The 115,070-nt window shown below is 55.2% G+C and carries 103 protein-coding genes and 5 pseudogenes (2 of these 108 only partly in view); 38 read left to right on the top strand and 70 right to left on the bottom strand.

Annotated elements, in window-relative coordinates; genetic code table 11:
- Positions 1 to 179 carry the 5' portion of a phosphonoacetate hydrolase gene (gene phnA, locus ACR0B7_RS12035; protein ID WP_170389101.1) on the bottom strand. The gene continues 1,066 nt to the left of window position 1, outside the view, so the window shows 179 of its 1,245 coding nt (coding positions 1-179); it begins with the start codon at positions 177 to 179; the stop codon falls past the left edge of the window.
- Positions 180 to 199: 20 nt separating this feature from the next.
- On the bottom strand, positions 200 to 1,387 hold the full coding sequence (locus ACR0B7_RS12030; protein ID WP_170418542.1) for a 2-aminoethylphosphonate--pyruvate transaminase: 1,188 nt from the start codon (positions 1,385 to 1,387) through the stop codon (positions 200 to 202).
- A 118-nt stretch (positions 1,388 to 1,505) separates the two neighbouring features.
- Between ACR0B7_RS12030 and ACR0B7_RS12025 the strand changes: the two genes are divergently transcribed.
- Positions 1,506 to 2,390, top strand: a complete 885-nt coding sequence (locus ACR0B7_RS12025) for a LysR substrate-binding domain-containing protein (protein ID WP_170577005.1) — start codon at positions 1,506 to 1,508, stop codon at positions 2,388 to 2,390.
- 16 nt (positions 2,391 to 2,406) lie between these two features.
- Here ACR0B7_RS12025 and ACR0B7_RS12020 read toward each other — a convergent pair whose 3' ends face one another.
- The 7 genes from ACR0B7_RS12020 to ACR0B7_RS11990 all read right to left on the bottom strand — a co-directional run bounded on the left by ACR0B7_RS12020 (position 2,407) and on the right by ACR0B7_RS11990 (position 13,196).
- Entirely contained in the window at positions 2,407 to 4,416 is a 2,010-nt protein-coding gene (locus ACR0B7_RS12020; protein ID WP_170418547.1) for a putative 2-aminoethylphosphonate ABC transporter permease subunit, read from the bottom strand.
- Positions 4,416 to 5,546, bottom strand: coding sequence for a putative 2-aminoethylphosphonate ABC transporter ATP-binding protein (locus tag ACR0B7_RS12015; RefSeq protein WP_170418550.1), 1,131 nt, complete (start codon positions 5,544 to 5,546; stop codon positions 4,416 to 4,418). Before ACR0B7_RS12015 ends, ACR0B7_RS12020 begins: the two co-directional genes overlap by 1 nt.
- Positions 5,547 to 5,664: 118 nt before the next feature.
- Entirely contained in the window at positions 5,665 to 6,687 is a 1,023-nt protein-coding gene (locus ACR0B7_RS12010) for a putative 2-aminoethylphosphonate ABC transporter substrate-binding protein (RefSeq protein ID WP_170389096.1), read from the bottom strand.
- A gap of 345 nt (positions 6,688 to 7,032) precedes the next feature.
- On the bottom strand, positions 7,033 to 8,721 hold the full coding sequence (locus tag ACR0B7_RS12005; protein WP_170577006.1) for a Na/Pi cotransporter family protein: 1,689 nt from the start codon (positions 8,719 to 8,721) through the stop codon (positions 7,033 to 7,035).
- A gap of 83 nt (positions 8,722 to 8,804) precedes the next feature.
- Positions 8,805 to 9,584: a DeoR/GlpR family DNA-binding transcription regulator gene (locus ACR0B7_RS12000; RefSeq protein ID WP_170418556.1), complete on the bottom strand. Its 780-nt coding sequence runs from the start codon at positions 9,582 to 9,584 to the stop codon at positions 8,805 to 8,807.
- A 413-nt stretch (positions 9,585 to 9,997) separates the two neighbouring features.
- The gene (locus ACR0B7_RS11995; protein WP_170486540.1) at positions 9,998 to 11,776 is read right to left on the bottom strand and encodes an acyl-CoA dehydrogenase; all 1,779 of its coding nucleotides are present in this window, start codon (positions 11,774 to 11,776) and stop codon (positions 9,998 to 10,000) included.
- A 181-nt stretch (positions 11,777 to 11,957) separates the two neighbouring features.
- Positions 11,958 to 13,196, bottom strand: a complete 1,239-nt coding sequence (locus ACR0B7_RS11990) for an NADH:flavin oxidoreductase/NADH oxidase family protein (RefSeq protein WP_170486541.1) — start codon at positions 13,194 to 13,196, stop codon at positions 11,958 to 11,960.
- A gap of 278 nt (positions 13,197 to 13,474) precedes the next feature.
- On the opposite strand from ACR0B7_RS11990, the gene ACR0B7_RS11985 reads away from it, so the two are divergent.
- Positions 13,475 to 13,942 (top strand): hypothetical protein, encoded by a 468-nt coding sequence (locus ACR0B7_RS11985; RefSeq protein ID WP_480681543.1) that lies wholly within the window; start codon positions 13,475 to 13,477, stop codon positions 13,940 to 13,942.
- Positions 13,943 to 13,954: 12 nt separating this feature from the next.
- Here the strand turns inward: ACR0B7_RS11985 and ACR0B7_RS11980 are convergent, their stop codons facing one another.
- Both ACR0B7_RS11980 and ACR0B7_RS11975 read right to left on the bottom strand, forming a co-directional pair.
- Positions 13,955 to 16,705 (bottom strand): AsmA family protein, encoded by a 2,751-nt coding sequence (locus ACR0B7_RS11980; RefSeq protein ID WP_170418569.1) that lies wholly within the window; start codon positions 16,703 to 16,705, stop codon positions 13,955 to 13,957.
- 122 nt (positions 16,706 to 16,827) lie between these two features.
- A complete protein-coding gene (locus tag ACR0B7_RS11975) occupies positions 16,828 to 17,700 on the bottom strand; it encodes a LysR family transcriptional regulator (RefSeq protein ID WP_170418572.1) in 873 nt (290 codons plus the stop codon).
- A gap of 162 nt (positions 17,701 to 17,862) precedes the next feature.
- Here ACR0B7_RS11975 and ACR0B7_RS11970 point away from each other — a divergent pair, with 162 nt between their 5' ends.
- Positions 17,863 to 18,129: a DUF4242 domain-containing protein gene (locus ACR0B7_RS11970; RefSeq protein WP_170418575.1), complete on the top strand. Its 267-nt coding sequence runs from the start codon at positions 17,863 to 17,865 to the stop codon at positions 18,127 to 18,129.
- Between the two features lie 625 nt (positions 18,130 to 18,754).
- Here the strand turns inward: ACR0B7_RS11970 and ACR0B7_RS11965 are convergent.
- The 7 genes from ACR0B7_RS11965 to ACR0B7_RS11935 form a co-directional block, all read right to left on the bottom strand.
- Positions 18,755 to 19,789 carry an NADP-dependent oxidoreductase gene (locus ACR0B7_RS11965; protein ID WP_170486543.1) on the bottom strand — a complete coding sequence of 345 codons (1,035 nt, stop codon included), beginning with the start codon at positions 19,787 to 19,789 and terminating at the stop codon, positions 18,755 to 18,757.
- 212 nt (positions 19,790 to 20,001) lie between these two features.
- Positions 20,002 to 20,559, bottom strand: a complete 558-nt coding sequence (locus ACR0B7_RS11960) for a hypothetical protein (RefSeq protein ID WP_170486544.1) — start codon at positions 20,557 to 20,559, stop codon at positions 20,002 to 20,004.
- Between the two features lie 41 nt (positions 20,560 to 20,600).
- The gene (locus ACR0B7_RS11955) at positions 20,601 to 22,325 is read right to left on the bottom strand and encodes an amidohydrolase (protein ID WP_170418583.1); all 1,725 of its coding nucleotides are present in this window, start codon (positions 22,323 to 22,325) and stop codon (positions 20,601 to 20,603) included.
- A gap of 235 nt (positions 22,326 to 22,560) precedes the next feature.
- Positions 22,561 to 23,058, bottom strand: coding sequence for a DUF3299 domain-containing protein (locus ACR0B7_RS11950; protein ID WP_480681615.1), 498 nt, complete (start codon positions 23,056 to 23,058; stop codon positions 22,561 to 22,563).
- 435 nt (positions 23,059 to 23,493) lie between these two features.
- On the bottom strand, positions 23,494 to 24,321 hold the full coding sequence (locus tag ACR0B7_RS11945) for a hypothetical protein (protein WP_170418588.1): 828 nt from the start codon (positions 24,319 to 24,321) through the stop codon (positions 23,494 to 23,496).
- A 47-nt stretch (positions 24,322 to 24,368) separates the two neighbouring features.
- Entirely contained in the window at positions 24,369 to 24,794 is a 426-nt protein-coding gene (locus tag ACR0B7_RS11940; RefSeq protein WP_170418591.1) for an antibiotic biosynthesis monooxygenase, read from the bottom strand.
- 146 nt (positions 24,795 to 24,940) lie between these two features.
- Positions 24,941 to 26,683 (bottom strand): amidohydrolase family protein, encoded by a 1,743-nt coding sequence (locus tag ACR0B7_RS11935; protein ID WP_170576763.1) that lies wholly within the window; start codon positions 26,681 to 26,683, stop codon positions 24,941 to 24,943.
- A gap of 486 nt (positions 26,684 to 27,169) precedes the next feature.
- Here ACR0B7_RS11935 and ACR0B7_RS11930 point away from each other — a divergent pair, with 486 nt between their 5' ends.
- The 5 genes from ACR0B7_RS11930 to ACR0B7_RS11910 are packed head-to-tail and all read left to right on the top strand — an operon-like array spanning position 27,170 to position 31,997.
- Positions 27,170 to 27,937 carry an SDR family NAD(P)-dependent oxidoreductase gene (locus ACR0B7_RS11930; protein WP_170486482.1) on the top strand — a complete coding sequence of 256 codons (768 nt, stop codon included), beginning with the start codon at positions 27,170 to 27,172 and terminating at the stop codon, positions 27,935 to 27,937.
- Entirely contained in the window at positions 27,937 to 28,719 is a 783-nt protein-coding gene (locus ACR0B7_RS11925; protein ID WP_170576764.1) for an enoyl-CoA hydratase-related protein, read from the top strand. The genes ACR0B7_RS11930 and ACR0B7_RS11925 overlap by 1 nt, the downstream gene beginning before the upstream one ends.
- Positions 28,720 to 28,728: 9 nt before the next feature.
- Positions 28,729 to 29,937, top strand: a complete 1,209-nt coding sequence (locus ACR0B7_RS11920) for an acetyl-CoA C-acetyltransferase (RefSeq protein ID WP_170560244.1) — start codon at positions 28,729 to 28,731, stop codon at positions 29,935 to 29,937.
- 3 nt (positions 29,938 to 29,940) lie between these two features.
- The gene (locus tag ACR0B7_RS11915; RefSeq protein ID WP_170486485.1) at positions 29,941 to 30,819 is read left to right on the top strand and encodes an enoyl-CoA hydratase-related protein; all 879 of its coding nucleotides are present in this window, start codon (positions 29,941 to 29,943) and stop codon (positions 30,817 to 30,819) included.
- A 23-nt stretch (positions 30,820 to 30,842) separates the two neighbouring features.
- On the top strand, positions 30,843 to 31,997 hold the full coding sequence (locus ACR0B7_RS11910) for an acyl-CoA dehydrogenase family protein (protein ID WP_170486486.1): 1,155 nt from the start codon (positions 30,843 to 30,845) through the stop codon (positions 31,995 to 31,997).
- A 345-nt stretch (positions 31,998 to 32,342) separates the two neighbouring features.
- Here ACR0B7_RS11910 and ACR0B7_RS11905 read toward each other — a convergent pair whose 3' ends face one another.
- The 5 genes from ACR0B7_RS11905 to ACR0B7_RS11885 all read right to left on the bottom strand — a co-directional run bounded on the left by ACR0B7_RS11905 (position 32,343) and on the right by ACR0B7_RS11885 (position 38,262).
- Positions 32,343 to 33,659, bottom strand: a complete 1,317-nt coding sequence (locus ACR0B7_RS11905; RefSeq protein ID WP_170486487.1) for an aminotransferase class III-fold pyridoxal phosphate-dependent enzyme — start codon at positions 33,657 to 33,659, stop codon at positions 32,343 to 32,345.
- Between the two features lie 217 nt (positions 33,660 to 33,876).
- Complete coding sequence (locus ACR0B7_RS11900; protein WP_170486488.1) at positions 33,877 to 34,830, bottom strand: agmatinase; 954 nt, start codon at positions 34,828 to 34,830, stop codon at positions 33,877 to 33,879.
- A gap of 18 nt (positions 34,831 to 34,848) precedes the next feature.
- Positions 34,849 to 35,622 (bottom strand): SDR family oxidoreductase, encoded by a 774-nt coding sequence (locus ACR0B7_RS11895; protein WP_170486489.1) that lies wholly within the window; start codon positions 35,620 to 35,622, stop codon positions 34,849 to 34,851.
- A complete protein-coding gene (locus ACR0B7_RS11890; RefSeq protein ID WP_170486490.1) occupies positions 35,615 to 36,991 on the bottom strand; it encodes an aminotransferase class III-fold pyridoxal phosphate-dependent enzyme in 1,377 nt (458 codons plus the stop codon). The genes ACR0B7_RS11895 and ACR0B7_RS11890 overlap by 8 nt, the downstream gene beginning before the upstream one ends.
- Positions 36,988 to 38,262 carry a M20 family metallo-hydrolase gene (locus tag ACR0B7_RS11885; RefSeq protein WP_170486491.1) on the bottom strand — a complete coding sequence of 425 codons (1,275 nt, stop codon included), beginning with the start codon at positions 38,260 to 38,262 and terminating at the stop codon, positions 36,988 to 36,990. Before ACR0B7_RS11885 ends, ACR0B7_RS11890 begins: the two co-directional genes overlap by 4 nt.
- 208 nt (positions 38,263 to 38,470) lie before the next feature.
- On the opposite strand from ACR0B7_RS11885, the pseudogene ACR0B7_RS11880 reads away from it, so the two are divergent.
- From ACR0B7_RS11880 to ACR0B7_RS11870, 3 genes and pseudogenes are all read left to right on the top strand, one after another.
- Positions 38,471 to 38,590, top strand: a pseudogene (locus ACR0B7_RS11880) (SDR family NAD(P)-dependent oxidoreductase); the annotation flags it as partial.
- A 13-nt stretch (positions 38,591 to 38,603) separates the two neighbouring features.
- Positions 38,604 to 38,858, top strand: coding sequence for a hypothetical protein (locus ACR0B7_RS11875; RefSeq protein WP_480681620.1), 255 nt, complete (start codon positions 38,604 to 38,606; stop codon positions 38,856 to 38,858).
- 209 nt (positions 38,859 to 39,067) lie between these two features.
- Complete coding sequence (locus ACR0B7_RS11870) at positions 39,068 to 39,934, top strand: helix-turn-helix domain-containing protein (protein WP_170576765.1); 867 nt, start codon at positions 39,068 to 39,070, stop codon at positions 39,932 to 39,934.
- 132 nt (positions 39,935 to 40,066) lie between these two features.
- On the opposite strand, the gene ACR0B7_RS11865 is transcribed toward ACR0B7_RS11870, so the two are convergent.
- Both ACR0B7_RS11865 and ACR0B7_RS11860 read right to left on the bottom strand, forming a co-directional pair.
- Positions 40,067 to 40,351, bottom strand: a complete 285-nt coding sequence (locus ACR0B7_RS11865) for an FCD domain-containing protein (protein ID WP_480681613.1) — start codon at positions 40,349 to 40,351, stop codon at positions 40,067 to 40,069.
- Positions 40,352 to 40,377: 26 nt separating this feature from the next.
- Positions 40,378 to 40,572, bottom strand: coding sequence for a GntR family transcriptional regulator (locus tag ACR0B7_RS11860; protein ID WP_170576767.1), 195 nt, complete (start codon positions 40,570 to 40,572; stop codon positions 40,378 to 40,380).
- A 135-nt stretch (positions 40,573 to 40,707) separates the two neighbouring features.
- Here ACR0B7_RS11860 and ACR0B7_RS11855 point away from each other — a divergent pair, with 135 nt between their 5' ends.
- Complete coding sequence (locus tag ACR0B7_RS11855) at positions 40,708 to 42,156, top strand: NAD-dependent succinate-semialdehyde dehydrogenase (protein WP_170486496.1); 1,449 nt, start codon at positions 40,708 to 40,710, stop codon at positions 42,154 to 42,156.
- Between the two features lie 74 nt (positions 42,157 to 42,230).
- Here the strand turns inward: ACR0B7_RS11855 and ACR0B7_RS11850 are convergent.
- Both ACR0B7_RS11850 and ACR0B7_RS11845 read right to left on the bottom strand, forming a co-directional pair.
- Positions 42,231 to 42,446, bottom strand: a pseudogene (locus ACR0B7_RS11850) (ABC transporter substrate-binding protein); the annotation flags it as partial.
- 99 nt (positions 42,447 to 42,545) lie between these two features.
- A complete protein-coding gene (locus ACR0B7_RS11845) occupies positions 42,546 to 43,946 on the bottom strand; it encodes an aminotransferase (protein WP_170486497.1) in 1,401 nt (466 codons plus the stop codon).
- Between the two features lie 204 nt (positions 43,947 to 44,150).
- On the opposite strand from ACR0B7_RS11845, the gene ACR0B7_RS11840 reads away from it, so the two are divergent.
- Positions 44,151 to 45,653, top strand: a complete 1,503-nt coding sequence (locus ACR0B7_RS11840; protein ID WP_170486498.1) for an aldehyde dehydrogenase family protein — start codon at positions 44,151 to 44,153, stop codon at positions 45,651 to 45,653.
- A gap of 118 nt (positions 45,654 to 45,771) precedes the next feature.
- Positions 45,772 to 47,136, top strand: coding sequence for an aminotransferase (locus ACR0B7_RS11835; RefSeq protein ID WP_170486499.1), 1,365 nt, complete (start codon positions 45,772 to 45,774; stop codon positions 47,134 to 47,136).
- Between the two features lie 71 nt (positions 47,137 to 47,207).
- Here ACR0B7_RS11835 and ACR0B7_RS11830 read toward each other — a convergent pair whose 3' ends face one another.
- The 11 genes and pseudogenes from ACR0B7_RS11830 to ACR0B7_RS11780 all read right to left on the bottom strand — a co-directional run.
- Positions 47,208 to 48,011: an ABC transporter permease subunit gene (locus tag ACR0B7_RS11830; RefSeq protein ID WP_170576768.1), complete on the bottom strand. Its 804-nt coding sequence runs from the start codon at positions 48,009 to 48,011 to the stop codon at positions 47,208 to 47,210.
- A 1-nt stretch (position 48,012) separates the two neighbouring features.
- Positions 48,013 to 48,942 carry an ABC transporter permease subunit gene (locus tag ACR0B7_RS11825; RefSeq protein WP_170576769.1) on the bottom strand — a complete coding sequence of 310 codons (930 nt, stop codon included), beginning with the start codon at positions 48,940 to 48,942 and terminating at the stop codon, positions 48,013 to 48,015.
- Complete coding sequence (locus ACR0B7_RS11820; protein WP_170486502.1) at positions 48,906 to 50,015, bottom strand: ABC transporter ATP-binding protein; 1,110 nt, start codon at positions 50,013 to 50,015, stop codon at positions 48,906 to 48,908. Before ACR0B7_RS11820 ends, ACR0B7_RS11825 begins: the two co-directional genes overlap by 37 nt.
- A gap of 66 nt (positions 50,016 to 50,081) precedes the next feature.
- Complete coding sequence (locus tag ACR0B7_RS11815) at positions 50,082 to 51,176, bottom strand: extracellular solute-binding protein (protein ID WP_170486503.1); 1,095 nt, start codon at positions 51,174 to 51,176, stop codon at positions 50,082 to 50,084.
- A gap of 425 nt (positions 51,177 to 51,601) precedes the next feature.
- Positions 51,602 to 52,765 carry an ABC transporter substrate-binding protein gene (locus ACR0B7_RS11810; protein ID WP_170486504.1) on the bottom strand — a complete coding sequence of 388 codons (1,164 nt, stop codon included), beginning with the start codon at positions 52,763 to 52,765 and terminating at the stop codon, positions 51,602 to 51,604.
- Between the two features lie 29 nt (positions 52,766 to 52,794).
- Positions 52,795 to 54,624 carry an AMP-dependent synthetase/ligase gene (locus ACR0B7_RS11805; RefSeq protein WP_170560229.1) on the bottom strand — a complete coding sequence of 610 codons (1,830 nt, stop codon included), beginning with the start codon at positions 54,622 to 54,624 and terminating at the stop codon, positions 52,795 to 52,797.
- 3 nt (positions 54,625 to 54,627) lie between these two features.
- The gene (locus ACR0B7_RS11800) at positions 54,628 to 55,401 is read right to left on the bottom strand and encodes an ABC transporter ATP-binding protein (protein WP_170486506.1); all 774 of its coding nucleotides are present in this window, start codon (positions 55,399 to 55,401) and stop codon (positions 54,628 to 54,630) included.
- On the bottom strand, positions 55,398 to 56,162 hold the full coding sequence (locus ACR0B7_RS11795) for an ABC transporter ATP-binding protein (protein ID WP_170486507.1): 765 nt from the start codon (positions 56,160 to 56,162) through the stop codon (positions 55,398 to 55,400). The genes ACR0B7_RS11800 and ACR0B7_RS11795 overlap by 4 nt, the downstream gene beginning before the upstream one ends.
- Positions 56,159 to 57,235 (bottom strand): branched-chain amino acid ABC transporter permease, encoded by a 1,077-nt coding sequence (locus ACR0B7_RS11790; protein ID WP_170486508.1) that lies wholly within the window; start codon positions 57,233 to 57,235, stop codon positions 56,159 to 56,161. Before ACR0B7_RS11790 ends, ACR0B7_RS11795 begins: the two co-directional genes overlap by 4 nt.
- A gap of 4 nt (positions 57,236 to 57,239) precedes the next feature.
- A complete protein-coding gene (locus ACR0B7_RS11785; RefSeq protein ID WP_170486509.1) occupies positions 57,240 to 58,112 on the bottom strand; it encodes a branched-chain amino acid ABC transporter permease in 873 nt (290 codons plus the stop codon).
- A 718-nt stretch (positions 58,113 to 58,830) separates the two neighbouring features.
- Positions 58,831 to 59,139, bottom strand: a pseudogene (locus tag ACR0B7_RS11780) (IS6 family transposase); the annotation flags it as partial.
- A gap of 489 nt (positions 59,140 to 59,628) precedes the next feature.
- Between ACR0B7_RS11780 and ACR0B7_RS11775 the strand changes: the two are divergent.
- A complete protein-coding gene (locus ACR0B7_RS11775; RefSeq protein WP_480681531.1) occupies positions 59,629 to 59,895 on the top strand; it encodes a hypothetical protein in 267 nt (88 codons plus the stop codon).
- 37 nt (positions 59,896 to 59,932) lie between these two features.
- On the opposite strand, the gene ACR0B7_RS11770 is transcribed toward ACR0B7_RS11775, so the two are convergent.
- From ACR0B7_RS11770 to ACR0B7_RS11760, 3 genes are read right to left on the bottom strand one after another with little or no spacing between them, the layout of a single operon-like run.
- On the bottom strand, positions 59,933 to 60,277 hold the full coding sequence (locus ACR0B7_RS11770; RefSeq protein ID WP_170486510.1) for a type II toxin-antitoxin system RelE/ParE family toxin: 345 nt from the start codon (positions 60,275 to 60,277) through the stop codon (positions 59,933 to 59,935).
- Positions 60,274 to 60,531 carry a type II toxin-antitoxin system ParD family antitoxin gene (locus ACR0B7_RS11765; protein WP_108862330.1) on the bottom strand — a complete coding sequence of 86 codons (258 nt, stop codon included), beginning with the start codon at positions 60,529 to 60,531 and terminating at the stop codon, positions 60,274 to 60,276. The genes ACR0B7_RS11770 and ACR0B7_RS11765 overlap by 4 nt, the downstream gene beginning before the upstream one ends.
- A 3-nt stretch (positions 60,532 to 60,534) precedes the next feature.
- Positions 60,535 to 60,786 carry a hypothetical protein gene (locus ACR0B7_RS11760; RefSeq protein ID WP_170486511.1) on the bottom strand — a complete coding sequence of 84 codons (252 nt, stop codon included), beginning with the start codon at positions 60,784 to 60,786 and terminating at the stop codon, positions 60,535 to 60,537.
- 137 nt (positions 60,787 to 60,923) lie between these two features.
- On the opposite strand from ACR0B7_RS11760, the gene ACR0B7_RS11755 reads away from it, so the two are divergent.
- Positions 60,924 to 61,190 carry a hypothetical protein gene (locus ACR0B7_RS11755; protein WP_170486512.1) on the top strand — a complete coding sequence of 89 codons (267 nt, stop codon included), beginning with the start codon at positions 60,924 to 60,926 and terminating at the stop codon, positions 61,188 to 61,190.
- A 240-nt stretch (positions 61,191 to 61,430) separates the two neighbouring features.
- On the opposite strand, the pseudogene ACR0B7_RS11750 reads toward ACR0B7_RS11755, so the two are convergent.
- The 10 genes and pseudogenes from ACR0B7_RS11750 to ACR0B7_RS11705 all read right to left on the bottom strand — a co-directional run.
- Positions 61,431 to 62,395, bottom strand: a pseudogene (locus tag ACR0B7_RS11750) (DDE-type integrase/transposase/recombinase); the annotation flags it as partial.
- 162 nt (positions 62,396 to 62,557) lie between these two features.
- A complete protein-coding gene (locus ACR0B7_RS11745) occupies positions 62,558 to 63,322 on the bottom strand; it encodes an SDR family NAD(P)-dependent oxidoreductase (RefSeq protein WP_170486583.1) in 765 nt (254 codons plus the stop codon).
- A gap of 407 nt (positions 63,323 to 63,729) precedes the next feature.
- Positions 63,730 to 64,872: a serine hydrolase domain-containing protein gene (locus tag ACR0B7_RS11740; protein WP_170576771.1), complete on the bottom strand. Its 1,143-nt coding sequence runs from the start codon at positions 64,870 to 64,872 to the stop codon at positions 63,730 to 63,732.
- Positions 64,869 to 66,959 (bottom strand): acetate--CoA ligase family protein, encoded by a 2,091-nt coding sequence (locus tag ACR0B7_RS11735; RefSeq protein WP_170486584.1) that lies wholly within the window; start codon positions 66,957 to 66,959, stop codon positions 64,869 to 64,871. Before ACR0B7_RS11735 ends, ACR0B7_RS11740 begins: the two co-directional genes overlap by 4 nt.
- Positions 66,956 to 68,116 (bottom strand): acyl-CoA dehydrogenase family protein, encoded by a 1,161-nt coding sequence (locus ACR0B7_RS11730; RefSeq protein ID WP_170463741.1) that lies wholly within the window; start codon positions 68,114 to 68,116, stop codon positions 66,956 to 66,958. Before ACR0B7_RS11730 ends, ACR0B7_RS11735 begins: the two co-directional genes overlap by 4 nt.
- A gap of 11 nt (positions 68,117 to 68,127) precedes the next feature.
- A complete protein-coding gene (locus ACR0B7_RS11725) occupies positions 68,128 to 68,925 on the bottom strand; it encodes an ABC transporter permease (RefSeq protein WP_170486585.1) in 798 nt (265 codons plus the stop codon).
- Positions 68,922 to 69,770, bottom strand: coding sequence for an ABC transporter permease (locus ACR0B7_RS11720; protein ID WP_010443824.1), 849 nt, complete (start codon positions 69,768 to 69,770; stop codon positions 68,922 to 68,924). The genes ACR0B7_RS11725 and ACR0B7_RS11720 overlap by 4 nt, the downstream gene beginning before the upstream one ends.
- A gap of 65 nt (positions 69,771 to 69,835) precedes the next feature.
- Positions 69,836 to 70,942 (bottom strand): extracellular solute-binding protein, encoded by a 1,107-nt coding sequence (locus tag ACR0B7_RS11715; RefSeq protein WP_170418321.1) that lies wholly within the window; start codon positions 70,940 to 70,942, stop codon positions 69,836 to 69,838.
- 76 nt (positions 70,943 to 71,018) lie between these two features.
- Positions 71,019 to 72,020 carry an ABC transporter ATP-binding protein gene (locus ACR0B7_RS11710; protein ID WP_170486586.1) on the bottom strand — a complete coding sequence of 334 codons (1,002 nt, stop codon included), beginning with the start codon at positions 72,018 to 72,020 and terminating at the stop codon, positions 71,019 to 71,021.
- A complete protein-coding gene (locus ACR0B7_RS11705) occupies positions 72,013 to 72,903 on the bottom strand; it encodes a beta-keto acid cleavage family enzyme (protein WP_120981302.1) in 891 nt (296 codons plus the stop codon). The genes ACR0B7_RS11710 and ACR0B7_RS11705 overlap by 8 nt, the downstream gene beginning before the upstream one ends.
- Positions 72,904 to 73,022: 119 nt before the next feature.
- Here ACR0B7_RS11705 and ACR0B7_RS11700 point away from each other — a divergent pair, with 119 nt between their 5' ends.
- Positions 73,023 to 74,093 (top strand): GlxA family transcriptional regulator, encoded by a 1,071-nt coding sequence (locus ACR0B7_RS11700; RefSeq protein WP_170418318.1) that lies wholly within the window; start codon positions 73,023 to 73,025, stop codon positions 74,091 to 74,093.
- Here the strand turns inward: ACR0B7_RS11700 and ACR0B7_RS11695 are convergent.
- Genes ACR0B7_RS11695 through ACR0B7_RS11680 form a run of 4 tightly spaced genes read right to left on the bottom strand, consistent with a single transcriptional unit; the run spans position 74,075 to position 78,363 of the window.
- A complete protein-coding gene (locus ACR0B7_RS11695) occupies positions 74,075 to 75,022 on the bottom strand; it encodes a 3-hydroxyacyl-CoA dehydrogenase NAD-binding domain-containing protein (RefSeq protein ID WP_170486587.1) in 948 nt (315 codons plus the stop codon). The two genes, ACR0B7_RS11700 and ACR0B7_RS11695, sit on opposite strands and share 19 nt — an antisense overlap.
- On the bottom strand, positions 75,022 to 75,825 hold the full coding sequence (locus ACR0B7_RS11690) for a carnitinyl-CoA dehydratase (protein WP_170418313.1): 804 nt from the start codon (positions 75,823 to 75,825) through the stop codon (positions 75,022 to 75,024). The genes ACR0B7_RS11695 and ACR0B7_RS11690 overlap by 1 nt, the downstream gene beginning before the upstream one ends.
- A 4-nt stretch (positions 75,826 to 75,829) precedes the next feature.
- On the bottom strand, positions 75,830 to 76,870 hold the full coding sequence (locus tag ACR0B7_RS11685; protein ID WP_170486588.1) for an LLM class flavin-dependent oxidoreductase: 1,041 nt from the start codon (positions 76,868 to 76,870) through the stop codon (positions 75,830 to 75,832).
- An 11-nt stretch (positions 76,871 to 76,881) separates the two neighbouring features.
- Positions 76,882 to 78,363 carry an aldehyde dehydrogenase gene (locus ACR0B7_RS11680; RefSeq protein ID WP_170486589.1) on the bottom strand — a complete coding sequence of 494 codons (1,482 nt, stop codon included), beginning with the start codon at positions 78,361 to 78,363 and terminating at the stop codon, positions 76,882 to 76,884.
- 143 nt (positions 78,364 to 78,506) lie between these two features.
- Between ACR0B7_RS11680 and ACR0B7_RS11675 the strand changes: the two genes are divergently transcribed.
- The 7 genes from ACR0B7_RS11675 to ACR0B7_RS11645 all read left to right on the top strand — a co-directional run bounded on the left by ACR0B7_RS11675 (position 78,507) and on the right by ACR0B7_RS11645 (position 85,476).
- Positions 78,507 to 78,908 (top strand): RidA family protein, encoded by a 402-nt coding sequence (locus ACR0B7_RS11675; RefSeq protein ID WP_170418304.1) that lies wholly within the window; start codon positions 78,507 to 78,509, stop codon positions 78,906 to 78,908.
- 32 nt (positions 78,909 to 78,940) lie between these two features.
- On the top strand, positions 78,941 to 79,708 hold the full coding sequence (locus ACR0B7_RS11670) for an alpha/beta fold hydrolase (RefSeq protein WP_254447392.1): 768 nt from the start codon (positions 78,941 to 78,943) through the stop codon (positions 79,706 to 79,708).
- Complete coding sequence (locus ACR0B7_RS11665) at positions 79,705 to 81,813, top strand: CoA transferase (RefSeq protein WP_170486591.1); 2,109 nt, start codon at positions 79,705 to 79,707, stop codon at positions 81,811 to 81,813. Before ACR0B7_RS11670 ends, ACR0B7_RS11665 begins: the two co-directional genes overlap by 4 nt.
- A 13-nt stretch (positions 81,814 to 81,826) precedes the next feature.
- Positions 81,827 to 82,429 (top strand): amino acid synthesis family protein, encoded by a 603-nt coding sequence (locus ACR0B7_RS11660; protein ID WP_010443804.1) that lies wholly within the window; start codon positions 81,827 to 81,829, stop codon positions 82,427 to 82,429.
- A gap of 497 nt (positions 82,430 to 82,926) precedes the next feature.
- Positions 82,927 to 84,039, top strand: coding sequence for an AAA family ATPase (locus ACR0B7_RS11655; RefSeq protein ID WP_170576772.1), 1,113 nt, complete (start codon positions 82,927 to 82,929; stop codon positions 84,037 to 84,039).
- A 32-nt stretch (positions 84,040 to 84,071) separates the two neighbouring features.
- Positions 84,072 to 84,314, top strand: a complete 243-nt coding sequence (locus ACR0B7_RS11650) for a hypothetical protein (RefSeq protein ID WP_170486593.1) — start codon at positions 84,072 to 84,074, stop codon at positions 84,312 to 84,314.
- A 208-nt stretch (positions 84,315 to 84,522) separates the two neighbouring features.
- On the top strand, positions 84,523 to 85,476 hold the full coding sequence (locus ACR0B7_RS11645) for a LuxR family transcriptional regulator (protein ID WP_170486594.1): 954 nt from the start codon (positions 84,523 to 84,525) through the stop codon (positions 85,474 to 85,476).
- Between the two features lie 156 nt (positions 85,477 to 85,632).
- Here ACR0B7_RS11645 and ACR0B7_RS11640 read toward each other — a convergent pair whose 3' ends face one another.
- The 4 genes from ACR0B7_RS11640 to ACR0B7_RS11625 all read right to left on the bottom strand — a co-directional run bounded on the left by ACR0B7_RS11640 (position 85,633) and on the right by ACR0B7_RS11625 (position 89,795).
- A complete protein-coding gene (locus ACR0B7_RS11640) occupies positions 85,633 to 86,424 on the bottom strand; it encodes a DUF3299 domain-containing protein (RefSeq protein ID WP_170486595.1) in 792 nt (263 codons plus the stop codon).
- A 154-nt stretch (positions 86,425 to 86,578) separates the two neighbouring features.
- Positions 86,579 to 87,406: a hypothetical protein gene (locus ACR0B7_RS11635; RefSeq protein WP_170418900.1), complete on the bottom strand. Its 828-nt coding sequence runs from the start codon at positions 87,404 to 87,406 to the stop codon at positions 86,579 to 86,581.
- A gap of 52 nt (positions 87,407 to 87,458) precedes the next feature.
- Positions 87,459 to 87,890: an antibiotic biosynthesis monooxygenase gene (locus ACR0B7_RS11630; RefSeq protein WP_170418897.1), complete on the bottom strand. Its 432-nt coding sequence runs from the start codon at positions 87,888 to 87,890 to the stop codon at positions 87,459 to 87,461.
- Between the two features lie 162 nt (positions 87,891 to 88,052).
- Positions 88,053 to 89,795, bottom strand: a complete 1,743-nt coding sequence (locus ACR0B7_RS11625; protein WP_170576773.1) for an amidohydrolase family protein — start codon at positions 89,793 to 89,795, stop codon at positions 88,053 to 88,055.
- A 146-nt stretch (positions 89,796 to 89,941) separates the two neighbouring features.
- Between ACR0B7_RS11625 and ACR0B7_RS11620 the strand changes: the two genes are divergently transcribed.
- The 3 genes from ACR0B7_RS11620 to ACR0B7_RS11610 all read left to right on the top strand — a co-directional run bounded on the left by ACR0B7_RS11620 (position 89,942) and on the right by ACR0B7_RS11610 (position 92,686).
- On the top strand, positions 89,942 to 90,862 hold the full coding sequence (locus tag ACR0B7_RS11620; protein WP_170576774.1) for a helix-turn-helix domain-containing protein: 921 nt from the start codon (positions 89,942 to 89,944) through the stop codon (positions 90,860 to 90,862).
- Positions 90,863 to 90,987: 125 nt separating this feature from the next.
- Positions 90,988 to 91,470, top strand: a complete 483-nt coding sequence (locus tag ACR0B7_RS11615) for a hypothetical protein (protein ID WP_170416131.1) — start codon at positions 90,988 to 90,990, stop codon at positions 91,468 to 91,470.
- A 199-nt stretch (positions 91,471 to 91,669) separates the two neighbouring features.
- Entirely contained in the window at positions 91,670 to 92,686 is a 1,017-nt protein-coding gene (locus tag ACR0B7_RS11610) for an AraC family transcriptional regulator (protein WP_170485929.1), read from the top strand.
- A 43-nt stretch (positions 92,687 to 92,729) separates the two neighbouring features.
- Here ACR0B7_RS11610 and ACR0B7_RS11605 read toward each other — a convergent pair whose 3' ends face one another.
- On the bottom strand, positions 92,730 to 93,242 hold the full coding sequence (locus ACR0B7_RS11605) for a hypothetical protein (protein ID WP_170416127.1): 513 nt from the start codon (positions 93,240 to 93,242) through the stop codon (positions 92,730 to 92,732).
- Positions 93,243 to 93,710: 468 nt separating this feature from the next.
- On the opposite strand from ACR0B7_RS11605, the gene ACR0B7_RS11600 reads away from it, so the two are divergent.
- Entirely contained in the window at positions 93,711 to 94,151 is a 441-nt protein-coding gene (locus tag ACR0B7_RS11600) for a hypothetical protein (RefSeq protein ID WP_170567701.1), read from the top strand.
- A gap of 132 nt (positions 94,152 to 94,283) precedes the next feature.
- Here ACR0B7_RS11600 and ACR0B7_RS11595 read toward each other — a convergent pair whose 3' ends face one another.
- On the bottom strand, positions 94,284 to 94,712 hold the full coding sequence (locus tag ACR0B7_RS11595; protein ID WP_170416123.1) for a hypothetical protein: 429 nt from the start codon (positions 94,710 to 94,712) through the stop codon (positions 94,284 to 94,286).
- A gap of 268 nt (positions 94,713 to 94,980) precedes the next feature.
- On the opposite strand from ACR0B7_RS11595, the gene ACR0B7_RS11590 reads away from it, so the two are divergent.
- Complete coding sequence (locus tag ACR0B7_RS11590) at positions 94,981 to 95,679, top strand: hypothetical protein (RefSeq protein ID WP_170416121.1); 699 nt, start codon at positions 94,981 to 94,983, stop codon at positions 95,677 to 95,679.
- 39 nt (positions 95,680 to 95,718) lie between these two features.
- Here ACR0B7_RS11590 and ACR0B7_RS11585 read toward each other — a convergent pair whose 3' ends face one another.
- The 3 genes from ACR0B7_RS11585 to ACR0B7_RS11575 form a co-directional block, all read right to left on the bottom strand.
- A complete protein-coding gene (locus ACR0B7_RS11585; RefSeq protein ID WP_170576775.1) occupies positions 95,719 to 97,059 on the bottom strand; it encodes a mechanosensitive ion channel family protein in 1,341 nt (446 codons plus the stop codon).
- A 192-nt stretch (positions 97,060 to 97,251) separates the two neighbouring features.
- On the bottom strand, positions 97,252 to 98,016 hold the full coding sequence (locus ACR0B7_RS11580; RefSeq protein WP_170576776.1) for a hypothetical protein: 765 nt from the start codon (positions 98,014 to 98,016) through the stop codon (positions 97,252 to 97,254).
- Complete coding sequence (locus ACR0B7_RS11575; RefSeq protein ID WP_170416114.1) at positions 98,013 to 98,891, bottom strand: hypothetical protein; 879 nt, start codon at positions 98,889 to 98,891, stop codon at positions 98,013 to 98,015. Before ACR0B7_RS11575 ends, ACR0B7_RS11580 begins: the two co-directional genes overlap by 4 nt.
- 496 nt (positions 98,892 to 99,387) lie before the next feature.
- On the opposite strand from ACR0B7_RS11575, the gene ACR0B7_RS11570 reads away from it, so the two are divergent.
- Positions 99,388 to 100,866 carry a phospholipase D family protein gene (locus ACR0B7_RS11570; RefSeq protein WP_170567704.1) on the top strand — a complete coding sequence of 493 codons (1,479 nt, stop codon included), beginning with the start codon at positions 99,388 to 99,390 and terminating at the stop codon, positions 100,864 to 100,866.
- Between the two features lie 88 nt (positions 100,867 to 100,954).
- On the opposite strand, the gene ACR0B7_RS11565 is transcribed toward ACR0B7_RS11570, so the two are convergent.
- From ACR0B7_RS11565 to ACR0B7_RS11555, 3 genes are all read right to left on the bottom strand, one after another.
- Positions 100,955 to 102,487, bottom strand: a complete 1,533-nt coding sequence (locus ACR0B7_RS11565; RefSeq protein ID WP_170416110.1) for a hypothetical protein — start codon at positions 102,485 to 102,487, stop codon at positions 100,955 to 100,957.
- A 377-nt stretch (positions 102,488 to 102,864) separates the two neighbouring features.
- Entirely contained in the window at positions 102,865 to 103,842 is a 978-nt protein-coding gene (locus ACR0B7_RS11560) for an autotransporter outer membrane beta-barrel domain-containing protein (protein WP_170416108.1), read from the bottom strand.
- A gap of 320 nt (positions 103,843 to 104,162) precedes the next feature.
- Complete coding sequence (locus tag ACR0B7_RS11555; RefSeq protein WP_170567706.1) at positions 104,163 to 105,422, bottom strand: glycosyltransferase; 1,260 nt, start codon at positions 105,420 to 105,422, stop codon at positions 104,163 to 104,165.
- Between the two features lie 180 nt (positions 105,423 to 105,602).
- Between ACR0B7_RS11555 and ACR0B7_RS11550 the strand changes: the two genes are divergently transcribed.
- The 8 genes and pseudogenes from ACR0B7_RS11550 to ACR0B7_RS11515 all read left to right on the top strand — a co-directional run bounded on the left by ACR0B7_RS11550 (position 105,603) and on the right by ACR0B7_RS11515 (position 111,974).
- Entirely contained in the window at positions 105,603 to 106,388 is a 786-nt protein-coding gene (locus ACR0B7_RS11550) for a sulfotransferase family 2 domain-containing protein (RefSeq protein WP_170416104.1), read from the top strand.
- A gap of 70 nt (positions 106,389 to 106,458) precedes the next feature.
- Positions 106,459 to 106,674: pseudogene (locus ACR0B7_RS11545) on the top strand (AMP-binding protein); the annotation flags it as partial.
- 68 nt (positions 106,675 to 106,742) lie between these two features.
- On the top strand, positions 106,743 to 106,970 hold the full coding sequence (locus ACR0B7_RS11540; RefSeq protein WP_480681517.1) for a hypothetical protein: 228 nt from the start codon (positions 106,743 to 106,745) through the stop codon (positions 106,968 to 106,970).
- Positions 106,971 to 106,973: 3 nt separating this feature from the next.
- Positions 106,974 to 108,269 (top strand): 3-hydroxyacyl-CoA dehydrogenase, encoded by a 1,296-nt coding sequence (locus tag ACR0B7_RS11535; protein WP_170416100.1) that lies wholly within the window; start codon positions 106,974 to 106,976, stop codon positions 108,267 to 108,269.
- Positions 108,270 to 108,279: 10 nt separating this feature from the next.
- Positions 108,280 to 109,056, top strand: coding sequence for an enoyl-CoA hydratase-related protein (locus ACR0B7_RS11530; protein WP_170389061.1), 777 nt, complete (start codon positions 108,280 to 108,282; stop codon positions 109,054 to 109,056).
- Between the two features lie 48 nt (positions 109,057 to 109,104).
- Positions 109,105 to 110,391, top strand: a complete 1,287-nt coding sequence (locus ACR0B7_RS11525; RefSeq protein ID WP_170389111.1) for an acyl-CoA dehydrogenase family protein — start codon at positions 109,105 to 109,107, stop codon at positions 110,389 to 110,391.
- A 21-nt stretch (positions 110,392 to 110,412) separates the two neighbouring features.
- Entirely contained in the window at positions 110,413 to 111,186 is a 774-nt protein-coding gene (locus tag ACR0B7_RS11520) for a glucose 1-dehydrogenase (protein ID WP_170570539.1), read from the top strand.
- 11 nt (positions 111,187 to 111,197) lie between these two features.
- On the top strand, positions 111,198 to 111,974 hold the full coding sequence (locus tag ACR0B7_RS11515) for an SDR family oxidoreductase (protein ID WP_170416096.1): 777 nt from the start codon (positions 111,198 to 111,200) through the stop codon (positions 111,972 to 111,974).
- Between the two features lie 106 nt (positions 111,975 to 112,080).
- Here ACR0B7_RS11515 and ACR0B7_RS11510 read toward each other — a convergent pair whose 3' ends face one another.
- The 3 genes in view from ACR0B7_RS11510 to ACR0B7_RS11500 are tightly spaced (at most 24 nt apart) and all read right to left on the bottom strand, a layout consistent with a single transcriptional unit that may run on beyond the window.
- Positions 112,081 to 113,094, bottom strand: coding sequence for an amidohydrolase family protein (locus ACR0B7_RS11510; RefSeq protein ID WP_480681514.1), 1,014 nt, complete (start codon positions 113,092 to 113,094; stop codon positions 112,081 to 112,083).
- Positions 113,095 to 113,118: 24 nt separating this feature from the next.
- Positions 113,119 to 113,985, bottom strand: a complete 867-nt coding sequence (locus ACR0B7_RS11505; protein WP_170416094.1) for an acyl-CoA thioesterase — start codon at positions 113,983 to 113,985, stop codon at positions 113,119 to 113,121.
- A protein-coding gene (locus tag ACR0B7_RS11500) for an acetoacetate--CoA ligase (RefSeq protein ID WP_480681512.1) crosses the window boundary here: on the bottom strand, positions 113,978 to 115,070 show its 3' portion. Its footprint extends 890 nt past the window's final position; the window shows 1,093 of its 1,983 coding nt (coding positions 891-1,983); the start codon falls outside the window, past its right edge — the gene reads right to left on this strand; the stop codon is at positions 113,978 to 113,980. Before ACR0B7_RS11500 ends, ACR0B7_RS11505 begins: the two co-directional genes overlap by 8 nt.

Here is a 115,070-nt window from a genome sequence, read left to right as displayed (position 1 = left end):
GAATGAGCCAGCCGATCGGTGCCCGTCTCGCGTATCCGCTTGAGCGTGGGCATCAATCCCTTTTGGATGGCTACTTCCAGATATTCAGGCTCGCACCCATCCAGACAAATGGCAATGGCGGGAACCTTTGGGGCCGGATAGACACGCTCGTTTGCGGTCACGGGGGAATGAATTGTCATTTTCGGTGGTCCTTTGTGTCTTAAGCTGCCAGCTTGGCGCGTTCTTCCAATGCCTGAACCGGGGGGGCAGCGTTTGCGACACCCATCTCGGCCAGAGAATCCTTGGCTGCGGCCACAACCTGCCGCATCACTTGTTCATCCATTTGCCCAATGCAGCCGACACGGAAACTGTCGACAACAGTCAGCTTACCCGGATAGATGATAAACCCTCTATCCTTCATCAAATCGTAGAAGCGGCCGAACTCAAAACGCTCATCAGCCGGGCAGAAAAAAGTCACGATGATAGGGCTCAGCCAGCGGTTCTGCAGCAGCGTCTCAAAACCCAGTTCCCGCATTCCAGCGACCATCACATCCCGGTTAGACGTGTACCGCGCGCCGCGTCCGGCAACTCCGCCCTCGGCCTCGTGCGCCTTCAACGCTTCGAGAAACGCCGCAACAACATGGGTTGGCGGCGTAAAGCGCCACTGACCCGTTTTTTCCATATGAGCCCACTGCGCATGTGCATCCAGCGACAGCGAGTGACTATTGCCCTTTGCGGCAACAAGTTCAGATTTGCGCGCGATGACAAAGCCGAAACCAGGCACACCTTCAATGCACTTATTGGCGGACGAGACCATCGCCTCGTACCGGATTTCCGAAGGCTTCAAGTCGATCGCCCCAAAAGCAGACATTGAATCGATGAGCAACTTGCGACCGGCTGCATAGACTGCTTCTGAAATTTCCTCGACCGGATTCAAAATACCCGAGGACGTTTCGCAGTGGATTGCCACGACATGCGTTATGGTTGGGTCGTTGGCCAGAATCTCCGCCACTTCGGAACCACGCGGCGGCAAGTAGTCGCCCTTGTCCAGAACCACATGATCGCGTCCCAGATAGTCCAACGTCTGCGCTGAACGCATCCCGTACGCCCCGTTTGCCAAGACCAGCGTCTTGCTTTTGCACGGGATGAAAGAGGACAACATGGATTCAACCGCAAAAGTCCCGCTGCCTTGTATCGGCACACAGTCGAATTCCTCGGCCCCCTCGCCCAGCAAAGCCAGCAGCCTAGCGCGCATGTCTCGGGTCATGGCTCGGAAGTCGTCATCCCAACTGCCCCAATCCTTGAGCATCGCGCGCTTGACGGCATACGAAGTCGTCAAAGGGCCGGGGGTCAGAAGATAGGGCTCACCCATCTTCGGAGGCTCAATCGAGTTTTCAGGTTTGGTCATCACCATGCTCCGATAACACGTTTCAAAGACACAATTGCAACGTCATCGGCTATATGTAAAATTGCAAAAATCAATCTTATGATAAGCTCCTCCTATACTTGACTTCAAAGGCAAAAACATGCGACACAGCCAGTTAAAAGCGTTTCACCATGTGGCTCTTTACGGTGGTTTTTCCAGAGCGGCCGAGGCGCTTTTCCTGACCCAACCCGCAGTTTCCGAACAGGTTCGCAAGCTGGAACAGGATCACGATCTGCTGCTTTTCCAACGCGAGCGAAAGCGCGTGTTTCTCACCCCAGAGGGAGAAAAGCTGTTTCGCTTCACAAAGCAGTATTTTGAGGTCGAAAACCAGATCGAAGACTATCTGTCGGAATCCAGTGCGGCCGTGGACGGCGAACTTCGCATCATTGCGGATTCAGCGCACCATCTAGCCGACTTTCTTGGCCCATTTCAGGCGATGTATCCGAATTTAACCGTTTTGGTCCGATCCGGAAACACAAACGAGATCCTGGATGAGCTCAGGGCGTATAACGCGGAAATTGGGATCGTGGGCAGCCCCTCACCCGGCAAGGACATGACTGTTCTCAATCTCGGGGCAACGGAAATAGTTGCGTTTGCCGGGCCTGAGATTCTACCGGAAACTACAACTGAACTGAACTTCGACGAGCTGAAAGGCCTACCTCTGATTTTCCGCGAACAGGGGTCGAAGACCCGACAAAAACTCGAAGATGAAGCGCGCAACAGAAGAATAAATCTAAAACCGGCCATCGTCGCCGAAGGCCGCGAAGCGGTACGAGAGCTTGTGGCATCCGGCGCGGGGATCGGATTTGTCTCGCGCGCCGAATACGGTCGCGACGACCGGCTGCGTCAGATCGAGCTGAAGGGCGTAAACCTGCAAATGGGTGAAAGCATGATTCACCTGACGCAGCGCGTCGAAGTCAAAGTCATCCGGGCGTTCATGGACTTTGTAAAACGCATCCAATCGGAAAAGGCGGCGGCCGAATGAACGTCAGGTTCACAGACTAACGACTGCGCCATGCCTGAGTTCTGTTTAGAATACCCTTAGACGCGACCAGATGCAGAATTCTGGCAGCCGCGTTGGTGTAAAAGATCATCATTCCCATCGCCGCCGCAGGCGCAATATCACCAGCGTCGTCCATGTTCAGCACAGCGATCGATGCCAATGTCGTCTTGGGCGAGTACAGGAACACAACCGCTGAAACCGTCGTCATGGCATTGACGAAAAGATAGATCGAGATATCCAAGATCGCGGGCATGCACACGGGCACGGTCACTCGGGCAAACAGTTTCATGGTAGGTTGTTTGAGCGAAGCCGAGACGGACTCAAACTCAGTATCCATCTGTTTCAGTGCCGTCACCGCCGTCAGATGTGACACGGTATAGAAATGCGTCACCGAGCAGATGACCAGAATGGCCATAGTTCCGTAGATCGCATTCATCGGGTTGGACGGGTTGTTGAAGAAAAAGATGTAGGCAAGACCCAACACCATTCCCGGAATTGCCATCGGCAACATGGCGAACATCTGGAACAACGCACGACCGGTTCTGAAACCATTCGATTTTTCCACCAAATAGGCTCCGAAAAACACTATGGACGTGCCAAACACCGCAGTCAGAAATGCCATCTTGATCGAATTGAAGTACGAGCCCCAGCCGCCTCCGTCCATTTTGTCGAACTGATAGTTGTTCAAACTCAGGCTCAGGTCGTATGGCCAGAACTTGATCAAGGCCGCAAACTGGCAGACAGCCAGCAACCCGACAATGAACATGGCAATCAAGCTGCAATAGGCCAGCATGATCCCATCCAGTCGCGCGTTCGGTGAAGGCTGGTATGGCACGGACCGCGCGGACAGCAACGCAACCTGTTTCGATTGCACCAGACGGTCAATCGCAAAGGCCAAGATCGCAGGGACAACCAGCACAACTGACACCACCGCTCCCATCTCAAAGTTCTGCTGACCGATCACCTGTTTGTATATGTCTACCGCGAGGACGTTGAATTGACCGCCAATCACCTTTGGCAACCCGAAATCAGTTATCACAAGGTTGAAGACCACGAACGCCGCTGAAATCAGACCGTACCGCGCACCCGGAACAGTGACAGTCCAGAAGGTCCGCCAAGGGGTCGAACGCAGGCTCGACGCCGCTTCGTACAGACGCGCGTCCGAGATTGCCAAGGCTGTCGAAATAATGAGGAAAGCATGTGGGAAGGTGAAGAAAACGGACCCGATCACAATCCCGATGGGACCATAAATACTGGCACCAAACAGCAGTTCTTTCAGCATCCCTTGATTTCCGAACAGGTACACCAGCGCAATACCGGGCAGAAGCGACGGCACAAGGATCGGCGCCATTGCGACCAGACGGAACACGCCCTTGAACCGCATGCAACTGCGATTGAGTGCATAGGCAAACCAGAAGGCCAGCGAAACAGTGATCACGGTGCTGACAACCGCAATCCACAGCGAATTCTTGATCGAATTGAACAGCGCCGGAGTGGAAAAGTAGCTGACGAAGTTGTCCACACCAGTCGATTTCACCGGCCGTAGCTGAACACGTCTAAACGTGTTTGAATCAAGCTCGACCCAATCGGTACCCTTTTGCAGATTCGAGCCGACAAGAAAGCGGCCTTCTGGAACCGTGTTTCGGATTTGGTACATCACCGGGCTGCGGAAGCTGAAATCCGGGAAAAATGGTGTCACCGAAAGTCGCCCGTCAGAACCGGTCGACAGGTCTTGATCGGAGTACGCCCCAGTTTCCGAATTCAACTGGGCACCGTTCAGGATCGTGCCGTCGAAAACACCGTTTTCATCACTGACCTGAAATTCATATTGCGACAATTCCATCCGGTATGTCGAAAAGGACTTGGACAGCATCGCCCATAAGGGGAAGGCTAAGGTAACAACCAGGTAAAGCGCGATTACGATCATGCCTCCGCGCATGATAATGTCGTCGCGGCTCAGTTTGCCCTTGATGATTGGACCGGCGGGTAGTGCAGAGGATTGAGTCATCAGCCCTGCTCCGCCGGACTAAAGGCCAAGAGACGGTTGCAAGGCAGCTCGATTGTCATCCGACCACCTTCTTCAAGCCCCAGGCGGCGAACCGCGTTGATTGAGAAGTCCCCGATCAATTCTTCATCGCCAAACGTTTCATGCTGAAGCCGGCAGCGCCAGAACGATCCCAGAAACTCCATTTGTGAAATAAGGACTTCAAACGCATTCTCGGGTGTCGAGATGCTATCCGGCGCACCCGGCGACCGCGCCCCGTCGCCGTGCGGAATAATATCCTCGGGTCGGACCGCGGCCACAACTCGGTCGCCTTTACGGTGGGTGTGTGGCTCGCATTTCAGTGCCGAGCCGCCAAGCTCCAAAGTATCGGTATCCCCTGCGACAGCGGTCAATTGGTTCATCTCGCCAATGAAATCTGCAACAAACAGGTTGGAGGGGTGACGGTAGATCTCTGTTGGGGTGCCGACCTGCTCGATCACGCCGTGGTTCATGACCACGATCCGGTCGGCCATTGCCAGCGCCTCTTCCTGGTCATGGGTTACCATCACCGTTGTTACGCCCAGCTTTCGTTGTAGTTCTTTAATCTCATGCCTCAGATGCACACGCACCTTGGCATCCAGCGCAGATAGCGGCTCATCCAATAGCAACAGGCCCGGGTTTGTTGCGATGGCGCGCGCCAATGCGATCCGTTGTTGCTGCCCTCCGGACAATTGCGCCGGGTATTTGCTGCCCTGATCCGGCAGGCCAACCAGTTTCAACAGCTCGGCCACGCGCACGGTTATCTCGGACTTGCTGCGACCCGTATTTTCCAGACCAAACGCGATATTCTTCTCGATCGTAAGGTTGGGAAACAGCGCGTAGGACTGAAACACGATGCCAAAATCGCGCTCGGAGGGCGGAAGATTGGAAACATCCTTTCCGTCCTGCATCACCGTGCCTTTTGTCTGAAGGTCAAGACCCGCGATCGCACGCAGCAGAGTAGTCTTTCCGCACCCTGAGGGACCAAGAAAACAAATGAATTCCCCTTCATGGATGTCGAGCGAGATGTCTCTCAGCGCAAGAAATTCACCAAAGGCTTTCCATAGGTCTTGGATACTCAGATAGAGATCACCGGGAGAGGTTTTCTTAAGCACTGGGAGAGATCCTTGAGATTAGCGAAGGCAGGGCCGAGGGGAAACTGCGCCGCTCATGAAGGTGAGGGATTTTCTGTCCAAAGGGCGGAGGGGCACCTGGCCCCTCCTGCCAAGCTCATCAGTTCTTTGGTTCGGACTTGCCGTCGTAGCGAGACTGCCATTCCTTCAGGATGGCCGCCCGGTTGTTGGCTGCGAACTCAAAGTCATTGTCGATCATTGCATCCAGCAAACCTTCGGGGAAGTGTTCGACCGGCTTGGCAATCCCCGGCATCGCGACAACCGCATAGCCGGTGTTGTACATTTCGTTGGCCTCTTTGGTGACCGAGAAATCAACCAGCTTCTGCGCGGCTTCCAGATTGCCTGTTCCTGCGACAATCGCTGTCGCCTCCATGTCCCAACCGACACCTTCGGACGGAACGATGATGTCCAGAGGCGCACCAGCGGCCTTGGACTTGGCGCCACGGAAAGCAAACGAAATTCCGATCGGAATCTCACCCGCCGCAGCAAGCTTGCACGGCTTGGAGCCCGAATGCGTATAGCGCGCGATATTCTCATGCAGCGCGTCCATGTACTCCCAACCGCCATCTTCACCGAACATCTGCAGCCAGCTTGAAACGTCCAGGAATCCGGTACCGGACGAGTTCGGGTTCGGCATAATGACATGCCCCTTGTATTGCGGGTCTGTCAGATCCTTCCACGAGGTCGGCGGTGTCAAACCAGCCTTCTCCGCTTCAACCGTGTTGTAGCAGACAGAAGCCACCCAAGCGTCCATTCCGACCCAGCTGGGAACGTCGCCGCTGTCGACAAATTTCGCATCCAGCTTTTCCACTCCGACTGGCGCGTAGGGTTCAAGCATATCTTCTGATTTCAGAAGCAGCAAAGAAGTCGCCGCCAAACCCCAGACGACATCGGCTTGCGGGTTGTCACGCTCGGCCAGCAATTTTGCCGTGATAATACCAGTGGAATCGCGAACCCAGTTAATCTTGATGTCCGGGTAAGCGGCGTTGAATTGTTCCGCATACCGGGCCAGGTCTTCGGCCTCGACAGCCGTGTAAACGGTCAGTTCGGTTTCGGCGGCTGCCGCTGTTCCCATTAAGGCCGCAGCCACAGTAGCGATAAACTTAGACGTGGTTTTTTTCATGTTTCCCTCTGTTGAGTTGAGTATGACACCTACGCCATTCTCGTGCGGCGCTTTGATTTTCTAACTTTTGGTGGAAGTAATTTGACAGAATACAGGACTAAGAAAAATCGATAATATCTACTACATCATAAGCAGTACTTATAGTTTCAAGACCTGCTATAAATGCGGCAATTTACAAATTCTCCGCCGATGATTTGCGCAAAACCACCACCGGCGTGAACAATGGGTTGAGAAGAAGCTGGAATTTTCGGCAGTTGCAGAATTGACCGTCACGCGCAAAGAGACACGCCCCGTGGTCGTTGCATGCACAGCAGAAACCACGAAGCAGACAAACCCGCGCAGCTTTTACACTTCGGCGTTGCGTTCGTGCTGCGGCAATTCTTCGATCAGGCGCGTTTCCAGCAACTGGCCGTTCGCATAGAGGATCGATGTTGAAATAGCCGCAATGTGGCTGTTGAACTCTCGCAATGCCCGCAATGTTTCCAGATGAACGTCACTGGTTTCAAAACTGTCGATCCTACCCTTCTGCAACCGGCGGAAGTGGCGTTTACGACTGTCGCGCTCGGCCCGCTTGATCTCGGTTTTTTCAAGATTCAACAATCGCGCGCTTTCGAGATCCTCAGAGATGATGACATTGGTTGCCAACTTCAGGTTGGCCAGGATCTTTTCGTGCATTTCCTGAACCTCCGACCATCCTTCGGGCGAGAATTGCTTGCCAGAGCCGCCAAGCTCGGTCGCTAATACAGTCAGGCGTTTGGCCACCACATCGCCAGCAGTCTCAAGACGCACGGCATATTCCAGCATATCCCGCGCGATATCCGAATTCCTTTTGTCCATCTTTTCAGCAGGAAGCTTTGCAACAAAGGCGCGAATGTCGCTCAGGCACTGATTGACCTCCAGGTCGATGGCTTGAACTGCCCCGATCTGTTCAGCGTCGCCTGACTTGTACAGCCCAAGCAACGGGTTGAACATCATCTGAACCAATTCCGCCATACGCAGCAATTCACGCTTGAGCGCAGAGTTCGCCAACGCCGGAGTATCAGCCATCTCCGGCTCGAGTGCGCTGGCCGGACGCGCTAAAGGGTCGGTTTCTGAAACGGGCCGTGCGTCTGGCAAAATCGTCTCAAACGGCTTCTGCAGGATTCTGCAGAAGGGCAGCGACAAGATCAAAAGAGACGCATTAAAGACCAGATGGGCATTAACCAGCATCTGACCCTGATAGTCGCCTGCCAAAACACCTGAGCGCAGTGCCAATTGTGCTGCAAACAGACAGGCGACCGCCCAAACTCCGCGCAGTGCAAGATTTGCATAGGGAATACGCCGCGCGCGCACGTCTAATCCGCGGGTCAACCAGACCGGGATCAAGGCACTGCCAAGATTGGCCCCCAGAACCAGTGACAAACCTGCTGGAAACGGCAGAGCACCGATCTGCACCAGCGTAACGCACATCAGAATAGCGGCTACCGAACTGTGCATTACAAAAGCCAGCGCACCGCCCACCAGAAATGCGGTTACGTAGTCCCGAACCAGATAGTCAGCGATTGCCGGAAGGAACGCACTATCCCGAATTGGGTCCATGGCTTCACGCAGAAATCTTAGAGAAATCAGTATGAAAGCGATCCCCATCAGGATGCGCCCGATCTGACGACTTTTCTTGCGCTCGGTTTTGACGAACAACCAACCTCCGACCGCAAGAAGCAGAGGAACAAGCCAGTCCAACCGGAACGACAATATCTGGATAACAAGAGCCGACCCCAGATCGCCGCCCAGCACGATCGCCAAACCACTCGAAAACGACAAAAACCCGCCAGCCGCAAATCCCGAAGCAAGCAAAGCGACCGCAGCCGAACTTTGCAGAACAACAGCCAGGATCAATCCGGTCAGGCTGGATTCAACCATGCTCTCCTTACGCGTCAAGACCCTTTTGAACGAAGCGCCATAGCTTCGTTCGATCCCGGTTCGCACCATTCTAACCGCAAACAGAAGCAACATCGTTGCCCCGGCCAACTGCATCAGGAAGGTTAAAATTGCCATTCTCTAGTTGCCCTTTTGCTTTTCCCGGCAAAAACCCATGACGACCCGTCCTAAATCGTCGCTTGAATTTTGGAAGTTCATGTTCATTCGGCAGCCACGGTTACCTTGACCTCCCACTGTCCCAATTTCGCGCCCATTTTCTTGCCCGGCGCGCGGTCCGTCACAAGGTGATCGACCAAACTCGGGTCAAAGCACTGATGCGGCCCAGCGGTTTCAAATTTTTGATGAACCATTGAAATGATCGACAGGTTGCAGCGCTCAAGTATGACAGAGGCCAGCTCGCCTTCGGCTGAGTTGTTGTACAAAAAGCCAAATTTCGAGTTCAGCGCATCCGCACTGATTATTGCGAAGTCATAGGAATATCGCCGCGCTTGGGCCTCGACCACAAAGCCGAAGGTTCCCATCTCGTCCTTGCGCATCTCACCGCCCAGCAGAAACACGCGGTTGCCATTGTGCTCGACCAGCTTGTGCGCGATCTTCGTCGAATTGGTCACGACGGTCAGATTGCGCTTGGCACGCAATTCCTCGGCCGCAATTGCAGTAGAGCTTCCGACATCCAGAAACAGAGTTGCCCCGTCCGGTATCATCGCCGCCGCAGCATTTGCGATTTGACCTTTTTCCTGCGTGAACTCGCCTAAACGTTGAAAGAAATTTGCCTCATACTGGGGTTCAAGCAGGCGCGCGACCCCATGCGCCCGCGAAACGAGGCCCAATTTAGACAAGGATTTAATCGTGCGTCGTACCGTCTCGTCCGAGACATTCAGCAGGCTCGCGATTTCCACGTTTCGCGCTTGGCCACCAAGTTGGCGCAGTGCCTCAAGAAGCTGCAATTCCCTGGGAGAAACAGTTTCGTGTATGGCCATGCAATATTCTCCACATATTCTGGGCAAAATACCGTTTTTCGCCCATAGTTCCACAAAAATGTTGGAATTGGAGCAAATTCCCAAAAATTCGACGGGCTGGGCCCATTTTTCAGCAGCATGATCACGGGCCCAAAATACTGTGAAACCACAGCCCTTGAGCACCCAAAGCGCGACACGAAGAAACACTTAAGCGAAAAAGACCTGTTTCGCACCTACCCGCAAAAGGTCGCCGATCCTTGCTTTCCCGGTCCCAGTTTTCATCGGCCTGATGATGGACAGTCCGCACGAAGATTGGGGACCCGGTCGTGCAAGCACAGACGCTGATCCACTGCCGGGAGATCGGGCAAGTCCCAAAACCTGAACGCGGAACCGCATCACGGTTCCGCAGGCTCTCAATCCAGTTGAAGACAGTTTTACAGAATTTCGGCTTCCGTCTGTGCAATGCAGGCTTCTGCACGCTCGACTTGGGAAAAGCCGACCACGGCTTTGGGCAGTTCAACGCGCAGGAAATACCTGCAGGCCGCCTGTTTGCCGCGTGCCACCCGATCATCGCCCTGCGCCGCCAGCGCTTGAGACACCCAGAGCCAACCCAGCACGACATGGCCGAAGGCGCTGAGGAAGGCACCGGAGTTGTCCAGAGCCGCAGGGACAGGCCCCATCCCGGCCAACGCAATCACCGCCTTCTGCATCGCTTCTACGGCCTCTTCTAGACGATGAACTTCCTGCGCCAGAGACTCGTCCTGTTTCGCATCCGCGATGGTCTGCGAAACCCGATCAATCAGGATGCGGTAGCCCGCACCACCGTTCTGACCCAGCTTGCGCCCCACCAAATCTGCCGACTGAATGCCGAATGTCCCCTCGTGAATGGGATTGAGGCGGTTGTCGCGATAGAGTTGCTCCATGTCATAATCGCGCGTATAGCCATACCCCCCGTGCACCTGAATGGCCAAGTCATTGGCAACCAGCCCGAATTCAGAGGGCCAGCTTTTGGTGACAGGTGTGAGCAAATCCAGTAGCTGCGCTGCGTTCTTGCGCTCATCCTCGTCGGGGTGCGTATGTGCATCATCCGAAAGTCTGGAGGAATACAGACACAAGGCCAGCGCACCTTCGGCGTAGGCTTTTTGAGACAGCAACATACGTTTGACGTCTACATGTTCGATGATGGGGATCATCGCGGTATCAGACCCACCCTTGCCACGCTCCAATGACCGGCCCTGCCGCCGTTCACGCGCGTACTCGGCGGATTGAACATACCCGCGATAGGCCATCGCCGCGGCCCCCATACCGACCCCGATCCGGGCCTCGTTCATCATGTGGAACATGATTGCCAAGCCCTGGCCCAAATCTCCGATCCGCCACCCGATGGCACCGTCGTTCTCACCAAAATTCAGCAGGCAGTTCGTTGTACCGCGATAGCCCATCTTGTGATTGAGGCCAGCAACGGCCACATCATTCTTGGACCCGTCAGGAAGATATTTCGGCACCGCGAAGATCGAAATTCCCTTGACCCCCGGTATGAGCTTCCAGTCTTCGCCGGGCACTTTGGCAAGAACGAGGTGCAGGATATTCTCGCTGATCTCCTGATCCCCACCAGAGATCCACATCTTGTTTCCCCGCAGACGATACCGCACGCCCAATTCGTCCGAGCCATCCGGCTCTGCCCTTGTACGAATATCCCCCAGAGACGATCCGGCCTGAGGTTCGCTCAGGCACATCGTGCCGAAATTTCGCCCCTCAATCGCAGGCATAACCCAAGTTTCGATCTGCTTTTCCGATGCGAACGCCAACATCAGGTTGGCGTTTCCCTGAGTCAGAAACGGATACGCGGCGGTAGAGCAATTTGCGGCTGTAAAGTTCGCGCTTGAGGCCATCGTTACCGTCATCGGCAATCCCATCCCGCCCCTTTCGGCAGGAAAGCCCATCCCAAAGAAGCCCGCCTCGCGAAAGGCGGCCAGATCCGAAGCCGTTTCTTCAGGCAGCACCACTTTTCCGTCAGACAAATATGGCTCTTGCCGATCTGACACCTTGAAATGCTGTGCGAATTTATCGCGTGCGACCTGTGCCGAAAGGTCAAGAACCGACTGCATGGTCTCACGATCGTGCTCTGCAAACTGGTCGCGGGTTGTCAGTTCTTCGGTTTTCAGCCAGTCAAAAACCAAAAACCGCAGGTCGTCTTGATTAATATAGTCCACGAGCTTTTGCCCTCCCTCCGTTGAACCGGGGCGCGAGGTTTGTCGCGCCCGGTGCAAAGTTCCCTCGCACAACTCGGCCGATTGCAATATGCTGGATATTACAGCTTTTAATCACCCTCACCCAGTGACGGCCGCGTGGGCCGCCGGTCAATGCCACATCAAACGTTCGTCGTAGCCCGGGTCAGGCTCGCAATCTGGTGCGGGGACCCGTCAGCGATTTCCATATGATTGACAACGCGACCAGTTTTGGCGGCAGATTGGTTCGCGTCGGCTTGCCGCGAGAAAGACGCCACAACTGCCCCTCGTACCAAGTCAATCCGATCATTGTCATCAAATCCAACGCCCGGATACCAGTGCTGGGCTCTTTCAGCTCGTACCGGAAATCCGGGTCGGCCAAAGCAGCATTTGGCAGGTCTGGGCGCAGGATCAAAGGACGACACAGCCCCACCATGTCTGTGGCACCGCTGTTCAGTGCCTCCTCCATTCCCACGCGGCTGCGGAAACCACCGGTCACAACAAGCGGCACGTTGACCGTTTTACGCAACTCCGCCGCATATTGCAGGAAATACGCTTCGCGCTTCTGCGTCGACTCACGCACATTTTTCTCGCGCTTGCCCTTCATCATCGCCGGAGCCTCGTAGGTTCCGCCCGAAATTTCGATCAGGTCTATTCCGGCCTCCTCCAACGCTTTGACGACACGGATGGAGTCGTCTTCGCTGAACCCGCCTTTTTGGAAATCCGCCGAGTTGAGCTTGATGCCAATGGGATAGTCAGGCCCGGTGGCCGCGCGGATTGCAGCGTAGATTTCAAGGACGAAACGCATCCGGTTTTCAAGCGATCCGCCCCATTTATCGTCACGCCGGTTGTGATGCGGCGAGAGGAACTGACTGACCAGATACCCATGCGCACCGTGGATTTGAACCCCGGTGAACCCCGCCTGCTGAGCGAGGGCGGCCGCGCGCGCAAAGCGCGAAATAATAGCCTCGATCTCGGTCTCGGTCAGAGCGCGCGGCGGGTTGAACCCACTTGACAACGCGGGTCCAAGTGGCACCGCCGAGGGAGCCATGGGTTCAGGGCAAACCTGTTTTGGACTTTGTTTTCCCGGATGGTTGAGCTGCATCCAAATATGCGCACCATCGACCTTGCCCGCCTGAGCCCATGAGCGAAAAGCGTCCAGATCACTTTGATCATCCAGCACCACGTTATACGGCTCACCCAAGGCAGACCGATCGACCATCACGTTACCGGTCATTACCAGCCCGCTTCCGCCTTCAGCCCACGTTCGATAAAGCGTTGCAAGCCCCTGTTTGGGGTTCCTGTTTCTATCCCCCAGCTGTTCGCTGGCGGCGGATTTAAAGAAGCGGTTGCGGATAGTGGCCTTGTTTCCAAGTTGGAACGGCACGGCAAGAGGCGATGTCATCCTGAGGTCCAATCAAAGAGGCAGTTTGGTATAAAATCTATACCAATCAAACGTACTGCTTCAACCTTCTGCCGCTTGATCTGCCGCAACGGAATTTAGTTGGGGTTTCTCGTAGGCAAAACCGCTGCTCTTGCGAATTGACCGCCCAGCCAAAATCCAAGCCCAGAATTCTCTGGCAAGAATAGTATTGGCCCTGCGAAAACAGTTCTGATTTACTGACTTTGGAACAAGATACGAGGTGCCGGATGCGCAAATGGGGTCTAACCGCAGTCGTCTTAATGTCCGCAAGTTCAGTACTTGGCGCTGGCATGGAACGGTGGGGCGAGTCTGGCGACTGGACGATCTTGATTGATCCTGAAAAGGGCAACGGGTGTCTCGCGTGGAAGCAATTCGGCGATGGAATGACGGTCGAAATCGGCGCGGCCCCCAATCAGCAAGGTGGTTTTTTCGCGGCCTATAACCCGGCGTGGGAGCAGATCGAAGACGGTGCCACAGGTCTGGTAAATTTCGATTTTGGCGATGCGAAGTTCGCTGGGGACGCGGTTGGCACCTTCAAGAACGGAGTCCCCGGCGGTTATGCGTTCTTCGATAACCCCGAGTTTGTAAGTGAATTCGGGAAACGACAGGGCGTTACAATAACCGGCGAAAGCGGGACTTCGGTCCAGCTTGACCTGAGTGGCTCTGCAAAAGCGATTGAAGCTGTACAGGCTTGTCAGGCAGAACAGCCCAAACCGCTCACGGAATGAAACTGCGGCCAGCTATTGCAGTTGTTGCAGGTCTGGAACGCAGGGTTGTCGTTGCGCCGGCATTTCATCTGCGCTGCCTGACACGGACTGTCTTGACCCGCCTACGTCCAGCTTGAACTTTGGTGCTGAAAGCTGGCCATTGACTTCAATGGGCCAAGCGCTTCGGGAAAGTGGTTTTCCAACGCGGCGCGGTTCCGCCCTGAGCGCGATTGTATCATTTGCCCAGTCTACCTGTCCTTTCGCGACCAACTGAACGGAACCGGTTTCTATCACGATGGACTCCGAATAAACCCGTCCAGCGTCAATGCGAACCGGGGCCACAACGCACGTAATGTCAGTGTATCCCTGACGAAGTTCTTCCGAGAACAGCCACGGGAAGATACCAAGCCCCGCCAGTTCTAGAAGGCTGGTGCTGATATAGCCCTGAGACATAGAGAGCGCCGCCTTTCCTTGCATCGAGTTCAAGAAGGCTTTGCCCGAAGCAAGACTGCCAGCGACGTTGAAGTCCCCACTGAGACGCCCATACGCGTCAATTCCAATCCCTAACTCGTCAAGGATTTCGCCGAATTCCCACCCGGATGTTGAACCGGACAATGATACCCAATCCGGCGATTCAAGCAGGTCCACGACCGCCCTCAGACTGAAATTGCCCCCGCCATAACTAATTTGCAGCGGCCCGGCATCCACAACTCCGTCTTTGGCAGTCAAATCGCTTGTGACGGCAGTCACACCTTTCTGGCCAACGATTTCTTTGAATTCGATCGCCACCTCGACATCTGCCTCAGCAAGCATGCGCTGAACGTCCAGAAGATCAGCCGGCTTGCCCTTTTTCTCCGGCAGGACCAGGGGCTGCACTGCCGGGTCATCATCGTCAGAAAGTACCAGTGGTTGGGTTTCAGAATCCGTTTTTGGCCTATTGCCCCCGACCAGGCTTTTGAGTTGGTTCAACGCAGCAGTCAGGTTTTTCAGGTCGTTCAGATCAAGCCTCTCGCTGGTCAGACCGCCACGAACAACAGTTCCCGATCCGGGAAAGCTCGCGTCCAAAGCTGTCTGAATTTGAGAAGACCCGGCTTCAAACACGACCGACGCCTGAAACGCGTCGGCCTGCCTTGTCGTTTCCGCGCTGATAGAAAGCGCACCAGTCTCAACAGGTTCCAATTCGAGAGCAGTCAGAAATGTCGCCCCGTCGCCCAGATCAAGGTCAATATCAAAATCCAGACCCGACAAACCTTTTAGCTCACTCACGGAAAGCGCAAGATCCATCGCCCAAAGGTCAGTTCCATAACTGGTTGCGTTCAGTTTGTTGAGTGAAACCGGACCGCCCTCGTTCGACAGACTAAAATCGGCTTTTATTCCGCCGAACTGATCAACGAACTGCGCGTCTACATCTGGCAGAAGCAGATTCACGGGACCGTTCAAAGTCCCCTCGAACGTGACATCCTCAAGCTGAAGCAGGTCGAGAATTTCACCTTGGGCCACAAGGATTGGGTTTTCGATCGGACCGGCCTGTAACGTCAAACCTAACATGGCCAACCGACCATCCGGCATACGGCGCACACGTTCGATAGAGGCAGGGCCGATAACGTCCAGCCCCTGATCGAATGCGTTGGTCTCGAACAGCAGCTTCTCAAACTTGAACGAGGACGGCGCCCCGACCAAATGCATCTCAAGCGCAGTGAACTTTAGGTCTTGTATTTTCTTGGCCGCTTCGGGCGGCTGGCCTTCGGGAAAGAGGCGCGCGTCAAATACCATATCAACGCCTTGAACCGTATAGAGGTCTTCGACCGATCCTTCTGCGGTTAGCTGTTGACCTTCCTCAAGACTGATGGATGTCGAAAAGGTATCTACTTTGAGAACATCCTGAGACACGATCTCGGCGTGGAACTGGCCGTTGCCTTCAAGAACGCGCTCAAGACCAAGCACATCGAGAAAATCGCCGAATTCACCCGTGTCCATCTGCAACGCCGCTTGAAATCCACCACCCTGAGCTTCATCCAACGGCTCACCATCGAAGCTGGCTGTCATTTCGCCAAAACTGGCGCGTGTGGTGAACGGCGCTCCGCGTGGATAATCGCCCTCGATCCCGAAGCTCTGGCCATTTACAAACCCCATTCCAGAGACTGTCGTTCGCTGTTCACCATCAACCTGATCCAAGGCCAGAGACTCGAGGTCGAACACAAAAGAAAACCCTGAAACCTTGTCATCGACCTTCAAACCAATAGACGTGAAAGTCACATTCTTGTCGCTGAGAAAGGCAAGAATGCCACTGTTCGGTTCAGTGTTCGTGGCCGGAGTGACCTCCATCTCCTGAGGTTCACGACTGGGCTCTGCCTCGGCGCTTTCAGGCGGCGTTTTTGTGCGAGGCCGCTTTGTTGACCAACTTGTTGTGCCATCGGCCGCAGTCAGCAAATTTGTCTGTAGCCCTTCAACCACCAAATTGTCGAATTGCAAACGCCCATTGGCAAGCGCCGCGACATCAAGCTCCAGCTCAAGCAGCTTTAACTCTGCAAGAGCCGTATCGGGAAAGGTCTGGCTTGGTATGACCACCCCTCCGACATAGATGCTGGTGATACGTCCGAGTGCGACACTGACATCATCGTTGACCAGCAGCGTGCGCCCGATCTGATCCGAAAGGACTTGTTCGACCAGACCACGCCGCATGTCCGAGAAAAGCGGCGCCGCAAACAACAACCAGATCGAAGCGACCGCTACGACAACGAACAGAACGACAGCGCCTATAATTCTTTTCAGCCAAGTCCCCATGACCCCTCCCCAGGCATCTTCCTGAGGGTCGAGTTTATCAGCAAATCAAATTTCGCCAATATTTCTCGTCTGTTGGCCAATTTTGGTGGTTTTCCTGGTGCGCAGGGCCAAGCTCGATACGCTTACCCCGGCCACGCAAACGAATGCGACGCCCGCATCAACGCATCCAGAGCAGGGGAATATTTGCGGCCCGGAACAGTGAAGGCGGCGATCGTGCGTTCGACATCCGGTTGAACAAGCGGCCGCTGCATCAGCCCCGGCAGGGTAACCGAATATTCCGGCATGAACGCAAACCCGATACCTGCTGCGACCATTGCCTGAATCCAGTCCTCACGCTCGGAACGGAAACGCGCATAAAGTTCCACGCCCTTCGTCTGGCAAACCGACATCACCATTTCTCGCAGCTCACAGGCCAGTCGGTCCACGTAGTTTTCGCCCGACAGTTCTTTCAACGGAACTGAATTGAGCTGCCTCAATCGATGATCCGGTGAAAAAACGACAACATACCTTTCGGTGTATAGGGCATGTGCCCGGAATTCTTCCTCAAGCTCGTTTGTCAATGTCATGAAGGCAACGTCGATTTCCCCCTCGACCAGCATGTCCTTCAGCTTTGAGGCGCTCGCTTCATTGACCGACAGTTCCAATCCACTGTGACTTTTTTCAAATTGCGCCAGAAAACGGGCGAGGCGCACGTGGCCGATCGTTGAAAGAACACCCAGCCGTAATGGTACTTTTTCCAAAAGCCTGAAGTTCTGGGCCAACATCCGAGTCGCGGCGGCCTCGTCAACGATGTGCTGCAGGTGCGGCAACATCGTTCGGCCAAAATCGCTGATCAGGATTTTCCGGCCTTCTCGATGAAACACCTGTGCGCCAAGCTCAGCCTCAAGCGACTTTACCCCTTTGGTAAGGGCTGGTTGGCTCACATTACACTCTGCCGCAGCCTTCGTGAAATTCAGGTGTTTGGCCGCAGACAAAACATATCTGATCTGAGACATCTCCATCTTTGGGACCTCTCTTTTCCGATGTCAGTCGGCCAACAGGATACACGTTTTTACTCAAACCTGGAGTTATTAAGCCATAAAGGATCGGTAGTTCCCTCTTTCATAGCCCCGTGGTGCAATGGAGCCATCGGTTTCACAGGACAGAAAGGAAGAACAATGTCTGTTTTCATGGTCGAAAGAAACCTCAAGGGCATCAGTATGGAAGACCTTGGCGCAGCCCAGCAAGCGGCGATTGGCACCGCAGCACGCATGACCGCAGATGGCGACAAAATAAGCTATGTCCGATCAACTTTTGCGCCCGAGGACGGCCGCTGCATGTGCCTGTTTGAAGGCGAAAGCGCCGAACAGGTTCGTCGCCTGAACGACACGGCCGGGCTGCCGTATGACAAGGTTGTGGCGGCGATGGATTTGACCCCGCAGTAAATCGGAATTGGCAGTCAGACCCCTAGTGTTTTCAAATTCAGCCGGATGATGCACTCTATCCCAACCACCAAACTGGAACGGAGAGTCCAATGCGCTGCCAGGCAAGGATGCTTTTGTCGGTCGCAACCATCTTTCTGGCGGCGTCCGCACAAAGCGGCGTTGCCGCAGATTGCGCTGGCACAGGCGGGGTCGCAGTGGATATTCGCGGAACCACCGTCTGTGCATTTGCCGGGGACTCCTGCCCCAACGGGTGGAGCAATTACCAGTCCTTGAAACAGTGGGTTCCAAGAACATGTGGCGGCACCCAATGCACCGGAAAAGATGTGTGCACAACCCGACAAGGCTGGTCCCGCTCCATTCCAAAGTGCATCTTTGAAAGCGGCAGAAACTCTCAGGGCGATTGCACAAGAAGGAATGAGTGTCAGGCGCAGAAAGTGCGGCGCACAGCGTGCGTTAGAAACTAGCAATCCACTTGTAGCTTGGTTTCCCTGAATGCCCTGCTCTGCACAATCGGACATCACAATCGGATAATGCCGGCTGCATCCAATATCAAAGATCTAAGGATGTTCCCGACCGAAAAAGGATGACCCAGTTCAGGTTTCACTCAACAGGGTCATCCGTCATTTCAGGATCCCACGTTTACCACCATTTTACCGAAGTTACCGCCCTGCAACAGTTGGTTCAGCGCCTCTGGAGCGTTCTCCAGACCTTCGACCATATGCTCTTTGTACTTTACCGAGCCATCTTTGATCCAACCCGTCATGTCGCGACTGAATTCGTGATACACAGATTGCGGAAAACTGTCGAAGATGATGAAACCCTGCATCTTAACCTTCATCCGCAACAGGGTTCCCATGATATTGGGTCCCATATCGGGTCCGTCAGGCAGGTCAGTCAGGTTGTACCACGCAACTATGCCGCAGACAGGAATGCGTGCGAACGGATTCAAAAGAGGCAGAACGGCATACAGGACTTTACCACCCACGTTCTCAAAATAGACGTCGATACCCTCAGGACAGGCCGAGGCAAGCTGTGCGGCAAAATCATCAGCACGGTGGTCAATACACGCGTCAAAACCCAGATTTTCGACGACATGTGCACATTTGTCTGCCCCGCCTGCAATGCCGACAACCCGACATCCCTTGAGCTTAGCAATCTGCCCTACCGTAGCACCCACCGGGCCGGCAGCCGCTGCGACAACTACTGTTTCACCTGGCTTCGGCTCTCCGATCTTGAGAAGACCCGCATATGCCGTGTAGCCGGGCATACCCAATATCCCCAGCGCCCAAGACGGATTTTGGGGCGACTTGCCAAGGTTGATAACTTGGGTTCCGTCGGAAATCGCATAGTCCTGCCAACCACTCCCGGACAGAACATAGTCGCCCGGTTCAAATCCATTGAGGTTAGAGATGACAACCTGCCCAACCACCTGGGCGGTCATGACCCCGCCTATGGCAACGGGTTCCGCATAGGATTTGGCATCATTCATCCGCCCGCGCATATAAGGATCAAGTGACAGAAAAACGGTACGAACCAGCATTTCACCTTCGCCAGGTGTCGGCACTTCGCTCGTTTCCATCCGCAGCGTGTTCGCATCAGGCAAGCCTACTGGACGCTCGTTCAGAACAATCCTTCGGTTGGTTTCGGCTGTCTGGGGCATCTATTTCTCCTTATGGTGCTACGTGTTGGTCTAAATCGCATAAGTGCTGTTCGTATTGCACGACCTACTATTAGTGACCGGTTTGAGCGGGCACTGACAAGAACTAAAAGGACTGAGAGAGTTTCACGGCACCCGACGCCGAACTGCATTTCGTGCCCGGCATCGATAGCCCTGCTTTGTTTACCCCAATAGTTCTCAACACATCACAAATTTCAAGGTTTGTACGAAGCCTCGGTTATCCCTCCAAAAACCGCCGAGAGGGCATTACCGGCTTGAGGCTGGGAAACAATCAAAAGCTCGTTTTCGACCATCGCGGCGAAGTCCAGATCGTGCCGCCAACCTGAATGAAGCACGTTTACCGTTGTCGTAACGTCGTAGTCTGAAATCGTTTTCAGCTCGGCAGCCGCCAGAACTTCGTGTGCGCGGTCTCCGCCGTGGAAACGTATCGCGGCAACTTCGATTGCCAGCAGGATCGTAAGTGTGTCTCCGTCCTGCAAACTAGAAGCAACCGACGGCGCCATTTCCTGCGCGAGCTGGTTTAGGGATTGCACTGACCAGGAATGATAGGAAATACCGGGCCGCCTCAAATACGGCCTCGCTTGGACCAATCCTGAGGAGCGCGCCTCCATATCCGCAGTAAAAGCTACCTTTGCCTCCGGGTGACGCTCGAAAAGCATGGCCCATTGCAGTGGATTGCCACAGGCAATCGCCTGGCTCGTCAATCCAATCACCAAACTTGTCGCAAGCAAGGCTCTTAGAATGTAGGTCACTTCAGTCCTCCTCCCGAAGTTGGCTTTTCATCCCGGGATATTTACTGTTTCGTATGATCCCAAGTTATGTTGCCATCCATGATGGTATAGAGCACATCGACTTCCGAAATGTCGTTCGGGTCGATGTCGTAGAGGTTTTGGGACAAGACGACCAAATCGGCTTTCTTCCCGACTTCCAAGCTGCCGATCTCGCTGTCCAATCCCATGCCGTATGCTGAATCTATGGTATGTGCACGCAGCGCTTGGTCGAGTGACATCTTTGCTTCATCACCGCCAAGGGGGGCTATGTTTTTACGACCGTCCAGAGTGCGCGTGACACCGGCTTCTATGGCTGCAAGCGGCCGGTACTCGGACACGTAGCCCGAAACGGGCCAATCTGACCCGAAAGAGAACTTTCCACCCTCAGAAAGAACGCGTGTCGTCGGAAAGGCGAGGTCTACGCGCTCTGGCCCCACTCTGCTTGTTGCTATTGATTGCATCAACGGATCAAAACTCATCCAAGCGCCCGAAGAGTCGTATGTGACACCAAGCTGACCGAAACGCGCGTAATCGTCCGGATGAATGTAAACTCCGTGGGTGATTTTGTGACGCCGATCCCTTTGCGGATTAACCTCGATTGCGGCTTCTACTGCGTCAAGAAGTCTGCGAACAGCAAGGTCTCCGAAACAGTGACAGGTCACATCGACCCCAGCCGCATCTGCGCGGATAACGGCGTCCTGCATCACATCGTAGGGGATAATGGGCTGTGGGACATTTTCTGGTTTGTCAGAATAGGGTTCGACCATGAGCGCGGTCCATTTGTCATCGCCACCATCCATGTTGATCTTGAGGTATCGCGCCTTAACAAGGTCGGAATTAAACTTCTCACGCAATTCCAGGGTTCCTGGCAGCGGATCGACATTGCCGTCATTCCAATAGTACGAACCAACAACCCTGAGAGGCAAATCTCCTGCGGCTTCAAAGTCGGTCAGCATTTGAAACCCTTCGTCCTGACCCATGCCTTGAATGCCATGGTCATGAATCGAAGTGATACCGGCAGCCGCGAAACGGTTTATCCAAACCTCAACGCCGTCCTTCATAAACTCAGGCGAGATTTCCATCAGCGCCGAGAGAACCTGAAGCTGCGCGGGAATTTCCACGATCCAACCGGTCGGGTTTCCTTCTGTGTCGCGTTCAAAGAACGAAAACCCCGGGACCGTGTCTGGTGTATCCTTGTCAATACCCGCAAGTTCCAAAGCCTTGGAATTTGCCCAAGCCGCGTGGCCATCTATCGCCCAAAAGTAAACCGGACGTTCAGACTCGATTTCGTCCAGCATGGCCGCCGTCGGATTCCCGTCAGTCCACGGATTAAAGCGCACACCGTACCCAAGAATAAGATCATCCTTGTTCGTCTCAACTTCTTCGCGGATCAACGCGAAAAGCTCATCCTTGTCATCCGTTTGTAAATCCACCCCAAGCATGATGAGGCCACCGGCAACGGCATGAATATGACCATCCACGAAACCCGGCAGCACCATCGCACCGCCAAGGTCGATAACCTCGGTTCCCAGCCCTATGACATTTGGAAGCCCCTCGGCATTGCCCACATAGACAATTTCTCCATCTTCTATTCCGATGGCTTCGGCGACTGTCCCGCTTTCGTCCATTGTGTGGATCGCGCCATTTATCAATGCGTAATCAGCGGTTGGATTCTCACGCCCTGTCTGCGCTGAAACTACAGTCGCCAGCAGGCTTGCGGCCGTGGCCAAGAGTACCGTGCTACGCATGAATTACTAACTCCCCACTATTTCAATTTGTTCTAACGAAGAATGAGACACCAATCTTTTTTTGTCTGCTGGTATCTCCGGTAAGGTATCGTGCAGCATCAAAATTTCCAGCGTTCAGGCCCAAAGCTGTTCCCTTCCTTTGCTTTGGTCGTTTTACCAACGGACAAACCCAGAGACACCGGCATGGGCTTAAGCCCCGCAGCGACGTGGCCGGAAACTTGATTTGCCGACACACCTAGCCATCGAAAGAATGAACGCTTCGAGCCTCTAGGCCGTAGTTTGACTCTACCTTCAAAGCGCCATCGTAGAATGACACATCGCTTAGCCGTTCTTCTGCATGTAACTCGCCCTCAATCCAGAATGCTTCAAAGATCGAACTGAACTCGACACCCTCAGGATAAACAACGTGAATGACCTGATTGGGAGGTGGCGCTGGCGTATGAACGCAAGACCCGGCAACAGGCACGAAAAGAAACTCGGTCACAACACCGCCGCTAAGTGTCAGCGGGACGATGTAACCCGGAATCCTTATTGTTTTACCGAGGATATTCGGATTTGGGCCACGGCCATTCGCACTGTTTTGGGCGATGATCTTGCGGCGCTCTCGCATGAGATTTTCCACGTCAACATTGTGCCTGTTCAAAAGGGCAATTGCTGCTTCATGCTCAGCTAGAAACCCCTGATCAGAGCGCTCTGATACACTGGAAGTCCGCCAGCGCACGTGTGTCCGCATAGCTTCCAATTGCGGAGCGGGCAGTGACGCAAACGGCAACTCGAGAGATTTAAGCGGAGGCAAAAGTTCCTGCCAGTTGACTGCTAAGTGACTTTGAGAGGTAAGGTCTATGCCGGAAATACCTGAGCTGGGCGAGGCGTCTATCTGGTGCGTACCCTGGCCAAACCTCGGAGCGCCCGAAGGTGAGCCCCCAGTCAAATACTGAACAGTTTCAGCAAGGCCAATCCGTGGAGATAGCTGCAAAAAGATGCATAGAACCAGTGCAACAAAGCCGCGGGCCATTTTCGAGTATCGGTTACATTCTGCCATTGTTGCTTTCCCAAAAATGGTCTGCGAGGCGGGCACTCAATCCTTGGGTTGAATCACATTCCAACTTAGCTCTTTTCGTGGCCTTGCAGCCAGAGATGGCCGGAGTTCTGGCGAATTTGTTGTCGATCAGAAAAAGAACGAAAGGCCAATTTTGACTTGCCGATCTGGACCACCGTCAGGTCTACGCTCCAAAAAGTAGTACCCCAAGCTTACATCCATGGCCGTCCCCTCGGATTCATTGATTATTGACGTCTTGCCAGCAGTTAAACCCAACGGAACCGCCCATGCTTCGTCATTTCCCAAGGCATTCCAGTTGTAGGAAATGACGTTATTGTACCCAACGTACCAACCTTCGCCCAACCCGTAGGTCAGAATTGGCTGCAGGATGCTAACGCTAAAGTCGTCTTCGCCCCACATGTGCGCGACCACTGCGCCCCATGAGAGTTCGCCCGCCTGTCCAAATACCACAAACGCAGGTCCAGCGCCCCAACCGGCACCGGCCAGCGCATCATTTGTGTGGGTTGGCATCGAAACCTGCAGGCCATATCCGACTGCAATCCCGCTCGCGCCGGGTGTCGGCGCATAAAACGCCTGTACCGTTGAATCGCCTATGCCCCAAGTCAGGTCATCTTCGGGTGAAGGGTCGACGATGCCAGGCGGCAGAACTGCACCCGGCTGCACACCTTGAATAGGGATGATCCCGCGCAACACAAGTGATGCACTTTCAAGTGGCACCGAGTAAACCGGCTGAAGCTGAAAGTTGTAGCTGTCCTCGTCATTTGTGCCGGTCCTGAAAGCGATCGTGTTGTCCGTCATGAGCGCCTTTGTGTCTGCCAGCGGGTTAGCCGCCTTTCGAGCGGCCTCGCATGCGGCGTCACACGCGAAAACACCATCCGGGCGTACAGTAAGCGCTCCTAGGAAAAGCAAGACTAAAATGAAAATCCGAATATTCATGAACAATCCCGTTTTGACTTAGTTCCTGTTTTTTTGGTGCTTTCAGGCTATTGAGGGCGGTCCTGCGCCACGCCTGCAACGGGTTGGCCGATTTCCGCGCCAATGCCTTCAAACAGCCTTTGCTGGTCTTCTGAAAGCTGTGAAAGGGTGATGATCCGTTCAAATTGTGCCAGTTCCATCAGCTTTGGCAGATACGGCTCAATAATCGTCTCGTGCCGTGCGTGAGCCGCGGCATCCAGATAGCGTTCATAGCCATAAACCGTTTCGCCAACCCGAGCGAACTCATAGACTAATAACCCATCATCTGCGGCAGACGCGGCGACCATCTCCTCAGCCAATGCGTCGAACGCTTGTGTGTTTTCATCAACCACTTTCAGGACAGCTATAAAGGCGACTTCACCCGCGTGGCTAACAGATCCTGCCGACAGGCCCGCGACAATTGCCAGAGTAGTCAGGTTGGGTCGAATTTTCACTTCAGCCTCCTTTTACGAGTTCTAACCGCCCCCCAAAATTTGAGTCTGATTGAAAAACAACAGGGTCGTGGGACTGTTTCCAAGGGCAGCATCAGGGCTCCACAAGAGCAGCTAGCGCGTCAATGACGCGCTGGTCGCCATTATTGTCAGATGCCGTCCCGATGCGTGAACCGCCCATCCATAAGCGTGCCTAACACTTTGATGTTCGAGATTTCGCGCGGTTCGACTGCGGTGATGTCCTGATCGAGAACGACGAGGTCGGCATATTTTCCCACCTCGATGGAGCCTATTTTGTCCTCCATCGCTTGCTGAGCCGCAGGATAGATCGTGACCGCTTTCAGCGACTCTTCCAATGAGGCCGGTTTGCGAGACAACGGGAACGGCTTGCTGTCCGGATTTAGCGGGTCCTGCAAGGTCATCGCGATCTCAACATTGAGGAGCGGACCGATCAGATCAATCGGCGCGGATGGCACATCCGAAGAAATCGACACGTTGTGCCCCAATGCCATCAGCGAGGAATAGCGGGCAAAAATCGCCTCGACCTTAGCGCGCCCCAACAAGTCCAACGCGTTTACATCCTGTGCTTCCCAGTCAACGTGGAAAAGTGGGGTCGTGTTCACCATGATCTCGTTTTCGATAACAGTCTCATGGTCCTGATCAGATACCCAGAAATAGTGGTGCAAAAGGTTGTTCGGAACGTCATAGCCAGCTCCGCGCGCGGTCATTATCGCTTCGACAGTATTGCGAACCGTTTGTGATCCGTCGACATGGGTGCCCACCGGCAACCCATTCTGGTTAGCTTGCAAATACACCGAAGTTATCATGGGACCTTCGATGGCAGCCGCACCGCGCGTCGCGGACCCGTCAGCGTAATCGTCCAACATCCACGCCGTTTTTGAACTCCAGTTCCCCTCGGGATGTATCTTGATGCCCCAGATGCGCAACATGTCGCTGTCGTATTGCTCGCGCAACTCAAGTGTGTGCGCGACAATGTCGTCGGCAGTTGCCGTAGGGTCCTTAAAGCCGGTTGCAACGAATGTACGGATCGAAAGCTCGCCGTTCTTTTCTAGTTCGTGCAGATGTGCAAGCGCCAGTTTCTCGTCATCCTTGACCAGCGACAAATCCGTAACCGTTGGCATAGCCATCAAGGGTACGTGAACGGCTGTAATTCCGGTTTTGACAGCCTGATCGTAGAGGTTTTTCTGGATGTCAGGAATTTCACCTGCCGGGTCCCAAGCACCTGCATTTCTAAATGCCGCAGCCCACTGGAACTCAATGCCGATTCCTGTCTGGTTGCCTTCCGCGTCACGCTGCCAGAACATCACGCCCGGCACCTGATCCTCTTCATCAGGGCTAACTTGGCCCGCTTCAAAGGCTTTGGAGTTCATCCAAACATCGTGGATTGTGAAGTCGAGGATAAACGCCGGACGGTCAGAAACGACGGAGTCCAGATCTTCCTTGGTCGGCCAGCCACCATATGAGACCTGGTTGAAGCCGTAGCCAAGGATCAGATCTTCATCCGGGTTTTCGTCTGCATACTTCTTGATCGCTGCCAGCGCTTCTTCAAGCGTTTCAATGCCGAAAAGGCTCACACCGCGCGTTGTCCAGCCGGACGCAATGATATGGTCGTGCCCGGACACGAAGCCCGGCAAAAGGGTGTCGCCATCCAGATCAAATACCTCGGTATTGTCACCAATCAAGGCCTGTGCTCCAGCGGCATCACCCACATAGGAAATCTCGTTACCGGTCACTGCAACCGCCTCGGCACTTGGTGCATCATCGTTCATTGTCAGAACGCTGGCGTTCGTGAACACCATGTCTGCCGTTTGCGCAGTAAGTGCTGTCGCAAACAGCAACGGGATACTTAAAAGCGGTAGATTTTTCAGCATAGGAACCTCCAAGACGAACCGATAATTTGTCATTTTGGATTCACGGTAATGGGAAAGCTCAGAAAAGCAACTGTCCTAAACCCTCCGAATGAATGACATTCACCGATACCAGTGAACAAGCCAGCCGATGCCGATAATTCGATTTGAATTCGTCTAAACCTGGTCTGGACGGGGCTAGTCGTAATCCAAACTACTGACGTCAAAAACCTGGGTTCTTACCTAAGTTCAATGCATGGTTGGCGGCGAACGCTGTGTCATAAACTGAAAAGGTAGAGGAATCCGAACGCAGAGTATTTCGACATTTTGCCGGTTAGAACAGCGACAGGGAACCGCCTTTTGATTGGCCGAACAGCACAAAACAGACCTAGCCGATCAGTACGAATTGTACTGAAGTCGCTGTTCTATGGGTTTCGCCCTATTCCACGTTAACTCCTTGAGAACTAGGTCAGTACGAAAGACAAGGTTTTACTCCTCAAGGATCCCGCTATGGAACTGAACTCTTCGATTTCCGCCGTCATTACCGGTGGCGCCTCTGGTCTTGGTGAAGCCACAGCGCGCGACCTAGCCAGCCACGGTGTCCGGGTCGGCATTTTCGATTTGGACGAAGACCGAGGTGTTGCGTTAGCCGAAGAACTTGGCGGCGCATTTGCCAAGGTCGATGTCTCCGATCTGGCCAGTGTTGAAGCTGGATTTGAAACTATACGCGCCAAAATTGGTCAGGAACGTATCATGGTGAATTGTGCCGGTGTCGGCACGCCGGGCAAGACCATCTCGAAGGGCATTCCGATGGAATCCGCCTTCTTCGACAAGGTTCTCAAAATCAACCTGCTGGGCACCTTCCACTGCGCCTCGAGGTCCGCGCTTGGCATGGTCGCGGCCGATCCGCTGACCCAAGATGGCGAGCGTGGCGTGATCATCAATACCGCGTCGGTCGCGGCCTTTGACGGACAGATGGGCCAGATTGCCTATAGCGCATCGAAGGCGGGTGTCGTTGGCATGACGCTTCCCATGGCCCGCGATTTGTCGCGGGACGGCGTGCGCGTCGTGACAATTGCTCCGGGGCTGTTCAAAACTCCGATGATGGCCGCCCTGCCGCAAGAGGCACAAGATTCGCTTGGCGCTCAGGTACCTTTCCCCGCCCGTCTTGGGCATCCGCCAGAGTTTGCCCAACTGGCCACGCATATCGCCGAAAACAGCATGATGAACGGCGAAACTATCCGTCTGGATGGCTCCATCCGGCTTGGAATTCGCTGATGAGCACTCCGGTGCTCTATGACTTTTCTGGTGATGTGGCAACGCTCACGCTGCATCGCCCAGATGCGGCCAATGCGATGAGCGTGGCTTTGCTTGCCGCGCTCGAATCTGCCGCCTTGCGCGCTGTGGAAGACAAGGCGCGCGCGGTTCTGATCACGGGTTCGGGGGATCGATTCTTCAGCTGTGGTGGCGATCTGGCCGAGATTGTCAACGCCTCAGACCGCGCCGCCTATCTCGACCAGGGATTGAAGCACCTGCATGGCGCAATTGTTGCGCTCTGCGAAATGGATGCGCCTGTCGTCATGGCTCTCAACGGTCAGGCTGCGGGCGGTGGTATGTCGTTAGCCCTGGCTGGAGACTATGCCATCGCCACCCCCGAAATGACCCTGACTCCGGCCTATGCGGCAATTGGTATGTCACCGGATGGCGGGTTAACTGCATCTCTTTCAAGACAGGTGGGTGTGCAACGGGCCAAGTCGATCATCCTGCGCAACCGCAAGCTCACTGCGAATGAGGCACTTGATCTGGGACTTGTTGCCGAAATCGTGCCGAAATGGACCCTCAAAAACCGGGGCCGGGAACTGGCTGACGCGTTTGCTCTGGGACCGACGCTTGCCTACGGCAAGACGAAACGCTTGTGCCAATCGGCGTTGCATACCTCGCTGAGCGGCCAACTCGATGCCGAGGCCGACGCGATCAGAACCTCTATTGCGACCGAAGACAACGAGGTCGCTATGCGCGCCTTTCTGGAAAAACGGCGACCAAAGTTTGCTGGGCGATAGGAGAAAATTATGTCCAACACTGCCTATATTTATGACGCGCTGCGCACCCCGCGCGGCAAGGGCCGCTCTGATGGTGCGTTAAATGAAGTCAAACCTGTAGAACTGGCCGCCGGGGTGCTGCGTGCAGCGCGCGACCGCAATGGCATAGACACCGCCCTTGTCGATGACGTGGTCCTGGGCTGCGTGACCCCGCTTGGCGAACAGGGTGGTGATATTGCTGTCTCCGCTACCCAGCGCGCCGGATATGACGAAAGCGTCGGTGGCGTGCAAATCAACCGCTTCTGTGGCTCGGGCCTTGAGGCGGTGAACGTCGCAACGCAGAAGATCGCGTCAGGTATGGAAGACCTCGTGATCGCGGGGGGTGTGGAAAGCATGTCGCGCGTTAGCATTCTGTCCGATGGCGGAGCGTGGCTTGGCGACCCGGAAACCATGTTGCGCAATGGCTTTGCGCCGCAGGGTGTGGGTGCGGACATGATTGCCACCATCGACGGTTATACCCGAGAGGACGTGGACGCCTTCGCCGTCGAGTCCCAGCGTCGTGCCGCCGCCGCATGGCAACGTCGCGCATTCGACGGGGCCATCGTTCCGGTTGTTGACGAGATTGGCCGCACGATTCTGGCCACCGACGAGCACATGCGCCCAGATGCCACGGTCGAGAGCCTTGGCACACTGAAACTTTCGTTCGCAGCAATGGGAGAGGCGGGGTTCGACGCGGTCATGCTGGCGAAATACAGCGATTATGACGCGGTCAACCATGTGCATCACGCAGGCAATTCGTCCGGCATCGTCGACGGCGCGGCCGCCGTAGTGATCGGGTCCGAGGCCATAGGCACCAAGATCGACGCCAAACCCCGTGCGCGCATCCTTGCAACCGCCGTCACCAGCTCCGAACCGACGATCATGCTTACCGGTCCCGCCCCCGCCTCGCGCAAAGCACTGGCAAAAGCTGGGCTGGCTGTCGAGGACATCGACCTGTTCGAGATCAACGAGGCCTTCGCCAGCGTTGCCATGCGCTTCATGAAAGACATGGAGGTTTCGGCCGACAAGGTGAACGTCAACGGCGGCGCCATCGCCATGGGGCACCCCTTGGGCGCGACTGGCGCGATGATCCTCGGCACCCTATTGGACGAGCTTGAAGCCCGCGACCAGAAACGCGGCCTTGCCACGTTGTGCATCGGCGGTGGCATGGGCATTGCAACCATCATCGAAAGGGTCTGATCCATGGCCAATTACACCTTTGCAATGGGCGATGATGGCATCGCCACAATCACGCTGGATACACAGGGCAAGCCGGTCAACGTGATCGACGCGGATTTCATCCCGATGATGGAGGAAATCCTTGGGTGTCTTGATCGCGAAGCCAACCTCCGGGGCGTGATCATCACCTCGGCCAAGTCCACCTTCTTTGCCGGCGGCGACATCAATATGCTGGCATCAATCGACGATCCGCTCGCCGCATTCGACGTCGCGCAGGGCTTGAAAGACGTTTTGCGCCGACTTGAAACGCTCGGGAAACCAGTGATCGCAGCAATGAATGGTTCCGCCCTTGGTGGAGGGCTTGAGATCGCGCTGGCCTGTCATGGCCGTGTCGCGATGCGGGGAGAAAAGACCCGCTTTGGCCTGCCCGAAGTGGGCCTCGGATTGCTGCCCGGTGCGGGCGGCGTCGTTCGAACCACCCGCATGCTGGGGCTCAAGGCCGCGCTTCCCTTTCTTATGTCTGGCCGCGCCGCAGACGCCGACACAGCGCAAGAGATGGGGCTTGTGGATGTGGTTGTGGATGACGCACAGGCAATGATGGCAGCAGCGCGCGAGCTGATCAACGCACACCCATCGCCTTCCAAACCCTGGGATGAACGGCGCGAACGTATCCCGGGCGGCAATCCTTATCTGAGTGCGATGCCAAGCGTGATTTCCGGCACTTATGCCGCCACCGTGAAAGCCGCCGGCAAAGAACCTGCCCCTCACGCTATCCTGGCCGCCGCAACAGAAGGCGCTGCTGCTGGATTTGCATCCGCTTGCAAAATCGAAAGCCGCTATTTTGCCCAGCTTTGCATCTCGCCCGAAGCCAAGACCAAATTGGCGGCGTTCCTGGCACGATAAAAACGAGAAACGGAGAACACCCGATGACCCTGTTTTCACCCGCCGCAACATGGCAGCAGGAGGAACACCAGATGTTTGCCGACAGTGTCGGCCGGTTTCTAGACGATGAACTGACACCGAACATTGAAACATGGGCCGAAAAGGGACGCGTCGACCGCGAGTTCTGGCGCAAGGCCGGGGAGGCTGGGATCATGGCCGGTTCAATCCCCGAAGCCTTTGGGGGCGTCGAGGGCGGCATCGGATTCGACGCGATCACCGTCTATGAACAGGGTCGCCGCGGCGATACCGGCTGGGGCTACTCGATCCAATCGATCGTGATGCACTACATCACGACCTTTGGCTCGGAGGAGCAAAAGAACCGCTGGCTACCCAAGCTGGTGTCGGGTGAGATAGTCGGGGCAATTGCCATGACTGAACCGGGTACCGGGTCTGACCTGCAAGCCGTGCGGACCAGCGCGGTTAAAGACGGCAATTGCTATCGCATCAACGGCTCGAAAATCTTCATCACCAACGGACAACTGGCCGACTTGATCATCGTCGTGGCCAAGACCGGGGGTGAAGGCGCCAAAGGCACCTCACTGATCGTAATGGAGACTGAGGGCGCCGAAGGCTTCAAACGCGGCAAGAACCTAAAAAAGCTGGGCATGAAGGGCAATGACACGGCTGAACTGTTCTTTGAGGACGTGAAGGTGCCTTTGACCAACCTACTGGGTGCAGACGAGGGTCAGGGCTTCTATCAGCTCATGAAGCAGCTTCCCTGGGAACGTCTGATTATCGCCATCACTGCCCTTGGTGTGATTGACTTTGCCCATGATGAGACCGTGACATACGTTCAGGAACGCAAAGCCTTCGGTAAACGGGTCATGGATTTCCAAAACACGCGTTTCAAACTGGCCGAGATCAAAACCAAAGCCGAATTGCTTCGGTCCTTCATCAACGAGAGCATCATGCTGCTGGAACAGGGCCAACTCACCGCCGAGCGTGCATCGATGGCGAAATACTGGGCCAGCCAGACTCAGAACGAGGTGGTTCACGAATGCCTGCAACTCTTTGGCGGCTATGGCTACATGATGGAATACCCTATCGCGCGGCTCTATGCCGACAGCCGAGTTCAGATGATCTATGGCGGGACAAACGAGATCATGAAGGAGCTGATCGCAAGGTCGATCGACGTCTAACCGCAATAAACACAACAGGAAATGGAGACCGCGCACAATCACGTGCCGTCTCTGTACGTTATTCACATAGAACCGCCCCAAGGCCCTGCTTCCGCCGTAGCCGGGAAAATCGAAGCAATCGCACGTTGTGTCCCCATCAGCGAAGGAAACAGGTACCGCCAAGACAAAGACGAGCAGCCGATCGGCCGCCATGCAGCAGGATCAACGGCGCACCGTTTCCCTCACAGCTGTTAAAATACTGCACAGTGCCAACGGGCAGCGATTGGCTCATTTGAAATACTTCATGCCAAACGCGCCTGATCCTCAAGGGTTTCAAAAGTAAACTGGAGCTCTAGTGGCAGAGTTTCAACCGTCGCAGGTCACACTGCGGATCAAGGCGGCCCGCGACCGGATAACCTCGGCGAAATCGCTGCGAAACGTTCCCATCTCGTCCCGGGTGGTCGCCAGCGAAAGGTTGATCATGCCGCGCCTAGCAAAGAAGTGACCCCGCGCGATCATGTCGAGATGGATCAGGTCCAACAGGTCTTTTGGCGGTTTCTCATCTCCCAGAAGTGGCTTCGTCGGCGGCGAGTCGCGGAAGTGGAACACCATCATCGAGCCCAGTCCGGTGATCGACATTGGCACGTCGATCCCGGCCAACTCGCTTGCTAGGCCTTCACGAAACTGATTACCCGTCTCAAAGAAAGTGTCCGCCACGTCGGGTGTATAGACTTTACTCAGCCCGGCATGGCCGGCTGACATGGTAAGGATATTGTTGTTGAACGTGCCGGCATGCCCCCATGCGTTGGGATGTTCGGGATCAAAGCGGTCCATGATGTCGGCCCGCCCTCCAAAAGCGCCGAAAGTCAATCCGCCGCCAAGGTATTTGCCAAATGTTGTCAGGTCCGGCATGATACCTGTCAGCCCCTGCATCCCTCCGCGGGTGTGTCGCGATGACATGACCTCGTCAAAGATTAACAAAGCGCCAGTTTCTTGTGTGGTTTCGCGCAGGGCCGTCAGGAACTCTTGCGACCCGGGCATGCCGCCGCCCGCACCAACCGTCGGCTCAACGATCACAACCGCCAGCTTGTCGCCAAGGGCACGGATCATGTCCCGAGCCATGTCGGCGTCATTGTAATCGCAATAGTGGAACGGAAACGGCGCGTTCATCTTGCCCGTACCTTCGAAACTCAAGACGCCGCCGTGATAGCCACCGTTCATGACCATGACACCCTCGCGCCCTGTAAAGGCGCGCGCGGCGGAAATGGCCATCATGTTGGACTCCGTGCCGGAATTGGTGAAGCGGATGCGTTCGACCGAATGAAACCGTTCGCACATCAGACGGGCGAACTCGGCTTCAACAAGGTTAGGTCCCCCCAGCACGATCCCCTTGGACAGGGCGTCGCGTACAGCTGCCTCGATCACCGGGTTGCTATGGCCGTAGAGACCGGCGGTATATTCACCAAGAAAATCGGCATAGTCGTTGCCGTCTGCATCCCAAATCCGGGCGCCCTGGCCGCGAATGACGGTAAAAGGAAACGGTCCGTAATGCAGTATCGAGCGGGTATTGCCACCCGGCATGACATTTTGCGCCGCTCTATGACGGGCCAGCGACTGAGGATGTGCTTCGGTAAAAGCCTGCCGTGCTTCGACAATGGCGGTGTTCAAATCAAGGTTTCGCATGTGGCTGCCTTTGCGCTGTTCCACTGTAAAAGTACCCGTTCACGGACTGGTAACGTTGTATTTTCGACGGCCTGCCCGTGCATCTGTGGGCACAAACAAGTCCGTCAAGCAGTAGGTATCTTCCATCCTCTCAAGGGTGCGGAGAACCTGAAAGCGCCAACCAGAGCCAATCCCATTCCATCCGGTCATTTGGGTCTGGCTGGCGCAAGTGTATGGTCTAAACCTTCCTGCCTATTGCGTGAGCGATAAGGCATGTCAGTTCAAACATCAGGTTCGCAGCGGTGACGCTGGTCACACCGGTCGGATCGTAACAGGGGGCAACCTCGCAGATATCGCCGCCGATGATGTCGAGCCCCATCAGCCCCTGAAGGATTTTTTGAACGTCGCGCGGGATGATGCCGCCAATCTCTGGCACAGCTGTGCCAGGGCAGAACGACGGATCGAGCCCATCGATATCAATGGTCACGTAAACCGGACCGCCTTCAAGCGTTTTGCGAATGGTCTCGATCGCGGTTTTTCGGCCCATGTCCTCATAATCATCCATCGGGATCATGGTGAAGCCGGCGTCATAGCCGAACTGGATATCCTCAGGCACGAAGCGCGAACCGCGCAACCCCAACTGCACCGTGCGCTTGGGGTCGATCAGACCTTCTTCGGTCGCACGTCGCATAAAGGTCGCGTGGTTGACCTTGGTGCCACACATCTCGTCCAGCACATCGGCATGGCTGTCGATCTGCAACAGGCCTACAGGTCCATCGGCCGCCAGCGCCCGCAGGATGGGGGTCGGGATGGTGTGGTCACCGCCAATGGCAACGGGCCGGATGTTCAACGCCTTCAGATTTGCAAAGAAATCCTGGATGTTCCGAAGCGACTGTTCGAGGCTCAGCGGATTGACCGTCGCATCCCCCAAATCAGCGATGTTGCACAGTTTGTAGGGTTCCACATCTGTGGTGGGATGCGCCATGCGGATCAACCGGCTTGCATGGCGTACGGCGCCCGGCGCTTCTCGGGGGCCGGAGCGATAGTTCAGGCCGATATCAAACGGAACGCCAACAAGACCGATGTCGATATCCTCGCACGGGTCCACACGTTTGGTGCGCATAAAGGTTGCCACGTCTGAAAAGCGCGGGATCTGGGTTGCGTCGACGGGTTGATACTTGGGGTCAGCCATGGATGAGCTTCCTTTTTGCTAGAGCGGCGCACCAACGGTCAGGTGCGTCCCGCCGTCGATCACCAGCAATTGTCCCGTAATGGTTGGTCCGCCCAAGGCGAACCAACGGGTGGCCTCGGCCACTTCATCCGGGGTCACGATGCGCCCCAAGGGCGCGATGGATGCGGTTTTTGTTTTGAAATCAGCAAGTTCGCCGCTTTCCAGCTTGGGCGCCATCCAATCTGTATCGACAAAACCGGGGCACACGGCATTGACCCGTACCTCCGGTGCAAAGACCCGTGCCAGTGAGAGGGTCATGGTATTCAACGCACCCTTCGAGGCCGCGTAGGCCATGGACGAGCCGATGCCGGAAAACCCCGAATGCGACGAGATATTCACGATCGAACCACCAGCCGCCCGCAAAGGCGCTTCGGCGGCACGACACATCTGGTAACAGCCGGCGACATTCACGGAAAAGATGCGAGTAAAATCATCCGCGCCAAGCGCGGAGAGATCGTTGGCCTCGGCAAAACGCGTTACGCCTGCGTTGTTGACCAGAACATCAATCCGGCCCCAAGTATCCATTGCAGCCTGCACCAACCTGCGACAATCAGCGTCCTCTGAGATGTCGCCTTGCACAGCCTTTGCTTCGACTCCAAAGGCTTTACACTGGCGCACGATTTCGGCCGCACCGTCCTTGTTGCCGCTATAGTTGACCACCACATTCAACCCTTGCAACGCAAGGTCTTTGGCAATTGCCGCGCCAATCCCTGAGGACGCGCCGGTCACGATGGCGGTTTTCCGATCAGACATGGGCGCTCTCCTTCAAATAGGGGGCTGCCTTTACTTCAAAGTCGGCGATAGTGGCTTCGAGGCGCCGCAGGAGATCGTCACATTCATCTGCCGAAATAGTCAACGGCGGTGAGACCAGGAACCAGTCACCATTGGCCCCATTGGCGGTGCGTCGCGAATAGATGATCAAACCGTTCTCCAGCCCGCAGATGCGGATATGTTCGGTCGGCGGGAACTCGGCCGGGAAACTGGTTTTTGTCTCGCGATCCTGTACCAGTTCCATCGCCAGCAACAGCCCACGCCCGCGAATGTCACCAACAGTGGGGTGTTTGGCTGCAATCCGCGCCAGACCTTCGCGCAACTGCTGTCCGCGTTCTCTGGCATTCTGCAACAGGTCATGCGTCATGTATTCGTTCAGCACCGCTATGCCTGTGGCACAGGTAATCGGATTGGCGTTGTAGGTGTGTGAAAAGTTGAAACCGGTCAGCTCGGCCAGCTCATCCACCATAGCTTCAGGCATCAACACCGCGCCCAGTGGCGCATAACCCGCCCCCAACCCCTTGGCCAGAACCACCAGATCGGCGTGGGCGTTGGGGAAGGCGTGGCTGGCCAGAAAATCGCCAGTGCGCCCGGTACCACAGAGAATTTCGTCGTATATCAGATAGATATCATGCTGGTCGCAAATCTCGCGAACGCGGTTCAGGTAGTCCTCCTGCATCTCCAACGCCCCCGTGGCAAGCCCACCTATCGGTTCGACCACAAACGCCAGAACGTTCTCCGCCCCCAACTCTCGGATCTTTTGGTCCAGCGCCTTAGCACAGCCCATACGGTACGACTGCGGGGTTTCGTCGTTGGGCACTCGATATTGCCAGGGCGCGGGTATGCGCTCGGACTTGACTGCAAATCCCTCAAGGAACGGATCAAGCGCCGGGTCTCCGGTAATAGCCAGCGTCGCGATGGTACCTCCGTGATAGCTGGGCGACAGCGTGATAATTTTGCGCTTTTGCCGCGCTCCAGTCGCCAGAACATATTGGCGGAGAAACTTGAGCGCGATTTCCATTGCCTCGGATCCGCCAGAGGCCAGCGCCACCCTTTCATAGCCCGATCCGGCCATCTCTGAAATCATCTGTGTCAGGTCGATATTCGGCTGGTGACGCGCCACGCGGCTATAGGCAAAGTCCATCTCGCGCGCCTGTTGTGCCATCGCCTCGGCCACACGTTGGTTGCCATGCCCGATATTGCTGACCACCGGCCCGGAAGACACATCGATGTATTTGCGCCCCTGCTCGTCCCACATATGCACCCCCTTGGCGCGGGTAATCATCGGAAGGGGAACGATGTTGCTGCGGGAGTAAAATTGGTCCTGCGGACCGCCCAATGGATTGCTCATGCGTCGACTCCGAATGAAACTTCACCATTGGCCGCCGCGATCAGCGTCTCGGCGAGCACTTGCGCCGCCAACGCACAAGCGTCAGGCTTCGCCCACTCAGCCTCGTTGTGACTGATCCCATCGCGGCAAGGGACAAAGATCATGGCGGCAGGCAGAAAACGGGCGATGTTGCACGCATCGTGCCCGGCGCCGGTATACATGCGGCGATAGGGTTTTCCCACGGCAACGGCAGCGGCTTCGATCCTGTCAGCCAGCGCTGTATTGAACGGCACGCCAGGGCGCATCACGTCCAGTTGCAGATCAAGCTGCAACCCGCACGCATCGGCGACCCGCTGCGCCACCTCACGGAACTCACGATCCATCGCTTCCAGCACTTCTCCCTCGGGATGACGCAGATCGACCGAAAAACTCACAACTCCCGGCACGACATTGGGCGAGTTAGGCATGATCTCGGCCTGCCCAACTGTGCCCATGCCCGGCGCGTTTTCGCGGGCGATGCGCTCGGCCTCCAATGCAATCCGCGCCATGCCCATCAAGGCATCCTTGCGCGAAGGCATCGGGGTCGGCCCCGCATGCGCCTCTTGGCCTGTCAGCGTGAGGCGATACCACGAAAACCCTTGCGTCCGATCAACGACGCCCAACATCTCGCCCGCATCCTCAAGCACAGGCCCCTGCTCAATATGCGCCTCAACGTAACAGGCCACATCCCGCCCCGCCATCATTGGCAGGTCGCCAGTGTACCCCATCTGTCTCAACCGGTCCCCGATGGTCCAGCCCTCATCCGAGCGCATCGCCAAAGCCTCATCCAAGGGTAACAACCCGGTCCAGACCTCGGACCCCAGCATCGGGCGAAAGATGCAGCCTTCCTCGTTGGTCCAGTTGACCACCTCGATAGGTGCTTCGGTCTCAACGCTTGCGTCATTCATTGCGCGGATCGCCTCGAGCCCGGCCAATACGCCCAGAACGCCGTCAAACTTGCCGCCGGTAACCTGGGTATCCAGATGGCTGCCACACATCACCACCGGCGCATCCGGGTTGCGCCCTTCGCGGCGGATCACCTGATTGCCGAAACCATCGACATGATGAGAACAGCCAGCCGCCTCAGCCCATGTGCGAAACAGATTGCGCCCTTCGACATCAAGATCGGTAAAGGCAACGCGGTTCGAGCCGCCCTTTGGTGTTTCTCCGATCTGCCCAATCTCCATCAGGGTCTTCCAAAGGCGGGCTTCGTCAACGGTCACAGCCGTTCGGTTGGCGGATTTGAGGGTCATCGCATACCTGCAGTCATTTGGTGGAACAGGTCGCAGGCGCGCAATCGGGCAAACGACAAGTTGAAGCCAGTTTGCATCCCCCCTCCGACGATGCAAATATCGCATTGCCAATATGGATTGCCCCGCCAAAACGGCGATACTGGCTGGTGGATACCTGCGCCTTTCTAGCGCGTCAGTGTGAACTTTTTCTGTTTCACGGAGCGCACAGATGGACCTTGGCCTAAAGAACCTGAGTGTTTTGATCACCGGCAGCAGCCGCGGCATTGGCCGGGCCTGCGCCGAGCTGTTTCTTACCGAGGGCGCAAACGTTTCGATTTGTGGGCGGGTCTACGCGTGCCTTCATGGATGGACCCGACGCAGGCGGTGTAATGGCGGACGGACATTGGAGCTATCGAGCGCAATGGTGGATTCGAGGTACGCCGGGTCGCAAAGCGATTGCCTCGATCGGGGTCAATGGTCAGTGGATTTACATTGATCGAAAGCGCGATGTCGCCATTGTCAAACAGTCAAGCCAACCGGTGCATGTATCTGACCACCTCGACACCTACACCGTGAACGCTTTTGACGCGATCATTGACCATCTGTCAGATGCATAACTCGGTCAGATGCCGCCGCTTCGTGTACTAGAGCAAGACACGGCGACACCAGAGATAGTATCGTGAGCACTTGCCGTCAGACGAATCGCCGCCCGGTGGCCTTCTGAATGGGTAGCGTGATACGAGCGTTGAATGCCGGACCATAACGTCACACCATCGAAACTTGTTGTGGTCCCGGCTTGGGAGTAGGCTTGCAAGGACGAAAGGACATGCACGTGCCCCATTTCTACGGTTACCTAAAGGAATCCACTTGGGATTTTGTCGAAACCAAAACCAGCGTAAAGGTCGTTCTCGACGGTGTAGCGCTCCTCTTGCGGGCCCGTCGCGAAGGCAACTTCCTGCCAGAATTGGCCCGGATTTTCGCACTATCCCTGCGCGATGATTTGGAGATAGTTCACTTCTCGGTATTTGAGTTCCAGCGTGGCCTACAACCAAAACTACTGTTCAGGGATGGCGATGACGCCATATTCGACGCCGATTTGACCAAGTACCTGAACGGCATGTACCTTCTGGATCCGCTCTATGATCTCTACGTGAACCAGGAAAAAACCGGCACATTCCATTTCTGCGCAGACACGCGAGGAGAACTGGACGCTGAACCCTATTACGATCGGTATTGGCGATTTATTGGCCTCAAAAACGAAATTGGTGCGCTCTATGAAATCGCGCCAGACCGGTGCATTCACGTCTCGATTCAATTTTCCGGAACCGACGAACAAGCCGCCGCCCGTGCGGTAGAGTTTACCACGGCGAGTGAGAAATTCTTTATTGAACTTTTCACCGACATCTTTGCCGAAGCACCGCCTGCCGATGACGAAGACAGCCGCCGCGACGTGCACGGCGCAGTAAGCGAAGCTCTGAGGGATTTTGGCTCTGAAACCTTGACCGGACGAGAACAGGAAATCGCCCAGCTGATGCTTAAGGGTCATTCAGCCAAGATGATCGCACGCATCGCGGGGATTTCGCCTGGAACCGCGTCAATCCACCGCTCAAATATCTACCGCAAGATGGATGTGACATCGGTAGGTGACCTTTTCGGTGTGTTCCTGGCAAAGCTAACTACACCTAAACAGTGATCATTCGTTGTCGCCGCTAAATACTTGAAAAATTTACCATCTTTGCTTGGGAGCGGACATCGGGATCAGAAAAGCTTCGGCGGCATCATTGTTCTTTCCGGTTCTAATATGACAAGGAATCCGGCGAGTGCCTCAATCTGCTTCGCTCAAACGCGACAACAGGAACTCCGGTCCAAACTGGATATCAATCCGCGTCCATAAAGACTCTACCAGGTCCCTGAAAACCGGAACCACCGTCGCATCAAGCACGGCAAACTTGAAGCCACGGATCGCGGCAACATAGCGCTGGCCTTGCCCGGCGTTGCCCGACCCGGTCAGTATACGGCTTTGGATTTCGATTTCACCCAATTGCAGTTGGCTCAGGGTGTTCGCGGCAAGAGGTGCCGCCCTCCCTTCCAGTACCATGCGTAGCTCCATGAGCTCGCGAAACTGGTCTGCGATTGTCAAGGCAGGCTGGGCGTGATGTGCCTTGCCTGCTCCAGTGCCTTCTCTCCAACCAACCGCAAGACCGCAGCGCGCACGGGCATAACGCTGACCCTAAGCTCTCCGGTAATTGCGCGCAAAGACAATTTCTGACCTGGCTCAAACTGCGCGCCCATTATGGCATCACGGATGCTGGAATAGACCCTGTTATGCATTGGTTCCCAGTTAAGTTTCTTGAGTGTTTGGGCCATCGATCACGGGCCTATATTGAATGCCAGATTTTACCCAAACGTAATCACAAATTACAAAATACTACAATCGTAACGCAAATCTAACTTAAGGATACCGCAATGACGCAAGACAAGTCCTACTCGGAATTGAAGCTGCTGATCAACGGCGAATGGCGCAAGGGTGGAGACGGTGTCAGTGAGCCGGTTTTCAACCCGGCGACAGGTGGCGTTCTGGGCCAGTTGCCCCATGCCAACAAGGCCGATCTCGATGAGGCTCTGGCTGCGAGTCAGTCAGGTTTCGAAGTATGGTCGAAAAAGTCAGCTTTGGAACGGCAAAACGTTATTGATGCCACCTGCGCCCTGATGCGCGAGCGGCGAGACGACATTTGCCGACTGTTGACCCTCGAGATGGGCAAGCCCTTTCCTGAGGCCTGCGCAGAGTATGATTTCGCCGTTGAGACGTTGAAATGGTATGGCGAAGAAGCCAAACGTGCTTACGGCCGTATCATCCCTGCCCGCGCGCCGAACCTTCGCACGCAGGTCTATAAGGAACCGATTGGCCCTTCGGTTGCATTCGTGGCGTGGAACTTCCCGGCAACCAATGTGATCCGCAAGGTGGCAGGCGCCGTTGCAGCCGGGTGCTCGATCATTATCAAACCCTCTGAAGAAACACCAGCCACGGCGATTGAAATCGCTCGCTGTTTCCAAGATGCAGGCCTGCCTGCGGGCGTGCTAAATGTCGTCTTCGGTGAACCTTCCGAGGTCTCGACACACCTCTTGTCGTCTCCCATCCCCAAGAAGCTTTCCGTGACCGGTTCAACCGCCGTGGGCAAGCTTCTCACCAAGATGGCAGCCGACACGCTCATGCGCTGCACGATGGAGCTTGGCGGCCACGCGCCCGTAATCGTGACGGCGGATGCCGAGATCGACCATGCGGTCGCCAACATGGTGGCAGCCAAAGTGCGAAACGCCGGTCAGGTCTGCACCTCGCCGACCCGATTCCTCATCGAAAAACCGGTATATGATCGCTTTGTTGAAGGCTTTGCCAACGCATTTTCAAAATCCAGAATCGGCAACGGACTGGATGACAGTGTTCAGATGGGCCCGCTTATCGACAGCCGTCGCATAGATTGGATGGACGAGTTGGTGGCAGACGCTACTGCCAAGGGCGCACGGCTCGTCACCGGCGGGCATCGCATCGGCAACGAAGGCGCTTTCTATGCACCAACCGTGCTGGCCGACGTGACCCCCGATATGAAAGCGATGGTCGAGGAACCCTTTGGCCCGATGGTATTGATGATGCCTGTTGACTCGGTTGAAGAAGCGCTTGCCGAGGCCAACCGCGTCGAGGTGGGTCTCGCCGCGTATGGCTTCACGCAAAGCCAGGCCAAGGCGCTGAAAATCCAACAAGAGTTGAATTTTGGTGTGATCGGTATCAACCAGCCCGGCGTGTCGCTTCCCGAAGCTCCCTTTGGCGGCATGAACGAGACTGGCTATGGCTCAGAGGGCGGCATCGAGGGGTTGGAAACCTTCATGCGGACCAAATTCGTGAACGAAATGGTTCTCTAACTAATTATCTCGGAAGCAAAAAACACAAAACGGGCCGCGAAAGCGGCCTTTCTCCTTTTTGGTTCCAGAAGCTTTTATTTCGTAAGCCAGGCTTGGAACCTCGTGTCGATGTCATCCCGGTAGTCAGCCCAGAATTCAAAATCATTCGGGATCACGGTCGCTTAGTTTGCTGGGTCGGTTGGCATGTGAGGTGCCATATCGATACCCAGGTCAGCATGCTGACCTACCAGAGCGGCCGAAGACCTACGCACAGGACCGTACGCGATCCACTTGGCCTGGTCCGCCAGACGCCAGTGCCCGAAACTCTACTCAGAAATGGCCCAGAACAGGGGGGGCTAGACATAACCGCAGCGCCCCCTTTCCAATGGTTATTTGGGGCCCGCACGGGCTCAGAGATGCCCTTCGGCCTTGAGATCGGCAATCACCTCTTCCATGGCAGCTCGCAGTTTCGCGACCAGTTCGTCGGCCTCCGCATGGGTCATGGTCAACGGCGGTGACATGACATTGAGGTTGCCCAGCGGGCGGACCAACAGGCCAAGTTTTTCAGCTGCGACCGCGATCCGTTTTCCGATGTCCACCTCATATGGGAACTCTTCACGGGTTTCGGTGTCCTTCACGTTCACGACACAGGCCATGAGGTGTTTGCCGCGAATGTCACCCACCGTCGGCAGATCACGCAGCGTGTTGAGCTGTTCCATGAAATATGGGCCGATATCCTCGCGCACGTATTTCGGAAGCTCTTCACGCTCCATGATCTCGATGTTCTTCAGCGCCGCGGCACAGGCCACCGGATGACCGGCATAGGTGAACCCGTTGGTGAACCAGCGTTCGTGCCCAGCCTCGGCGATCACGTCATAGATTGCATCCGAGAAGATCGCGGCGCCCAGCGGCATGTAGCCCGACGTGAGCCCCTTGGCCGAGGCAATCGCATCCGGCTGGATGCCCATCACGTCTTCTGCTGCAAACCACGCTCCAACCCGGCCAAACGCGGTCACGACCTCATCTGCCACATAGAGAATGCCGTATTCACGACAAATCTCACGCGTCTCTTGGATGTAGCGCAGCGGCGGCACAACAACGCCCCCTGCTCCAAGGATGGGTTCAGCAAAATGAGCGGCGATATTCTCCGGGCCTTCCCGCTCGATGGTTTCGCGGAACTCATCGATCAGACACTGCTCGAAATCCTGTTCGGCCACACCTTCGACCGGACGGTACATGTTCGGTTCACTGACATAGATCACCATGTCTTCTGCATAATGGAACTCGGGCATGCGGTCGCCCGGCTTGCCAGTCATCGACTGTGCGATGTAGGTCGAGCCGTGGTACGATCCGCGGCGCGTGATGATCTTCTTACGCGACTTCTCACCCTTGCAGCCCCAGTAGAAATGGATGAGCCGCACCAGCGAGTCATTTGCGGTCGAACCGCCACAGGTCAGCATTACCTTGTTGAGATCTCCCGGCGCCAGCTCGGCCAGCTTGGCACAAAGCCGCGCGGCAGGCGCGTTGGTCACATCAACAAACGGGTTGGCATAAGCCAGCTTGCGGGTCTGCTCGGTAATCGCCTCGACCATCTCCTCGCGGCCATAACCGATATTCATGCACCATAAACCGCCCACGCCATCGAGATACTTGTTGCCTTCGATGTCGTGAATATAAACGCCGTTGGCTTCCGTCAGGATCAACGATCCTTCCTTGGTAAAGCTGTCAAAATGCGTCCAGGGGTGCAGGAAATGATCCTTGTCCTGCTGCCAGATTTCTTGGGATTGATCGTTTACTCTCAGGTCATCCATAGGTTGGCCTATCTGTCTTGACTGTGCCCAGTCATTTATCGGACGGGCGGACGATATCGCCCTTCATTCTGACCAAACTTCGCAACCGGCTGAATATGGGGTCTTCTATACGCCTGCGCCGACGGCATGATCTATGCTAAGCCCAATATTGCCCGGAACGCCGCGGCTTGGGCATGTCAGAGGAAACAACTGCAGGAGTTTCCTATGTCCCCCGACCTTCTCACTTATATGGACCGGTTCAATGTTCATCCCGACGCACGCGCCCACGTCACAACCTGCGCTGGCCACTTCATCAACGGGCAATTCACCGACGGGCACGGCACAGAGACTGTCGCCGTAGTCGAACCCTCTACCGAGGACCAGCTCACCAAGGTCATCCGGGGCACAACGCAGGATGTCGACGCGGCAATCGCCGCCGCCCGCAAGGCTTTCGAAGACGGGCCGTGGAGCCGCATGGTGCCGTCTGAACGCCAGGCCATCCTTTGGAAGCTCGCCGACCTGATCGAGCGTGACGCCGATATCCTCGCTCAGATCGAAACACTGGACAACGGAAAGGCCATCAGCCCCTGCCGCGACTTTGATGTTTTGGGCTCGGTAGAACTGATCCGTTTCATGGCTGGTTGGGCCACCAAGATCGAAGGCAACACCCGCCAGATTTCCGCCGGCCCCGACTTCTTCTCATACACGCTCAAGGAACCCGTCGGTGTGGTCGCCGCAGTCACCCCATGGAACTGGCCATTGAATATGGCGGTCTGGAAACTGGCCGCACCGCTGGCCGTGGGTTGCACCGTGGTTATGAAGACCGCCGAGCTAACACCTCTGTCTATGCTCTATTTTGCCAAGCTCACCCAAGAGGTCGGGCTGCCCGAAGGTGTTTTCAACATTGTCAACGGCCGCGGCTCAGAGATTGGCGACTACCTGACCGGCCACCTCGGCATCGACAAGGTATCGTTCACCGGCTCCACCCCGGTTGGCCGCACCGTCGGCCAAAGCGCCGCCGGTCATTTTGCACCCGCAACTCTGGAGCTGGGAGGTAAATCTCCGATGGTGGCCTTTGAAGACGCCGATCTTGAGGCACTTGCGGACGCCACCCGTTGGAGCGCCTTTTTCAACTCTGGTCAGAACTGCTCCGCCGGCACCCGTCTTTACCTGCACGAAAGCATTTATGAAGAAGGCCTTGAGACCATCAAGCGCCACATCACCCAGATGAAAATGACGCCTGGCCTCGACCCCGATTGCGACATTGGTCCGGTAATCTCGGCCAGTGCCAAGGCTAATATCGAACGCTACATGCAAATCGGAAATGACACAGCACGCACCGTATTCGGAGGCAAATTCCACGCCGGACCCGGCTATTTCGTCGAACCAACCCTGTATGCGCTGGACGACAACGCCTCGCCCATCGTGCAGGAAGAGATCTTCGGCCCGGTTCTGGTCGCGCTGCCCTTCAAGACCGAGGAAGACGCCATCGCCAAGGCCAACGACAACCAGTATGGCCTCGCCGCCAGCGTCTGGACCCGTGATGGCGCCCGCGCTCAGCGGGTGGTTCGCAAGCTGCGTTGCGGATCGGTCTGGATCAACTGCCACGATATCACCGACAGCGCTATGCCCTTCGGCGGGGTCAAGAACTCCGGCTACGGCAAGGACATGGGGCGTGAACAGCTGGACCACTACCTCGAGACCAAGGCCGTCACCATGGCGCTCTGAACCGGGCGCGGCCCTATTGGGAATGTGCTATTTCCCTGGGCCGCCCCCTTGTCCCAGACTGGTCACAGTCAACTCCCGGCGGGCCTGTGCCCGCCGCGGTTCATTGAAGGGACATCACATGAAACCAAACTCGCTGGAAGCCCGCGACGCGGCCGCGCAGTTGCACTCCTATTCCAACCTCTCGGACCTTGAAAAAAACGGCACCATGCTGATCGCCAAGGGTGATGGCGTCTATGTCGAAGACACCCACGGCAAACGTTATCTTGAAGGCATGGCCGGGTTGTGGTCGGCCTCGCTTGGGTTTTCCAACCCGCGTCTCGCGCAGGCCGCCTTTGACCAGATGAACGACATCACATTCTACCACACGTTCTTCAATCGCGGTTCAACCCCTACAGCAAACCTTGCCGAAAAACTGGTTGAAATGACGCCGGGCCATCTGACCCGCGTCTATTTCGCAAACTCGGGCTCCGAGGCGAACGACACCGCGATCAAGCTGATTTGGTACTATAACAACGCGCGTGGCAAGCCCGAGAAGAAGAAGATCCTGTCGCGCACGATGGGCTATCACGGCGTTACCGTGGCTTCGGCCTCGCTCACCGCCATTCCCGTAAACCAGATGTCCTTCGACTTGCCGATCGATCGGATCGGCCACCTAACCATGCCGCACTACTGGAGCCAGGGGAAACCCGGAGAAAGCGAAGAAGACTTCGCCACCCGCCTGGCAGATGAACTCGAAGCGCGCATCCTCGTGGAAGGCCCCGAAACGGTCGCCGCCCTCTTTGCCGAACCGGTCATGGCCGCAGGCGGCGTGATCTTGCCCCCGGCAACCTATTTCGACAAGGTACAGGCAATCCTGAAAAAGTATGACGTCCTTCTGGTCGCGGACGAGGTCGTCTGTGGCTTTGGACGCACCGGCAACATGTTCGGCACCGAAACCTACGGCCTGAAGCCCGACTTCATGACGCTCGCCAAGGCACTTTCCGCCTCGGCCGCGCCCATTTCAGCTCTGATGATGACCGATGAAATCTACGACGCGCTACACGCACGCTCGGACGAGATCGGCATGTTCGGGCATGGCTACACCTATTCGGGCCACCCGATGCCCGCCGCCGTGGCGTTGGAAACACTGAAGATCTACGAAGAGATGGACGTCGTGTCCCATGTTCGAAGCGTCTCCCCTCGATTCGTTGAACGTCTGAATGCCATGGCCGATCACCCACTGGTGGGCGAGGCACGTGGTATTGGCCTGATTGGGGCAGTCGAACTGGTCGCGGACAAAGACGGCAAGGTGTTGTTCGACCCAGCGCTAAAGGTGGGGCCTCGTGCCAACGCCGCCTGTATCGAACGCGGGTTGATCCTGCGGGCGCGCGGCGACGCACTGACCATCTGTCCCCCGCTGATCATTTCCGAAGCCGAGATTGACGAGCTTTTCGACAAGCTTACCGAGGCGCTGGACGCCATCGCCGCCGAACTGGCGATCTGAACAGATCCCCCGTAAACGAGAAAGGCCCGCAGGTTGTTCCTGCGGGCCCTTTTTGTTGGATGCAACCTCAGTTAATCCTGTCGTCGTGATGTACGGAACATGAAGGCCGCAGCGACTGCGACGGCAAGGCCGACCGCCAGTACGATGATCGTGGCCAACGCGTTCACGTCGGGAGACACCCCGAGACGCACCTTGGAGAAGATCAGCATTGGCAGGGTGGTCGCACCGGGGCCCGTGGTGAAGGAGGCGATCACCAAGTCATCCAGCGACAGGGTAAAGGCCAAAAGCCACCCCGCTGCCAGGGCCGGCGCGATCAGCGGTAGAACCACGCGCTGAAACACCCGGAAGGGCGGCGAGCCGAGGTCGGCGGCGGCCTCTTCCAGATCGCGGTCAAGGCTCACCAGCCGCGACTGCACGATTACCGCGACAAAGGCCGAACAGAACGTGACATGCGCTATGGTGATCGTGGTCATGCCGCGTCCCGAAGGCCAGCCAAGGAGATGTTCCATCGCCACAAAGAGCAACAAAAGCGAAATACCGGTGATCACCTCGGGCATCACCAGCGGTGCCGACATCATGCCCGACAACAAGGTCCTGCCTCGAAACCGACCAAACCGCACCAGTGAAATCGCGCCGAGCGTTCCGATCACTGTGGCAAAGGTGGCGGACACTGTCGCAATCGTCAGCGAATTCACCGCTGCCTCGATCAACTGCGTGTCCTGCAACAAGGCCCCATACCACTTAGTCGAGAACCCGCCCCAGATGTTCACCTTCTCTGAAGCGTTGAACGAGAAGACAATCAAAACGATGATGGGCAAATAAAGAAAGGCAATCCCCAACCCAAGCACCGTTCTCAGAAACAGTTTACTGCTCACGTTATGCCTCCTCTTCTTGCGCTTGCGCGTTCTGGAAGATCATGATCGGCACCACCAGCAGTACAAGCATCACAATCGCCACCGCACTCGCCACCGGCCAATCCCGGTTTTGGAAAAACTCGTCCCACAGGACGCGCCCGATCATCAGGTTGTCCGTACCGCCCAAAAGCGAGGGGATCACGAACTCACCCACCGTGGGAATAAAGACCAGCATGCAGCCCGCTATCACCCCGGGCAGCGACAAGGGCCAGGTGATTTTGCGAAACACCGCCAGTGGCGACGATCCAAGGTCGGTTGCCGCTTCACGTAGCGAGCCATCCTGCCGCTCCAGCGCCGAGTAAAGTGGCAGGATCATGAAGGGCAGATAGGTGTAAACCATGCCAAGATAGATCGCGAACTCTGTTTGCAGCATGGATTGCGGCTCGGAAATCAGGCCCAGCCAGGACAAGGCCCCGTTGATGATCCCGTTCTTCTGCAACAGCCCCATCCACGCATAGACCCGGATCAGAAGCGAGGTCCAGAACGGGATCACCACCAGCATCAACAGGAAGGGGCGGATCCGGGGCTGCGCCCGCGCGATCCCCAACGCCATGGGATAGCCGATCAAAAGGCACAAACCGGTCGAGACCAGCGCAATCTCGATCGAGTTCAGATAGGCGTTGATGTAAAGTGTGTCTTCGATCAGGTAGCGGTAGTTGCCAAGGTTCAGGACGGCGGTGAAACTGCCCTCCTCCGCGTCGTAGCTGAACAGCTCGCTATAGGGCGGGCGCGCCAAAAGCGCCTCGGCAAAAGAAATCTTGAGGACAAAGACAAACGGCAGCAGGAAAAAGATCGCCAACCAAACCATCGGGATCCCGGCAACAATCCGACGCCCCGCATTCCCCGTGACCGCGCTCATACCGGCACCACGGCGATATTGTCGCCGTCCCATGTCAGGTTCAGCTCATCCCCAACCGCCAGGGGCGCCCCCGCGCGGCGGGTGGCGCGCACCTCATGGGCGTGAAACTCCGATCCGTCCGGCATTTCGACCTTGATGATCGACATATGCCCCAGATACCCAACGTCCGTAATCCGCCCCTGCAGCACGGTGCCCGAACTGCCCGGATCAAGATCCCGCCGCCGCATGCGCAGCTTTTCGGGGCGCAGGATCAGATGAACTTTCTGCCCCTCTTGCCCCGTGATCCCGTGATTGATCCGCGTCGTAGTGCCAAAACCGGGCAGATCGAACACCACATGGTCATGGGCATCTTCCGCGATTACGGCATCAATCATGTTGCAGGTTCCAAGGAAATTGGCGGTAAAGGCCGAGGTCGGATTCTCATAGACATCCACCGGAGTCCCCACCTGCCGGAACCGCCCCTGATCCATCACCGCGATCCGGTCGGACAGGGTCATAGCCTCTTCCTGGTCATGGGTTACTACGATAAAGGTGATGCCGATCTCTTCCTGTATCCGCATCAATTCAAACTGCGTTTCCTCGCGCAGCTTCTTGTCAAGCGCCCCAAGTGGCTCATCAAGCAAAAGCAGGCGGGGCATCTTGACCAAAGCCCGGGCCAACGCCACCCGCTGCCGCTGTCCACCGGAAAGCTGGTCAGGTTTGCGTTTGGCAAAGTCCTGCAACTTGACCAGCCGCAGCACCTCGGCCACCCGGTCGCGTATCTCCGACTTCGCAACCCGGTCTTCGACAAGCCCATAAGCCACGTTCTTCTCCACAGTCATATGTGGGAACAACGCATAACTCTGAAACATCATGTTCACGGGGCGCTTGTGGGCCGGGATATCGACCAACGATTTGCCATCCAGAAGGATCTGCCCCTCGGTCGGAGTTTCGAAGCCAGCAAACATTCGCAGCAATGTCGACTTGCCGGACCCTGACCCGCCAAGCAACGAGAATATCTCGCCCTCCTCGACGATCAGATCAACATTGTCGACGGCCTTGACTGGACCAAAAGCCTTGCTCACGCCCTTGATCTCCAAGAGCGGCGGTGTGGTGTGTTTGTTCATCTGCAACCGATCCTCGGGCTGAATGAAAAACGCCGCGGACTTTGGCCCGCGGCGTTTGTCTGGTAGTTACTGACCAGTTTTGATCTTTGTCATCATGCGCGTGCGGGCGCGGGCCACTTTTTGCGGCACCGTCTTGTCCGCCTTCAGCTTCGCCTGCACCTCGGCAACCGGATAAACTGACGTATCCGCCAGCAGCTCGGGATCAAGCAGAGCATTCGAGGCAGCGTTACCATTTGCCGACCAAAGGTAGTTCGACAGGTTGGCCGCGATCTGCGCGTCCATGATGTGGTTGATGAAGGCATGCGCTGCATCCGGGTTCGGCGCATCCGATGGGATCGCCAGCGTATCGAAATAAATCACTGTGCCTTCCTTCGGAATCTCGAACGCCAGCTTGCTCGGATCTTCACCATTCTCTTCGAGCGTCCACATCACCTGGAATGCATCCACCGAATAGCCGAGGAACAGGCAGATCTCTCCGTTGCCCAGATCATCGAGATAGCCGGTGCCCTTGATGTAGCGGAAATTGTCCCGAACCCCCATCAAGAGGTCCTCCGCCGCCTGCAAGTCGGCCTTCTTGCCCGAGTAAGGATCAAGCCCCAGATAGTTCAGCGCGATGATCGCCACTTCCGACGGCTGATCAATCATGCCGACACCACAATCTTTCAGCTTGGAGGCATATTCCGGCTTGAAAATCAGGTCGAGAGAGTCTGTCGGCGCATCCTCGCCCAGCCGTTCCTTGACCATCTCTACGTTGTGCATCAACCCGACCGTACCCCACATGTACGGCACGACATGCTCATTGCCCGGATCCACACCGGCGAGCTCGGCCATCAGGCCCGCGTCAAGATTGTCCCAGTTGCCGAGCTTGGAGCGATCCAGCTTGGCCAGCGCCCCCACCTGGATCATCCGCTCCGCTGTTGACGAGGTCGGCACCACAACATCATACCCGGAATTGCCAGTCAGCAGCTTGGTCTCAAGCGTCGCCATACCGTCAAACAGATCGTACCGCACTCGCGTCCCCGTTGCCTTCTCAAAGGCTGGAACGGTCTCTTCGTCGATATAGTCCGACCAGTTGTATACATTGACAACATTCTCTGCTGTCGCTGTCTGAGCTACCAGCACCGCCGCCACCAACGCGCTCGCGCACTTGATCACCTTCATCTGTTTCCTCCGATTATGGGGTTAGTTTCGACTTGAATACATGGTTTGCATTCAGGCAGCCTGACGCAATATTGGCTAACCAATACGCCCTGTTGGGATTAAAAGTGAATCGCGCAAAAGGAAGAAATCCAGTTAGTTCAAGTAGACAATACTTGGTCGACGCATGGCCTGATCCAAATGTGTCCCACCCAGGATGGCAAAAAGAACGACCGGTAAACGACTTGTCGGCCGAGTAAAGCTTAGTTCGCCCTGATGGCAACCTTAGACGATCTTGGCTAAGCTATGAGCATCGGTTACAAGTCAGCCTTAAGCATCGACCAAGAAATGGACCCATGAACTTCAGGCGTGCCCATTTCTTGCAATGTATGGGAAGACGACCGACAGTTTCATGCCGGTCGCACTGACAGGAAAATCGCTGATTATGATTAGTAGGACAAGTCAGACGCGACATGTGTCCACTTCTTGTCCTTAGCTTGAACCAGGACAAGAGAATCGCTGCCATGGTGCTTGTCTGCAGCGAAGGAGAGCGATGGACCACCAAAGGGGTCTTGGTGCCCACTGATGCCTTCGAGTGCAGCCGTCAGCTTTGCGACGGTCAGATCTGGCCCAGCGGCTTCAAGCGCTTTCACAACGATGTCTGCAGCATTGTAACCAATCTGGGCTTGGGCTGCTGGTGCGGCGCCGAATTCTGCGTTGTAGCGGTCAAAGTAATCCTTACGCCACGCATCGCCGTCGTTGAAGTCGGCAATCAGAAAGGGCGATACCAGATACAGTCCCTCGGTCGCGCCATTGCCAGCTTCGGCAACCAGCGGCATGTAAGGGGTCATGTTGCCAACAACCGGCTTATCAAAGCCAAGTTTGCGAAGCGTGGCATAAAGGGTGATCGTATCCTTGATCGTAGTGCCAAGCAGCAGCATGTCGCAGTCTGCATTCTTGATTGCGGTAGCCGCGCCTGCAAACTCGGTTTCCGTGGTCTTGTGCGTACCGTGGAAAGTGATGTTCAGGTTCAGCTCTTCGGCTGTCGCCTCGGCCCCGTTGACAACGCTTTGACCATAATCGCTGGCGACAGTTTGCATACAGACGTTTTTGACATCCATGTTGGCGGCAAAGTAACGAAGTGCTCCGGACGCCTGATCACGGTTGCTCACAAAGTAGCCGAAATGAAGAGGGTGCAAGGGTTCAACCATGGCTTCGGCGGCCGAGAGCGGAAACAAGTTGGGAATGCCAGCCTTGTCCAGAATGGCCATGGTCGCCAGGTTTTGCGGCGTGCCCATGGTCATCATCATTGCAAAGATGCGGTCTTTTTTGACCAGTTTATTGGTCAGACGCACGGCCTGCGGCACCTGGTAACCCGTGTCTTCGACCAGCAACTCAATCTCGCGCCCGTGGACGCCACCGGCAGCATTGGCTTCCTCAAAGCGCATCCGCATGCCGTTGGCCGAGGGGACACCCCAAATGGCCAGCGGGCCCGACAGGTCGTTTGCGGATCCGATCAGGATCTTGTCGTCGGTCACGCCTTGCGGCTCGGCCATGGCGATCCCCGATGCGGCCACCAGTGCGGCGACCAGCGTTGTCAGTTTCGATTTCATGGTTTTTCCTCCTTAAAAACCGGGATGGTTCAATACATCTGACCGATCAGGTCGGCGTATTTTGTTTCGACAAAGCTGCGCTTTAGCTTCATCGTCGGTGTCACCTCATCGTCTTCTGGCGTCAGCAGGACGTCGATAAGGCGGAACTTCTTGATCTGTTCGACGGACGAAAACTTCTGGTTCGCCTCGCGGATCTGGGCGTCGATCAATTCGACAACATTTTCGTTAGCGCAAAGCGACTTGTAGTCAGTGAACGGGATGGCGTTTGATTGTGCGTAATGCTCGACGTTTTCTTGGTCGATCATGATCAGGCAGCTCAGGTACTTGCGGCGATCCCCGATCACGATGGCATCCGAGATGTAAGGCGAAAACTTGAGCGCGTTCTCAATCTGGCTGGGTGTGATGTTCTTACCGCCAGCAGTGATGATGATGTCTTTTAGGCGATCGGTGATCTTGAACGCGCCATCGGGCATTTGAACGCCGATATCGCCGGTGTGAACCCAGCCATCCACCAGTGTCGAGGCCGTCGAAGCTTCGTTGTTGTGGTAGCCTGAAAACACCGATGGACTCTTGACGAGGATTTCATCCTGCTTGCCCAACATCATCTCAACGCCTGGTAGGGTGAATCCGATGGTTCCTGGCTGGGGCTTGTCCTGGCGCGTCATGGTGGCCAGGCCGGTTTCGGTTTGACCGTAGAGTTCGGCAACCGGCAACCCTAGAGCCACATACCACTTCAGCAGTTCCTCTGAAATCGGTGCGGCCCCGGACATCAGGAAATGCGAACGATCCAGCCCCAAGAGTTGTTTGAGGTTTCTGAACACTAAGCGATCTGCCAGTTTGTATTGCAGCGCAAGTGTTGCCGGAACCGGCTTTTGCCCGAGGATGTACTCGGCGCGTTTACGCCCGACGTCCAGTGCCCACGCATATCCTTTTTTTCCAAACCATGTCGCTTCGGACATCAACGTCAGAATCCGCGAATAGAATTTCTCCCAAATGCGGGGCACCGCGAAAATAACCGTCGGGGAAAGTTCCTGAATGTTTTGGAAAACCGTTTCAGCGCTTTCGGCAAAATTGAGTCGCGTGCCGTGACCGAGGCACATACACAGGGAAACGACGCGCTCAGCAGCGTGGCACAGCGGCAGGTAAGTCAGGATTTCATCCTCTTCCCCGATAGGGAACGGATCCGGTGCGGCCGTCATTTGGAACAACAAATAACGGTTGGAAATCAGTGCTCCCTTAGGCGCCCCGGTGGTTCCTGAAGTGTAGATCAGTACCGCGATGTCGTCATTGCCGCCCTCGTTGATGCATTGGTCCAATGCGTCTGGGTGGTTGTGCTGGAATTGGTATCCTGCATCGTAGAGGTGTGCGATAGGCTCGACATCCGGATCCTTAAACCCGCGCAAACCTTTCCAGTCGATCACGTAGATTTTCTTGATCAAGGGCAGCGCGTCGCGCACCTCAAGAAACTTGTCCAACTGTTCTTCATTCTCAACGATCAGAACTTTCGCAGCGCTGTCTTGAAGCATGTGCTGCAACTGGCCTGCCTGATAGGTCGGGTAAACACCGTTGACCACACACCCGGCGATATGGGCCCCCATGTCGACAAAGGCCCATTCCTTGTTGTCTTCGGAGAGAACAGCAACGACGTCGCCACGGTCCAGACCTAACGACTTCAGCCCGCCTGCGACTTGCCTGGCGTGCTCGTCATAGTCTTTCCAGCTGAACTCTTCCCATATGCCGAAGTTCTTTTCTCGAAACGCTACTCGGTCGCGCCAGCTGGCGACCCTGGCGCGGAAAAGCTTGGCTAGGGTGTCATGCCCATCAATCGAAACGAAATCATCTTGGATCACTACGTCCATGGATCACCTCCAGGTCTTGCGCTTTTTCCAGCGCTTTTCGCCGCGGACGCCGTCAGTGGTTTGTCCGAGATAAAATTCCTTGATGTCTTCTGACGCCAAGAGTTCTTGCGTTGGTGCGTCCATCACCACGCGCCCGACTTCCATGATGAAGCCGTGGTTGGCGACGCTTAGTGCGGCACTGGCGTTTTGCTCAACCAACATGATGGTGACGCCCTGTTCGTCATTGATTCGGCGCACCACGTCAAAGATCGTCTTGGAAAGAAGTGGTGACAGGCCCAGTGAAGGCTCGTCGAGGATCATCAGCTTAGGGCGTCCTATGAATGCACGTCCTACGGCCAACATCTGCTGCTGACCGCCGGACAGATAACCGGCAAAGTCGCCGCTTTTCTTCAGAAGATCGGGGAAATAGCTGTAGACGGTTTCAAAGTCGCGTTCGACCTCATCGCGATCTTTGCGGCCCCAAGCCCCCATCTTCAGGTTGTCCGCAACCGTCATGAAGGGAAAGACTTCGCGCCCTTCCGGGACATGCCCGATGCCCCGTGATGCCACCCAATCGGGATCCCGATTGTGTACTTCCTGGCCGTCAAAGATGACCTGACCCTTCCGACAATCAATCGCGCCGGTAATTGTTTTGAGAAGCGTCGTTTTTCCCGCGCCATTGGCTCCGAGAACGGTTACGATGTCGCCTTCTGCAACCTCAAGGCTGACACCTGCAATCGCCATGACGGGCCCATAAAAAGTTTCGACGTTTTTGACTTGAAGCAAGTTCTGGGTCATACCGCACCTCCGAGATATGCGGCCTGAACTTCGGCGCTGCTCTGGACTTCTTCGACAGTGCCGATGGCAATCACTTCACCATTTGCCAAGGCCATGGACCGGTCGGCGATACGGCCAACGAGGTTCATATCGTGTTCAACCATGACAACCGTGACACCCAGCTCTTCCTGGATATCCTTGAGCCAGAACGACATGTCAGTGGTTTCTTCCGGGTTCAAGCCGGATGCCGGTTCGTCCAGAAGCAAGATTTCGGGTTCCGCACACAAAGCACGCGCCAACTCGACATTTTTTCGGGCGCCATAGGCTAGGTCGCCGACCTTCTCATAGCGGTATTGCTGCATGTCCAGTAGGTCGAGTATCTCTTCAACCTTGCGACGGTGGTTACGCTCTTCTTCACGCACACGCTTGGTAAAGAACCATTCACTGATCCAGCCGGTTTTGATCTTGGAAGACCGTCCGACCAGAAGGTTTTCCAGAACAGTCGCCTTTTCGAACAGTTCGATATTCTGGAAAGTCCGCGCGATGCCCAGATCCACGACTTGATTTGCCTTGCATTCCAGCAGCTCTTGCCCGCGGAACTTTATCGACCCGCTGTCTGGATTATAAATCCGGCTAATCGCGTTGAAGATCGTACTTTTCCCGGCCCCGTTGGGGCCAATGATCGCATAGATCTCACCCGGCTCCACAGCGAAGGAGACATCATTGATGGCCTTGATGCCACCGAAGGACAAGGTCAAGTGCTCTACGACAAGTTCTCTCATCTGAACCGCTCCGTCTTGAGATAGCGCTTCTGACGAACGAAGGTCGCGCGCTTGTAATAAGGGAATGTTTCGAGGAAGAGACGGAATTTGCGCCACCGCCCGTAAAGCCCCTCGGGTTCAAGAATGATGAATGCCGCGATGATGCCGCCAAACAGGAACTGTTCCAGCCCCGCCGCATGTGCGATCGCGTCAGGCAGAACTTCCCTGAGAAGCCCGATGATATTGGGCAGGATGGTGACAAAGACCGCACCCAGAATGGCTCCGGTAATTGTTCCTAATCCACCGACGATAACCATCAGCAGAATTTTCAGACTTTCCGGGACGCCAAATGTCTCTGGGCTGAGAAACCAAAGAAGATGGGCCATTAGGCCGCCCGCCAGACCCGTAATGGATGCGCTTATGAAAAAGGCTAGGATCTTGGTGCGCCCGATGTCGAGGCCGAGCGATCGGGCTGAGGTTTCGGAATCTCGCACTGCGATCATGGCGCGTCCCGTCGGGGATCGCATCAGGTTGGCAACACCCCAAATACAGAACGCCACAACTGCCAGAATCAGGTAGTAAAGCTGCCATTCTGCGGACAGTTCGTATCCGAAGAGTACCACGGGTGGAACTTGCAGCCCCATGTGACCGCCGGTCAGCGTTTCCCATTCTCCAAGAACGGTTTCGACGATGATCACGAAAGCCAATGTGGCAATCGCAAGATAAAACCCGTGCATTTTCGACACTGCACGTCCTAGTGCTGCGCCGATTGCCCCTGAGACCAATGCAGCCACGGGCAATGATATCAGGAAGGGAACACCAAGCCCCAGAAGAATAGAATGCGTGTACGCGCCAAGCCCCAGAAAGGCCGCATGGCCAAAACTGACCTGCCCGGTGAAGCCCGTCAGGACCATCAGACCGATACCGGCAAGAATGTAGGCAAGAAAGATTGATAGTTCGGAAATGTAGTAGCTTCCGACCGCCAACGGCGCCAACAGCGCGAGCAGCACCGCAAACGCGACACGGGTACGTTCACCGCGATCAACAAGGTGATTTATGTCTTGGTCGTAGTGGGTTCTGAAAAGAATCTGCATGACCTCACACCTTTTTCGAGAAGGTTTGCGGAATCAGCCCGTCGGGCTTGATGAACAGCACAACCAGCATGATGACGTAGGCGTAGACGCCTTTAAGCGGAGGGAAGAAGTAGTCCAGAAACGGCTCGGCAATGCCGATCAACAGACATCCCAACAAAGCGCCGGGAATCGAACCGAAGCCACCGACAACTGCGCCAGCAAATGCTTTGATGCCGAAGGCACTCATTCCGGTGTCGACTTGAGTCACCGGCGCCATCATCAGCCCCGCCACCGCGGCCACCATTGCCGCAATCGCCCAGACCACGGAAATCAGCTTCTTCACGGGGATGCGGTTGTAATAGGCGGCCAGTTGGTTTTGCGAGCTTGCCTGGATCGCTAGACCGGTCTGTGTGCGGGAAAAGAACAGATACAGCAGTGCGCAAAGCAGGATTGTACCACCAATAACGACCAACCGATCTGTACCGACTAGAATACCGCCAACGTCAAAGTCGTGCATGAATGGAACATCCAGCGACATCGGGGACCAGCCCCAGATCATGCCACCTAGCGACCGCAACATCAGGCCAATCGCCACGGTCAGGATGAAGATTGACGCCTGACTTTCTCCGACAACGCGGCGCATGACAATCGCGTCGAGTAAATATCCGAACACGCCAAGAGATAGGATCCCGAGCGTTGCGCTAAGCCAGAAGTTCAGGCCAAGGATTTGGCTGAACGTCAGCACCATGAAAGCACCAAGCATCATCAACTCGCCATGTGCAAAATTGACGATCTCGGTGGCCCGATAGATGAACACAAATCCTATGGCGACCAGAGCATAGCCACATCCTTGGCTAATACCGATTAGCAGCAACTGAATTACGTCAGAAAACTCCATCCCGCTCTCCTTTAGGCGTTCGAGTGATCGCGAAACTGCAGCGTCGCCGATGCGCGGCCCGATCGATCGGCCTTGCAAGGTGCAAACTGGCAAAGCGATATGGAGCACCGGAATCCCGGACGCGAACCCATTTTCACTCTCGAGTTACATATCTTCGTGGGTTCTCTAGCACGCTGCGAGAGCAGGGCCGATATTCGAAACCCCATAGAGGTCTGTCCGAACATTCAGTCTGCGAACCCCAGAAAAATACTTGTAATATCAGCAACTAGGGCGTCCATCGAGCTGATCTGCGCTCTCAAAAGGCCCCGTAGGTGCAGGTGCATGTTCCGCGCAAATCGTTGCATGGCAAAAAAACATGCATGGCTTAATGGTTCACCAAGTGCGCTGGTGATGTCACGTTAACTTCCAATCCGCCGAGGAATACTGATGCTCTGATTTCAAGCAACTCGAGAAGCGGTGTTCCAGGCGTCAAATGCCTTAGGACGGTGATATCGGATTGTTATGGCTGAACGACGACGTTCGGAGACACAGAAGCAGTTCCGAATGGGTGGCTGGAGTGCCCCATTTGATTTGGACCACCGTTATGTTTGAGAAACGGAGGACCGAGAATGGCGAACAAGAGACATAAACCGGAAGAAATAGTTCAGAAGCTGCGGCAAGTTGATGTGCTTGTCGGCCAGCGTCGAGCTCAATCATCAAGCCCGCCTGAGGCGTTATCACCGTTCACATCCACGGCCTGCCAGAGCCACAACTTCCGACCGTTGATCGGGACGACCACTTCGTTCAAATGCCATTTGTCGGCTGCGGCTGGCCGGTCTCGCCTGATGCAATTTGCGAAATGGCGACCAAAGCGATTGACCCATTGCCGGATCGTCTCCCGGCTGACCGTCACGCCGCGTTCCGCGAGAAGATCTTCAACATCAGCGGTGCTGAGCGCAAAGCGATGATAGACCCAGACGGCATATGCGATGATCTCGCGCGGAAAACGAAACCCCTTAAGGCGAGGCAACTTGGACGGTATCTTTATGCGTGGGGCCTATCCAGTTCAGTACGCGCAAACAAGTTGGCAATGCCGTTGAAGGCGATCTCGGGCTTTCTTTAGAGCCGAAGCGGGTTTTGTAGTGATCCTAGGTACCCTGCCCTCTTTACGCTCGTAATCTAACATTTTTGCTCGTTACTTTTGGCACACTGTCAATTTAGCATTGCACCCGATAAGTATCGCTTATCACGTTTGATTGATTTTGCCGGGAAATACGCGCAGAATGTGCCTCATGAAGTGTCGGTTTTCCTTAACCACTGGACTCGTGATGGCTTTGGTCCGTAACCCATAGACCCCTGCCCTGCTCCGGCAGCAAACCTTATTAGATGCAGCACAGTAACCTGCAATTTTGTAAACAAGTACCCGCACAAATTTAGTCCGCGTCTACACTTAAAGGACCAACTCAGCATGAGGCCAACCATGAAAACCGATAAAAACAAGCAAGAGCAGTCTACAGGTTAGGGAAAATCGACACTCATGAAGCCACCAGCCGCATATCTCCCCGCAGCCTCCCCTGCCCTCTCTGTCGCAGATCAGGACGCGCTGACGGATCTCTATATCCGCGGCACGCCCGCCAATACGCTCAGGGCCTATGAGCGCGACCTGCTCTACATCACCGCCTGGAAGGCTGCGCGGTTTGGTGTGGCGCTGGACTGGCCCAGGCGCAAAAATATTACGACGATGTGGACATCGCGGATAACCCGGCGACTGATCTATTGGGGTGAGCACATACTGACTACTTAAAGAATTCCCAGCTTGAGGGAAACTCCGGCTGCTGTGCCTATGTCTTGTTTCCTGTCGCATCCGTTAACGTGGCCAGCGCAGAAACATGTCGCGGCAGGTCGCAGCGGGAATGCAGGATATCAACAATGATCACCGCGTCCGGCTGATCCAGGTAAACTAGGAAGTGCTCTCCCGCCCGTACATATCTGAGATCAGCTGCCTCCTCTACCAATATAGAACAGCTGCGGCTGGCCGCCCTGCCCTCCGTGATGGCCAGACAGCGCGCTATCAGTTCTTGTTCATAAAGATCGGCTTGATGCCGTCCAAACTTGTCGATGGTCCATCGGGCAATTTCCACCAGGCTGGCTTCAGCACGGCGTGTCAGTCGAAAGGGTTTGGTCACGCTTTGGTTCGTGCCCTTACAAAGGCACGACGGATCGCATCCGTACCGCCGCCTTCTGCCAGATCTCCTGCCTGAGCCTGGGCTACGCCCTCCTGCAGGCCTTGCCTGAGAGACACAAGTCCCGCCTCTTCCCGCTCCAGAAGACGAAGACCAGCGCGCAACGCTTCACTGGCGTTCTGATAGCGACCGGACGCAACCAGGTCCTGCACCAGTTGATCCTGCGTTTCTGTAAGTACGACATTGCGGGTTACCATGGCTTAAGCCTCCTGATTGGCAATATATGCCAACGAAGGTACTTGTTCAACAATTGAAGTTTCCACACCCGGTAGTTTAATCAAGCCGTTCTTATTGCCGGCCTGACAGAGCAAATAAGTGCTCACCGCCGTGGCAGGGTTAACCATCGCCCCTACGCTTTCGCAAATTCCAAACACAGGGCCGACCTCCTTGCCCCGAACACCGCCCATCCGATTACCGGTGATATTCTCGAACAGCAGATGGTCACCACTCAAGGTTCGTGCCGGGACAGCCGTGACCGGATCATCCTGTTACTGGGCTGACCTCGGGTAGATGGCAGCGTTCGGTGATCGGCGGGATCTTTTTGGGGGATGTGTCGCTGAAGGAATTCAACGAGAATTACATGATTTAATTGTCGCTGCTGGTAGTTGAGACCACCCAAAAAGACAAGACTCCACGGTTGGTGCGCAAGGGCCGCGCAGCGAAGCCGTTGGTGCATTGGAGCAAAGTGGGTCAGATCGAGGACAACCCCCTGTTTCACTCGGTCTCGAAATCTGGCTGGATGCGGAAACGCCCCCTTAACCTGGACGCCATCGCCCAGATCGTCAAACACCGATTGAAGGTGACAGGACTACGAAGGATTATGCCTCATCGCATTGGCTGCGCTCGGGCTTCCTGACCCAAGCCGCGCAGGACGGCGCACCGCTCAAGACCGGTTTGCACCTATCGCACTGGCTCAGAAATGCTATGACGGCGTCGATATCGCCCAGAACCCGGCTGCGGATTTGTTGGGGTGTGATTCAACCAATCAGCTCAACTAACCCCCTAACCTTCCCTGATACCCTTCTTACAACGCACCTCGCTCATTCATGACACAGCCTTCGGCAGGACATGCTCCACTCAAAGCGGAGCATTTAGAGACACTGTCACAACCTGATGCAGCCAAAGCGTCTTCCAGCGTTCCTGTGACATCGTCAGCTTTCATCGTGGTGCAAAGGCGCCAAGAGACAACGTAACGGCTGTAATCATCCAGGATCGTAGACAGGTAGAACCAGCCCCAACCGATGACTTTGAGATAGGTGAAGTCGGTCTGCCAAAGCTGGTTCGGCCGCACAGTCTTCTCATGGAATTCATCCGCCGCTTTGATGGTGATGCAGGCTGGGCTAGTGATCAGATCTTGTGCCTTCAGAAGCCTGTAAACACTGGCCTCAGAAACGAAGTAGCGCCTGGTGTCGGTGAACCGCACCGCAAGCTCGCGGGGCGATAACTCGGGTTCTTCCAGAGCCAGTTCCACGATCTGCTTGCGCACCTTGTCGGGGATGCGGTTCCAAACCCTACCTGGCCGGGAATGGCGATCCTCAAGCCCGGCCTCGCCGAAAGACAGATACCTGTCGTACCAGCGGTAGAAGGTCGTTCTGGGAATGCCGAGCTTTTCCAGTGTGCGTTTGATCGGCAGGTGCGAACCGTCGACCAGCCGGATGATCTCAAGCTTTTCGGATGCGGGATATCTCATTCGTCGTCTCCCCCATCCTCGAACATGCTTTTTTTGAGCAGCCGGTTCTCAAGGGTCAGGTCGGCGACTACCTCTTTCAGCGCCGACGATTCCGCTCTCAAATCCTTCACCTCAGAGCTGGTAGCCTGGCGTGCGGTATCGCCAGCCAACCGCTTCTTACCGGCCTCAAGGAACTCTTTCGACCAGCTGTAATACAGGCTCGTAGCTATTCCTTCACGGCGACACAGCTCCGCTATGCTGTCTTCACCACGAAGCCCATCCAACACAATACGGATCTTCTCCTCTGCCGAATGCTGGCGCCGTGTCTTCCTGCGGATGTCTTTGACAACTCTCTCTGCTGACGCTTTCTGTTTCCCGGATTTCATTCTCATCTCCACTCTCTGATGGTTACGATGAGCCTGAAATCCTCCGCTACGCAATCAACCTAGTCTGTTCCATGGGTGCTGATGGCGGACACCTGATGCCCAAAATTTTCGCGAGTGGCTGATCGAGACGTCAGAAAACGACCTCGAAAACAAGCGCATTCGAGAGACCTATCCGGCTTGAAGCCGCACGCCTGCGTCAAGACGAATGGTCTCGCCGTTCAGCATTGGGGTTTGGATGATGTTAACGGCAAGGCGCCCAAATTCCGCGGGCTCGCCAAACCTGTTTGGAAACATCCGGCCATCTAGCATCCCGTCGATTACCTCCTGCGGAATATGATCAGCGATCGGAGTGCGAAATAATCCGGGCGCAATTGTCATGACCCGCACTCCGCGGGGCATGAATTCACGGGCGGCCTGCAATGTCAGACTGGCAATCGCGCCCTTTGAAGCCACATAAGCCCCCTGCCCAATTTGACCCTCGATTGAAGTAATCGAGCCTGTGTTGATGATAATCCCGCGCTCGCCATCTTGATTGAGCGGCTCCTGCTGCATCATCCGGGCTGCGCATTTCGTCATGACGCTGACGGTTCCCATCAGGTTGACGTTGATCACCTTCGCGAAAGCTTCCATATCAACTGGACCGTCCCGTCCGACAAGTCGCATACCGCCGGGGATGCCCGCACAGTTGACAACTATGCGAATTGGTCCGCTCCGGTCTTCGGCCAGATCCAAAGCGGCCTCGACCGCAGAACTGTTGATAACATCACAACCTATGCCAAGCGCGCCGATTTCCGCTGCCGCGTTTTTTACCCGAACTTCATCGAGGTCCAGCAAGGTAACTCGTGCTCCGGCTTTGCTGAGCGCCTGTGCAGTAGCAAGCCCCAGTCCTGATCCTGCCCCGGTCACGATCGCAGATAGTCCTTCAATATCCATGCGTGATAATCTCCGTTTGTTCAAAACTTCTTAACCCAGAACCAGAAGTTAAACATCGAAGTTCTATTTACCCTTTGGCCAACCAAAAATCATTTTGCCTCCGCGTGCAGTGCAATATGTCGGGACGGACGGGTCACAAACCTGCGCTGTTGTTTGGAACAATTGCTCCGCGATAAGCGACTTCAGGCGGGTTGAGTCACACCCGCGACATGCCTTGTTGACAACTTCGGCAGGATATCCCGACAGACGTAAATGCCGCGCTGAGAAGAAGTTCAGTTTAGGTGATCGAAACTGGATGATCGAAGAGTGGGTCGGATCACTCTAAAAGATTCGGCCCAGGTCAAGGACTGCAAAGCGGCCAATCCGTGCCTTCCCCGCTGACACCTAGCTCGGCAACTGCAAACCCGTCAAATGACAGAAAGGCAGACGTCTCGAAGCGTTGTGGCCAGCTCTCCCATATAGGTGTCATCGTAACCCGAGTCATTCTCCAGCACACTTAAGAATGCACAGCTGGTGCCGGTGACCATATCCACCATGAGGAACTGCCCTCCATAGCCAGCATGACCGATTAATCGACCGTCGGTCATGGTCTGGTTTGAGTACTTGAGCCAATTCTTGGGTGGTGTCATCGCTGGCGCGCGGCGGATCAGAGTTTTTTGCAGGAAACCGGTGTTGGCCATAGGTCGACCGTGCAGGTCGCGGCCTTCCCGCGCCAGTAGCAACCCGAACCGCGCGAGGTCGCGCACGCTTAGGCAACCGCCACCGGAAAACGCTGGGTGCCCGTCCTTGCTGAGGCTGATGTGAAACGCGCCCTCGTATCCTGCGGCATCAGCAATCTCTTCGATTTGCTCAGCCATTGGAATGGGCGAAACCTTGGCCGCAATCAGGGTCAGGACATCCGTGTTCGCGGATTTATAATCGGCTTGTCGCACCCCCGAGTTTGCCCTGAAACCAGTAATCGAGGCCGCAAATTCCGCAAGCGTGATTTCCTTTTCACCCACGCCGGGCAAGCGCCAACCCAAGGCGACCTCTTCAGTATAGCAGTCGGCATCGGGGTCAGCATAATCCTCGGTGAAGTCGTTATCGACGTTCATATCGAGCAGAGATTGAATGCTGGCCTCGGCATACCCGCTGCCGATACCCGGCAGATAGTCGCGGACCTGCGCGTCCAATGACAACAGCCCCTGTGCAAGCAGACGACCTATGATTAAGTGGATGTGTAGCTTTGTCACTGACTGGATGGAATGCGGCGCTGAGGTCGAAAAATCATCTGCGGCTTTTTCCAGAATGATCTGGTCATTCTTTAAACAGCAGAACGCAGAGAAAGCCGGATGGGCAAGCATTTGTGCCAGTTCAGGCACTCGGGCGCACAGATTCTGCTCGGCGGCTTCCAGCTGCAAAACCTCTCTGGAACGCACCATGAGACCTCGGCGGAACAGCCGATATGCATTGTGGAACCCATGCCGGCGAAATTCCGGCTGGTTCCACCGCTGCTTGTTGTCGTCTCCAACAGCCAGATCGGGATTGGGTATGATCCTATTCCTGCTCATGACCGGGGCACCTGGATCAGGGCATCAACGGCGACGATGTGATCTGGGTAGACAAACATAGGGTTGATCTCGATTTCTGCGACCTCGCCGCGCGCCTTTAGGAATTCAGTGCACAACCGGTGTAGCGCATCCGCAATTCGTGGAATGTCCGCCTGTCGACTGCCCCGGTACCCCTCTAACAAGCGAGCTACACGGAGCGAACACAATGCGCGCTCGATCTCGTCTTTTGAGGCAGGCAACAACACAGTGCGCGCATCTCGGACCAATTCGGTCAAAACACCGCCGCTACCGATGACCAAACTGGGACCAAATTGCGGATCAGCACGCAGCGTGACGATCAGCTCTGCAAGCGGCTTGGGCGACATGGCTTCGATCAGGAAGCGATCCGTCACCGCCGCGCGGTCATACGCCGCAACCGATGCCGTCATTGCCTTGATCGCCGAAGACAGCCCCTCTGCATCCTTGATCCCCAAAGCGACCGCGCCCGCTTCGGTCTTGTGAGGCAAGCTTGGTGACATCATTTTCAGTGCGACCGGATAGCCGATATCCTGCGCAACGCCAGCTGCCTCGGCCGCATTGCAGACATGTCCGTTTGGCACAGCAACAGCCATTTGCCTGAGCCAGGATTTACCTTTGTCTTCGGTCAATACCATTGGGTTCTGTATAGTTGCACCGGGTCGCAAGGCAGCAGGCCGGTCAATCCTTGTCCGCGCCCTTGCTTCGGACCACCAAATAGCATCACGCATGGCATTCAACGTCTCGTGAATACCCTGCATAGGCGCAACCCCCAGTTCAATGAGATGTCTGCGGGTCCCACGATCAAGATTTTCAGGTAGGGTCGCGCAGATCGCTGCCGGGACGGAGTGTTCCTGAGCGGCCTGCGCAAAAGCTGCAGCATCGTTCTGGTAGTAGATCTTGGACGCGTCCAACCCTTCTGCCGGGTAGTCCTGCACCAGAACAGCCAGATCCGCGTTGAGGGCCGATAGCGCCGTGGCAAAAACCGGGTAAGTCTTATCGCCCTGTCCCCAGATCGGGGTCGTATAGTCCAGCGGGTTGGAAACCGTCGCGATCTCAGGCAGCAAACTGGTCAGGCTTTCCTGCCCTGCAGAGCCCACTTTGGGAAAGCACACACCAATCCTTTCCGAGTGATCTGCCAGCATCGTCGCCCCGCCCCCAGAACAGGTAAAGCCAGCGACACGCCTGCCTTGCGGCGCGCCTGCTACGCAGAGGTACTTCAGTGTTTCCAGAAACTGCGACGGGCTGGTGACGTCGATCACCCCGGTGCGATCAAACAGTGCCTGATAAAGCTCGCTCGAACCAGACAGAGAGCCGGTGTGACTGACCGTCAGAGTCGCCCCAATGGCGGAATTGCCGGTCTTCAGTGCGACAACCGGAACCCCCCGATCCAGGGCTTTCAGCGCGGCGCGTTCAAAAGCAGCAATGTCACGCAACCCTTCGATGTGCAATCCAATGGCGCGCACAGCCGGGTCTTCAGCAAAGGCATCCAGGAATTCCTCAATCCCCAAGACCGCCTGATTGCCTGCAGAAACCATATAGGCCATTGGCAAGGAACGCGCGCTCATTGTTATGTCGGATGAGAACATACCGGACTGGGTAACGATCGCTGCACCGTATCCCGGCGACCAGCCGCCATGTTCAAATGACCAAAGAGCGGCATTGTCGATATAGTTGATCATGCCATAGCAGTTTGGGCCGATCAGAGCCATATCTCCGGCGGCTTCGATCAGATCTCGTTCCGATTGTATGTCGCCAGTTTCCTTGAAGCCCGCGGAAAAACAAACGACACCACCTGCACCCATCTGTTCCAATTCTCTCAGGGCATCAGTCACCCCGGCCGCAGGGATAGCGAGATAGACGGCATCAGGTGGCTCCGGCAGGTCCGAGATGCTGGGAACACAGCCCACGCCATCCAGATCGGCGCGTTTGGGATTAACGGCCCACATTTGCCCTTGAAATCCACGCCGGCGGGCTTCGCGCACGGCAATGGTCGCATCACGTCCACCAATAAACGCGATGTGGCGCGGCTTTAAGAGACGCTCAAGATTTTCGCGCCGCGCCGGCGTCATGCGCCAAGTGGCCTCAGGATGGACCTGGTGATGATGTGGCGTTGGATTTCGCTGGTGCCGTCCCAAATCCGCTCCAATCGGCTATCGCGCCAGAACCGTTGGATCGGCATTTCCTCCATCAATCCCATGCCACCAAAAATCTGAACGGCATCATCGGCGATCTTGTTGAGCATCTCTGAGCAGTAAACCTTGACCATTGCCGCATCTGCATCACCCATGACACCCGCTTCGGCACGTGCAACGGCGTCTTGCACCATCAGATCGGCCGCGCGCAACGTCATCGCACCGTCCGCCAAACGGAAGCCGGTGGCCTGAAACGTACCGATCGGTTTACCGAATTGCTTGCGCGTTGCGGCCCACTCGGTCGCCAGGTCAAGGATGCGTTCGGCCTTACCGCAGCAGGTCGCGCCGACCCAGATACGCCCCATGCCGAGCCACTTTCCCGACAGCTCAAGCCCGCGACCCTCTTCGCCCAGGATCTGGTCCGGACCAAGACGCACATTGTCGAAACTCAACTCAAAAGTCTTGTAACCGCGATAGCTGACGCAATGCGTCCCTTCGCGGCAGTCGAACCCCGGAAGGCCCACATCGACCAGAAAGGCCGTCACCCGTTTGCGTGGGCCGCGTGGTGTTTCATCTGTGCCAGTTGCAGCAAATACAATCGCGAAATCCGGCATGCAGGGACCGGAGATAAAGTGTTTGGATCCATTCAGGATCCAGTCATCCCCGTCGCGTATCGCATTGGTCTTCATCCCCATGACATCCGAACCTGCGTCAGGCTCTGTCAAGGCAAAGAGCTCACGCTTTTCACCGCGCACGGCAGGAAGCAAATATCGCTCACGCTGGTCTCCTTCGCAGGCCATCAGCAATTCCGTCGGGCGCGCCGCCCAGCTTTGTAGCGCATGGCTTGTACGGCCGTATTCCCGCTCGATCAGGGACATGGGTCCATATCCCAGCCCTCCGCCACCGACCTCTTCGGGCAGGTTGCAGGCGAAGAGGCCCAATTCATGCGACCTCGCCTCAATCTGGCGGCCGATCTCCTCGGGCACATAGCCTAAGCGGTCCACCTCTTCTTCATGCGGATACATCTCTGTTTCGACAAATCGGCGAACAGTGCTAACCAGAAGCTCTGTTTCGTGACTGGTTTCCAGATTCATGGCAGCCTCATTCATTCTGCCTGAGCCCGCGTGTTTCGCCGCGACAGAATCGCAGAAACGGCAAAGGCAATCAGGGTGATGGCAATCAGGATCACGGCAGCGGCAGCCACTGTCGGATCGGTGTTTTCACGGATGCCGTTCCACATGCGGCGCGGCAGCGTGTAAACGCTGTATTTCGAGATGAACAAGGTCACCACGATTTCATCCCAGCTGAGGATAAAGGCAAAGAGCGCCCCGGCAAAAACCCCCGGCCTGATCGAAGGCAGGATCACCCGGCGCATGGTGGTCCAGTTGGAGGCCCCGAGATTCTTGGAGGCTTGTTCAAGCTTGGGATCAAACGTTGCCAAAGACGCGCTGACCGTGATCAGCACCATTGGGGCTGCCAGGATTGTATGCGCAAGGATCAAACCGGCGTAGCTGTCCAATAGACCCAGAGGGATCCACAACCGATAGAACGCCATGGCGGAAATAATCTGCGGTATGATCAAAGGCAGCAGCAGAAAGGCGCGAACCAATTCGCTGTACCGCGATGACACCCGCCATAGACCGATCGCACAAAGCGTGCCTAAAAGCGTCGCTAATGCGGAGCAGGACAGGGCAATCACGCCACTTTGGAAAAAACTCGACAGCCATTCCTCACTGGTGAACAGCTTCTCGAAATGACGCAGAGAATACTCGCCCTGCGGCATGGACAAAAAGCGTTTCGGCGTCAACGAAACAGGGATGGCGATCAGGGCCGGTGTCACTAGAAACAACAGCAGCACCCATGCCCCCACGCGGTTGAAAAATGAGAACAGGCCCGGCTTCATCGCGCTGCCCCCCCGAACACCGTGCTCAGCTTCATGAACCGCGACATGATCCAAAGCATCGCCAGAACGCCAAACAGCATGATGGCCGCCAGCATCGCCGCCGTGCCCCACTTCAAAGTCACCAGCAATTGAACCGAGATGTATTCTGCCACCATCAGCACCTTGCCGCCGCCCAACACGGCCGGGGTGACATAAAACCCGAGGCTGAGGATAAAGACCAACAGGGTCGAAGCCACAAGCCCCGGCATGGTCATGGGCAGGTAGACCCGCCAGAAGGTCTGGCTTCCGCTGGCCCCCAGGTTGCGCGAGGCGTCCATCACCCTCTGATCAATGGATTGCATCGAGACCAGCAATGGCAACACCGCATAGGGGATCATGTAATGCACCATTCCAATCAGAACGCCCAACTCGTTGCGCATGAAGGCGATGGGTTCAGCAACCAGGCCGATGTCTTCCAATGTGACATTGACCAGCCCCTTGCGTCCCAGCAACATGAGCCAGGCGAAGGTGCGTACGAGGATGGAGATCCAGAACGACACCAATAGCAGGGTCAGCATGTAAGTCTTCTGGCGTTGATGGCAGTGCACCATCGCGTAGGCGATGGAATAGCCGAAAATGACGCTGAAGACCGTCGTGATGATGCAGATGCGTACCGTGGTCCAGACAATGCGGATCAGGGCGTCACCTTCCGTCAGCTTGGCATAGTTGCCGAACCCGGGCTCGGGGTCTGTCACGCTCAGCCAAAGGATATTCAGGATCGGCCCCAGATAGAGCGCGACCACCATCAGCAGCAAAGGCGCGATAATCAGCCATCCTGGGTGGATATGACGGTTTAAGGCTTGCATCCAGAGCTTTCGACATGGGTTTGGCAACCCGACCCTTAGGATCGGGTGACCATAAGCTAAAGCGATCAGCTGATCGCTTCGAGGAAGGCATTCACCGCGTCGCCGCCGTTTTTACCCCACCATTCAGGATCGTTGTAGACGATCTTGTCGATGTTCATGGCCGAGGTTATCGCATAAGGCTGTTGGTCCTCGGGGATCTGGCCAAAGGCCTCGGGATTCGACGGAGTCATGCCAAGGCAGTCCAACAGCGCCAACTGCGCTGGTATGTCCTGCGCCGTGGCGATGAAATCCATGACTGCGGCACCCGCCGGGTTGCCCTTGGGCACGATATAGGCCCCCGGCATCGCCATCGCCTGATTGTTCACCAGCTTGTATTGGCCATCGGTGTCGTTTTCGATGTTGCGACCCCGGTTCTGCCAGATGATCGCCATCGAGACCTCGTTGTTGACCACCATCGAGTGAACTTCCGATCCCGAGCCCCAGTAAAGGCTGTCATCTTTGATCGACTGGATTTTGTTCAAAGCGCGGTCCATATCAAGCGGGTAGAGATCGCTGCCAGCGACGCCATCGGCCATCAATGCGGCCTCGAGCGACCCATTTGCCCATTTGTAAAGCGCACGGGTCCCGGGGAATTTCTCGGTATCAAAGAAATCGGCCCAGTTTTGCGGTGGATTATCGCCATAGGCTTCAGTGTCATACACAAAGGCATACCCGTAGAGGATGATCGACACCCCATATTCCAGCGCATAGCCGGGCAGCGTTTTATCCTTGGACACCACGGAATAGTCAATCGGCTCCAGATGCCCGGTTGGTCCAAGTGACACGGCGTTGAATAAGTCCGCATCCGCCACATCGGCAGTCACATTGCCACTGTCGACCATTTCCTTGATCTTGCCTTCCAGCGGACCAGAGGTATCAAACTTCAAACCTTTGCCGGTTTTGGCGGTAAAGGCCTCACCGATGGCCGAGCCATGGCATTCTTCGGATTGGCCGCCCCAGTTCCACATCACGACATGGTCTGCCGCCGCTTCGGCGTCGCCCGCCAGTACCGCATTCATTGCAACACCCGAGGCACCGCAAAGCGCAAGAAACGTGCGCCGGTCCATACGGCCAGCCCTAAACGCCTGGGCACTTTCGGCAAGCATTTCCTTTTTGAATTGTTTATCGTGCATTTTCTTCCTCCCATTTGATCCGAGATTTGACCCGGCTTTCGGTCATGACGCCTCTGGGCGTTCTGTGTTGGGGTGCCTAGCCCGTTTGTAGCTCCACTGCTGCTGAGTCCTTCCAAAGCAAATCCACCCGCACCCCCTCTGTCAGATCAGAGGCGTTGCGCCAGACGTCGATATCTACCTCAATCTCGGCCCCTTCGTCGGTGTCCACGATGATCCGCTGCATCGAGCCGAAATAGGTGATGCTGCGAATGGCGCCCCTCATCCGGGCCTCGGTGTTTTCGTTGCCAGGCATCAGATCAATTTTTTCCGGGCGCAGGGCAAAGACCTTTCCGTTTTGATGAATAAAGTTCGATTTCCCGAGGAAACTGGCGGTGAACTGATTGATCGGGCGCTCGTACAGCTCTTTTGGCGTTCCGACCTGCTCGATCGCGCCGTCGCGCATGATCACGATGCGGTCAGACATCGACAGTGCCTCTTCCTGATCATGCGTGACATAGATGAAGGTAGTGCCAACGCGGCGATGAATGTCCTTGAGCTGCTCCTGCACTTCGACACGCAGCTTTTTGTCCAGCGCTCCCAGCGGTTCGTCCAGCAACAGCACAGGCGGCGCAAAACACAAGGCACGTGCAAGGGCCACACGCTGTTGCTGACCACCAGACAATTGCCCCGGTTTGCGATCTGCAAACTCCTGAAGCTGAACCAGCTCCAGCATCTCGTCGACACGGTTCCGAACTTCGTCGGCGGGGCGTTTACGCACGCTTAGCGCATAACCTACGTTGTCGCGAACAGTCATATGGGGGAACAAAGCATATCCTTGAAACACCATGCCGAAATTGCGCTTTTCGGCGGGCACATTCGAGATGGACGCACCGTCCAGCGCAATCTCTCCTTTCGATATGTCGAGAAACCCGGCGATCATCATCAACAAGGTGGTTTTGCCCGATCCCGACGGGCCCAACAGCGTCAGGAACTCTCCATTTCGGATATCCAGGCAGATGTCGTTGACAGCACGGAACTGACCAAAAAACTTGGAGACATCGCGAATTTGCAAGCTACCAGTTTGGGTTGGATCAGCCATCCGCCCCCCTCAGGTTCAGCTTGTTGCGCGACTCTTGCGGTGTCAGGATCCGCCCACCCATCCGTTCGATAATCTCTCGGGCGCGGGTGACAAGCTGGCCGTTTGTCGCCAGAACCCCGCGATCAAGGTAGATGTTGTCCTCAAGACCGACACGCACATTCCCGCCAAGCGCGACAGCTGCGGCTGCCATCGGCATCTGCCCCCGCCCAATCCCAAAACTGGCCCAGCTGGCGCCTACGGGCAGTTGCGCCTTCATAGCCGCCATGGTTTCCACCGTTTGATCGGCCCCCCATGGAATTCCAAGGCACAACTGGAACATCGGCGGAGCATCAATCAGCCCCTCCTCCACCATCGCCTTGGCAAATCGGATATGGCCGAGATCAAAGACCTCAAGCTCGGGCTTCACACCCCATTCCTGAACCAGTGCCGCCATCCGACGCAGTGTCGGTGGCGTGGAAATATAGATCATGTCCGTGTCGGAAAAATTCAGCGTGCCACAATCGAGAGAGCAGATTTCAGGCAGGCATTCCTTGATATGGGCCAGCCGTTCTTCCGGGCCGATCATGTCGGTGCCCGGACCGGGCATGGCGGGATTGGACGGGTCTGAAATCCAATCGCCCCCCATACCTGCCGTGACATTGATGACCACATCGGTATCGCTTTCGCGTATTCGGTCCACGATTTCCTTGAAGAGCGCCGGATCGCGTGAGCCCTGCCCTGTTTCAGGATCACGCGCATGCACATGCGCGGCAGAGGCCCCTGCCCTGGCGGCTTCGATTGCCGCATCAGCAATTTCTTTCGGGGTCACCGGCACGTGAGAGCTCTTGCCGGTCGTATCTCCCGCACCGGTAACTGCGCAGGTCAGCACAACTTCGTAGGTCATATCCGAGCCCCCCTTTTTACCTAGATTGCCGCGCGATTGACGGATAAAGATGTCGATTATCCGCCACAGATTAGGTTAGAATGGCGAAAAATCTGACCTAAAGCTTCTTGGTAAAACCAATGCATGTCGACATCACAACGCATATGGCTCGGGCTAAACGGCATGCCGTATTTGTCGTTGTCCCGCGTTTCAACCTGACCACGCTGATCACCATGATCGAAACCATGCGGATCGCAAATTACCTGGCGCCAGAACCGATGTTTTCCTGGGACATCGTCTCGTTCGACGGTCCTGAGATTGTTGCCAGCAATGGCATGACGACCGCAGTTGACACCGACTACGGGAGCCTCACTCCGGCAGGTTTTGTGTTTGTGTTGGGCAGTTGGGGTACTGAACACTACGAAAACACCGCTTTACTCACCTGGTTGCGAAAACGCGCACGCGCAGGCGAAACTGTTTGCGGCGTTGAATTGGGCAGCTACATCGTTGCACGTGCAGGCCTGTTGGACGGCAAACCTGCGACTATTCACTGGTCGTGGTTGAGCGGGTTCCGGGAATCCTTTGATCGGGTCGATGTCCATGAGTGTCTGTTCACTATTGACGGCAAGGTAATGACGTGCGCGGGCGGGTTGGCTGGGGTCGATCTGATGCTAAGGCTGATTGAATCCATCAGCGACAGCGGCTTTTCGGGGGAGATTGCCGACCAGATGCTGCATCACCCCATTCGCGACGCCGCCTCACCCCAGCGCAGCACCATGGGCCGGAGCACGGAAACCATGCTTCCGTTGATCCGAGAAGCGATGACCCTGATCGAAGAAAACATAGAAGAGCCGCTCAAAGTGCCCCAAATCGCTGATGTTCTGGGTGTTTCTCAGCGTCAACTGGAACGCCAATTCAAGAAACACGTGGGCTGTACCGTGGTGCAATTCGGCTTATTGCGCCGATTGCAGAATGCTCGCCTACTGTTGATTTCGACCGACCTCAGTGTACGCGAGATTGCCACCGCATCAGGATTCAATACACTGTCACATTTTGCCTATTCATTCGGTAAATTCTTCGGCCGGCGCCCATCCGAATACCGTGAGGCATGGCCGAAAAGCGAGCCGGCACCCAGCTGGCCCGGCTCTCTCTCGGATTTCTTGTCCATTCTGAACAACGTGCCCGCTCAAGGTTATCCCCCGCGGGACTGACGCAGAGCATTCAGCACTGCAACTATTTCGCGATCCCGTTGGGCTGCCATGTCCTCGAAATCTCGGTCGCCGGCGACAGCGTTGCAGCCATCGACCATGCGATCGCGCAATTCCTTCGTCAGCTCAGGTGCCTCCAACCGGGTCCAGGGCAGTTTAAGCGCCGGGCCGAACTGATCCAGGTTGGTGGCCATGCCTCCGGCACCACAGGCCACGTGAAAAGCCATACACTGACCCTGCGAGACCATACGAGGCGCCGGGCCGTTCATGAGTGCGATGTCGATGTCTTCCGGCGTTGCCTCTCCATTGGCGACCATATGCAGGGCCTCTCGCCAAAGCGCCTCTTGCAGTCGGGTCGCGACAAAGCCGGGGATCTCTTTTTTCATCATCAACGGGGCCTTGCCCGCTATTTCGTAGAATTCCCCGGCCCAAGCCACCGCCTCTGGTGATGTCTGTTCGCCGCCCACGATTTCGACCAGTGGTAGCAAATATGGTGGATTGAAGGGATGGCCGATCACACAGCGTTCCGGTGTCGCGCAAGTCGCTTGGATGTCGGTCATCATCAAGCCGGACGTGGAAGAGCCAATCACGACGTCTGTTGGCAAAATGAGCCCGAGTCGTTGATAAAGTGCCTGCTTGATCTCAAGACGCTCGGGCGCGCTTTCCTGCACAAATTCGGCGCCGTCCAGCGCAGCCTCCAAATCTGTAACGATGCGCAAGCGGTCAAGCGACGCGCCGGCGGCAAGCCCCAAGTCCGTCAAGCTCTTCCAAGCAGTGCGTAAGATTGCGTGAAAGGCATCGGATTCGCTCGCGTCATGCAAATAGGCGGTCACATCATAACCACGCGCAAGAAAATGCGCTGCCCAGCCGCCGCCGATGGGGCCGGCTCCAATGCTGGTGATGCGGGTGATCGATGAAGGGTCAGGATACATCACTCACCCTTGAATTTGGGTTCACGCTTTTCGACAAAAGCCGCGACACCTTCGGCCGCGTCATCAGATTTCAGCATCTTGCGGTAGATCGGCATCGGATCGGTGCGCATCTTGTGAAAGGCCTGTTCCAGCGGCACGCACTCGATCTCGCGCTGCACTTCCTTGACAGATTGCATTGCAAGAGGCGCCGACCAGGCAATCGAGGCCGCCCATTCCCGGGCCGCCGCCATCAACTGATCCTTTGGAACCACCTTGTTGACCAACCCGTAATGCGCCGCCTCCGTCGCGGTCATCCGACGGCCCAACAGAAACATCTCCATCGCGATGTTGTGCGGTATTCTTCGAGGCAGGCGTTGCAGTGCCCCCGCATCTGGAACGATGCCCAAAGGCATTTCAGGTAGGCCAAACTCCACATGGTCCGCCGCGATCAGAAGATCACAGGCCATGGCCATTTCGAACCCACCACCGATTGCCAGACCGTTTATGGCCGCGATAACCGGCTTATTGAGCGCCCAATTCTCGGTCAGACCCGTGAACCCGCCGAACCCGTAGTCATCACTTTCCCACCAGTTGTCGAGCTGCATTTCGCCCTCGTTCAGGGCCTTCAAATCCCAACCGGCCGAGAAAATTCGATCTCCGCCCCCGGTCAGAATCGCGCAACGCAAGTCCTTGTCCTCGTGCAACTCCTGAAACGCCGCGGCCAAGGCCTGACTGGTGGGAACGTCGATGGCGTTTACTTTGCCCCGCTCTAGTGTGATTTCCAGAACGTGGCCGTCGCGGTGTGTTTTGACCCCTTCTGCCATTGCTTCAGTCCTCCTTGAATTCCGGCATGACCTCGTCGCAGAACATGCGCAAGGATCGCTGCTGCGCCGCGTGATCAAGCCCCATCGAGGCATAGTAGATGAACTCGTTCACACCGAGCCCCTGATATTTCTTGAGCTTTCCAATCACACGCTCAGGTGAACCGAACATTAGGTTTTCTTCCAGCATCAAGGGATCATACTGTTCCCGGCCCTCCAACTGATCCAGCGGAATGGAAGCAGGAAAACCATCTTTGACATCGCCCAAATTGCGATAGAGGTTTTCGAACTGGCTCAGCAATCGTCGCACCGCCTTCATCGCGTTTTCGCCATCGGCCGCATTGTCGTAAACGCAGGAATGGCGCATCAGCGCAAAACGTGGAACCCAGCCATTATCCGCTTTTTCAATCGCCTCATCGAGTTGCTTTTTGTACAGCTCGGCCTCAGCGAACGGGCGGGTGAAAGGCCAGCAATTCACGTGGCAGCGTTCACGCATGGCGTAGTCATAGGTGATCGGCGAGCGCGCCGCGACCCAAACCGGAACCTCGGCTTGCAATGGTTTGGGCACCGAGGTTGATGTCGGGAATTGCCAATATTCGCCTTCATGCGCATAATCGCCCTTCCACAACTCGCGCACCGTGGGCAGCATCTCTTGCATATAGCGCCACGCATCAGATTGCTTGAGGCCCGGCTTCATGCGATCGAACTCGCGCTGATAGGCACCTGACCCGATACCAAACTCCAACCGACCGCCGCTTAAAAGATCCAGCATCGCGGCTTCACCGGCCAGGTTAATCGGGTGCCAGTACGCAGCGGTCGCCACCGCCGTACCAAGCCGGATCCGGCTGGTCTCGGATGACCACCAAGTCAGCAGTTGGAACGGGTTGGGCGCAATCGTCATTTCCAGCGCGTGATGCTCAGCAGCCCAAACGATATCGAAACCGCCATCCTCGGCGATTTGCACCATCTCCAATGTGTGGCGCGCGACGTCTTTCATATCAAGACTGTTGTCGATCCGCTCCATGTTTACGGCAAGTTGGAATTTCATGCTCACCTCCCTCAGCGCATTACAAACGGGTTCGCCATCGGCTCTTCCGATGTGTTCATCCAGACCGTCTTGGGCCGGGTGTAATCGTAGATCGCCTGGAACCCGCTTTCGCGGCCATAGCCTGATCCTTTAACGCCACCAAACTCCGCTATCGGCGACACAACACGGTAGGTGTTCACCCAGACGATGCCGGCACGCACCGCATTTGCCATGCGCAAGGATCGCGCGCCGTCGGTGGTAAAGATGCCCGCCGCCAGCCCATGTTCGGTATCGTTGGCCAGTTCCAGCACCTCAGATTCGGTCTTAAAACGCTGGACGCAAAGTACAGGGCCGAAAAGCTCTGTATCGACGATACGCAGATCCTGCCGTGGGCAGTCGATGATGGTTGGCTCGAAATATAGCCCTGCTTTGCCTTCCGGCTGCTTGCCCCCCACCAGAACTGTGCCGCCCTCTTCCTGAGCGAAGGCAACCTCGCGTTGGATGTGGTCCAACTGTCCAGGGGTGCAAAGCGGCCCCATCTGAGTTTCCTCGGCCAGTGGATCGCCAATGAGGATCTGCTGCGCCTGCGCCACCATCCTGTCGAGAAACTCATCCGCGATGTCCTCGTGCAAGTAGAGCCGCGATCCGGCGACGCAGCTTTGCCCTGTCGCGCCAAAGATACCGGCAATCGAGGCATTGACTGCACTTTCGATATTGGCGTCATCAAAAACAATGAAGGGCGACTTGCCGCCCAGTTCCAATGAGACCTCGGCAAAGTTGCGTTTTGCGTTCTCCAGCACATGGCGCGCGGCATTTGGGCCACCGGTAAAAGAGACGCGCGCCACCAGTGGATGCCCGGTCAAAGCCCGTCCACAGGGCTCACCATGACCCGTTACGATGTTGACCACACCAGGCGGGATACCGGCCATTTCGACAAGTCGCCCAAACTCCAGCATGGCCGCGCTGGCATGTTCGGATGCTTTTAGAACAACCGTATTCCCGGCAGCCAATGCCGGGCCGATCTTGACCGCTACAAGGAACAATTGCGAATTCCAGGGCACCACGGCAGCAACCACGCCCAGAGGTTCGCGCTTGGTAAAGACAAACATGTCAGGTTTGTCGATGGGCAGTGTCTCGCCGCTTACCTTATCCGCACACCCAGCAAAAAAGTGGAAAAACTCGGCAATGTACTTGGCTTGCCAACGCGTTTCCTTGAGCATCTTGCCGGTGTCGATGGATTCAGTTCGTCCCAGCTCTTCGGAATGATCCGCCAGAAGATCGCCCAGCTTGCGCAGGCATTTGCCGCGCTCGGTCGGTGTCATCCGCGCCCAGGGGCCGCTGCTAAAAGCAGTGTGCGCCGCGGTGACTGCGCGGTTGATATCATCCTCAGTTGCCTCTGGAACACGGCTCCAGACCTCACCATTGGCTGGGTTGACGCTGTCAAAAGTACCGCCATCCGCAGCGTCGACCCAGTCGCCATCAATCAGCATCTGATAGTTTTTGACATCAGCCATGGCGTGCCTCCCCCCTGATTGTTGCCTCCCTATTCATGTCTGCTTTCGCGCCTCAGGGTTATGAAAATACGACGCAGTCTGTCGAAAAATCCGGGTCTCGCATCCGATCATGGGTGCAGGCTGTTCCAAGGGGAGGCTTGGAAATGGGTAGCAAAAAGCAGGTTATCGGAGGTCCACTGGAAATTGGCGGACGGGTTCTGTCGCTGTCCCGCGCCATTCGGGCAGGTGATTTCGTTTTTCTGACAGGGCAAATTCCTATGCGAGACGGCGTGCCTATGACCGATGGCACCGTCGAAGAGCAGACCCGCGCAGTTTTGGACGACATCACCAAGACACTAGCCAAGGCAGGCTGCACCCGCGACGATGTCATCAAGGCCATGGTCTGGCTGCGGGAGCGCGACGATTTCCCTGGATTTAACGCCGTCTACGCCGACTATTTTCCAGTTGAGCCTCCAACCCGGTCGGCTGTGGTCAGCGATCTTCTGGTGGATGCCCGCGTTGAGGTCGAAGTCGTAGCCTATCGCCCCCTCAAGGACCAATCCTGATGGGCATAGCACCAGACGGAACCCATTTAAAAATGACAGGACCAGAAGGTGCGCCTGTTGTGGTAATGATCCATGGGCTGGGCCTGAACCAGGATTGCTGGCAATGGACGATCCCTGCACTGTCTGATCGCTTTCGCGTTCTCACCTATGATCTATATGGTCATGGGCAAAGTGCCCCGCCACCCGAACGCCCCAGCCTTTCAATGTTTTCACGCCAGCTAGAGAGCTTGCTGGACCACTGCGCCATCCAAAGCGCGGTTATCGCAGGGTTCTCGTTGGGTGGCATGATCGCGCGTCGGTTTGCCCAGGATGTGCCACAACGGGTTTCAGCTCTGGTGATCCTTCATTCCCCTCACAAACGGACCGACGCCGCACAAGAGGCAATCTTGAAACGGGTGGAACAGGCACGGTGGGACGGACCAAAGGCAACGGTCGAGGCTGCGCTGGACCGGTGGTTCACCGATGCGTTCCGCCAGTCCAACCCTCGTATGATGGAGACGGTACGCGACTGGGTCATGGCCAATGACAAAGCAATTTACCACACTATCTATCGCGTGCTGGCCGATGGTATCGACGAAATTGTTGCGCCAAGCCCGCCGATTTCTTGCCCGGCGCTGGTGATTACCGGTGATGAGGATTTCGGCAACGGGCCTGACATGGCCTATGCCATCGCAAGCGAGATTGCGGGGGGCAGTGCACTTATCCTCCCGGGACTGCGGCATATGGCACTTGCCGAAGACCCGGACGCAGTGAACAAGCCACTCCGCAGCTTTCTCAACAATCTGGATCTGAAGCCATGAGCACCAAAATCCTCAAAGGCCTGCGTGTGTTGGATTTGAGCCGGATGCTTTCAGGTCCCTATTGTACAATGCATCTGGCGGATCACGGGGCCGAGGTGATCAAGATCGAAGGCAAACATGGCGACACCAGCCGCGGCAACGGACCGTTCCGTCAAGACGATCCGGATCATGCCTGGGCCGGCTACTTTGTAAGCCTGAACCGCGGCAAGAAAAGCGTGCAGCTTGATCTGAAATCGTCCGAGGGCTGCGCGACTTTTCGAGAACTTGCGGCAACGGCGGATGTCATCGTCGAGAATTTCCGCCCGGGCGTAATGGATCGCCTTGGCCTGTCTTATGAAAGCCTTGCTGCCGACAACCCCCGGCTCGTCTATGCCGCGATCCGTGGCTTTGGCGACCCGCGCACAGGCCAAAGCCCCTATGCCAACTGGCCTTCGTACGATGTGGTTGCGCAGGCCATGGGCGGTCTGATGTCCGTCACCGGACCGAATGCTGACACACCCACCAAGACCGGACCTGGGGTGGGTGACATATTCACCGGCATGATGATGGCTTTCGGTATCATGACCGCCCTGCGCGAGGCCGAAGCGACGGGCAAAGGGCAGTTTGTGGATGTGGCCATGTATGATGCCATGATCTCGCTCTGCGAAAGAATGGTTTACTTGCATAACGTGACAGGAGAGGTGCCCGGACCGGAAGGCAACGGGCATCCATTCCTTTCCCCGTTTGGCCTTTACCCTGCAGCCGATGGCCACATCGCGCTTGGTATTGTCGATGACGCGTTTTGGCAGCTTTTGACACGGCTGATGGGGCAACCGTCACTTGGACAAGATGACCGCTTCTCCACAAGGGCGGCCCGGGCCAACCATGCTTCCGAAGTCAACAAAATCGTACGCGATTGGACCCGACAACGGACTAAGGAGCAATTGACGGCAACACTGGGTGGCCAGGTCCCGTTCGGCCCGATGAACAATATCTCGGACATCGCGGCCGACCCTCATGTAGCCAGTCGCGGCATGCTGGCGAAGGTCCCGCATCCGGATGCGGGGCATGAACCTTGGATCGTGGCAGCAAACCCGTTGCGGTTCGGTCGACACCGCCAAGGTGCACTGACGACCCCTCCTGCGCTAGGTGAGCACAATAGCATTCTGGAAGGATTGACCCCACCGGAGTCGACGGAACCCTTAGCCGGGAAGGCGCTGCGCGACGCCTTCGGGCGCTTTGCCACCGGTGTGACAGTGGTAACTACCCGGCAGCCGGACGGGACCCCGCGCGGGTTCACGGCGAACTCATTTACCTCCGTTTCTCTCGACCCACCTCTACTCCTGGTTTGTGTCGGTAAGCAGGCCTTGTCCTTTGAAACCTTCCTGCAGGCGGATCATTTCACGGTCAACGTCCTGTCGGACGACCAAAAAGAAATCTCGGGCCTTTTCGCGTCTCAATCAGCCAAAAAATTCGACATTGCAGCCTGGCAACCTGACGCGCGGAACATGCCCACGATAGACGGTGCGCTCGCCCGGTTCAGCTGTGCCCGACACCGTTTGGTCGATGCTGGTGACCATCTGATCCTGATCGGCCGCGTGGAGGATTTCGAAACGCGCGAGGGACATCCGCTGGGCTACTTTCGCGGTGCCTATTTCGATTTGGGGCTCAACAGTGCCCTGACAGAGGCCGCCACTGCAGGTGGTGTGACCGTCGGAGCGGTACTGGCCAACGAAGATCGGGTCCTACTCTCCGTTGACAAAAGCGGGCACATTTCAGTGCCGGTTGCTCCTGCAAATAACAATTCTGCAGATGGGCTGATCACTGATCTGTCAAACCGAGATTTGATTGTAGAGCTGGCGCATCCTTATGCGGTTTATCGAATATCCAAAAGTGGGACGCAGCGGATCATCTACCACGGAAGCGTTCATGGGCAGCCCCCTGACGGCATGCAATACTTTGGTCTCGGCGACTTGCCGCTGGAACGCGTACGCGACGGGGCTGAAAATTCGATGTTGCGCCGTTACGCAAAGGAAAACAGCCACGGTACATTTGGTTTCTACCACGGAACTGAAGTCGAAGGCGTCGTACACACACCGACCGGGCACCACAGCTATCACGTTTGACAGGAGAAGCAATATGATCCCCGAATTGCGCAAGGTAGTCACCTTTGATGAGGATATTCACACAGAAGGAGGCCGACCTTCGGAACCCGTGTTGCGCATGATCGGCGTGGCAGCGGTGGTCAGAAACCCTTGGGCAGGACGTGGCTTTGTCGATGATCTTTCACCAGAGATTCAGCGCATGGCGCCAGTTCTGGGAGAGATGCTCACCAACAGACTGATCGCTCTGGCGGGGTCAGGCGATGCGATAGAAGCCTACGGAAAAGCCTGTATCGCCGGGACAAGTTGTGAGATTGAACATGCCTCCGCGCTTATTCACACCCTGCAGTACGGAAATTATTATCGTGAGGCAGTGGGTGCAAAAAGCTATCTCGGTTTCACAAACACGCGAGGGCCCGCGAACACCCAAATTCAGATCCCGCTGATGGACAAACATGATACCGGGCGGCGGTCGCACTACCTGACCGTCCAGTTTTCAATCTACGACGCGCCGGATGTGGATGAACTTGTTGTGGCTCTGGGGGCATCAACCCGTGGTCGCCCGCACCACCGGATCGGCGACCGATACTCAGACCTCGCTGCCTTGGGAAGGGATGTGGAGAACCCGGCTGGGGTCTAGTTTGTTACGATGATGATGCGTATCAGGTAATTGGCTTGAGGCAAGTTGTTGTCTTCGATGCAGACCAACTCAGCACGAGAGCTGACAATCAACAAATAAGGATTGGGCGCAAAATCGCCAACGACCGCCGCCTCCTTGATGGGGTATTCTGGGTCGGCTAAACCGGAGTCACTTCGCGTTCAGCCGGAAGCGTTTAGAAATGCTCAGACACTCATCATCAGGCAGCGAGCGCCAAACATGGAGTTCGCTCAGGGACACCAACCTCATAAAAAGCGGCTTTACAACTACTACCCACCTCCCTTTTTCTAGTGCGTCTAGCTCATTTGGACAGAAATAACAGCAAGGAAGTTTGTTCCATGCAACTGTGTCAGCCACAGACAAAGCTCTCATTCGCAGCGGCTACATGAAAGCCTTAATCAAAACCTGTTGCGGACATCCTGTGTTTAGTCTGATAGGTCGTCTGTTGATGTGTGATCGCCGGAGCCGGAAAGACTGAAATGCTTGTTACAGTTGCTGTCGCCGGTTATCGATCTCTCCGAAATCTGGTTCTGCCACTTGCTCCCCTGACGGTAATTACCGGTGGCAATGGGGTCGGAAAGTCGTCGCTGTATCGCGCGCTTCGAATGTTGAGCGAGGTGTCACAAGGTAGTGTCATCTCTACACTCGCGTCTGAAGGAGGGTTGGGCTCCACAATGTGGGCGGGGCCTGAAGTGCTGTCTCGAGGGATGAAAACGGGTGAAGTACCCATCACCGGAACGACTCGGAGCAAACCAGTCGGCCTAAAGCTTGGCTTTGCGTCCGAAGACTACGGGTACGCAGTCGAGCTTGGATTGCCAGCAGAAAACTCAGCCTTTTCTAATGATCCTGAGATCAAGTCCGAAGCATTGTGGATCGGCGAGACATTGAGCCGACACAACGCGCTTGCAGAGCGCCGTGGCCCGTGTGTACGGGTACGGTCGGAGTACGGTTCTTGGAACCAGGCGGCCACTACCCTTCCACCGTTTGACAGTATGATGACCCACGCAGCCGATCCGAATAACGCATTAGAGCTGCTGCATTTACGAGACCGTATGCGGAATTGGCGGTTCTATGATCAACTTCGGACTGATCGTGAGGCCCCGGCCAGAAGGCAACAGGTCGGCACCCGAACTCCAATTCTTGCAAGTGACGGCTCGGACCTGGCGGCAGCTATTGAGACAATTCGGGAAATCGGCGATGTGGCAACACTTGAAAAGACCGTCATGGACGCATTTCCGGGAAGTTCAATTGAGGTTCATGCGAAAGATGGGTTATTCAGCCTCACAATGAAACAGCACGGGTTGCTGCGCCCGCTCAGCACTGCGGAATTGTCGGATGGGACCCTGCGATACCTGCTCCTCGTGGCGGCCTTACTGACGCCACGACCTCCTAGCCTGATGGTCCTAAATGAGCCCGAAACAAGCCTGCATCCTGACTTAATCCCACCTCTAGCTCGGTTGATCAAAGAAGCCTCCGCGCGAAGTCAGATCATCGTCGTTTCTCACAACCGAGCGTTAGCCAAAGCTTTGAGCAAGGGTGGGCGCAAGATTTCGCAGCGAACTTCAAGCACCCGGAACTCGGCGTCGGCATAGAAGGTCTGATCTACCAACCGATGTTGGAATTGATGCGATATTTAGAGGCCAACGAGTTCCTCGTTTACATTATCACCGCTGATGAGGGTGCAATTCTGGCCGGGTTGATCACAGACGCGAGGCTGAGCGATCCACGCTTGCCGCCTGTGGTTAATCCGGGCGGATATCTGCGCGGTATGGTGCACGCAGATGAGCGCGGGGAACTGAACCTGATTTCCAGTTTCATGGGATTGCTCGCCCGAAGAGCTCAGGAAGAGGAAAACGAACTTCGCTAGGGCACGAGGTCGTTGCTCGAACCCCGCCCGTGGGTATGTTGTCAGCTTCGCAAATACATCCGTCTCGTCGGCAGGTTTTCGCTCTGTTTCAGCCTTCCGAACAAAGCTGCGTTCGCATGTGTGATTATCTACGGGAATTCCCGAGTAGTTTGTTCAGCTTTAGGTTGCTACTGGGTCGCGAAGGCGATGCAGAACAGAGAGAAGACCTATGAAAATCGCGGATATTGGCAATTCTGAATTGGATTTTCGGCAGACCGGGGAGGCGCGCCTTCAGGAAATTTGTTCCAGGTTCGGACTGGAGAATGCGTCCTACGCCCATATCGACAAGCATCACAACGTTGTCCACGGCTGCACCACGTTCCCAGCCGAATGGGTCAGGCACTACGTCGACAACGACATGGTCCTGGTCGATCCCCTCATCCGGTTTGGCGCCGCAATGATCGCACCAATTGATTGGGCTGTGTTTGATGATCAGCGTGAACACGCACCGCTATTCGATGCAGCGAGAAAATTTGGTGTGGGTCAGCACGGACTATCCATTCCGGTTATCAATCCGTTTGGCGAGCGAGGTGTGTTTACGGTCACATCCAACCTGCCTCGCACCGAATGGGACGCATTGGTCGCGAATATGCTCCCTGCCCTGCGCCATGAGGCACAGGTCCTGCATCTACTCGCACTCGACGTGATTGATACGGTCTTCAACTTTCCCACGGACGCTTTGTCCGACGATGAGATGGATGTGTTGAAGATGCTCGCCTCGGGATTGATCCCATCGGTCATAGCGCGGCAGACAGGCCTCTCATCCAGAATTGTGCACGCACTGTCATCCTCAATTGTCACCAAGCTTAAGTGCCGAACAACGGAACAGGCCGTCGCGCGTGCGGTCACTACCGGTATTCTCAAATGGACGGATTTTTTTGCGGACCCTGTCGCTGAATTGGTCGATGTCGAACGACGCACGCTCTGCGGCGGGATCGTGCGTTGGTCAGGCAGGTCTCACGAATTGATTGTCTTTGAAGACGGTCGAACGGTACGGAATCTCGAGAGTTTTCGCGCGGTTCAAATCGAAGACCTTGCCAAAGACTTCAATCTGGATGCCAACAGGTTCCTGGAAGAGCTCGGATGCAACCGAGACCAATGCGTGTGGGCTAGGCATCTCTGAATCCGGTTGAATACGTGCTGCTTCGTTTCTGAAATTTGCGCCGAGGCGCGAGATTACATAATTTCTCTTACACCCCGAAATCGCTCACAAAATCGCAAGATGTTGACTGAACGGTTCAGCAGTAACTTCCTCAAACCCTTCGTAGATGTCCAATACTTAGCCATCGAACTTAAGAACGGCGCGTGCATCGAGGCTGTAGTTGGAAATCACTGTCGCTGCACCATCATAGAAAGAAACATTACTAAGCCGTTCTTGCGCGTTTAGCTCACCTTCGATCCAAAACGCGTCAAAAATTGATCTGAACTCGACACCCTTCGAATAAACGACATGAATGATCTGATTTGGGGGTGGTGAAGGCGTGTGAACGCAAGAACCGGCAACAGGCACAAGAAGAAACTCGGTAACCATACCGCCTTCGAGCGCGAGTGGTACAATGTAACCTGGGATCACTATCGTCTTGCCAAGAATACGAGGGTTCGGGCCGCGACCATTTGCATTGTTTTGGGCAATGATCTTTCGGCGCTCTCGCATGAGGTTTTCCACATCAATCTTGTGTTTTGCGAGAAGGGCGGTTGCTGCATCGTGTTCCGCAATAAAGCTCTCATCTGAACGCTTATGTGCGCTGGACGTCTGCCAGCGCACATGTGTTCGCATGGCTTCCAGTTGTGGTGCAGACAGTGATGCGAACGGAGTTTCAAGCGATGTAAGCGGAGGTAAAAGTTCTTTCCAACTTACGGCCAAGTGTTTCTGAGTAGTTTCGCTTAAGCCAGAAACACCCGAGAATGCCGAGGCATCAATTGCGCGTGTATCGAGATTGATCCTTGGAGCCCCCGAAGGGGCGCGTCCAACTGAGGATTCAGGCGTATTCTGAACAGTTTCCGCAAAGCTGGCATGAGGGCATGTCATAATTGAAAGGCAGGCAATAAGGGCAAGTACGTTGCGTGTCATGTCAGCGTTCCGGTTACATACAGTCATCGTTTCTTTGCTATGCATTGAATGCGAGCCGGCCCTTCATATCTTTGGGTAAACCACAAATTGCAGTTTTGTCCGCTTTATCGTTTTGGTCTCTGATCCGTATTCAGTTCCAGAATTTTGTGGCCAGTCAGAAAAAGAATGAGAGGCCAATTTTGACCTGTCTGTCCGGCCCGCCTTCAGGTCTACGCTCTAGAACATAGTACCCCATGCTAACATCCATGGCCGTACCTTTGGCCTCGTTGATGATCGACGTCTTGCCCGCAGTCAAACCCAGCGGAACGGCCCATGCTTCGTCGTTTCCCGAGGCATTCCAGTTGTAAGAGATGACGTTATTGTACCCAACGTACCACCCCTCGCCCAGCCCATAGTTCAGAATGGGTTGAAGGATACTTACGCTGAAATCGTCTTCGCCCCACATATGGGCGACAACTGCGCCCCATGAAAGTTCCCCTGCCTGCCCGAATACCACAAACGCGGGTCCGGCACCCCAGCCTGCACCGGCCAATGCGTCATCCGTGTGGGTCGGCATGGACACCTGCACCCCATATCCCAACGCAATCCCGCTTGGTCCGGGTGTCGGCGCATAAAACGCCTGCACCGTTGAATCGCCGATGCCCCAGGTCAGATCGTCGTCTGGAGAAGGGTCGACTATACCGGGCGGCAGCACTGCACCTGGCTGAACGCCCTGAATGGGAATGATCCCGCGCAGAACCAACGAGGCATTCTCTAGTGGAACCGAATAAACCGGCTGTAGCTGAAAGTTATAACTGTCATCGTCATTTGTGCCGGTCCTGAATGCGATTGTGTTGTCCGTTATAAGCGCCTTTGTATCCGCCAGCGGATTTGCTGCCTTTCGCGCGGCCTGACACGCGGCGTCACAGGCGAATACATGATCCGGATGTGAAATCAGAACTCCGGTCAGGAGCGCGGCGACGATGAAAACCCGATTTGTCATGAACAATCCCTATTGGCATCTCTTTGCGTTTCCCTGATCTACGTCCTAAGGCTTAGGGCTGTTGGGGACGGTCCTGTGCTACGCCTGCAATTGGTCGACCAATCTCTGCGCCAATGCTTTCAAAGAGCTCTTGATGGCCATCTGAGAGAGGTGAAAGGGTGACAATCCGTTCAAACTGCGCAAGTTCCACCAATTTTGGTAGAAACGGTTCGATAAGTGTCTCATGTCGTGCATGGGCCGCGGCATCAACGTAGCGTTCATAGCCATACACCGTTTCACCAACCCGGGCGAACTCATAAACCAAAAGCCCGTCATCCGTGGCAGACGCCACGACCATTTCCTTGGCAAGGGTATCGAAGGCCTGTGCGTTTTCATCAGGCACTTTCAGGATTGCAATAAAAGCCACTTCTTCCGCGAACGCAGCAGTTGCAGTCGCCAGAGTTGTGATCAGCCCCAAGACCGTGATGTGGGGTCGAAAGTTCAATTCAGCCTCCATTCATTGGTACGGGTTATTTCCGATGAACTGAATTCCGATTGATTCACCCCAAGGACTCAGGAACGTCCGTAATTCCACCAAGTGAGCCCAATTCAAAAAGCCCGTAGGAGCGGACAGCGCTACAATGTCACGCTGACCGCCATTACATTGTCAGATGCCGTCCCGATGCGTGAACCGCCCATCCATAAGCGTGCCTAACACTTTGATGTTCGAGATTTCGCGCGGTTCGACTGCGGTGATGTCCTGATCGAGAACGACGAGGTCGGCATATTTTCCCACCTCGATGGAGCCTATTTTGTCCTCCATCGCTTGCTGAGCCGCAGGATAGATCGTGACCGCTTTCAGCGACTCTTCCAATGAGGCCGGTTTGCGAGACAACGGGAACGGCTTGCTGTCCGGATTTAGCGGGTCCTGCAAGGTCATCGCGATCTCAACATTGAGGAGCGGACCGATCAGATCAATCGGCGCGGATGGCACATCCGAAGAAATCGACACGTTGTGCCCCAATGCCATCAGCGAGGAATAGCGGGCAAAAATCGCCTCGACCTTAGCGCGCCCCAACAAGTCCAACGCGTTTACATCCTGTGCTTCCCAGTCAACGTGGAAAAGTGGGGTCGTGTTCACCATGATCTCGTTTTCGATAACAGTCTCATGGTCCTGATCAGATACCCAGAAATAGTGGTGCAAAAGGTTGTTCGGAACGTCATAGCCAGCTCCGCGCGCGGTCATTATCGCTTCGACAGTATTGCGAACCGTTTGTGATCCGTCGACATGGGTGCCCACCGGCAACCCATTCTGGTTAGCTTGCAAATACACCGAAGTTATCATGGGACCTTCGATGGCAGCCGCACCGCGCGTCGCGGACCCGTCAGCGTAATCGTCCAACATCCACGCCGTTTTTGAACTCCAGTTCCCCTCGGGATGTATCTTGATGCCCCAGATGCGCAACATGTCGCTGTCGTATTGCTCGCGCAACTCAAGTGTGTGCGCGACAATGTCGTCGGCAGTTGCCGTAGGGTCCTTAAAGCCGGTTGCAACGAATGTACGGATCGAAAGCTCGCCGTTCTTTTCTAGTTCGTGCAGATGTGCAAGCGCCAGTTTCTCGTCATCCTTGACCAGCGACAAATCCGTAACCGTTGGCATAGCCATCAAGGGTACGTGAACCGCCGTAATTCCGGTTTTGACAGCTTGATCGTAAAGGTTTTTCTGGATGTCAGGAATTTCCCCGGCCGGGTCCCAAGCGCCGGCATTTCTAAACGCCGCTGCCCATTGAAATTCGATACCAATTCCGGTCTGATTGCCCTCAATATCGCGCTGCCAGAACATAACCCCTGGCACCTGATCTTCCTCGTCAGGACTGACTTGTCCGGCTTCAAAGGCTTTGGAATTCATCCAAACGTCGTGGATGGTGAAGTCCAGGATAAAAGCGGGGCGGTCAGACACCACTGAGTCCAGATCTTCTTTGGTGGGCCATCCCCCATAGGCAACCTGATTGAAACCATAGCCGAGGATCAATTCTTCGTCGGGGTTCGCGTCTGCGTATTCTTTGATCTTAGCCAATGCCTCATCCAGCGATTCAATTCCGAACAAGCTTACGCCACGCGACGTCCAGCCCGACGCAACGATGTGATCGTGGCCTGATACAAAGCCCGGCAACAGGGTATCACCGCCCAAGTCCAGAACTTCGGTGCTGTCACCGATCAACGCCTCTGCGCCCGCGACATCCCCAACATAGCTGATCTGATTACCTGTAACGGCGACGGCCTGGGCCGTTGGCGTATCATCATTCATGGTCAAGACCGAAGCATTGGTAAAAACCAGGTCTGCAACCTGCGCAAAAGAGGCCGTGGTTGTCATCAACAGAACTGCAACAGAGCAGGAGAATTTTCTCATGGGAATCTCCGAGAAGTTTGAAAAAGGATTTCTTATGCTTGGGATCAACAGTGTAGCCTAAGCTTGAAGTTGGCTATCCGAATTGTGCAAACTAACTTAAATTTTGAACCCACCTCACAGACACAGGGTGAAAAATCCGAGGCGTCATGTTGCAAAGCGTTCAGATTCACTCGTTTGAAAATCTTCCTGTCTACACAGACGTCGAGTTCAACGCGACAGTGCTTGACCCAAAGGGGCCAATCGTGACTTGGGAAAGCGCCCCGTTCGACAATTTTGGCATACATATTGAGACATTTCATTCGCGTGTGCGATATCACGAGATTCAGCACCACGACACGATCTACTTTGGGCTATTTCTTCCGCACGGTGATCCCGTCCGGTTTCAAGGGGTTTTGTATCACACGCCATTTTTGGTCTGTTGGCACGGACTGAGACCGACAGAGTTTGACTATGTTGTTGAGGCCGGAACACGTGTGTTGATGCTGGAAGTTCCTCGGGCAGTATCCAATCAGCGCGGCTGGGCGGACTTCAAGACACCAATTCGGTTGGCCAAATCAGAAACACTTAATGACTACGTATATGCTTTGGAGACTACCCTTGGTCAGGGAATGTCGAAGTCTACAATAAATCAGACACAGATTTTTAGTACGCTTTCTCAAAAACTTGAACGCCTTACGGGTGATTTGCTTTTCCGCTCTGGCAAGGCGGACGTTTCCAGATCATCGGACGAGGGGCACTGGAAGATCGTCACTGCCGCAGAGGAGTTTCTGATGGATAGTAGCAATCCCGGAATAACTGTTCAGACACTTTGCCACTTTCTAGGAGTACCCAGACGATCCCTATACGCCGCGTTCGAGAAACAGATGGGTATTGGCCCGAGTAAATTTCAGACGCTGGTTCGATTGCACCGGCTCAGATCTTTGCTTCTTGAAACGCCATATGAAAAAGGGGTCGTATCGAAACTGGTTGGGGAAGCTGGCTTCAATCACCTTGGCAGAACATCCGTCGCCTACCGTCAGTTCTTTGGAGAGACGCCGATTGAAACGGCCAAGCGCGCCGCAAAGTAGAAATGTTATACTTGCATTTCAAAGTATTATATCACTTTCAAACCGTTATCATACTGTAAACCACCTGCTGGCGGCCTCACTCAACTCCAATATCTGAATTGCAGAAACAAGCGTGGAGCAATCAGATGTCCAACTACAAAAAGCTAGTAGCGTTGCAGGCTCTTTATCCCTCAACCATAGCCGCCGCTCAGGATCTGGTCCTGCGGACTGCAGAATTGAAGCGAACGCGGGAAAATCAAATCCATATCGACCTGAACGGTTCTTCTACTGCTCAAGTCGCGTTTGAAAATGCCGTGAAGGAAACTCTGCTCTGGGCTGCGCGTGAATCGCGCGAAAATAGTGCCGAGCGACTTTTCAAGTTCACAATGAGTATTTTCGCCCAGTTTTCGCTGGAAAACCCAGGCTGGTACAAGGTGCTTCCTGAGATATCGGATTACCTTTTGGATCTCACCAGCGCGAAGACGTCGCAACTTGACGACGCGGTGGAGCAGGCACAAAGAGAGCTTTTGGCCAAAAATCAGATGAATGAGGCACCGGGGGATTATCACGTTGTCTTTCCCATGACAGCAAATGCTACTCCATCCACCCCTGGCCACGCCGTTCACTAAGGCGTGCCCATGTTTGAAAATCAAAAAAACTGCTGCAAATCTTGCAGCAGTTTCATCGTGCGCAGCAGCCGTTGCTTGGAACACCCACCACGTCGGTGTGAAACTCTGGCACAGAGCCGCCAGTTTGCATGTCAATTGTCGCCAACGATCAGATGAGTATTATTCGACGCTAGAACCACGCGCATAAAAGGAAATGCTCATGGGTATCGACAACGCTTGGCTACGACATTTTTCCCGAATGTTTCAAGAAAAGGCATCAGACACCCATGTGTTTGAAAATGTGCTGCAGGAGTCGGGACTCACGCCCAGTGACCTGAATGAGCCATCGAGACTTATTGATCCCTACAAAGAAGGCCAATTTGTCCGTCTGGCTTGCGCTCAGTTAAGCACGCCAGCATTTGCGACAGTCGCCGGGCTTGGCTTCAATTCACCGCGTGACATCGTTTGGTACATTTTGAAGTATTCTCAGAATCTTAGAGAAGTGATCGAGAATGCTTCGCACTTTGGCACGCTAACCGACGATACCATCTCCTACATTTTGGTTGTTTCAGGAAATCATGCTTCGCTACAACTGCAAATTATTGACGGAGGTCTCGCCAAGTTCCACCGTCGAACAGAGTTCCTGATCTTCTCGGCAATTGCTGTAATGCGCATGGTCACGGACACCCAGCTCTATCCATTGGAGGTTCGGTTTCAGCACGTGGTAAAGGCGGCAGGGCCTGACATACAAAAAGCAGCCGGATGCGCCGTAACCTTTGGTTCAGAAAAAACCGAGGTTATCCTGCCGCTTTCATCTCTCGATCTTCCAATTCCAAGCTACGATCCCGCTCTCAAAGAGCATTTGATCAACTATGGGGAAAGCCTGCTGAAAGAGAAAGTCGGTCGAAAATTGGGAATCCGCAACAGGGTTGAAGCTCAATTATTGAACGAACTGCCAGGTCGGATTCCCGACTTGCAAAATGTAGCAACCGGCCTGGGGCTCAGTTCGCGATCGTTGTCCCGGCGTCTCAGCGAGCAAGGCTTGAGTTTTCGCCAAATTGTCGATGACATTCGGTGCGATCTTGCCCGAACATACCTGAAAGACGGTTTCTCTATAGGCGAAGTTGCGTTTTACCTCGGCTTTGCAGGACAGGCTGCATTCTCTACGGCTTTCAAGCGCTGGACGGGCTTATCACCACGGCAATTTCAACAGCAAAATACTTTAGCAAGGAACTGACTTTAAACCCCGCATTCGGTGCAAGGGTACGCCAGTAGCTCAGTTAGTGAGGTGACGAAACTTGAGTAACCGCACAGTCTGAAATCCGGGGCGCTTTCCACAATACAAATTCGTTCCTGCCATAGTCGTCGATGACCAGAGCAACCGCGTGTTTGGGGATCTTAGTTTCGAGCACGACCGGAGTTGTGTTCGTCGCGCGGCCACACTTGAGTGCATAGTCTAAGGCAGCCTCAAAGCTGTTGGTCCAAGACAAGCCAACTTCCTTTCCCAAGCTTTGACCGCGATAAATCGGGATTTCTCTGGGAAGCAGGCGCCACTCGGTGGTTGGCTTCCAGCTTGATTTCCGGTTCTCTGCACCCATCGCGTGAACAAACATGGTGTGATTGATTTTTTCAAATCCACCCCACAAATTTTGCAGCAATGGCCAAAAATCCCATCTGGAAATTTCGTTTTCCAAAAGCAATTCAACGACGGCGTCTGCACGTTGATCAGCTTCATAATGCCTATTCAAATGCATACTGAATACTTCAACTGCACTAATGGACTCGGTCTTCATGACTGGCTCTCCAAATTTGTCTCAACTACTGGCATCGCACTCTGCTAAGTGCTTTCCTTCAATATTGGAGTCGACCTTCCTGTTCCTCATTCGACAACGAGCCAAAGTTTTTGTTAAACCTGCCAAGCTGGGAGAAATGTACAGTTCTAGCATGACGGAACACTTTACGTTCAATTCAAAAAGTACGTGTCAAATCAAATTCATTTCTCAATAGTCGAGTGCGGCCTTGGAGTCTGAGAAACAGGACTGTCAATTAAGTGAGAGTCTGAAACTGCTTTTCCCGTCTGCCCATTGATGTTGCCCAACAATCAAACGAGACTTCCGCTAAGATTGTCCTGCTTACGCGAAAGCCCTAGGATGCAGGACAGCTTCAGTTCGCGCCCATCAAACTCTGATTGGAAATGGACCGGTTAAATGACAACTGGAAAATCGAGACGGATAGTTCCACGACGACCCGTGACATTTGTAATGGCCGTGATCGGGGCAAGTTTGTTTTTGCTCTTTCTTTCTCGCGATCTTCCTGACGGGTTGGGCGACGATTGGGCAAAACAGAATTTTGGATTGGTCGCGCGCTACGTAGTTGCGATGACGTTGGGCGGGGCTTTGATGGGGTATTTGCTTGCCCCTATGTTCGGAAATTCAGGCGTTGGAGGGTGCGTCTCGTCACTCGTAGGTGGGGTTTTAGCGACGCTCATTGCCGGTGCTATCGGTAGCCTTTTTGGTCTGTTGCCCGACTTGCTATCTGATGGCTGGCAAGCCAGTGACCTCATTTCAATATTATTTGGGTTCGCTGTTTTGCCTCTCGCTGCGGCTGAAAACTTCGGCTCATTGTTGATATGGCTTGCTATGGTCGTTGCGGCCCATGTTCTCTCTGTCTTTGAGCGCAAAAAGAAAGCGGCCTACATCTGAAGCCTGAAGAATTCCTGGAACTCCAAATCGCACCGCTTTCAGAAACCTGTTGGATGACCCAGCATCCTTAATATTTCTGCTTGGCAAGGCCTACAAACTCGTGGCGAGGTTTGTCAGGTTCAATTGGGTCCGTCAAAAACGGTCAACCGCTTTCGGCGCGCCTTGCCCAACAAGGTGAGGCTGATCGCTTTGCACCTTTTCAATCGCGTCGATCAGCAAGGACACACTATTGGCGCTAGTGTTTTGCAGGTAGCTTTTGATATCTATGACAACATCGTTCCAACTTGGACAAGCAAGCGAGAACTGAGACAGGAAATTTTCGGTGAACTTGGACAGTCCCTCGACGCTACCTTCGCGTGCTTCAAAAGCGGCCCAGTACAATGTTTCACTAAGCGCATCTTCAAAGGCAATCTGCGCCCTGTAGACGCTATTCAGTTCAAACCAATCGGAGTCAAACCTGACCTGTTGTAGCTCTGTGGCTCTCAATACCAGGTTATGAGCAGACGCTGTGGTCAAAGGATATCTACTGCGCAATAACTTCAAGATTTTGAACTGTGACATGTCTCCCACCTCTCTCTTTCACGAAAGGGAAATATGTGGGGAAACGCGTGCGGGACATGTGCTTTACGGTATCCAAACAGTTAACGTTTCACACGAAATGTTGGCATAGATGGCTATTGGCCCATTGGTATTGGAGATTCCAATCTAGGGGCACTAGTCTTTGCGTAGCATAGAGCTTTGTTCAGTTTTGCAACACTGGCGCCAGACTAGGAAGATCGTCAAATCCTATTCCCGGCGACGCTATGCTAGGACAAAAAGGTGTTGATGAATGAATGATGTGTGGATCGTTTCAATACCTATCTTGCTGGTCGATGTGGTGAGCCCAGTCCTTTTGGCAGCGACTGCTATAGCGTTGACTGGAAAGAAGCCGATTGCGAGTAGTCTTGCGCTGGTCTTGGGTCATACAACTACGTATTTTCTGGTTGGAGTTCTGATTGTCTATGGCTTGGCCGAGTTCATCACGCCGGTAGTGGACTTTGTCATTGATACGTTTGTAAATCCGATACCCATTTATTTTGTCGTCGGTTTTCTGCTGGGGATCGTTTTATTGGCCATTGCCTTGTGGCTAAGTGTAAATGCTTCAATGAAAAAACAGGCTGGGAAGTCCGAAGCCTTGCAACAGAAAGATGGAATTCTGTCTTCATTTGTTATGGGCGCGAGCATTTGTGTAATTGGGATTCCGTTCGCCGTCCCATACGTCGGCTTCATCAATGAAATGTACCGTTTCAATGTTCAATCGAAACTTGTTGGATTGATCGCCTACAACCTGGCTTTTGCAGTTCCATTTCTCGCCATACCGTTGGCCTATAATTTCATGGGCGAGTCGATACTCAATAGCCTGAAATGGTTCAATCAATTCATCAGCAACACCGCGTCCTGGTTTCTACCCCTTTTGTTTGGTCTCTTGGGGTGCGCCTACATCGTGGACGCGATCAAGTATTTTCTAACTGGGTCCGGGTTAGTCTGATCGACGCGTTGCAAACTATGTTTGGTTCTGCAACGCGTTTCAGTCTGATCCTGATGGCTCCTGTCGGGTGTGAACATGCACATCCATCTGTGGATACGCTATGAATATTCCTTTGTTTTGCAGGCGCGTTTTTCCGATCTCTGTCAGATCCCATTGTACATCCCAGTAATCGCCGGTTCGCACCCAAGGCCGGCAAAAAATATTGACTGATGAGGGTCCCAACTCGCCAACAAAAACACGGGCTTCTGGGCTTTTTAGACACCGCTTGTCCTCCTCCACCATCTCGTAGAGGATCGCCTTAGCGGTCTCGATGTCATCTTTGTAGCCAATTCCAAATACAAGATCGACGCGCCGCACGCGGTACTTGGTAAGGTTCTCCATCGAACCCTGCCAGATAGACTGGTTTGGAATCTGAATAAGGCGATTGTCAAAAGTTCTAAGTTTCGTTGAAATCAAATTTACGTCGATCACGGTTCCAATAATCTGGTCGACCGAAATGATATCACCCTTCGCGTAAGGGTTCGTTGCCTGAAGCAGAAACCCACCAATCACACTCTGAAACAGGTTCTGCATCATGAAGGCCAATAGAAATCCGAACCCCCCGATGACGGCAGTGGTGACCCCGATGTTCACACCAAGCCCCCACAGAGCAAAAAGGAACCCTATGAGAAGAACACCCCAGCGAATTACATTTGGGACAACCACCGCTGCGACTTCATTTCCCTCGTCACGAGCGCGAAGCCACTTGTCAGAGGCTCTTTTCAAAGCTCCCCCAAGAAAGAAGGCTACAGTTAGAACTGCGATCGCTTGAATAAGTCCGCTTAAAACCCGGAGCCCCCCCTTACCTGATCTTACCCAATCCCAAGATAGATGTGCTATCGTAGTCCACTGGTAGGACAGCAGGAGTTCGCCAATGAAGCCCTTGATGAAGTCCTGGTGCTTCTTCACTTCATCTTTCGGCCCACCTTTGCGCGCCAAGGCATAAACAACAATTAGGTAGTTTTGAAAATAGCCAACGTTCTTCTGGTTGGTCGCTTTGATTTCCGCAACAATATCAGGAAATTTGTCCTCTCCTACGGTATCCAAACGGGTTACATCCGCAGCTATTCTAGCAAGGTTGGTTTGGACACGGCGCTGCCAGATATCTGCAACTTCCTTAAGATCATCTGCGCCCAAAGCAACTATGTGCCGAGCAAGAACGTCTTCCGGGACATCTGGATCACTCGAGATAACGATTGAGTTTTGATAGGGGTCTGATTGAGCCAGTTGTTGTGCTCCAGCCACCCCAAAAAACGCAGTTGAAAGCAACGCCGCGGTCAATACCGCAGCTATTGTTGAGACTGTTGTCCTCGCGACATCCCGCAGATTATTTTTCTTCATGTATTTGCTCGCACGGTCTCGGTCCAATCTCGCAATCAGCAACCTGGCTTCTGCAAGGTTTCCCGTCGCGTCGGCCAGACCTTTGGATTTGGGGCGAAGCCCTTCAACATATCAATATCCAAAAATGGAAGAATAATTCCACAATTCGGACATCTTAACATAGTGGAAGCCAACCCTGGCGAACTGAATGGTTTATGGAGGCCCCGGGATAACACCCTCTTCTTGTAGTACCTGCAGTATTCCAATGATCGTGGTCGTGCTGGTATCAATGGATCCCTTTAGGTAGGCTCCCAGTCCGCCATCTCCTATTTCGCGGGGACCGCCTGCTTCGTACACTGGGTCCAACGGCTCGAATTCCTCGGGGAAGGCCGGGCAAAATGGCCTTTCTCTTAAAAATCGCCCCGCGACCTCAAGCAAAATAGCGCGCAGAGCCTCAACATCTTCGACAAACCCTTCAATGTCTCTTAGATGCTCAAGCGGTTGAACGACCGCATCCACAAGCTCGTATGTAACGCATTTCTCACTAAACCGGGCCGTGGCGGACGCGGAAAAGCCGAATATCCATCTGTCCGTAGGTTCGCCGCGTGCAAAGATGTTCTCTCTTGTTTTCGTGCACTCGTAGAACTGCGTATCAAACTTTCCACTGAGAGAGACGACTTCGCCTTGCACGTCAATCATAAACTCACTGAGCTCGGTTCGGCTTCCACATGTGTCCGAGATAGGTTCTTCTGCAAGGAGGTCGGGTAGACGAGCCTGCAAGTCACTAAAGTCAAGCACAGCCTCGACTCCGACACGTGTCGGCGAAACCGCTGTCATTACCACACTGAGACCGTATTCGATTTCCGTTGTACCGACGATCAGCGTGTCATCTATGTCAAATTCGGCTTCCTGGGCGACGGACGCAGAAAAGAGGCAAATGCCACCAAACAGAAACGCCGCAAACTGAGCGTGTTTCATTGTTGCCCCTCGATAATGTCGCTCAGCTCCATTACGCTGAGCAGGTTTACAAGTGTGGACGCATCCGTTTCGATTGACCCTTGAATTTCAGCACCAACCCCACCCTCGCCTATTTCAAGCGCTTGCACGAGTGTGGCTTTCGGTGACACCGGCTTTAGCTCCTCAGGTATGGCCAAACAAACCGGGTTGGCATCAAAGTATATCTCGGCTTTTTCCAGAATCTCGGCGCGCGCGCTATCAATGACACCGAACAACCTGGCAAACGCTCCGGTAATTCCCCGCGGGTCCAATTCAAGCTCGACCAAAGAAAAGCGCACGCATTGGTCTGCGACGAAGGCTTCTAGTCTGGCTGTGGTGTCGATTTCTTGTGTCAGCCAAGGGTTGCCACGCTCGTCACCTGATGAAGTCTGGTTACATGAAAAAAACCGAACAAAAATAGTCCCACGCAATTCGACGTGATTTTCTATCGCCTCAGTTTCGATAACCTGAACCGCCACTTCTCTCGAGCAGGTACTGTCATAGACCCCCGATGCCAACTCTGGGAACCGTGCCTGAACGGTCCTGAGATCAGCCATTGCATTCACCTGCAAACGGGTTTCCGAAGCGGGGCTCAAACCGGCATAAAATGCGACCTTGAAACTCTCGGTGCCAATAGGCACCTCGCTGGGTAGAAGAAACTTAATGTCGCCGGCATATTTTGAAGGATCAATTCCTTCTCCATTTTTTGCGGCGACCAATAGTGCCTGAGAATTCAGTGCACCTGACGGTTTAGGTCTGTCGCCTTCACACGCAGAAAGCAGATTGAGCAAAAAAAATGAGAAGACCAAGATCAGGGTTGCTCGAAAGGCTTTGCCGAATTTGACCAGGCCAACCAACCGTCAACGTCCTTTTTTCCTAAATCCCTTTTTAAATAAATAGTTGATAGCCATTGATCAGTCGAGAAAATTCGCAATCCCACCGCCCTACCCCGTCGGGCTTCGACATCAATTAACTCTGAGAGTCATGGCAATTCTTTCAGACTAAAGTCGCCACAATGCTGTCGGCAAAAATGGATAAGTTTTCCCTCAGTGCAGACAGCATTCCTGTGCGAACGTTTCCATCTAAGAATAGACTCCGGCACATACGACAAATGGCCAACACTCTACGTCAGCTCGACGCTATAGCTTTTATTGGGAACTTGACCCGTATTGCTGACGCGATGATTGACTAGCAGGTGTCGTGGCTTAAAAATGTAGAAGGCATAAAGACTTGAGCAAATCTCATCCCTCAGCCGGAATTTTCTCAGATCAGCCGCATTCGCCACAACTTTGCTGAGGTCAAACAGGAATACCAATGAGGATCGTTCGGAAACTCTTACTTGGGTGTGGTTTGATGTTGGCTATTGGCGGCTGCACCTATGTTCCATTCGATACACCAAAAGAGAATTCCTTCGCTATTCCGGCAACCGGAACCAACGCCGAACGAGTTGCGGCAAAGCTTACTGGGCTGGATAAAGACGTCGTAGCAATGGCCCCCTTGTACGATGGCAATGACGCGCTGGGGGCTCGATTGCGAATGATCGAAAGGGCGGAAAGCTCCATTGACCTGCAAACGTTTTTAATCAAACCCGATTTAGCCGGGTCGCTGATATGGCTCGCCCTTTATTCCGCCGCTGAACGTGGTGTGAAGATAAGGTTGTTGTTGGACGACGTTTTCACCACAGCACAGGACGATCAGATAGCGTCCTTGAACGCGCACCCCAATGTGGAAATTCGCGTTTTTAACCCGCTGTCTCGAAACAGTACCGTGGCTGTTAATTTCCTGCTGGACTTTTCCAGGGTGAACCGACGAATGCACAATAAGGTTACTATCACAGACGGCAGTTTCGCGATTGTCGGCGGCAGGAACATCGCGGACGAATATTTCAGTGTCGGGACACAATACGACTTCGCCGACTTCGATCTGTTTGTAGCAGGCAAACCAGTCCTAAAATTGTCAAAGGCGTTTGACCTGTATTGGAATGACGCCTGGTCCCTACCATTTTCTGCTATCCACGAGGGAGACCTGACCCCTCTGACCGAAGCATATGAACAGTTCCAGAAACGCGCCCTCGGAGAAGAAGTGGCCACTTATGAACGGGCTTTAGGTTCTGAATACCTCAGGCAGCTCGTGAATGGTCGGGAAACCGTGTATTTTGGCCGGGCGAAGGTTGTGGTTGACGATCCAACGAAGCTCCGCTCGCGTTCTGGAACGGGCCCATATGTCGTTGGGGATGCCTTTTTCAACAGCCTGCGTCGCGCGAAAAGCAATATTAGACTGGTCACTCCTTATTTTATTCCAGAGGAGTACGGCGCGGAGTTTCTTGAAAAACTTGTCGAAAACGGCATCGATGTTTCGGTAGTGACAAATTCTCTTGCATCAACCAACCATCCCTACACGCACGGCCATTATGCCCGGTACCGCAAACGGTTAATCAACGCGGGAATTGATTTCTTCGAGGTCCGCTCCGACGCGGCGACTTCAGACTTGAACGGTGGAATTCCGCTCACCTTGCACACTAAAATTGCAACGATTGACGAGACTTATGTTTTTGTAGGTTCCGCAAATATTGACCCAAGATCCATTCGACAGAACTCGGAAATCGGTATGCTAATTCGCAGCCCAGGCCTTGCCAAAGATATCAATGCGCAATTGGATGCTGCTCTGCCGAACAATACTTATCGGGTATCTGTCGGCGACACCGGCAAACTACAATGGGAAGACACTGCGTCTACGAAAAGCGAACTGCTTCCCCGTGAACCGAAGGCAGGTTTTTGGCGTAAGTTTGTAGCCACGGTATCGGGTTGGCTGCCCATCGAAAGTCAGCTTTGAGGAAATGAAGATTTAGTAACTCAACCACATGACGTTGAAAAGCTAGCCGTCCAGTGGTTATCTGATACCGCAGCCCTTTCACCGCAATCTAATGCAAGTGTTTCATGCCTTCCCGCAACAAGTCCACAACACCAGTCGCATAGGGGAGGTCCGCAAGATATTCGTCGAGCGTAAACTGATCGGTTGGAAAGTTTGACAAAGCATCTTGTGCCAACTCAACCTCGCCTGCCAGCCCGTGGACGGCTGCGATCAGCAGCCAGTCACCCGCGTTCTCACGGGCGTCAATCCTACGTACTTTTTCTGAGGCTAAAACGTAGTCCCCGTTTTCGACGTCCTCCAGACACAGGGTGATATTGGTCCAGATTGGCAACAGGGGATTAATTTCCAAAGCCTGCCTAACCAATTGACTGCCAAGCTTGATATCGCTGACAAGCGCCAACCATGCTCCAGCCAACGCGATCAACAACGCACCGTTGGGATTGGCCTGAATTGCCGCACCCATCAGGCGGTCGAACCGTGAATTGTCACCCGCCATCTGCGCGTAAATTGCAGCGGCAAACAAGGCTTCTTGGCATTGAGGTTCAAGCGCCACGGCCTTTTCTGCATGGGTCTGTCCCAACTCCCGAACCGCACTCAGGCGTTTTTGACCGAGTGCAACTTCTTCCACATAACCCAGCGCAATCAAGGCATGCGCCAAACCACCGGTTTCGTTGTTTGCCGTGGCATTCCGCGCAAGGTCTATCATTTGCTGCAAGCTGCCCGATCTGGAGGTTCGCAGGTGAGCATGGAAGGCCAGCAAAGCCTGATAGACCCCTTGCCCAGATGGCGCGCGGTTGGCGAAACGCTCTGCTGCATCCGTTGCGACTACGCCATAGGCGTCAGCTATTTTCACGGCACAGTTTCTCGCAACTTCTTCCTGAAACTTAAAGCTATCCGTCTCATCTGGCCTGAAGTCACACCGGTCGGACCACAAGATAGAACCCTCATCAGCCCTTTTGAGTTGCACAATCAGACGCAGACTTTTCTGGGCGTCCCTCACAGTACCATCCAGAACATAGTCACAACGCGGTACGGCTTGCGCCGAGTTTTCGCTGAAAGGCGTATCGCCATACCCGGTGAGAACACGGATATGGGTAAATCTTGCCAGCTCAAGCCCCAATTCCTCTGGGAAACCCTCGCGCAATAATCTGGCAGGTGGCGTATCCGAGCCTGAAAAGACACCGATTCCCAAAACAGGCCATCCAGGATCGTTCTCCGGCGATTGCCCTTCCTGTTCCCTTTCAGAATTCGCTTCAAAATGAGGACGATACTGCCCCTTGGGGATCGAAATACGAAACGGGTCAGCACCCCCTGAAGTCAGATAATAGTAATCCAGAGATTTTCGCAGCTTGACGGCCTCGATCCGTACGATTGGATCGACATTGGGATCGAATTCGGCACCTCGCCCAAAGACATCCATGGCCAAAGCGGTTCCCCTCAACTCCTCGCCACGACCTTCAAGTTCACGTTGAACAAGATGCTTTAGAAACGATTTCGTCCTCGCACTGCCTTCAAAATCCTTGGATGCTAAAATGCGTTCCAGTTGCTCTAGAATATCCGCTTTGTCGACATTTTCCGGCACGGCTATTCTCCTGCTTGGTCACGTCACAAAGTTTGCCAATGTAGAATACTGTAAAGCAACATGTAATTTCCTTTCGCCAAGCCTTTCCTATGCCCACCTGAGTACCATCAAAGAGACTATTTAAGACCGAAGGAGGCTTTGAATGACTCACAGATGGACGATAGCAGGAATTGTCACCCTGGCGGCATTGGTTACGGCAGTTTCCAGTGCGAATTCAACGGACTTGCATCAAGACAATGCGCCCCGAACTCACTATGGTGGACCGGTCCAAAACACTCGCAACAACCAAGCCACGCCCACCAGCGGCGGCACTGCGGCGAAAGCTATTTTTCACCCGGTGGACGTTCAGGATAAAACTGGATGTCCAGCACAGGATCTCAGAATTTTATGGCTACACCGACTGAGTACCCCTCAATATTGTCGCCCTTCGCAACACGTGCCATAACGCGAAACTCTTCGATCCAGGCCGAGTCATTTCTGGACAGGTCCAGTTCTATCCCTGCACCCAACTGTGCAAGCCACTCACTGTCCAAAACGATTCCCTGGTCACCTGGAAGATAAGAGGCCGAAACTTCACCAACCCATCGCGTAGGCTGGGAAAACACCCGCACACCCGTCGACACTCTGACTCGGGACCAAGCTACGGTCGAAATTGCTTCGGCCTGCCCAACAAGATCGGCGTCCATAGGTTCAAGAATGATATGCGTATGTCTAAATCGCAGGTCGAGCTCGTGGTTACTCGCCCAACGGCGATTATATTCCGCAACCAATGAACCGCCATATCCCAGTGCCGTTATGCCCCCGTCGCTCAGAAAGTCCAAATCATCTTCGAGGATAATGTTGACCAACTGGGCAGCAATGGAACTATCACTTTGAACTCGGCCGATTGAAAAATTGACCATGGGGCGAATTTTCCAGCCCTGGCTTATATCAAATTGCCAACCCACCCCGCCGGTGGCGGCAATACTTGTCCAATAGGACGGTATGTCTGTGTTTGTGCCGCCCTCGGACAACAAGAACACCGGGTCATAATTGGTGAACCCAACGTATCCTTCAAGGAAAACCGGAACGTCGCTCGAAACTCTGAAGCCGCCACCGATTTGGCCACCTCGAAGGTCATAGTCGTCGCCATTTTTTACATTCTTGTCTAACAGGAGGACACTTGCAGATTCATTTGGCGCGGCCGAGATACCCAAAATCGCAAGCGCGCCTTTAACATTATCGCGCACGTCGAACCCACTCCCGTCGTCAATCGATTGCGCCGATGATGGATCTGCTACAGCCATCAAAACCACGCCAATCAACGCCAACTGCTTCAAGCTGTTCGTCAATTTCCCCACTAGCGCAATTCGCATAGACGTCCCCATAGCAGCCCAAGAGTACCTTTGAACCTAAAACACACCTGCAATTCGGCCTTCTGATCGGCGCGGAAGCATTTGAGCCAGAATCCAAACCAAGAGGCAACATCACAAGAGACGCCGGGTTTATCTGTGGCGATTTTGCATCCTGTTGAGAGGGCTCACCAAGTCGCAGAGACTTCCCCTTCCAGCACACCTCAGGTCACCAAAGATCATTACTCCACTGGCCCCACCGCTCTCAAAACGGCGTATTCTACAACTTATGGATGTCGAACGTCGCGCTTATTGGTGATCGACAGCCAGCAGCGTCAGGGAGACTAGAGACAGTACCTTTCCTCTATCAGGTTAACAGCACAGGCCACGCCATCTTCCTTAGATAGAGCATTTCCCAACGCGGACGCGTTTTCGACAAAGGATGTCGAATGACAAAGCTCGACAATTCGATCTGTCAAAGCGGCAGCCGTCAGGTCCTTCAATCGCAAGGGCCGAGGGCCACATTCCAACTCGGCAACGCGCCTCGCCCAAAATGGTTGATCAACACCCGCGGGGCATATCAGTGTCGGGCGACCGGCAATCAAGCCGGCAGCCGTTGTTCCTGCGCCACCGTGATGAATAACACCGGACACGCGCGGGAATAGCCAGTCATGCGGAACATTGTCGATTGCCATGACGCTATCCGGCAATTTTTCATCGCCAAGACCAGCCCACCCCGACGACAGAACAGCGCGGCACTTGGCTGATTCAATTGCCTCAACTATTCGATGCGTTGCACGTTCTGGGCTATCTACAGGCATCGACCCAAATCCCACGTAGATAGGGGCCAAACCGCCGTCCAAAAACGAACTAAGCCTCTCGTCAGCGCGCCAGCCCGTACTTTCGGGCAGTGTCCAGTACCCGATCATTATTGTGTTTTCGTCCCAATCCGAAGGGGGCGGTACTACGAGTTTGGAGACACCTATCAGTCGCAAATCTGCCCCGTAGAAAGGGTCTGCCCCATTTCTGGGCCGGTATGTCCTCGAAAGGCCCAGAGTTTGCTGTCGCCATTGAGACAATTGCCGGCCATAGAAGGTCCGAACCCAGTGAAGCGGCAACCACGTCAGCTTGTTGGCCAACTTCCCATAATCGCGGGACATGGTGATTATTGGAAACTCCGATGTTGGCATCATCGGGATCGGGGACGCAAGGACAACCGGGGCGCCTGTGACCTCAGCATTATCAGCAGCACCAATGACCTTTGGATGATGAACCAATATATCGGCGTTCTGCCCGACTTCCCACAGGGTCTCGAGCGACTTTTCGAGCATCGGTATTGCAATGCTTTTCCAAATTTTTCCAATACCAAACGGATTGCCCGCCAAAATTTTGCGGATTTCACTGGATTGGAGAAGATTCTGTATATTGGTACCCATCGTGGCGTACGACAGACCGAAACTGCCGATCCAACTCGCAAAATCGTCGGGTGCCGCGAGCACCACGTCGTGCCCACGCCGCGTTAACCCCGGGGCCAACGCTATATATGGCTGAACGTCTCCACGAGAGCCCTGTGCGAATATGGCAATGCGTTTTTTGGTAACCAAATCCGTCCTTTCCGATCTCGCGCCCAAATATAGAACACGTCTTTTCCGCAATTTTGGCAGTCTACAAAAAGGAGCACTGTTGTAGTTAGAGCTATGTCACTCGAAATTGTCATGAGAATGCAAGCCGGATATCTTCAAGTACGAGATCGTTTCTGTCCCAGAGGCTGAGTGCAAAGTTACATGTTGTCCAAAGTACGTTATTCCAGCGCACCGAAAATCTACAGGTACAGAATTCTGTCCGCCCTTTTTCCCGCTTTCAAAAACAAGGCGCATCTGGGAAGACTAGACACAGAAATCCAGGAGTTGGCACGTCGATCGATCTTTTCCAACAATGGGGAGTACGTCTATGTCAAAAACCCCAAATGTGGCACGAGCGCTGTGGCTGAAAAGATTCACGAGTGGCAGTACGGAAGAAAGTACACCGGCAACATACATCAATGCCCTGAGTTAGTACGAGGGAAAGACTGCCCGCACGAGTTATTAAGTGGCTTACTAGACGACAAGGTTTTCAAGTTTAGCTTTGTGCGAGATCCGAAAAAGCGGGTCGAAAGTGCATTCAAGAACTTCTTTCTTGATTTCAAAAACCCCGAGCACGGCCGCCATTTGCCCTACATCAAAGGCTTTGGGTTCAATTCCAACAACTCTAGCAGCCAAAATTTCAATATATTTCTAAACTATATCGAATGCGGCATTTCAGAAAATCCACGGCGTTTCGACCCACATTTTCGCCCTCAATTTTTCAATCTCCGCCCCGACATCATAAAATATAGCCATATTGCAAAAGTGGAGACTTTGAACACAGAACTGATCAATTTGTCGGAGCAGTTAAGCGAACATGAGGTGGAACACGGGACGATCGCCGCAAAACGCGTAAACCAATCTATCTCAGAGTTCTCGTCTACTCCCGAACAAGCCGATCGGATTAGACGCTTGTTCGATGTTGACTATTCTTGGTTCAACTACTGATCGCTTCAGAATTTACAGTAGCTCAGGGGGTTTTGTCGCAAATTCCTTTGAAAACTGAGGAGATGGCGCAATAAACACTCTATCCGAAGACTTGGCTGACCGGCTTGCGAAACACGGAGTTCGGGCGGGAGAACGCGTGACGCTATTGGCCGAAAACTGCGCCACTTACGTGGTGCCGATCCTTGCGCTTAGCCAACTGAATGCATGGGTCGTAATGATGAATGCGAGAGCCACGCAGAGCGAAGTGCAACGGGTGCTGGACAGCTCTCAATCTCGCTGCATTCTGTACACCCCGAAAGCCTCCGACACTTTCAATGAACACTCCAGGACCTTCGGAGCGGTTGTGCCTTTTCCGTGCCACACGCCCGGCTGGGTGAAGTGGTTGGTGCCAGGATTCAATTGCGTGATGGCCACGAGGCAACCGCGCAGGACATTCAGGACTATCTGGCCGGACACATCGCGAAGTTCAAAATTCCCGAACATCTGTGGCTGCATACCGAGCCTTTGCCGCGTGGCGCCACGGACAAACTCGACCGGCGCGTGTTGCGCGCCCAATGCCTTGAATTGCTAAACCAGGATTGACGTATGACCACTCAAGACGACCTTGTCACTTACCACGCCACCTCGGGCAAAGCCGCGAGGGAGGTTCCGGATATCGACGCCTCGACTCCGCGCCGCGAGGTGAAAACAATCGGCATCATTGGTGCCGGCACCATGGGTGGCGGGATCTCGATGAATTTCGTCACCGCAGGCTACAACGTCCGGATTGTTGAGACCAAACAAGAGGCGCTGGACCGGGGTCTGGCCGTGGTGCGCAGCAATTATCAGCGCAGCGCAGATCGTGGCCGCTTCCCTCAGGAAGAGGTCGACATTCGCATGGCGCGCTATGATGGCCGCCTGTCACTTGAGGATCTGGCCGATTGCGATCTGGTGATCGAAGCCGTGTTTGAAGACATGGAACTGAAGCGCAAAATTTTCACCGATCTCGACCGGATAATGAAACCGGGTGCAATCCTGGCCACGAACACCTCGGCACTGGACATCGACGAAATCGCCAGCATGACCAGCCGACCACAGGACGTGATCGGCCTGCATTTCTTCTCGCCTGCCAACGTCATGAAACTGTTGGAAATCGTGCGGGCCGAGCACACCGCGCAAGACGTGCTGGCCACTTGTCTCGACATCGCGCTTGAGATCAACAAAATCGCTGTGGTGGTTGGCGTCTGCCCCGGATTTGTCGGCAACCGGATGTTGTTCAAACGGCAGGATCAGGCGATGAAGCTGGTCTATCGCGGCATCATGCCTTGGGATGTGGACGCAGCGTTAAACGCCTTTGGCTTCAAGATGGGACCGTTCCAGATGTCGGACCTTGCGGGTCTGGATATCGGCTGGTCCAAAGGGGCCACAACAGACAACCCGATCCGTGATGCGCTGTGCGAACTGGACCGGCGGGGTCAAAAAACCAACGCCGGCTATTACGACTATGACGAAAGTCGCACACCGCTGCCTTCGGATGTCACCGCGAGAATCATTGCCGACATCACCGGGGCGGAACCATCCCAAATGGCGCAGGATGAAATTATCGACATCTGCATTTGCCCGATGATCAACGAGGCAGTGAAAATCCTTGAAGAAAACAAGGCGCAGCGGCCCAGCGACGTCGATGTGGTCTGGATCAATGGCTATGGCTGGCCCGCCGACAAGGGTGGCCCAATGTACTATGGCGACACGATCGGTGCAGCCAAGGTTCTGGAAGTCATGGAAAAACTTGGCGCAGAAGACCCAGATTTCGCGCCTGCGGAAACGCTCAAAAAGCTCGCCGCAAGTGGCGGAAAATTTACGGAAATCGACACCGGCGGTCTGAAAACCGCGCGCGACTGAGGGAGAAGTCATGTCCTACGAATTCATTACAACCGAACAGCGCGGCAATGTTCTGCTGGTCACCATGAACCGCCCCGAGGTCTATAACGCGGTCCACGCCCCCATGCATCACGAGATGCACGATTGCTGGAACAAATTTGCCGAAACCGAAGACCAGTGGGTCGCCGTCCTGACCGGCGCGGGCGACAAGGCCTTCACCGCCGGCAACGATCTGAAGCACACCGCAAAACACGGCCCCCAGCCGATCCCCGAGACCGGATTTGCCGGGCTCGCCATGCGTTATGATCTGGAAAAGCCCGTCATTGCTGCGGTGAACGGGTTCGCCATGGGCGGGGGTTTTGAGACCGCGCTCAGCTGTGACATCATCCTCGCCTCGGACCGTGCAAAATTCGCTCTGCCCGAGGTCAAGGTCGGCTTTTTTGCTGCCGCGTCCGGGGTGCAGCGCCTCAGTCGTTATATCGGCCGTCTGGCTGCGCAGGAAATGATGTTCACGGGCCGTACCATCGACGCCGAAGAGGCACTGAAACTAGGCTGCGTGAACGAGGTTCTGCCCCATGACGATCTGATGACCCGCGCCATGGCCCTGGCCGAGGAAATCTGCACCGTGTCGCCGTCCTCGGTCAAAGCGACCAAGCGGGTGCTGAACCGCATGGCCCAGATCGAAGGCTTCCCCGACAGTATGCAGCATTCGCGCGAAGTTCTGGCCGATCTGGCCCAGACCGAAGACTTCAAGGAAGGCGTGAGCGCCTTTGCCGAGAAACGTAAACCGAACTGGGTCAATCGCTAGTACGCCCGCCAGAACAGGAGACCCGACATGGTCCAAACAGTCGCAGATATGAACAATCTGGAAATGTCCGAAGGCGCCAAGCCGCTTTTGGAAAAGGTGATCAAACATATCACCGAAAACGTTGATCCAATCACCGAGGAATTTCACCGCCTTGGTCATGGCCGCGCCGACCGCTGGTCTTATGCGCCCGGTCAGCTGGAGTTGCTGGAAACCGCCAAGCAAAAGGCGCGGGATGCGGGGCTGTGGAACTTTTTCCTGCCCAATGCGGAAACCGGCGAAGGTCTATCGAACCTTGACTATGCCTATATCGCCGCCGAGCTGGGCAAGAACCCGCTGGCGCCCGAAACGCTGAACTGTTCGGCCCCCGACACCGGCAATATGGAGGTGCTGGAGCGCATCGGCACGCCCGAACAAAAGGAACAGTGGCTCAAGCCACTGCTGGCGGGCGAAATCCGCTCGGCATTTGCGATGACCGAGCCGGACATGGCGTCGTCGGATGCGCGCAATATCAGCACCCGCGCGGTGCTGGAAAACGGCGAATGGGTCATCAACGGTGAGAAATATTATATCTCGGGCGCCGGTGATCCGCGCTGCAAGATCATGATTGTCATGGTAAAAACCTCACCCGACGCGGAAACCTTCCGCCAGCAAAGCCAGATCCTGGTGCCAATGGACACGCCCGGCGTCGAAATCGTGGGCCCAATGCATGTTTTTGGTCAGGATGACGCGCCGCATGGCCATATGCAGATCCGGTTTACCGACGTGCGCGTGCCCGAAAGCAACATCCTCTGGGGCGAAGGCCGTGGGTTCGAGATTTCCCAGCTGCGCCTTGGGCCGGGGCGGATTCACCACTGCATGCGCTCAATCGGACAGGCGGAAAAGGCGCTGGACTTGATGATCGCGCGCGGCATTAGCCGCGAGGCATTCGGCCGCAAGCTTCTGGATCTGGGCAAAAACATGGAAACCCTGTCCCGCATGCGGATCGAGATTGAAGCCATGCGTCTGATGGTGCTCAAGGCTGCCAAGGCGATGGATACGATGGGCAACAAAGAAGCGCGCATCTGGGTTTCGATGATCAAGGCGATGGTGCCCGAAAAGGCCTGTCAGATCATCGACCAGGCCATGCAGATCCACGGCGCGACAGGCCTCTCGCAATGGTCGCCGCTGTCCGAGATGTATACCGGCCAGCGCACCCTGCGCTTTGCTGATGGCCCGGACGAGGTGCACCACGCCGTTGTCGCGCGGGCCGAGGTCAAGGATTACCTGTCTTCAAACGAACGGCAGGCCGGCGCCGCGGGCAACTCGGCGGGTGGCCAACTGTTCCAGGGGCCGTAAGGCGAGGAAAGGAAAGACAGAATGACCAATATGTTTGACCTGAGCGGGCGCAATGCCCTGCTTACTGGCGCGTCGCGCGGAATGGGGCTGGAGATGGCAAAAGGGTTGGCGCTGCAAGGTGCCAACGTGGTCATCTCGGCCCGCAAGATGGACGGGCTTGAGGCTGCCGCAACCGAGATCAACGAAGCGGTGGGCCGCAAGGCCGCCACGCCGATGACCTGCAACATCGGCAAAAAGGACGAGGTACAGGCCCTAGCCAAAGCCGCGCATGATCAGGTTGGGCCGATCTCGATCCTGATTGGCAATGCCGGGGTGAATCCGTTTTATGGCAAGATGCGCGACATCCCGGACGAAGCGTATGAGAAAACCATGCAATCCAACGTCCAGTCCAACCTGTGGCTGGCCAATGCGGTTTTCCCCGACATGAAGGATCTGGGCGGCGGCTCGATGCTGTTCACCGCGTCGATCGGCGCGTTCAAGCCGTCTGATACGCTGGGCACCTATAACATCTCGAAGCTGGCGCTGATCGCGCTGGTGCGCAACCTGGCGATGGAGATGGGTCCGGCGGGGGTTCGGGTGAATGCACTTTGCCCCGGTGTGATCAAGACCGAATTTGCCCGCGCCCTGTGGGAAAACCCGGAAACGGCCGAGTACTACCTAAAGCAGGTGCCTCTGCGGCGCCTGGGCGAGCCCGAGGATTTCACCGGGATCGCGGCCTTTATGGCCTCGGATGCCAGCCGCTATATCACCGGTCAGGCACTGACCGTGGATGGCGGCAGCGTGATGTGGACGTAGAAAGGTAACACATGGAAATCCAAGGACAAATCGTCGTTGTCACGGGCGCAGCCAGTGGCATCGGCAAGGCGCTGGCCGAAGCATTCGCCGAGGCAGGGGCCAAATCTGTTGTCTGCGCCGACCTGAACCTTGCGGGCGCAAAAGACACCGCCAGGGACATTGGCGGCATTGCCATCATGGCGGATGTGTCGAAAGAGAACGACATCGCCGCCCTGATCGAAAAGACTGAGGCCGAGGTTGGCCCCATTGGCATCTTTTGTTCCAATGCCGGCATCCTCAGCGTCGGCGGGCCGGAAACGGACAATGAGACCTGGCAAAAGATCTGGGAAATCAATGTGATGTCTCATGTCTGGGCGGCGCGCCATGTGGTGCCACGCATGGCCGAACGGGGTGGCGGCTATTTGCTGAACACGGCCTCGGCAGCGGGTCTGTTGAACCAGGTTGGATCCATGGCCTACGGCGTGACCAAACACGCAGCGGTGGGCGCGGCGGAATACCTGGCCTTCACCTATCGCGATCAGGGCATCGGCGTTTCACTGCTGTGCCCGCAGGCGGTGCGGTCGGAAATGACGCGTGGACGTGACGGTGGCGTTGCCCATCAGGACGGGCTGCTAGAGCCCGAACCGGTGGCCGAGGCCTGCCTGCAGGCGATCCGAGACGAAACCTTTCTGGTACTGCCCCATCCCGAGGTGTTGGGATATATGCGCAACAAGACCGACAATTATGACAAATGGATCGGCGGCATGCGCAAACTGAACCGGATGTACGGGGACGCGCTGAAACGCTGAGTTTCTACGTATTCTTGGGTAAACACTGCCGGTCACCCGGATGGCAAAGGCAGGAGTGAGGGGCCAGCCCCTCACACTCCCCGGGATATTTTCAGCCAGATGAAGATCAAAGGCGATACACCTTGCGGGCCGTACCTGCAAACAGTGCATCCTTTTCCTGTTCGCTGTAGTCCGCTGCGATTTTCTTGAGTCCATTCCACAGGACCGGGTAGCTGATCGAAATGCGATCCACGGGGAAGTTGCTTTCAAACATGCAACGGTCCGCCCCAAAGCAGGCGATCATATGGCGATACCAGGGGGCCATCACATCGGCAAATTCCTCTGATCCCGGCGGCTGAGTCCGGTCGTGCCAGCCCCAGCCATTGTCGGGCATGGCCATTCCGCCCAGTTTGGCCATCACGTTTGGACATTCTGCCAGCGCGGCAATATCATCTTGCCACCGATCAAAAATGATCTCGCTTTGCCCGTCAAACCGTCCCACCCCCAGAGGGGTGGACAGGTGGTCCAGGACCAGCGTGGTGCCCGGCACCGCGCGCGCCAGATCGACAAAGGCAGGCAGTTGGTGATGGTATTGCCATGTATCATATGTCAGGCCACGTTCGCCCAGCCGCGCCACACCGTTGCGGAAGTCGGGGTCGGCATAGAGGTTCTCTGGGCTTTGTTTCGGCAGGAACAGCCGGTCCGGTTCCAAATCGCGCGCGCCAGCGTGACGGATGCCCTTGAACAGGCCCTGTCCCGCTGCCACATGCGCATCCAGAACGGAATCCAGATCGGGATTGCGCAGATCGGCGAACCCAACAATCCCGGTCAGTTTGGCAGGCCCCTTATGCGCCTGCGCCATGGCCGTAACGGTGCGGGTTTCCTCAACCGGCGCCAGTGGGTTGGATGAGGCGGGATCATAGTAGGACCGGCATTCCATGAACATGGTTTCCACCACATTGTGCCCGCTGGAGGAATCGGCCTCTAGCTCAGCCATTTCATAGACATAGCCGTGGCGTCGCCAGAGGTGGTGATGAGGATCGACGATTTCACGATCCGGTTCAATGATGTCTTCACGAACCTGCGCGAGCCAGTCATCCCGCGCGGCCATGCGCGGTATCCATGCCTCATCCACTGACACCTCATTGTCCTCCCTGAGCTTTAGCTATTTTGGTTTGCGTGGCCGTATCAGCCCTTCTTGCATTGTCGTGGCCACCAGCACTCCGTCCTGATTGTAGATCGCCCCGCGATTGAGACCCCTACCGCCGCCGGTAAACGGTGCGTCCATCGAATAGAGATGCCAGTTTTCAAAGGCCAGCGGCGCGTGAAACCACATGGCATGATCCAGACTGGCGCTCATGACTTTGCCCTGAAACCATGTCAGTCCGTGAGGGCGCAAAGACGATCCCAAAAGGTTCATGTCCGAGGCATAGGCCAACAAGCAATGCTGCATCTGATAGCCATGGCCTGCCGCTTCCTTCATGCGGATCCAGCTGTGGTTGCGGTCGTCCTGAACGCCCGGCTTGAACATATCCTGCGGATCGACGTCAGACACGTCGATCGGCCGGGCACGCGTGAACTCTGCCCGGTGCTTTTCCGGCAGAAGATGCGCGTCCCTGGCCCTTTGCTCGTCCCGAGACATCAACCCCTCAGGGCCGGGCACGACAGGCATGGGATGCTGGTGCGCCCATCCCTCTTCTGCGACGTGGAAAGAGGCGGACAGGTTGAATATCTGGCGTCCATGCTGAATGGCCACCACGCGGCGGGTGGTGAAGCTGCCGCCGTCGCGGGCACGGTCCACTTCGTAGATGACAGGAATTGACGGGTCGCCCGCGCGGATGAAATATGCATGCAGCGAGTGGCACATTCGGTCATCGACCGTGCGATAAGCCGCCATCAGGGCCTGAGCAATGACCTGCCCGCCATAAATGCGTTGCGGCGTTTCCCCTCCTGCTCCTGAGCCGCGAAACAAATCGACCTCCAAGTGCTCGATGTCCAGAAGATCGATCAGTTTTAGGGCAGCATTATTCATGAACCAGATGTTCCTCACTTAATTTGGCATAGTCGACAAAGGTGTCAAAGCTGCCAGGATTGGACATGGAATCCCGGTTAACTACAAGCGCCGCATCCCCCCCAAGCAGCAGCTTTTTCACCGGCACTTCCAGTTTCTTGCCCGATAGGGTGCGCGGCACCTCATCAATCTGGATGATCTCGTTGGGGATAAAGCGGGCCGACACGGCGGTGCGGATCGCGCTGTTGATCTTGTCTTTCATCGCGTCATCAAGCACCTGCCCGTCGGCCAGCACCACAAACAACGGCATGAAACTGTCGCGGCCCAGAAACTCAAGATCAACGACCAGGGAATCCATCACCTCGCCCAGCCCTTCGACCGCCTGATAAATCTCGGACGATCCCAGGCGCAGCCCCTTGCGGTTGATGGTGGCGTCCGACCGACCATAAATGACCGAGCCACCTTCGGGCGTGATCTCGATCCAGTCACCGTGACGCCAAATTCCCGGATAAGTGTCGAAATAGCTGTCATGCAGCCGTGAACCGTCCTTATACCCCCAGAAAAACAGCGGCATCGATGGCAGCGGCTCGGTGCAGACCAGTTCTCCGACCGTATTGAACACCTCGTTGCCTGCCTCGTCAAAAGCACGCACCGCATTGCCCAGCATGCGGCACTGCATTTCACCCGCCCGTACTGGCATCATCGGGTTGCCGCCCACGAAGGCGCTGGCCAGATCGGTCCCGCCCGAAATAGGTGCCAGCCAAAGGTCGGATTTGACCTGGCCATAGTTCCAGTCATAGCCATCGGAACTGAGCGGAGATCCGGTTGAGCCCATGGCCCGTAGCGCCGACAGGTCCAGATCGGCGGGGCGAATGCCTGCCTTGAGACATGCCTCATAAAACGCAGCACCTGCCCCTACGAAACTTAGACGATGGCGCGCTGCAAACCGCCAGAATGCCATCATGTCGGGATGGTTGGGGGCCGCATCGAACATCGCCAGAGTGGCCCCCTGCCCCAGAACCGAAAGTTGAGAATTCCACATGATCCAGCCAGACGAGGTCATCCAGGCATAGCGGTCCTCTTGCCTCAGATTGCCATGCAGGCTT

It is taken from the genome of Ruegeria sp. BB6, from assembly GCF_056539385.1.
Note: the sequence above shows the minus strand (reverse complement) of the source record. Positions and strands in the feature narration are given on the sequence as shown.

Excerpts from the sequence above, each read along its gene's own strand:
- ACR0B7_RS12030 (WP_170418542.1), bottom strand. The coding sequence starts at position 1,387 with ATGACCAAACCTGAAAACTCGATTGAGCCTCCGAAGATGGGTGAGCCC.
- ACR0B7_RS12025 (WP_170577005.1), top strand. The coding sequence starts at position 1,506 with ATGCGACACAGCCAGTTAAAAGCGTTTCACCATGTGGCTCTTTACGGT.
- ACR0B7_RS12020 (WP_170418547.1), bottom strand. The coding sequence starts at position 4,416 with ATGACTCAATCCTCTGCACTACCCGCCGGTCCAATCATCAAGGGCAAA.
- ACR0B7_RS12010 (WP_170389096.1), bottom strand. The coding sequence starts at position 6,687 with ATGAAAAAAACCACGTCTAAGTTTATCGCTACTGTGGCTGCGGCCTTA.
- ACR0B7_RS12005 (WP_170577006.1), bottom strand. The coding sequence starts at position 8,721 with ATGGCAATTTTAACCTTCCTGATGCAGTTGGCCGGGGCAACGATGTTG.
- ACR0B7_RS12000 (WP_170418556.1), bottom strand. The coding sequence starts at position 9,584 with ATGGCCATACACGAAACTGTTTCTCCCAGGGAATTGCAGCTTCTTGAG.
- ACR0B7_RS11990 (WP_170486541.1), bottom strand. The coding sequence starts at position 13,196 with ATGACATCGCCTCTTGCCGTGCCGTTCCAACTTGGAAACAAGGCCACT.
- ACR0B7_RS11985 (WP_480681543.1), top strand. The coding sequence starts at position 13,475 with ATGTCCGCAAGTTCAGTACTTGGCGCTGGCATGGAACGGTGGGGCGAG.
- ACR0B7_RS11980 (WP_170418569.1), bottom strand. The coding sequence starts at position 16,705 with ATGGGGACTTGGCTGAAAAGAATTATAGGCGCTGTCGTTCTGTTCGTT.
- ACR0B7_RS11975 (WP_170418572.1), bottom strand. The coding sequence starts at position 17,700 with ATGTCTCAGATCAGATATGTTTTGTCTGCGGCCAAACACCTGAATTTC.
- ACR0B7_RS11970 (WP_170418575.1), top strand. The coding sequence starts at position 17,863 with ATGTCTGTTTTCATGGTCGAAAGAAACCTCAAGGGCATCAGTATGGAA.
- ACR0B7_RS11965 (WP_170486543.1), bottom strand. The coding sequence starts at position 19,789 with ATGCCCCAGACAGCCGAAACCAACCGAAGGATTGTTCTGAACGAGCGT.
- ACR0B7_RS11955 (WP_170418583.1), bottom strand. The coding sequence starts at position 22,325 with ATGCGTAGCACGGTACTCTTGGCCACGGCCGCAAGCCTGCTGGCGACT.
- ACR0B7_RS11950 (WP_480681615.1), bottom strand. The coding sequence starts at position 23,058 with ATGCGGACACACGTGCGCTGGCGGACTTCCAGTGTATCAGAGCGCTCT.
- ACR0B7_RS11945 (WP_170418588.1), bottom strand. The coding sequence starts at position 24,321 with ATGAATATTCGGATTTTCATTTTAGTCTTGCTTTTCCTAGGAGCGCTT.
- ACR0B7_RS11935 (WP_170576763.1), bottom strand. The coding sequence starts at position 26,683 with ATGCTGAAAAATCTACCGCTTTTAAGTATCCCGTTGCTGTTTGCGACA.
- ACR0B7_RS11930 (WP_170486482.1), top strand. The coding sequence starts at position 27,170 with ATGGAACTGAACTCTTCGATTTCCGCCGTCATTACCGGTGGCGCCTCT.
- ACR0B7_RS11925 (WP_170576764.1), top strand. The coding sequence starts at position 27,937 with ATGAGCACTCCGGTGCTCTATGACTTTTCTGGTGATGTGGCAACGCTC.
- ACR0B7_RS11920 (WP_170560244.1), top strand. The coding sequence starts at position 28,729 with ATGTCCAACACTGCCTATATTTATGACGCGCTGCGCACCCCGCGCGGC.
- ACR0B7_RS11915 (WP_170486485.1), top strand. The coding sequence starts at position 29,941 with ATGGCCAATTACACCTTTGCAATGGGCGATGATGGCATCGCCACAATC.
- ACR0B7_RS11910 (WP_170486486.1), top strand. The coding sequence starts at position 30,843 with ATGACCCTGTTTTCACCCGCCGCAACATGGCAGCAGGAGGAACACCAG.
- ACR0B7_RS11905 (WP_170486487.1), bottom strand. The coding sequence starts at position 33,659 with ATGCGAAACCTTGATTTGAACACCGCCATTGTCGAAGCACGGCAGGCT.
- ACR0B7_RS11900 (WP_170486488.1), bottom strand. The coding sequence starts at position 34,830 with ATGGCTGACCCCAAGTATCAACCCGTCGACGCAACCCAGATCCCGCGC.
- ACR0B7_RS11895 (WP_170486489.1), bottom strand. The coding sequence starts at position 35,622 with ATGTCTGATCGGAAAACCGCCATCGTGACCGGCGCGTCCTCAGGGATT.
- ACR0B7_RS11890 (WP_170486490.1), bottom strand. The coding sequence starts at position 36,991 with ATGAGCAATCCATTGGGCGGTCCGCAGGACCAATTTTACTCCCGCAGC.
- ACR0B7_RS11885 (WP_170486491.1), bottom strand. The coding sequence starts at position 38,262 with ATGACCCTCAAATCCGCCAACCGAACGGCTGTGACCGTTGACGAAGCC.
- ACR0B7_RS11875 (WP_480681620.1), top strand. The coding sequence starts at position 38,604 with ATGGATGGACCCGACGCAGGCGGTGTAATGGCGGACGGACATTGGAGC.
- ACR0B7_RS11870 (WP_170576765.1), top strand. The coding sequence starts at position 39,068 with ATGCACGTGCCCCATTTCTACGGTTACCTAAAGGAATCCACTTGGGAT.
- ACR0B7_RS11865 (WP_480681613.1), bottom strand. The coding sequence starts at position 40,351 with ATGGAGCTACGCATGGTACTGGAAGGGAGGGCGGCACCTCTTGCCGCG.
- ACR0B7_RS11860 (WP_170576767.1), bottom strand. The coding sequence starts at position 40,572 with ATGCATAACAGGGTCTATTCCAGCATCCGTGATGCCATAATGGGCGCG.
- ACR0B7_RS11855 (WP_170486496.1), top strand. The coding sequence starts at position 40,708 with ATGACGCAAGACAAGTCCTACTCGGAATTGAAGCTGCTGATCAACGGC.
- ACR0B7_RS11845 (WP_170486497.1), bottom strand. The coding sequence starts at position 43,946 with ATGGATGACCTGAGAGTAAACGATCAATCCCAAGAAATCTGGCAGCAG.
- ACR0B7_RS11840 (WP_170486498.1), top strand. The coding sequence starts at position 44,151 with ATGTCCCCCGACCTTCTCACTTATATGGACCGGTTCAATGTTCATCCC.
- ACR0B7_RS11835 (WP_170486499.1), top strand. The coding sequence starts at position 45,772 with ATGAAACCAAACTCGCTGGAAGCCCGCGACGCGGCCGCGCAGTTGCAC.
- ACR0B7_RS11825 (WP_170576769.1), bottom strand. The coding sequence starts at position 48,942 with ATGGGACGGCGACAATATCGCCGTGGTGCCGGTATGAGCGCGGTCACG.
- ACR0B7_RS11820 (WP_170486502.1), bottom strand. The coding sequence starts at position 50,015 with ATGAACAAACACACCACACCGCCGCTCTTGGAGATCAAGGGCGTGAGC.
- ACR0B7_RS11815 (WP_170486503.1), bottom strand. The coding sequence starts at position 51,176 with ATGAAGGTGATCAAGTGCGCGAGCGCGTTGGTGGCGGCGGTGCTGGTA.
- ACR0B7_RS11810 (WP_170486504.1), bottom strand. The coding sequence starts at position 52,765 with ATGAAATCGAAACTGACAACGCTGGTCGCCGCACTGGTGGCCGCATCG.
- ACR0B7_RS11805 (WP_170560229.1), bottom strand. The coding sequence starts at position 54,624 with ATGGACGTAGTGATCCAAGATGATTTCGTTTCGATTGATGGGCATGAC.
- ACR0B7_RS11800 (WP_170486506.1), bottom strand. The coding sequence starts at position 55,401 with ATGACCCAGAACTTGCTTCAAGTCAAAAACGTCGAAACTTTTTATGGG.
- ACR0B7_RS11795 (WP_170486507.1), bottom strand. The coding sequence starts at position 56,162 with ATGAGAGAACTTGTCGTAGAGCACTTGACCTTGTCCTTCGGTGGCATC.
- ACR0B7_RS11790 (WP_170486508.1), bottom strand. The coding sequence starts at position 57,235 with ATGCAGATTCTTTTCAGAACCCACTACGACCAAGACATAAATCACCTT.
- ACR0B7_RS11785 (WP_170486509.1), bottom strand. The coding sequence starts at position 58,112 with ATGGAGTTTTCTGACGTAATTCAGTTGCTGCTAATCGGTATTAGCCAA.
- ACR0B7_RS11775 (WP_480681531.1), top strand. The coding sequence starts at position 59,629 with ATGAAGCCACCAGCCGCATATCTCCCCGCAGCCTCCCCTGCCCTCTCT.
- ACR0B7_RS11765 (WP_108862330.1), bottom strand. The coding sequence starts at position 60,531 with ATGGTAACCCGCAATGTCGTACTTACAGAAACGCAGGATCAACTGGTG.
- ACR0B7_RS11745 (WP_170486583.1), bottom strand. The coding sequence starts at position 63,322 with ATGGATATTGAAGGACTATCTGCGATCGTGACCGGGGCAGGATCAGGA.
- ACR0B7_RS11740 (WP_170576771.1), bottom strand. The coding sequence starts at position 64,872 with ATGAGCAGGAATAGGATCATACCCAATCCCGATCTGGCTGTTGGAGAC.
- ACR0B7_RS11735 (WP_170486584.1), bottom strand. The coding sequence starts at position 66,959 with ATGACGCCGGCGCGGCGCGAAAATCTTGAGCGTCTCTTAAAGCCGCGC.
- ACR0B7_RS11730 (WP_170463741.1), bottom strand. The coding sequence starts at position 68,116 with ATGAATCTGGAAACCAGTCACGAAACAGAGCTTCTGGTTAGCACTGTT.
- ACR0B7_RS11725 (WP_170486585.1), bottom strand. The coding sequence starts at position 68,925 with ATGAAGCCGGGCCTGTTCTCATTTTTCAACCGCGTGGGGGCATGGGTG.
- ACR0B7_RS11720 (WP_010443824.1), bottom strand. The coding sequence starts at position 69,770 with ATGCAAGCCTTAAACCGTCATATCCACCCAGGATGGCTGATTATCGCG.
- ACR0B7_RS11715 (WP_170418321.1), bottom strand. The coding sequence starts at position 70,942 with ATGCACGATAAACAATTCAAAAAGGAAATGCTTGCCGAAAGTGCCCAG.
- ACR0B7_RS11710 (WP_170486586.1), bottom strand. The coding sequence starts at position 72,020 with ATGGCTGATCCAACCCAAACTGGTAGCTTGCAAATTCGCGATGTCTCC.
- ACR0B7_RS11705 (WP_120981302.1), bottom strand. The coding sequence starts at position 72,903 with ATGACCTACGAAGTTGTGCTGACCTGCGCAGTTACCGGTGCGGGAGAT.
- ACR0B7_RS11700 (WP_170418318.1), top strand. The coding sequence starts at position 73,023 with ATGCATGTCGACATCACAACGCATATGGCTCGGGCTAAACGGCATGCC.
- ACR0B7_RS11695 (WP_170486587.1), bottom strand. The coding sequence starts at position 75,022 with ATGTATCCTGACCCTTCATCGATCACCCGCATCACCAGCATTGGAGCC.
- ACR0B7_RS11690 (WP_170418313.1), bottom strand. The coding sequence starts at position 75,825 with ATGGCAGAAGGGGTCAAAACACACCGCGACGGCCACGTTCTGGAAATC.
- ACR0B7_RS11685 (WP_170486588.1), bottom strand. The coding sequence starts at position 76,870 with ATGAAATTCCAACTTGCCGTAAACATGGAGCGGATCGACAACAGTCTT.
- ACR0B7_RS11680 (WP_170486589.1), bottom strand. The coding sequence starts at position 78,363 with ATGGCTGATGTCAAAAACTATCAGATGCTGATTGATGGCGACTGGGTC.
- ACR0B7_RS11675 (WP_170418304.1), top strand. The coding sequence starts at position 78,507 with ATGGGTAGCAAAAAGCAGGTTATCGGAGGTCCACTGGAAATTGGCGGA.
- ACR0B7_RS11670 (WP_254447392.1), top strand. The coding sequence starts at position 78,941 with ATGACAGGACCAGAAGGTGCGCCTGTTGTGGTAATGATCCATGGGCTG.
- ACR0B7_RS11665 (WP_170486591.1), top strand. The coding sequence starts at position 79,705 with ATGAGCACCAAAATCCTCAAAGGCCTGCGTGTGTTGGATTTGAGCCGG.
- ACR0B7_RS11660 (WP_010443804.1), top strand. The coding sequence starts at position 81,827 with ATGATCCCCGAATTGCGCAAGGTAGTCACCTTTGATGAGGATATTCAC.
- ACR0B7_RS11655 (WP_170576772.1), top strand. The coding sequence starts at position 82,927 with ATGCTTGTTACAGTTGCTGTCGCCGGTTATCGATCTCTCCGAAATCTG.
- ACR0B7_RS11650 (WP_170486593.1), top strand. The coding sequence starts at position 84,072 with ATGCGATATTTAGAGGCCAACGAGTTCCTCGTTTACATTATCACCGCT.
- ACR0B7_RS11645 (WP_170486594.1), top strand. The coding sequence starts at position 84,523 with ATGAAAATCGCGGATATTGGCAATTCTGAATTGGATTTTCGGCAGACC.
- ACR0B7_RS11640 (WP_170486595.1), bottom strand. The coding sequence starts at position 86,424 with ATGACACGCAACGTACTTGCCCTTATTGCCTGCCTTTCAATTATGACA.
- ACR0B7_RS11635 (WP_170418900.1), bottom strand. The coding sequence starts at position 87,406 with ATGACAAATCGGGTTTTCATCGTCGCCGCGCTCCTGACCGGAGTTCTG.
- ACR0B7_RS11625 (WP_170576773.1), bottom strand. The coding sequence starts at position 89,795 with ATGAGAAAATTCTCCTGCTCTGTTGCAGTTCTGTTGATGACAACCACG.
- ACR0B7_RS11620 (WP_170576774.1), top strand. The coding sequence starts at position 89,942 with ATGTTGCAAAGCGTTCAGATTCACTCGTTTGAAAATCTTCCTGTCTAC.
- ACR0B7_RS11615 (WP_170416131.1), top strand. The coding sequence starts at position 90,988 with ATGTCCAACTACAAAAAGCTAGTAGCGTTGCAGGCTCTTTATCCCTCA.
- ACR0B7_RS11610 (WP_170485929.1), top strand. The coding sequence starts at position 91,670 with ATGGGTATCGACAACGCTTGGCTACGACATTTTTCCCGAATGTTTCAA.
- ACR0B7_RS11605 (WP_170416127.1), bottom strand. The coding sequence starts at position 93,242 with ATGAAGACCGAGTCCATTAGTGCAGTTGAAGTATTCAGTATGCATTTG.
- ACR0B7_RS11600 (WP_170567701.1), top strand. The coding sequence starts at position 93,711 with ATGGCCGTGATCGGGGCAAGTTTGTTTTTGCTCTTTCTTTCTCGCGAT.
- ACR0B7_RS11595 (WP_170416123.1), bottom strand. The coding sequence starts at position 94,712 with ATGTCACAGTTCAAAATCTTGAAGTTATTGCGCAGTAGATATCCTTTG.
- ACR0B7_RS11590 (WP_170416121.1), top strand. The coding sequence starts at position 94,981 with ATGAATGATGTGTGGATCGTTTCAATACCTATCTTGCTGGTCGATGTG.
- ACR0B7_RS11585 (WP_170576775.1), bottom strand. The coding sequence starts at position 97,059 with ATGAAGAAAAATAATCTGCGGGATGTCGCGAGGACAACAGTCTCAACA.
- ACR0B7_RS11580 (WP_170576776.1), bottom strand. The coding sequence starts at position 98,016 with ATGAAACACGCTCAGTTTGCGGCGTTTCTGTTTGGTGGCATTTGCCTC.
- ACR0B7_RS11570 (WP_170567704.1), top strand. The coding sequence starts at position 99,388 with ATGTTGGCTATTGGCGGCTGCACCTATGTTCCATTCGATACACCAAAA.
- ACR0B7_RS11560 (WP_170416108.1), bottom strand. The coding sequence starts at position 103,842 with ATGCGAATTGCGCTAGTGGGGAAATTGACGAACAGCTTGAAGCAGTTG.
- ACR0B7_RS11550 (WP_170416104.1), top strand. The coding sequence starts at position 105,603 with ATGTTGTCCAAAGTACGTTATTCCAGCGCACCGAAAATCTACAGGTAC.
- ACR0B7_RS11535 (WP_170416100.1), top strand. The coding sequence starts at position 106,974 with ATGACCACTCAAGACGACCTTGTCACTTACCACGCCACCTCGGGCAAA.
- ACR0B7_RS11530 (WP_170389061.1), top strand. The coding sequence starts at position 108,280 with ATGTCCTACGAATTCATTACAACCGAACAGCGCGGCAATGTTCTGCTG.
- ACR0B7_RS11525 (WP_170389111.1), top strand. The coding sequence starts at position 109,105 with ATGAACAATCTGGAAATGTCCGAAGGCGCCAAGCCGCTTTTGGAAAAG.
- ACR0B7_RS11520 (WP_170570539.1), top strand. The coding sequence starts at position 110,413 with ATGACCAATATGTTTGACCTGAGCGGGCGCAATGCCCTGCTTACTGGC.
- ACR0B7_RS11515 (WP_170416096.1), top strand. The coding sequence starts at position 111,198 with ATGGAAATCCAAGGACAAATCGTCGTTGTCACGGGCGCAGCCAGTGGC.
- ACR0B7_RS11505 (WP_170416094.1), bottom strand. The coding sequence starts at position 113,985 with ATGAATAATGCTGCCCTAAAACTGATCGATCTTCTGGACATCGAGCAC.